Source organism: Methylobacterium pseudosasicola, assembly GCF_900114535.1.
GTDB lineage: Bacteria > Pseudomonadota > Alphaproteobacteria > Rhizobiales > Beijerinckiaceae > Methylobacterium > Methylobacterium pseudosasicola.
This window is the reverse complement of sequence record NZ_FOTK01000004.1, coordinates 169,548-276,201: the sequence shown is the minus strand read 5'-3', so window position 1 is coordinate 276,201 and position 106,654 is coordinate 169,548. Positions and strand designations below refer to the sequence as shown.

Below are 106,654 nucleotides of genomic sequence, written 5' to 3'. Positions count from 1 at the left end.
CGCTGCCGCAAGGCCCGCGACCAGGTCGCCAGCGAGATCGAGGCTGGCGCCGCCGCGATCGAGGCCGCCGCCGTCGAGCTGTCCCGCGCCGCCGCCGCCTTCGATGTTGCCCGTGAGGCAGTGGAACGGGCCTGCGGCGAGCACGGTCCCAAGGGCGTCAACGGGTTCGATCAGCGGCACGTCATCATCGATGCCGCCAAGCGCCAGGCCGGGCTGCTCCCCCGCACCACGCAGGAGTGGTGGACGAAGCTGCACCTCGACGCGGTGGCCGGCGCCGAAGAAGTCGTGGCTCCGATGCGCGCCAACGCCAAGGCGATCCGCGAGGGCGCCGCCCCGATCGTGATCCCACAGAAGCCTTCGGCAGCCCCGGCGCCGGTCGCGTACCCCATGGTGCGGGTCTGCCTCGCGCAGCCCGCCTTCTACCGCGGGTTCCTCGGCCACCGGATCGACCTGTTTCCCGGCAACGTCGAAGTGCCGGAGCCAGCTGCGCAGGCCGCCATCGCGAAAGGAATCGGCTTCACGCCGAGCAGCACCGCCGGCCAGACCATCACGCGGGCTATGCTGCTGGAGCCGAATGCCAGCTTCCAGATCGACGACACCGGGTCGGTCCGTGTCGTCAAGTTCACGGGCGAATTGGGCGAAGGCGGGAAGGGCCTGCCGCCGGCCCCGCCGCCGGTCGACCTGGGCCAGATGCCGGATACGCTCGGGGTGATTGCGGAGGCTGCGCAGTGAGACGCTACAGCCTCGACCGCAACGACGGCCGCATCTGGATCGACGGCCATATCGCCGAGGGCCACGTGAGCGCGGCGGCCGTGCGCCGGTCCCTCCTTGAGGTTGACCAGGTCGGACCGGTCCGGGTGGTGATCGACACGCCCGGCGGATCCTGCGCCGAGGGTCTGGCGATCTACACCGCCTTTCGCGAGTGCGGCCGGCCCATCGAGGTCACGATCCGCAACGCCTACTCGATGGGCGCCGTGATCGCGATGGCGGGCGAGCGCATCTCCATCGAGACGAAGGGCATCATCGGCCTGCACAGCAGCCGCGTCACGCGCGAGGCAGCCGGCGCCGAGGTAGCGGACCGGCACCTCACCGCGGAGGCCCTGCGCCGCTTCGCTCGGGCCCTGTGGTCGGACGAGGCCACCAAGGGCGCCGCAGCCCGGGTGCTGGACCTCGCACACGGCGCCGAGAACGCCGACGCCACGCACCTCGACATCCTGGCCCGCCGCACCGGCCTGGCTCGGCACGATCTGACCGCCCTGCGCGCCGCCGAAACCGAGTTGGCCGCCGAGCGCGCCGTCACACTCGGATTCGCCGACCGCATCATCCCGACCCTGGAGACCTGACATGGCCGACACCTACGATGACCTCGCGGCGCTGGCCGCCAAGGATCCCGCCGGCAAGGGGCGGCTCTGGCACGTCCGCGATGGCAACTGCTGGAGCTATGCGGGCTGCCCGACGCCGCCGGACGCGGACCTGAAGGTTCCCAACGAGAGCGTTCCCGATGGTCGTGTGCGGGCTGCGCTCACGGACGGGACGTGGATGGGCGCTGTAATCGACGTCAACGCCACACCGATCATGATCCTCGCGGTGCAGAAGACGCCCGCGCCGGGCGCGCCAGTGACCGTGCTGCGCGCCAGCGACCTCGGCACCCCGGCAGCGGCCTGACCGCCCCACTATCCGCACGACGAGTAGGAGAGCCGTATGGCCGACGAAGCCCTGCGCATGGAAGCCGAGGTCCGGGACAAGTTCTCCGGACCCCTGAAGGCCCTCCGGTCCCAGCTGCTCGACACTGCCCGGACCGGCGCGAACCACAGCGAGACGCTCGTGAAGGGGTTCAAGGGCGTCGAGGGGGCGATGCAGTCCACCGCCCGGACGGCATCGAGCGTCGTGAACCCGGCGCTCGCCACACTGGGCGTCACCGGCCTGACCGCGGGCGCCGCGATCGCGGGCATCTCCGCCGCGCTCAACAAGCTGACGGGGAACCTCACCGGCCTCGGCCAGCTGAACCGGGACACCGGCATCGCCGCCAAGACCCTGCAGGAGTTCGGAGCCGTGGCTGGGCGCTTCGGCATCGAGCAGGAGGCCGTGGCCCAAGGTGCCAAGAACTTCGCCGCGCAGATGCGGACGTTCTCACGCAGCACCGGTGACACCTTCAATTGGGTGATCCACCAGGGCACGAACGCCGCTGGCCGCAAGGCTTTTCAGGACTTTGCCTCTGACCTTCAGCACACCTCGGATGAAGGCGAGAAGCTGAAGAAGGCCTTGTCTTTCATGGAGACGATCAAGAACCCGGTCGAGCGCGGGATCTTCGCCCGCCAGTTCTTCGGCAACGACGATTTCCAGCGCTTGGCCGACCAGCACCTCGGCACCGTGACCCAGATGTTCAAGCAGGCCCGCGAGCGCCTCGGCGCCTACGATCCGGCCGACATCATCAACGCGGAGAAGTTCGACCGATCCATCAGCAGCCTGCGGAGCTCGATGCAGCGTTTCGGCCTTACCGTCGCTCGGGAGTTGCTGGGGCCCGCCACCGAGTTCACGACCTGGATGGATACCTTGGTGTCGGGCGAGCGCGCCGACGTGACCAGGGCGCTCCGTGAAGGCCTGCAGGGGGTGAAGAAGGAGCTCGGAGAGATCAACTTCAAGCAGTTCGGTGAGGACGCGGTCAGAGGCCTGCAGGCTGGCACCGCGTTGGCGGGCTCGATGGCTCGGACCTTCCACGAGATCGCCAACGCGATCCATGCCATCCGGGAGGGCGACGTAGCGGGCGCTGCCCGAGGCATTGATGGCGCGTCCGGCCCGCTGGCCCGGCGGCTGGCACCGCGGGTCGGCGACGATGAGATCGCAGCGAAGGAGCAGATCGAGTCCTGGAAGAAGGCGCTGGCCGAGGCCGAGTATGACCAGGAAACCGGCGGCCCGGCGATCGACTTCAAGTCGCGAGAGCCGCTCCTGCGCAAGCGCCTGAAGGAATCGGAGGATGTTCTTTCCGGCCTGCAAGGCCGCACGCCCGAGCAGCGGCAGAAGGACTTCGAGTCGTCGGACAAGCTCCGCAGGAGCGTGGACGCGCTCACCGACGAGATGAAGGCCAGCCGCAGCGGCGCGACCGTCCAGAAGCAATCCATGGACACGCAGGGCGGCCTGTTCGGCGAGGCGACTGTGCAGACGGCCGCATATGGCGGTGGCGGCTTCGACCGCCGTGGCAGGCGGCTGCCACCGATAGATCCGGTGCAGCGCGACGCGCGCCGGCGCGCTGCCGAGGGCAACTCGGGAAATCCGGATGCTGGCTGGTTCGGCGGACGGGCGGGTGCGGATGCCAAGACCTATGGCTTCGAACAGGGCGGACGGCCCCGATTAGCGCCAATCGGGCCGCGGCCAGATGTGCCAAGCATCGGACCCAGCGGCACCGGCCGAGGTGCACGTGCGGAACGCGGCGGCGGGTCGGCTCGCACCGGCGACATGATGCGCTACGCCATGGACCAGCTGCGCCAAGAAGGCGTGCCGGAGGATCGCCTCCGCGAAGCGGCGGCCCACCTCGTTGGGCAAGCCACGATGGAGTCAGGCCTTGACCCCAACAAGGTCCACGACGGTGGCACCGGCTACGGCATCTACGGCGCCCGAGATCCAAAGGGATGGGGTAGCTACCGCGGCGCTCGCCGCAGCGACATGGTTCGGTGGCTGGAGGCGAACGGGTTCTCGCGCAACTCTGCCGAGGGGCAGATGCGAGAAATGGCGCACAGGGCCATGTCTGGCGCCTATCCGCGGACGCGAGGCATTCTCCTGGGCCGCGGGACTGGCGATCTGGACCGCGACACGAACACGATCACGGGCGAGTTTGAGGCGCCCAAGGTCATCAACCGTCGGTCAGGTGCCGTGCTGAATGCGCTGCGCACTGGTCCCAGCCAGGCAAAAGCCGAGCGCGCGCCCGGTGTCGACCTGCCGCGGATGCCCTTCACACGCCGCGCCGAGGTGCTTGCCGATCCGAATGATGAGCGCCGCCAAGGCGAGAAGCCGTTCTACTCCGATGAGGATGATCGGCGGGCCGCTCGGGACTTGGGCATCGCCCTACGCGCCACGCGAGCCAAGCAGGAAGCCCAACGGGAGCAGATGCGCCTGGATGGGGCCCGGGTTGGCGCCGCTGCCGCCCAGGCTGGTGTCGTGGGCGCGCAGGTGAACGGCAGCGTCACGACCGTGATCGAGAAGGCCGGCCCCGAGGCGAAAGCCAAGACCAGCGTGAACGGCAACCTCTTTCAAGAAGTGCGGACTCAGAACGGTTCACAGATGCGGAAGGCGGACTGAGCTACCGCCTGAGGCAAGCTGTTCCAGGACGTCGTGCAGCGGAGCGGCGCGCAGATGCGGCGGGCGATCCCGCGGGACCCGCCGACCTGACACCGTCCCACATCGCCATCATCTTGAGCCCCGCCGGCAGCCGCCGCGCGGGGCTTCTCCAGCCCGTCGTTCACCAGCCCATCGCGCGGGCCATGTCCCGGTTTGACGCTTGCCCTACGCAGCGGTATTTAGGTTTCAACACGAAGCACCAATGACTGGAGCGCGCTCCGGTCACAATGCGGCGGAAGCTCAACTGGATGAGCGCCCTTTTCGCAAAGGGGAGGTTGGCGGGTTCGAATCTCCCACGCCCCTGCGAATGGCCTACCTAATTCGAAAGCGGAAATAAGCTGACCAGATTTGCGGCCGTCCCAAGGATGACGGCTCGAATCGTCCACCAAACGGCCGCCCGATTGAAGTCGCCTGACGACTTCGAGGCCATTAAGGCGGCTAATTCCAAATCGACTTGGCGCATCGCCGGATCCACCGGTTCGGATCGCCCGGGAAGACCTAGTGGCGTCCAGTCCGGGTAGCTGGAAACGCCGGCTGCCTGATACGAACGGCGAGCCGCTACGCCAGCGCAAAGCAGCGCCAGAAGGGCCAGCGTTCCTGATGCCAGTTTAAACGCCAGCGTCGCTGTCACTGTCTGACTTCCGTCGCGAGGCTGCTCTTAGTATGCCCACGGCTGTTCGCCTCACACGCTGATGAGCGGCGACCGCTTGACCAATGATTTCATTTTCTTTTTATCAATCCGATTGTTTGTAAAAACACTTCCCATTCCGCACTTATCCCACCTGAACCTCTGATAAGGTCCAATGTCATTCTTGATTTCAAAGAAGCAGAATCAAAACCTTTCCTATAATCAGGCCAAGTCTTCAACAATTCTCTCTTAGCCTGCGCAGGCGTGGAATTTAATCGGCCACTGAGAATTTTACCAAGATGGGTTTCCAAGCAGTCCACTTGCTGAACGAGGTGTATGCCGGCTCTAAGCGCTTTTGCTACTGCTTCCGGGCCTATTCTATCGGAGTCCAGCAGAACAAATCTTCCACCATCATACATACCGCGCTTCAATATTCGATTGTTGCTTTCTTTGATTGATTTTTCAATTATTATAGCCGGATCACCGCCATGGCTGTCGTATGGATCAAGGTGCACTGCGCAGTCGGTCTCTTCGGCATATCGCTGCAGCACGACCGTAAGGGATCGCTCACCCTTACCTTCACAACCAACAAAAATCCGACGTCGAATTCGAGGCATTGTCCTGTGGGCCGCTCCGGCTGCCGCTCACCCGATATAAGGGATAGCACCATAGCGTCCAGCAAGGTAATCGCGCTGGAAATTTGCGTCACGCCTTACGCCAGGTATGTCTTTCAGACCATAAAGCTTTACGCGGCCGCCATCGTCTTTCTTGGAAAAGAATATCTCTTCTTTCCGCAAAAAATCGAGCACCGCCGGATTGTTGCAAGTTGTTATAAGCTGAGCATTATGAGGATTGGTTTCTGGGTCCGTAAACCAGCCAAGAATTTCACGGAGGAGTTCGGGATGAAGATCGCTATCAAGCTCGTCCATGAGCGCAAGGCCGCCAGACACAAGAACTCGATGTATTAATGGGAATACACTCACAAAATTCATTGTCCCCTGGGACTCTAGGGCGGCAGGCAAGTCAGAATTCAAGCCAGAATGACGAAAATATAGGATCATACGCTTTGATTCGCCCGATCCTATACCGGGAAACTCCTGAACTCGAACATCATTGATGCCCAAATCAGCCCTCTTGATTAAATTATTTAACGCCTTTAGCGTACCTGGATCGTCAGCATACATTTTTGCCGTTTCTTCATCAGTCCTTCTTGGCCGGCCCCAGAAATAGAAATTTGACACAACCCCAGACAAGCTATTTTGTATAGTATCAACCAGTGCGTTCCCTGCTACAAATTGCCCAAGCAAAGAGATGACTGAAGCATTATTTCTAGCCAGTGCGGTGCGGGGTATTTTCCCACCAAGCGACCCCATTTCCCGTCTAAATGAGGCGCGATCCTGCTCTCGAACCACGAGAGCAGTCCATTGGCTTGCCGGCTTATATTCGAGCGCTTCAGATTCGACGACTCGTTGGAACGAGCTTTTTCCAGGAGCTGCGACCATGGTGTAGCGCAGAGGCATAGGATTTCCAGGAGAAAACCAGTCAGCTTCAAATTCAACACTAAGTTTTGACTTCGCTTCCTGCGACTCTTTATCAGAAAATGGATAAAAAATTAGGCCAGCGTCCGGCGGATAAAGCGCCGATCTCGATGTAAAGTCTGCTAAAAATCCAAGCGCTCTTATGGCAGTTGTCTTGCCGGACGCATTGGCGCCTAGAATGGCAGCGATCTTCGGAACTCTAGAGTTTTGATAGCCAACAATTTGCCTATCTTCTTCATGCTCGACTTTATTAGAAATCGAAAAGTCCAATACCTGGAGATCTCTGATTGCTCCAAAATTGGTTATGCTCAGCCGGTGAAACATCGACTCGCCTGTGTTACGGCTTAGCCGCACTAGGGATACCAAAGGGACCTTAGTGCCTTTTCAACGAAAAATCGGCAGAAACCCCTTGAGACCCTTATGGCCCTATGAGGTGGGCTTTGGTCAATAGCGTCAAGGCAACTTGGTGCCCTCACGGGCGACTAATCCGCGATCTGCACCGCCGCGGTCTAGCGGGCGGGGGTCATTGAGCGACCGCCTTCCGCAGCCTTACCCCCGGCCCCTCGCCGTTCTCCTCGATGAAGATGACGCCAGCGGCTTCGAGGGCGGCTACCAGAGGCGCAGTAGGTAACCGCCAGCCACCACGACGACGGTGAGGGTTACGATCGAGAGGTAGAACCTCTTTGCTGCTTCGGCCCGAAGATCGGCACGGCGCTGATTGGTTCGAGGCCTGAAGGCGACGATCTTCGGATCCGACAGGTGCTGGGTCAGGCTGTCGGGTAACCGACGCTTCGATCGTCCCATCCGCATGTTCACTTTTCTACGGCCGCCGCATCGCATGGAGAACTTGCGTCAGGTGCCCCACGACGTCGTCACCCTTCGTCGCATCTGGGCCAGCCTGGCGACCTACCTCGGCCGGCTCAGCACGCTTGGCCACTTCCATCAGCACATGCTCCACGGAAGGCGGCCAGGGGACGCCGTTGTCCTGAAGCATCCTGGTGGCGTTGACGAGCATGTGGAATTGGTTCGTTGGGATCGTCGTGCCGGCAGCGTGCTGCTCAAGGATGCGGTCAGCGAGTGCCGTTGCCAGCCCGGCGACCTCGGCCAGCTTCTCGGGCGGCACGGCAGGCCCTGTCATTTCAGGTAGCCCTTCGCCTTCAGGTGCTCGGTGAGGAGCTTCTCGACGTAGGAGGCGACTGGCCGATGATCCTCGGCGGCAGCCTCCTCAAGCGCCTTTTTGACGGATGGCAGGATCCGTAGCCCAAGCGGCGCGGACCGAGTCTCACGTGTCTCTGACATTGTTAGCAGATGCTAGTTGACGCTTGGGATGTGAGCAACTATAAGCAATCTGCTAGCAATAGCAAACGGCCCGACACGGTGCGTCAACACCGTGCCAGGCCTAGCCCTCAACGTCGTGGATCTACGTCAATGGCTACTCACGCCCATAGCACACGCACGCCCTTATTACCCCCGTCCGGCAATCCTCGGACCTTATTATGCCAGGGGTTCGGCCAGCTGCCGGGCCCCGTCACGGAGGCCATTCGAGCCTGCCGCGCCGCCGATCCGGCCGACCAAGCCATCGCCGCCATTCAGGACGGCCTGGAAAGCTTCTTCAGCGATGCCAGTCATCAGATGCAGGCGCCGACCGCCAGCTCGACGGCCGCGCTGAAGGCCCGCGCAGCCGATCTGCGCGGGGCGCTGGTCAAGTGCCCTCGCACCGGCGGCACGGACCCGCACGTACCGTTCGGCCCGGCCCTGATCGGTGCCCACGCCGCCGCCATGAGTGTCCGCTGGGTGTTCGAGGTCGAAGACCCCGAAGCCGAGCCCTACAAGGCCGCCCTGGCTGTCGACAACGTGCTGAGGCGCCTACTCGCCGAGGTCCTAGCTCTTCCGGTTCCATGCACGATGGCCGGACTCGCTGTGGTTGGGCTCGCAGCGGCTTTCGAGGTCGAGGGCGCCCTGTCGCACCGCTGCCTGGAGAACGAGGACAAGCTGGCCACCACTGCTCGGGCGATCCTGTCGCTGACCCGTACCAAGCTGCCTGCCAGCTTCCTCGGCTTCGGTGACGATCCGGACTTCGAGGCGCGTGAGCAAGCGATCCTGACGCCACCGGTTGGGTAGGCGCTCGAAGCATCCACGCCCGCCCTTACGCCTCGGGGGAGATGAGATGGGCGAGCGTGGAGATCAGCGAGGCGCCTCAGATTCCTCGCCGATCCCGGTAGCCTATGCCGACGCGGGCAAATGCGAAACGGTTTCACATATCGGCACAGTCTGCCGTTTTGCGCTCCCCTGAACCGGGGATGCCAAACACGACACTGTGTCGCTTTTCGAAAACGGAAACCATTTCCGTTTTGCCGAGCCGTCAAGGGCTAGGCTGCGAGCCCTCGCAGGATCACCCCCACGGCCATGAACGCACCGGCCGAATAGACGACCGTGAAGGCGAGATCGAACATGGTGTGGTCACGCTTTCTGCGATGAATCTGTCGGCTGGGCACGGCCTCGTGGTGCGAGGCTTAGACTGGCTCGGCAGCTTGACGCCCGATCTTATGATGCAAGTTTGCAGGTAATCTCGCCGCAGCGAGCCCCCAGCCGAACGTCGCTCGCGCATCCCGTGCGCGCGGCTCAACTACCGGAACAGACAGCGACCATCCGCTACCGCTTTTGCTACCAAACTCGGTCGCACAGGCCAGTATGGAACGGGATGAGAACGAGGCGAGGACCCGAAAATGCCTAGGCGAGGCAGGACGTTATCGGATCGGCTGGGAGGTGGCGGGATGGCCGAAATCGCATTTCGAGTGCGGTGCATTCAACCGCTCTGCCACCTCTCCGCAAGGTGCCTCGATGAGACGGGCGGTGCCTAGCATGCGCGCTCGCGCTTCACAAGCGATGTCGCGGCGCCGGGCGCCGGTCAGACCACGATGGTGATCGCCTGCGCGGCCCGGGTGAGGCCGGTATAGAGCCAGCGGGCGCGGTGCTCGCGGAAGGCGTAGGATTCGTCGAACAGGGTCACCCGGTCCCATTGCGAACCCTGCGCCTTGTGCACCGTCAGGGCGTAGCCGTAGGTGAACTCGTCGGTCTCCCGGCGCAGGAACAGCGGGATCTCCTCGTCGGAGCCCGAGATCATCGCGCGCAGCACCTTGATGTCGGTGGCCCGGCGGCGCAGCGCCGGGTCGTCCTCGGGGACGACGTCGAGGCGGATGAGGTCCGGGCGCGGCGGGGCGCGCAGGGCCTGCACCGTCCAGGTCGAGCCGTTGAGCAGGCCCTTCACCCGGTCGTTGCGCAGGCAGACCAGCTTCTCGCCCACCGCCGGCATCGGGTCGGTATGGCCGGCGAGTTCCCGGAGCCGGTTGTTGTACAGGCGGCGGGTCTTGTTGAGGCCGACCAGGACCTGGTCGCATTCGAGCACCTCGGCCGGGTCGAGGGTGCGGCGGGAGACGATCCGGCTCTGGCCGTAGGTGCCGAGCTCCAGCCGGCCGCCCTCGCGCACGGTCATGGCCATGCGGACGATCGGGTCGTCCTTGGCCTGGCGATGGACCTCGGTGAGCATCACGTCGGGCTCGGCCTCGGTGAAGAAGCCGCCGCCGCGCACCGGCGGCAGCTGCGCCGGGTCGCCCAGCACCAGCACCGGCCGGTCGAAGGACAGGAGGTCGTTGCCGAGGTCGGAATCCACCATCGAGCACTCGTCGATGATGATCAGGTCCGCCTTCGCGGCCGGGCCGGAGCGGTTGAGCGTGAAGGTCGGGCCGCCTTCTTCCGCCTCCTTGGTGCGGTAGATCAGCGAGTGGATCGTGGCGGCGTCGTAGCAGCCCTTCTGGCGCATCACCGAGGCGGCCTTGCCGGTGAAGGCGCCGTAGACCACCGTGCCGTCGACATCCTCGGCGATCCGGCGGGCAAGCGTGGTCTTGCCGGTGCCGGCATAGCCGAACAGCCGGAACACCTGGCTCCCGCCCTCCCGCCGCCAGGCCGCGATGGCCTTCAGCGCCGCATCCTGCTGCGGCGCGTAAGCCGAGGGGAGACCGGCGCTCACGGCCAGCGCACGGTGGGCGGCAGGGACGACAGGATCGAGGCGACGTTGCCGCCGGTCTTCAGCCCGAAGATCGTGCCGCGGTCGTAGAGCAGGTTGAACTCGACGTAGCGCCCGCGCCGGACCTGCTGCTCCTCGCGGTCGGCCTCGGTCCAGGCCGTCCCGACGTTGTCGCGGACGATCTTTGGATAGGCTTCCAGGAAGGCGCCCCCGACATCGCGCGTGAAGGCGAGGTCCGCCTGCGGATCCCCGGTCCAGCGATAATCATAGAAAATACCGCCGATGCCGCGGGGCTCATTGCGGTGCTTGAGGTGGAAGTATTCGTCGCACCACGCCTTGTAGCGGGCATGGTCGACCCCGTGGGCCGCGCAGGCGCGCTCCAGGCAGGCGTGGAAGTGGCGGCTGTCCGGGTCCTCCTGGTTGCGCCGCCGCATCAGCACGGGGGTGAGGTCCGCGCCGCCGCCGAACCACGCCTTCGTGGTTACGACGAAGCGGGTGTTCATGTGCACCGTCGGCACATGCGGGTTCCACGGATGGGCGATCAGCGAGATGCCGGTGGCGAAGAAGCGCGGATCCTCGGCGGCCCCGGGCATCTGGGCGCGGAATTCCGGGGCGAACTCGCCGTGGACGGTGGAGATGTGCACCCCGGCCTTCTCGAACACCCGGCCCTTCAGCATCGCCATGACGCCGCCGCCGCCGGGCTGGCCGGTATGGTCGGTGCGGTCCCAGGGCGTCTTCACGAAGGTCCCGGGGCCTGCGGGGGCGTCCGGGTGGAACGGCCCCTTGGCCTCGGACTCCAGGGTCTCGAAGGCCGCGAGGATGCGGTCGCGCAGGGTCGCGAACCAAGCCGCGGCCTCCGATTTCATGGCGGTCACGTCGGCCTCGGACAGGGGGGCAGTCAGGGCCGCGCGGGCGTCGTCCGGCATCGTCATGCGCTAGGCTTTCCCACTGCGCCGATGGGTCGTCAATCGGCGGGCAGCAATTCGGCTTGCCGCGTGCGCCGCCGCCGAACCGGTGTCCCCTTCGGCGGCGCGCGCTCTAGATCAGCCGGTCCCGCGCCGGTGCGGCGCCGCCTCGAACCGTCAGGACAGCCCGAGCCCATGGCCGACACGCTCCGCCTCTTCACCTCGCCCTCCGCCTTCCCGAATCCGCAGCGCCTGCGCCTGTTCGCGCACGAGAAGGGCATCGCCCACCTGTTCGACGAGGTGATCTACAACATGGCGCCGGGGGGCGAGCAGCGGCGATGGCGCCATCTCAAGATGAACCCCTGGGGCGAGACGCCGACCCTCCTGCTCGCCGACGGGACCGTGCTGTCCGAGACGGCCGCGATCGTGCGCTACCTCGACGCGGCCCATCCGGGGCGGCGCCTCACCGGCGACACGCCCCTGGAGCAGGGGCTCGACACGATGTGGGAGAACCGGATCTGGGTGCACATCCTCTACCGCATCACCACGATGTTCCACGTGCTGCACCAGGGGCTTGGGCCGAAGCTGGAACTGACGCACAATCCGCAATGGGGCGAGCATTGCCGCAAGGAGGCGCTGGGGCACGCCGCCCTGGTCGACCGCCACCTCGCGGATGGCCGCGCCTGGATGCTCGGCGGCGATGAACCGACCTTTGCCGACATCACGCTCTGCACGGCGATCGCGTTCTCGAAGTTTCCGGTCTGCGCCACCCCACTCGACGAGCGGTTCGAGCAGCTCGACGCTCTGTGGCGGCGCTGGCAGGAGCGGCCGAGCTTCAAGGCGGCCTATGCCGATGGCGGCAGCGGCCTGACGGAACTCGACCACCTCAAGACCGCGTAAGCGGGCCCTTGGGCCCCGGCCCGGCGCAGGCCTGCGCCGCACCGAGCGCGCGTCAGCGCAGGGGGCTCTCGCTCACGGGCTTGAGCAGGCCGGTGGCGCTCGCCACCAGCTCACCCTCCGCGTCGCGGATCTCGGCCTCGCAGAAGATCACCGAGCGTCCGGCCCGGGTGACGCGGCCCTCGGCGATCAGGATTCCGCGTCCCGGGGCGAGGAACCGGGTCTGCATGTCGAGGGTCACCACCGGCCGCCCGGCCTTCAGGCGGGCGGCGGTGCCGAGGGCGACATCCAGCAGGGTGCAGATCACGCCGCCATGCGCGATCCCCAGATTGTTGGCGTGTTCCGGCCGCAGGGCGAGGCGCAGCCGGGTCCGCCCCTCCTGCACGTCCAGGGCCTCGATCCCGCAATGGTTCACGAACGGGATGTGGGCTCCGAAGACCGTGCCCTGCTCCGATGGTCGATCCACGCCGATATCCCCAAATCTCGTCCCGCCGACAGCGTCATCGTGCCAACAATATACATTCCCGCGCGGCGGATCGCGCAGGAAGCCACGTGTTTCCGGTTCGTTGCGAGACCGCCCAGGGCTTTTCCCAGACGAAGCAGCCGGATTGGCGGCGGCCAAAGGCGTAACAGAGGCGATCGGCAAGGACCCGATCTCGTCCAAGTCCGGCGCACCGCTGTGGGATTGCTCGTGCGACGATTGCAGCTGCACCGACGGCTTGAGTAATATGCGTGTTCATGACCGACGCATTGTGCAAAGAAAATCTCGACGACGACTTGATTTTGTTGCACAGACGATAGAACCGTGCCCCAGCGTCGGATAGAGGGAATCATCGATGGACGACATCGCCACAGATCAGCAGCAGACCTTTATCGAGCAGGCATCGGACATCGTGTCCGCGTATGTCTCGAACAATTCCGTCCCGATCAGCGAATTGCCCGCGCTCCTGGCCGGCGTTCACGCGGCTCTGGCGAAGCTCTCCGCGCCCGCGGCTGCCGTCACCGAGACGGCCGACAAGCCGACGCCGGCCCAGATCCGCAAGTCGGTGACCCCGGATGCGCTGGTCTCGTTCATCGACGGAAAGCCGTACAAGACGCTGAAGCGTCACCTGTCGCGCAACGGCCTGACCATCGAGCAGTATCGCGAGCGTTTCGGCCTGCCGCGGGACTATCCCTCGACCGCCGCCAGCTACTCGGCCCAGCGTTCCGAGCTCGCCCGCAGCCTCGGCCTCGGCCAGCAGCGCCGCAAGTCGGCCGCCGCCCCGGCGCCGGAGCCCGAGGAGGAGCCCGCCGAGAAGCCGAAGAAGGCCAGCCGCCCGCGCAAGGCCAAGGAAACGGCCTGATCTTGAACGCCCCAAGACAGGGGCCTCGATTGGATTGACGATCCGGGCGGCATGCGCGCAGCGTGCCGCCCGGATCGTTTTCGTATACTGCCGATCTTCGCGGGACCGGTCGTCCGTCGCGGCGATCAGGCGAAATCCGCGAGATCGTCGGCTATGTCCCCCGCGGCCTTCTCCGTCTCGGCCTTTTCGGACTCGCTCTTCTCGGTCTTGTCAGCCTCGGGCTGCCGGCCGGGCGCTGGCGGCGGCCCGCCCTCCCCCGGCTCATCGCCGCCCTGCCCGTCCGTGGTCTGGTCTGGCACCCGGCTCGCCATGCTGCGCCCTCCCCGTGATCTCGCGCCTGCCGAGCCAAACCGCCGGGCCGGCGCCCGTTCCACGCGCGATGCCGCGCGCGCCATGACGGCGTAGGATGACCGCCAGGGACCACGACACGGGAGCAGGGATTGGGCAATCGCTACGGGCTGGAGATCCGCGCCGCCGCGGGACCCGACGCGCCGGGTCTCGCGGAGCTCTTGGGTGAGGCCGGCATCGCGGTCGGCGCGGCGGACCTTGCCGCCCGGCTCGACGCCCTCCAGGGGAGCAGCGGCACGGCCCTTGTGGCAGTCGAATGGGGACCGCCGAGCGGGCTGATCGTGCTCGCTCCCATCCGCACCCTCGAGGCATCCAGGGCCCTGGGCCTGATCACGACCCTCGTGGTCGCGGCTGAATCCCGGCGCCGGGGCATCGGTCGGGTCTTGCTGAAGGCAGCGGCGCGGGCGGCCCGGCAGGCCGGCTGTGAGCGGCTCGCCCTGTCTGTCGGCCCCGGTCAGGACGATCTGCTGGCCTTCTGCGCCGCTGCCGGTTTCACCGACGAGGGGCAGATCCTCACGCGGCCTTTGCTCAAACGGGGATCCGCGGAGACTTGAGATCCGCGACACCATGGGCGCAGCCGGCGGCCAGTATCGGGCGTTGACCCGGTAATACTGGAGTTCCACCGATGCTGCGATCCGAGACCCCACCGCCCCCCGGGAACCTGCAGGCCGATCCGCCGCCGGATTCCGACAACCCGACCTCGGCGCAGCTCAAGGGCGACATCGACAGCGGCCGGACCGGCGACAAGGCGCCCCACGTGGATGTCGGGGCCGCCCCGCTCGGCACATGCGACGAGGCCGGCGGCACACCGCCGACGCCGCAACGGATCCGCCTGGCGCGGCTGACCGAACGCGCGCCCTCGGAGAAGGCTGCCGCCGGCATCATGCAGCAGCGCACCCCGTGGATCACCTCGGCCTATGCCGGCGCGATCGTGGCGATCGCGGCGGTGCTGACGTTCTCCCTCTGGCTGGTGCACTGAACCTGGCCACGGTCCCAGGATGATGCAGGACGGCACGGCCCGCTCGGGGGCGGCTTAAAGGTCGATTCACGTCGATGCGGTTAGCGTGAGCTTACTGCAGTCTTGCGTAACCCGATCCTCATGCCCCCATCCGTCGATGCTCCGCCGGACCTGTCCGGGCTCCTCGAATTGTCGCGGATCGAGAATCTCGATCTCAAGCCGGTGATCCTCCGGGTGCAGACCGATCTGTTCGTTCGGGCACCCGGTCGGGATCGGGCCGAGATCGAGATCTTCGAGTCCCTGGCCTGCGGCCTGATCCCTCGGGTGGACGACGAGACCGCCCAGGTCGTCGCCAACAAGCTCGCAGCCTTCCCCGAAACGCCGTCCTCGGTCCTGGAGGCGCTAGCCATCCGGGGCGGCGCCGTCCGCGACACGGTGGTGAAGCTCGCCCCCGTGCTGAGCCACCGGCTGATCGAGGCGGCGCTGGCCGACGGCTCCGACATCGCCGCCCGCATCGCCGCCCGGGTCGGGCTGAGCCGCGAGGCGGTGGACGAACTCTCCCGCGAGGGCCGCCCGGAGATCGACTTGGCCTTGGCCGCCAATGTCGGCATCACCCTGCGCGGGGCGGCACTCGCGCGCCTCGTGAGCCGCGGCCGCGGCGTCGCCGAGCTGGCGCGCCTGCTGCTCGCCCGCCCCGATGTCTCGGCCGCCGACCTTGTGCCCCTCTACCTGCACGCCGACCCGATCCGGCGCGAGGTGATCGGCCGGACCGTCGAGGCGACCGCAGCCCTGCGCCCCTGCCCGCCCCCGCCGCGCGGCCTCGGCGAGACCCTGACCGGGCTCTCGGCCGCGCAGGACGTCCCGACATTCATCGCCGCCCTGGCCGACAGCCTCGGGGTCGCGCACGACTTCCTCACCGTGGTGGACGATCCGGGCGCGCGCTACGACCTACTGACCCTCGGCCTGCGCGCCGCCGGCCTGCACGAGGAGGAGGCGGTCTACATCTTCCTCACGCTGAACCAGGGCGTGGCGCGCTCCGCCGAGCGGGTGGCCGGTCTGGTGCGCCTGTTCCGGACCGTGAGCCGACCGGCCTCCCGCGACCTGATCGCCGCCATCCTCGACACGCCGCTCGCCGAGCGCAGCCGGAGCGAGGCCCACCAGCCGCTGCACGGCCCGGAGGCCAAGCTGCGCCAGGGTCCCGAGCGCGCCGCCACGCAGCGTCCGCCCCTGCCGATGCGCCCCCTCCGGGCAACCGGTGCCGAAGCCGGCTGACGCGTCGAAGTCCCGGTTTCAAAAGGTCTTCGACCTTCTGCGGGTCCAGGGCAGAGCCCTGGTCTCTCGGGGGCTCTGCCCCCGAACCCCTGCCAAAGGGCGAGCCCTTTGGAAACCCATGGTTTGACGTGGGATCAGCGGGGCTCCGCGGGGCCGCGCCAGGCGGGCTGCCGGTCGGAGGCTTCCAGCGTGTCGTTCGAGGCGGGCTCCGGCTCGTCCACGCCGGCGCGGCGGCTCAACTCGGCCATCAGGCCCCGGGCCAGCACGGCGCGCACGGCCCGGTCGCGGGTCTCGGCCGGGACGGCCTCGAGGGCGGCCGGCAGCGTCGCCTTGGCGCCCGCGGCCACCGATCCCGTGAGCTTGCGAGCTTCCGCGGCCGGATCGGCGCCGTTGCGCTGCAGCGCGAGGTACGAGAGCGCGCCGATCACCAGCGCGGCGCGCAGCAGGAAGGTCATCGGACGGGCTCCTTCGCGGGTCTCGACCGGGAAAATCCGCCGGATTTCGTGAACTCCACCTCAACCGTGCCGGGGTTTCGCGTGCCATGGTGAACGAAGCACGTTCAGAAGCGGCTGGTTACCTTACGGAAAGCATCCCGCGCATTCGGCCAAGTCCCGCAACACTCGTTTAAGCCGCCCCTGCGACTGTCCGGTAGTCGTTTTGAAGTCGAGCCGGAGGCGCGGGGAATGTCGATTGGCATTCACCGCGGCGCGTGTGAGCCTTGCCTGTTAAAAAAGCCCTGACTTCTCTGCTCGACGACCGTCTCGCGGGTCTGGTCCACGAATCCGTGGCCGACGATGCGAGCGTTCGGTTCCGGCACGAGCGCTTCCTGGTGTCCCGCCTCGCCACCGGCATGGTGATGATGGCGGCGCTGCCGCCTTATCTCGTCTGGCGCGGGGTCCCGTCCGGCATCGAGGTGCTGGCGATCGCGAGCCTGCTGCTGCCGGTCCTGGCCGCGGTGCTGCTCGCCCGCACCGGCTCCCTCTGGGTGGCGCATGCAGTGTCGTCGGCGGGCCTGACCGGGCTCGTGGTCTGCCTCGCGGGTCTCACCGGCGGCGCCGCCTCCCCGGCGGCGGTCTGGCTGGTGGCGATCCCCCTGGAGGCGATGGTCTCCGGCTCGATGCGGGCCACGGCCGCCGCATCCTGCCTGGCTGTGCTCGGCGTACTCGGTGTCGTCTCCCTCGGCTCCTGGGCCGGGACCGTGCCGATGATGGAGATCTCCGCCAGCGTCGCCCTGCCGGTCTTCGCGCTCACCGCGATCGGCCATGTCGCCGCCCAGGCCCTGGAGCACATGCGCAACGAGGGCGCCTGGCGCGAGCGGCTGCGCGACAACGAGGCCCGCGACCGCCTGCTGCTCTCGGCGATCGACGACCTCGTGACCTGGCACGACCGCAACGGCCGGGTGCTGGAGGCGTCCGTCTCGGCGAGCCGGCTCGTCGGCAGCGACGCGGCGCGGCTGCGCGGCCACGGCCTCCTGGAGCGGGTCCACGTCGCCGACCGGCCGGCCTTCCTCAAGGCGGTGAGCGACGTCGCAGCGACCGGGCGTCCCGCCACCCTGCCCCTGCGCCTCCATGTCGAGCCCGCGGCCGGCCGGCCCGACGGCGCCCGCCTGATCCATGCGGAGATGCGCGCTCACCGGATCGCGCACGGCCCGCACGACGCGGCCATGACCGTCGTCGCCGTGACCCGCGACATGACCGAGCATCACCGCCACGCCGAGGAGCTGGAGCGCGCCCGCGCCGAGGCCGAGCGCGCCGACGCGATCAAGGGTCGGTTCCTGGCGAACGTCACCCACGAACTGCGCACGCCGCTCAATGCGATCATCGGCTTCTCCGAGGTTCTGGCCGGCGAAGGCGCGATCAGCCTCAGCCCGGACCAGGCGCGGGACTATGCCGGGATCATCGGCGCCTCCGGCCACCACCTGCTCGGAGTCGTCAACACGCTGCTCGACATGAGCCGGATCCAGAGCGGCAATTTCGACTACGCGCCGGAGACCTTCGACGCCGCTGCCCTGGTCCGCTCCTGCTGCGACCTGATGCGCCTCAAGGCCGAGGCGGCCGGGGTCACCCTGTCGGCCGCCGTGCCGGGCCCGATCGAGATCACGGCCGATCCGAGCGCGTGCCGCCAGGTGCTGATCAACCTGATCTCGAACGCGGTGAAGTTCACCCCGCGGGGCGGCCGGGTCGACCTGTCCCTGCGGCCGGGCCCGGACGGGCTGGACATCGTCGTCGCCGATACCGGGGTCGGCGTCGGCGAGGGCGACCTGCCCAAGCTCGGCACGCCGTTCTTCCAGGCCGGGAGCGGCGGCTACAAGCGCCAGCACGAGGGCACCGGCCTCGGCCTCTCGGTGGTGCAGGGCCTCGTTGGCCTGCATGGCGGCGCCATGCTGATCGAGAGCGCCCCCCAGGCCGGCACCGTCGTGACCGTGACGCTGCCCCTCGTCTGCCGGGATCCGGCGGCCGCCGCCGGCCCCGCCCCGATCCGCACCGCCGTGCGGGGTGCAGCCGCCCCGCGCCGGTCGGTGGTGCGCCTACCGCTCGGCCTGTTCGACGCCGAGCCCGCCGCCTCGGAGCCGACCCTGCGCCGGGCCGGCTGAGCCGGCGATCCGCGAGAAGGAGACACGATGTCAGGCTACCGCGAGATCACCGTTCCGGGCGAGGCCCGCGCCGTCCGCCGTCCGGCGACACGCCGCGCCGCCGCCCCGAGCGATTGGCGCGGCGTGCTGGTCGGTGCGGTGAAGGCGACGGGCGCCTCGTGCCGGAACAGCCCGGGCACGGTGCTGAGCAGCGTCGTGGCCGTGGGCGCGGCGGGCTTCATCTGCTTCAACGCGCTCGGCCATCAATCCGGCCGCCATCCGGCGCCGATCCTGCCCAAGGTCGCGACCCAGAAGGCCCCCGCCCCCCGCGAGCCGACACCGACCGCGAAGGAGGCGATCCGGGATGTCGTCAAGGAGCCGACGCAGCCCGACCGGGCCGCCCCCGCCAAGCAGGCCGCTAGGGACCCGATCGCCGACCTGATCCGCTCCGACGAGACCACCGCCTCGGTGACGCCCCGGGCCGTGGCGGCCCGGACGGCCGCCAAGCCTGTGCCGAAGGACGCGCCCAAGGAGGCGGCGAAGACGGCTAAGCCCGAGACGCCGGCCGATCCGGTGCTGCGGGCGCAGAAGGCGCTGTCGAAGCTCGGCTATCCGGTCAAGCCAGACGGGGCCATGGGGCCCGGCACCCGGGCGGCGATCGAGAAGTTCGAGCGGAGCGCCAAGCTGCCGGTGACCGGCGAGGCCGCGGGCCGGACCCTGCGCGCGCTGATGTCCCGCGCCGGCCAGGGATAGAGCGCACGCCGCCGAAGTGGAGGCCGGTTCGGCGCCGCGCGCGTCTCGTCAAGAACCTGTGGCGAGCCCGATTGCAACGCGATCGGAAACGACTCTAGTTGGTCGCGACCGGCAGCGTCCCGCTTCCGGAAGGCCCGACACGCATGCGCCTGCGCTCCGATTTCTGGGTCTCGGCCCACCTGCGCCGCCTCGGGGTCGAGGGCATCCCGGCGGTGCTGCGCCGACGCGGCTCGCCGGAGGCCGGCGCGATCTTCGTGAAGGTCGACCGCCTCGACGGCACCGCCGATCTCTACGGCCCCGCCCCCCAGGCCCTGTTCGAGGCCGAGGACAGCGGCGACCGCCGTTTCGCCGCCCTGGTCACGGGCGCCACCCCGCTCGACGTCGAGGAGCGGCTGACCAAGGAAATCCGGTTCGACTCCGATCTCTGGATCATCGAGATCGATGATCGGGAGGGACGGCATTCTTTGGAGCTGGCGGAATAAGCTGTCGTTCTCCCAATAGAAAAGACTCCTATCAGCACAACCCCGGCGCAACTGATATTGGAGCCAAGTTCAAACATAAATATCTACATTGAATGCTGCACTAAAGTATTTGCGTCGATCATTGCATCGACAACTGACGGCGGCAGCCCAGGTCTCAGCAGCTCAGGAAGACAGCATCTGCCTACCTCATCCTGAAACTTATTCTCGAAATTTAACTATCAATTTAGCGGGCGTTTGTACGCCCCTCTAACGGGGATCTGGTGATGCGCATGAGAATATCGTTTGTTCTGAGAGGCCTGATCGGGCTGCTCGCGATCGGCTTCCTCGTTCAAGGTGCCATGAGCGCGCTGCAGTTGCGCGCCGTCAACGCCAATGCCCGCGATCTATCCGATAACTGGATGCCCAGCGTACAAGCCCTTGGCGAGCTGAAATACAAAGTGACACGACTCCGACTTGTCGACGCCCGATACGTGACGGCAATCGAGCCCGTTCCGGAACTCGATTTGGTGTCGGCTCGCCGCCTCAAGGACGTCGAAGCCGTCGCAACCCGCTATGAACCGCTGATCGCGAGCCCGGAAGAACGAGCCGCCTGGATTGCCTATCAGCAGAACTGGAGCGCTTACCTAGAATTCCGATCGCGGATCATGTCTGCTGCGCAAGCAAAGGATCAGGGGGTCCTGAACGAAATTTTTCAGGCGTCCCGCAAGCCGTTCGATGCTTCGATCGAGTCGCTCGATCGAAGCACGGCCTTGAATGTTTCGGGGGGCGACGAAGCCAAGATCAAATCCGAAGCAACCTATGTGCATGCCCTCTGGATCATCGGCCTGCTCTGCAGCGTATCCTTCGCGTTTGGGCTGGCCGGCATCGTCTATGTGCTCGTCGGCGTTACGCGACCGATCGACCGCCTGATCCTGCGCATGCGGAATTAGGCTTCCGGCGATGTCGACGCCTCGGTTCCTTACACGGACCGCACCAACGAGGTTGGTTCCATTGCCGCTGCCGTCGAGGCGTCTCGGGAAAATCTGGTGCGGACGCGTCAACTGGAAGAGGAAACGGTGCTGGCCCGGGCTTCTGCCGAGGAACAGCGCAAGGCCGGCATGCGCCAGATGGCCGATGCTTTCGAAGACGCGGTCGGCGGTATCGTCGGCATGGTCTCCTCCGCCGCCACGGAACTTCAGACGACCGCACAGTCCATGACGATCACGGCGGGCGAAACCGCAAACCAGTCCGGGTCGGTTGCGGCCGCCGCCGAACAAGCCGCGGCCAACGTCAACACCGTCGCTGCGGCGGCCGAGGAACTCGGATCGTCCGTGCAGGAGATCGGGCGTCAAGTGTCGGGCTCATCCGATCTGGCACGGACGGCGGTCGGCGAGGCGGACCAGACCCTGCAGCTCGTCCAGGCCCTCGGCCAAGCCTCGTCCCGAATCGGCGACATGGTCGGGCTGATCTCCAACATCGCGAGCCAGACCAATCTTCTGGCGCTCAACGCCACCATCGAGGCGGCGCGCGCCGGCGAGGCCGGTCGGGGCTTCGCGGTGGTCGCCACCGAGGTCAAGGAACTGGCCACGCAGACGGCACGGGCGACGGAGGAGATCAGCGGCCAGATCAGCCAGATCCAGGGCGTGGCGAGCCAAGCGGTGGCGGCGATCGGCTCGATCACTACGCGCATCCGCGAGATCAACGGCGTTGCAACCTCGATCGCCGCCGCCGTCGAACAACAGGGTGCGGCGACGCAGGAAATCGTTCGCAACGTCGCTCAGGCGTCCACCGGCACCAGCGAGGTGACGAGCAACATCACGGGCGTCGCGCGCGCTTCGGAAGCGACGGGGGCGGCGGCCAATCAGGTGCTGTCGGCGGCCTCCGAGTTGTCACACCAATCCGAGCATCTGAACGGCGAAGTCCTCCGCTTCCTCGCGACAGTCCGGGCGGCCTGAACCGGGACGGTTACGGCTTCGCGGCGGAGGAGAGCCGGTTAAACGCGGCCGCGATCCACCACCATCGATGGCTGCCGCCAGCCTCCCCTACCCCCACAAATCCGGCTCCGGCGGGTGCACGATGCTCCCGTCGTAACGCAGCGGCGGGTCGCGGTCGCGGGCGAGGAGCAGCGGGCCGTCGAGATCGACGAAATCGGCCTGGGACGCCAGCAGCGTGGCGGGGGCCATGCCGAGCGAGGTGCCGAGCATGCAGCCGACCATCACGGAGAGGCCGCGGGCCTTGGCCTCGCGGGCCAGCAGCACCGCCTCGGTGAGGCCGCCGGTCTTGTCGAGCTTGATGTTGATCGCGTCGTAGAGGCCAGCCAAGGCGTCGAGGCCGGCGCGGTCGTGCAGGCTCTCGTCGGCGCAGACCGGGACCGGGTGTGGGATCTCGGCGAGCAGGGCGTCGGCATCGGCCGGGAGCGGCTGCTCGATCAGGGCGACGCCGGCTTCCAGGCAGGCCGCGAGGTTGGCTTCGACCGTTTCCGGCCGCCACGCCTCGTTGGCGTCGACGATCAGCCGCGCTTGCGGCGCGCCCGCCCGCACGGCGGCGATGCGCTCGGGGTCGCCTTCCCCGCCAAGTTTGACCTTGAGCAGCGGCCGGTGGGAGGCGGCCCGGGCGGCCTCGCCCATGCTCTCGGGTGTGCCGAGGCTCAGCGTGTAGGCGGTCACCGCCGGGGCGGGGACGGCCAGCCCGGCGATCTCCCAGGCCCGGCGGCCCTGGAGCTTGGCCTCCAGGTCGAACAGGGCGCAGTCGAGGGCGTTGCGCGCAGCGCCCGCCTTCATCCGCGCTGTGAGTTCGTCCCGCCCGATCCCGGCGGCGATGGCATCGGCCTGCGCCTCGATCAGGGCGACGACGCTCTCGACGCTCTCGCCGTAGCGCGGATAGGGCACGCATTCGCCGCGCCCGACCCCGTTCGCGTCCGTGATCGTCGCCACCACCACGGCGATCTCGGTGCGGCTGCCGCGGGAGATCGTGAAGGCCCCGGCGATCGGGAAGCGCTCGACGGACAGGGTCAGGCGGCGAGTCATGTCAGACCTCCGGGAAATCGGCGACGATCCGGTCGACCAGCCCGGCGACGCCGAAGCGCACCGGATCGGTGGCGGGCAGGCCGTGCTCCGCGGCGAGCTTTTCCAGCAGCGCCTTCGCCTCGCTCTCGCCGAGCGCCTGTGTGTTCACGGAGATCCCCACCGGGCGGATCGCCGGGTTGGTCAGGCTGCCGAGCTGCACATTGAGGTCGATCACCTGCTGGAGGGTCGGCAGGGGGTGCTTCACGCCGCGCATGGTGGTGCGGGTGGGCTCGTGGCAGACCACGAAGGCATCCGCCTGGGCGCCGTGCAGCAGCCCGAGGCTGACGCCCGCGAAAGACGGGTGGAACAGCGAGCCCTGGCCCTCGATCAGGTCCCAGTGATTCGGTGCGGCCTCGGGGGAGATCGTCTCGACGGCGCCGGAGATGAAGTCGGCCACCACGGCGTCGATGGCGACGCCCCGGCCGGAGATGAACACGCCGGTCTGGCCGGTGGCGCAGAAATCCGCGTCGAGGCCGCGCTCGCGCATGCCGCGCTCCAGGGCCAGCACGGTGTACTTCTTGCCGACCGAGCAATCGGTGCCGACGGTGAGCAGGCGCCGGCCCGCGCGCTTGGTACCCTTGCCGGTGGGGAAGCGCTCGTCGGTGTGGCGCACGTCGTGGAGCTGCCGGCCGCGCCGTGCGGCGGCCTCGGCGATGGCCGGGACCGCGCCGAGCTTGACGTGCAGGCCGCTCGCCACGTCGAGCCCGGCCTCGATCGCCGCCACGATCTCCTTCACCCAATGGTCCGGCAGCACGCCGCCGGCATTGACGACGCCGATCACCAGGGTCCGGCAGCCCTTGGCCAAGGCCTCCGGCAGGGTCATGTCGGGGATGCCGAGATCGGCGGCGCAGCCGGGGAGCCGCATCTGGCCGACGCACCAGTCCGGGCGCCAATCCTTGATGCCGTAGGCGGTCTTGGCCGCCAGCGTGTCGGGCACGTCGCCCAGGAACATCAGATAAGGCGTGGCGATCTGCATCGGTCAAAAGGCCTTCTGGGGAAACCGGCGCCCCGTCTATGCGGGATCGCGGTCGCCGGGCGCAATGCACGATGGCGGCCAGGGCGGTGGACGCCGCCGCAACCGGGCGCATCGCCGGTATGCTCGGGCTGCGGCGCCGACGGAGGAATCCGCGGCATTCCGACTTTCCTGTCAGCTTATCCGGAACGGGCCGCGGCCCTGCGCGATTGCCGATGCACCCCGTGCTCCCGATTTGCGAATGTGCCGATCGAGCCGCCATCCGCGACCGGAGGCCAAACGATGATCTTCATGACCGACGCTGCCGGGGCGCTGACCTATGTCAGCCCCGAATGGCACGGCCTCACCGGGCAGGATCGGCAGGACGCGGTCGGGCAGGGCTGGTTCGAGCGGCTCCACACCGAGGACGGCGCGGTCTTGCGGGCCGTCATCAAGGAGGCGGCGCAGGCCCAGGCGGAGTTCGTCGTCCGGTTCCGCCTGGCCCGGGACGGGGGTGGCTCGATCTGGGCGGCGGCCGGGGCGGTGCCCTCCTACGGGCCACCGAATCAGACCTTCCTGGGCTTCCTCGGCTCGATCACCGAGCTCGCGCCCGGCGGCACCGAGACCGAGGCGCAAGGCGGTCTCGGCCGATTCGTGCCGCCGCCGCCGCGTCCCTCCACGGCTCCCGCCTCGACCCTCGACCTCGTGGCCGACCACCTGCTGATCGCGCATGGCCTGATCGAGGTGGATGGCGGCAAGTCGGCGCTGGCGCCCCTGCGGGAGGCCCTGTTCCGGGTCGGCCAGGAGATCGCGCAGAAGATGGCGGTCGCGCCCACCCCGTCGGCCATCGAGAAGGGTGAGACGATCCACTGAGACCGGTCCCACGCTCACCGGGACCGGTCCTGGCGTGACAGATCAGGCGGCGCGTCGTCGCGCGACCGCGGCCTCGTCCGACACCGTCTCGACCGGAGCGAGGACGCCCGTGGCCCGGACCATCCCCTCGGCGCCCGTGAGTGCCCCCGGGCGCAGTTCCAGGCCGAGGAACCGCGCACGCTCGAACGGGCCCGGCAGGGTGAGCCCATCCGCCAGCGCCCGGTCGAAGCCGAACCGGACGTAGTACGGCGCGTCGCCCACCAGCAGCACGGCGCCGTGGCCGAGGGATTCCGCCCGGCCGAGGGCAGCCTGCATCATCACCGAGCCGAGCCCCTGGCCCTGGATCTCCGGATCGACCGCGAGCGGCCCGAGCAGCAGCGCAGGGCGGGCGAGCCCGGCCTCGACGTGCCACAGGCGCAGGGTGCCGACGAGGCGGCCATGCCGGGTGGCCGCGAAGGCGAGGCCGCGGGCGGGCAGACGGCCCTCGCGCAGGCGCTCCGAGGTCCTGGCGCGTCGATTGCCGGCAAAGCACGCGTCCAAGAGGCGCTCGCGCGCTGGGACGTCATGGATGCGCTCCGCACGGATCTCGATCATGACTGTGCCCTCCCCGGGCCGACAAGCGGGAGAAGCTGTTTTCGGATGGCGGGCCGAGCACCCCCATCCGTGCGATTTTTGGAGATCGATGTCCAGCGGCCCTAGGCCGCCGGAACAGTCCGAAAAAATCAGATGACGATCTGCTGGAGGGGCGGGAAGCCGTTGAAGGCCACCGCCGCGTAGGTCGTGGTGTAGGCGCCCGTGCCCTCGATCAGGACCTTGTCGCCGATCGAGAGCGAGACCGGCAGCGGGTAGAGCTGCCGCTCGTAGAGCACGTCCACCGAGTCGCAGGTCGGCCCGGCGATGACGCAGGGCTCGGTCCGGTCTCCGTCCCGGGTGGTGCGGATCGGGTAGCGGATCGACTCGTCCATGGTCTCGGCCAGGCCGCCGAACTTGCCGATGTCGAGATAGACCCAGCGCACCTCGTCGGCATCCGCGGACTTCTTCGACACCAGCACAACCTCGGCCTCGATCAGGCCGGCATTGCCGACCATGCCGCGGCCCGGCTCGATGATCGTCTCCGGGATCTGGTTGCCGAAATGCTTGGTCAGGCCGCGGAAGATCGCCTCGCCGTAGCTCTCCACGCCCGGCACCGCCTTGAGGTACTTGGTCGGGAAGCCGCCGCCGAGATTGACCATCGACAGGAAGATGCCGCGCTCGGCACATTCGCGGAAGATCGCCGCCGCGGAGCCCAAGGCCCCGTCCCAGGCCTCGGTGTTGCCCTGCTGCGAGCCGACATGGAACGAGATGCCGTAGGCCTCCAGCCCGTGCCGGTGGGCGTGCTCGAGCACGTCGGTCGCCATCTCGGGCACGCAGCCGAACTTGCGCGAGAGCGGCCAATCGGCGCCGGCGCCGTCGCACAGGATGCGGCAGAACACGCACACGTCGGAGGCCGCGACCTCCATGGCCTCGGCGGCCCGGACGATCTTCTCGACCTCGGCCTGGCAATCCACCGCGAACAGGCGGATGCCGAGCTTGAGCGCGCGGCCGATGCAGCGCTCCTTCTTGATGGTGTTGCCGAAGGAGATCCGGTCCGGGGTGGCGCCGGCGGCGAGCGCCATCTCCATCTCGGCCACCGAGGCGGTGTCGAAGCAGGAGCCCATCTCGGCGAGCAGGCGCAGCACCTCGGGGGCCGGGTTGGCCTTCACCGCGTAGAACACGCGGGTGTCCGGCAGGGAGCGCGCGAAGGCGGTGTAGTTGTCGCGCACGACATCGAGGTCGAGGACCATCACGGGCCCCTCGTCCTGACCGAGGTCACGGCGCACGCGCAGGAAATCACGGATGCGATCGGTCATGGTCGTCTCCCGGCACGGGTTCGCGAGCGCCCGTCCTGCGGGCGCGCTGTCGATGTGACGACCCAACGGGTCGCCGGCGTCAGGGGGCGATGCGTCGCGCGGACCCACGCGCTTTGGAGACGCGTCGATCCAGGCGGGCGCAGAGCACCCGGAAGCTGCCGTGGATTGGAAGGGAGGACCCCCACCGCACGCCGGGCAAAGAGAAACAAGCCTCTTCGGTGCCGGCCTTTGGAGGGCCGACGAGACCAAAAAAGCCCGTTCGTCGTTGCTTTAAGCTGCGTCCCCCGTGGAGAGCGGGGTTCGCCGGTTTCGCCTCCGGCTGCCGGTTGTTGTCGGGGTCCGGTGTTGCCACCTGGATGCCGGCCGTAGGGATCCACCCTTGCGACCATCGATCCTTTAAGACCCCTGGCGGCTGTCCGGCAGTTGACCGGATGCCCACCAACCGGCACGCGGCCACAGGCACGTGCGAAATTGGGCAGGGCGCATATACGGAGATCGGCCCTCGACAACAAGGGGTTTCGGGCCCGATCGAGCCGCATTTCCCCACGCAATTCCCAGTCGGTCTCCGCCGTTGCAAAAACGGCGCATTTCGGCGGCGGCGGCCGGGTCCGCGGGCTTCCCAAGCGGACCGGAAGCGGGCATCTCACCGCCGGAGCGATGTCCCTCAGACGAGCGTGCGATGGCCGGGCCGAACAGATCGAGAGCCGCGCTTGATCGCCTTGCCCGCGCGCATGATCCCGAAGCCGTGTTCAAACCCGCAGGCGCGCGATCCGACGCGGCCGACGCGTGAGCGCCCCCATGAACACCCTCATGCGCGCGTCACACGGAGAAGAGCTCCCGCAGCCTTTGATCCGGGCGGCCGGCCTCGCCGATCTCGACGCCCTGGTCGCCCTGGAACACGCGGCCTTCGCCACCGACCGGGCCGAGCGACGGGCGATCCGCCACGCGATCTTGTCGCCCAGCATGGATGTGCTGGCGGCTTTGATCCCGGGACCGGACGGGGACCGGGAGCCGGTCCTGGTCGGCGCGGCGGTGCTGGAGCGGCGGCGGGGCAGCCGGATCGCCCGCCTCGCCTCGATCGCCGTGGCGCCCAACCGCGGCGGCCTCGGGCTCGGCGGAAAGCTCCTCGACGCCGCGGAGGCCCAGGCCCGCGCCCATGGCTGCGACCGCCTGCGCCTCGAAGTCCGCTCCGACAACGGTGCCGGCATCCGCCTGTACGAGCGCCGGGGCTACACCCGCTTCGCCGTGCAGCCCGCCTATTATGAGGACGGGATGGAGGCTTGGCGCTACGAGCGCGGGTTGTAGAGGCCCGTCAGACCTCGCCCTGTTCCCGCCCCGTTAGGAGAGTCTTACGGGTCCCTGCCTACATCCCTGGGGCAGCTCGAAAGAACCTCGCCGCGCATGAGGCGCCGTCCATGGCCGTGATCGCCGCCTTCGTGATCAATGCGGGGCTGAACTTCGTCCTCGGGCTCCTGATCGCCCAGCTGCTCGGGCCGGCTGATTTCGGCCGGTTCGCTCTGGCGACCACCGGGGCGATCGTGCTGAACACGGTGCTGTTCGAGTGGCTGCGGCTGTCGGCGACGCGGTTCTATTCGGGGCGCGTGCGCGTGGACGAGCCCTGGATCCGCCACGGACTCGACCGGGCCTATCTGCGCATCGGCCTGCTGCTGCTCGCCGCGGCTTCTCTCTGCGGGGCGTTCGGCTTCGGCGGCGGCGCGGCCGGGCGCGAGGCGGTCCTGTGCGGCACCGGGCTCGCCGCCCTCGGCATCGGGGTGTTCGACTACCACGCGGCCCTGGCCCGGGCCCGGTTCGACGGAAAGCTCTATCTCGGCCTCGTGGCGGTGAAGAACGTCCTCGCCTTCCTGATGATGGCCGGGGCCGCCTGGTGGCTGCCGCAGCCGGCCTGGGTGCTGGCGGCGGCCGGGCTCAGCCAGCTCGCCGCGGTATTCCTGCTGCGTCATCCTTTGCGCGATCCCGAACATCCTTTCGAGCGGCCGCGCCTGACCGCCACCTGGGGCGTCTTCGCCCGCTACGGCCTGCCGCTGATCGCCGCCAACACCGCCTATCAGTGCCTGGCCTTCGTGAACCGGGGCGCGATCGCCGGCCATGCGGGCTTCGCGGAGGCCGGCTATTTCGCGCTGGCCGCCGACGTCACCTCGCGCTCGCTGATGACGCTCGGCACCGCCCTCGACCTGCTGCTGTTCCAGTTCGCCGTCCAGGCCGAGGAGCAGCACGGCCGCGCGGCCGCCGAGGCGCAGGTCGCCGAGAATGCCGGCACGGTGTTCGCCCTGCTGGCGCCCTGCGCGGTCGGGTTCTGGGCGGTGCTGCCGGCGCTCCAGGGGCTGGTGGTGCCCGACGCCTATCGCGGCCCGTTCGAGAGCTACAGCGTCGCGCTGATGCCCGGCCTGTTCTGCCTGTCGATGATGTTCTACGCCCTCAACCCGGTCTTCCAGATCCGCCGCCGGACTTTTCCGGTGATCGCCGCCGCGCTGGTCGGGCTCGCGGTCAACGGCGCCGGCCTCCTGTTGCTGCCCGGGCTGATGGGCGGGATGGGCGTCGCCCTGGCCCAGACCCTCGGGCTCGCCGCCGCCGCGCTCTGGCTTGGCTGGCGGGCGCTCACCGGCCCGGAGCGGATCGTGCTGCCCTGGGGCCAGATCGGCGCCGCGACGCTGGCCTGCGGGGCGATGGGGCTGGCGCTGGCGCCGTTCCGGCACCTGCCGCCAGCCGCTGCCCTGGCGGTGCTGGTCCCGGCCGGAGCAGCGCTCTACGGGGGGCTGGTCTGGATCTTCGACATCGCCGGCCTGCGTCGGCAGGTCGCCGGGCGCCTGCGCCCGAACCGGACCATCGCGGCCGAGTAGTCTTCGGATTTTCAACTTTCGCGCTTCGCCAAGCCCGCGACGCCGCCTCCGCTTGAATCCGGCGCCGGTTCCGGCGAAACCAGGCCTGGAACAAGTCCAAAAAGAACCGGGGCGGAGACGATGGGCGGCTACGAGCCCGGCACCGAGGCGGAGGCTGAGGAGATCGTGCGGGCGGCGTCCGGGCGCGGCGAGCGCCTGCGGCTGGCTGGCGGCGGCACCGCCGCGGGGCTCGGCCGGCCCGCGCAGGACACTGCGACGCTCTCGGCCCAAAAGCTCACCGGCGTGACACTCTACGAGCCCGCCGAGATGGTGGTGGCGGCCCGGGCCGGCACGCCGCTGGCCGAGGTCGAGGCGCTGCTCGCCTCCCGGGGCCAGATGCTACCGTTCGAGCCGATGGACTTTCGCACAATCTACGGCAGCACCGGCGAGCCGACGCTCGGTGCCGTGGCGGCGACCAACAATGCCGGACCCCGCCGGATCAATGCCGGGGCGGCCCGGGACAGCCTGATCGGCGTGCGCTTCGTCAACGGGCGCGGCGAGGCAATCAAGTCGGGCGGCCGGGTGATGAAGAACGTCACCGGGCTCGACCTGGTGAAGCTGATGGCCGGCGCCCACGGCACCCTCGGGCTGCTCACCGAGGTCACCTTCAAGGTGCTGCCGGCCTGCGAGCGGGTCGCCACCCTGGTGTTCTCTGGTCTCGACGATGCCCGCGCGGTGGCGGCCCTGGCGGCAGCCCTGGGCTCGCCCTTCGAGCTCACCGGCGCGGCGCACCTGCCCGCCGGCATCGGCGCCCCCGAGGCCCGGACGCTGATGCGCCTCGAAGGGTTCTCGGAGTCGATCGATTACCGCACCGGCGAGCTGCGCCGCCTGCTCAAGCGCTTCGGCGCGCCTGAGCTTCTGGAGGGCGAGGCCGGCACCGCCCTGTGGCAGGCGGTGCGCGATGCCGCCCTCCTGGCCGAGCCCCGCGACGCGGCCCTGTGGCGGATCTCGACGGCTCCGACGCACGGGCCCGCCCTAGTGGCGGCGATCGCGGCCCAGCGCGAGGCCCGCTGGTTCTACGATTGGGGCGGCGGCCTGATCTGGCTCGCCACCGGCTCGGCCGGGGATGCCGGCGCCGCCACCGTGCGCGCCGCTCTGCGCGACCAGGGCGGCCACGCGACGCTGGTGCGCGCCCCCGATTCCGTGCGGGCGGCCGTGCCGGTGTTCCAGCCCCTGGCGGACCCGCTGATGCGGATCACCGCCGGGATCAAGACGGCGCACGATCCCGCCGGGGTGCTGAACCCGGGCCGGATGTACGCGGGCGTTTGAGACGGGTCCCCTCCCCTCCAGACCGGGGAGCGCAGGCAGGAAGGCATCGTGCAGACCAATTTCAACCTCGTCCAACTCGCCGATCCCGCCATGGCGGCGTCGGAGAAGATCCTGCGGACCTGCGTGCATTGCGGTTTCTGCACCGCGACCTGCCCGACCTACCTCCTACTTGGCGACGAGCTCGATTCCCCGCGCGGGCGGATCTACCTGATCAAGGACATGCTGGAGGGCGGCAAGCCGGCCTCGCAGGAGGTGGTGAAGCACATCGACCGCTGCCTCTCCTGCCTGTCCTGCATGACCACCTGCCCGTCGGGGGTGCACTACATGCACCTCGTCGACCACGCCCGGGCGCATATCGAGACGACTTTTACGCGCCCCGCGGGTGACCGACTCCTGCGCGCCTTGCTCGCGCAGGTGCTGCCCTATCCGAACCGGTTCCGGCTGGCCCTGATCGCCGCCAAGCTCGGCGCGCCGTTCCGCGGGCTCGTGGCGCGGCTGCCCCGGGTGGGGAACCGGCTGGCCGCGATGCTCGACCTCGCCCCGGCCCGGCTGCCCGGCCGCGAGCCGACGAACCGCGCCGGCAGCTTCGCGCCGCAAGGCGGAGCCGCGAACAAGCGCGTCGCCCTGCTGCGCGGCTGCGCCCAGAGCGTGCTGCGGCCGGATTTCAACGCGGCGGCGATCCGGCTGCTCAACCGGCACGGGGTCGAGGTGGTCCATGCCGAGGAGGGCTGCTGCGGAGCGCTGACCCACCACATGGGCAAGGAGGCCTCGTCCCACGCGCTGGCCAAGCAGGCGATCGACGCCTGGGACGCGGAGATCGCCAAGGGCCTCGACGCGATCCTGGTCACGGCCTCGGGCTGCGGCACGACCATCAAGGATTACGGCTTCATGTTCCGCGACGACCCGGCCTATGCCGAGAAGGCGCAGCGGGTCTCGAGCCTCGCCAAGGACGTGACCGAGTACATGGCCCAACTCGATCTGGCGGAGACCGTGGAGAGCGACCTCGTGGTCGCCTACCATTCGGCCTGCTCGATGCAGCACGGCCAGGGCATCCGCACCGAGCCGAAGACTCTGCTCAAGCGCGCCGGCTTTACCGTCAAGGACGTGCCGGAGGGCCATATCTGCTGCGGCTCGGCCGGGACCTACAACATCCTGCAGCCCGAGCTCGCCGCGAAGCTGCGCGCCCGCAAGGTCGCCAATATCGAGCGCATCCGCCCCGACGTGATCGCCACCGGCAATATCGGCTGCGCCACGCAGATCGGGAAGGGCACCGGCATCCCGATCGTGCACACCGTGGAGCTGCTGGACTGGGCCACCGGCGGCCCGAAGCCGGCCGCGCTCAATGGCGTCGCGCCGCGGCTGGAGGCGGCGGAATGAGGATGGCTCGGCGTGTCACCGAGCCTGCGACGGGGGATCCGACCGGATCTGCGCGACGAGAAATTCCGTCGCCCGCCGCCAAGCCTCGTCGTTGTCGCCCCGGAAGTTCAGTTCACGCGTGAACAGGACCCGCCCGGACCCGGTATCGACGATCCGCGCCCACATCTGCATGATCAGCGTGCTGCTCTTGTGCACGACGCCGACGAAGGCGAGGCTCGCCCCGGCAGCACGCACGAAGCCGAGAAGGCAATCCGGCGTCTCACTCGGGCAGGCCGCACACAGATCGTCCGGCTTGACGCGAAGCGTCCGGTACAAGTCAGGCGTCCCGAGCGCCGAGGCGAGATCGGCCCCTAGAGAGGCGAGGCGCTCCGTATGTGCAGCGCGTTGGTCGGTGGGCTCGGCGGAGGTGTCGAGGAGCTTGATGGGCAACACAGCCAACACCGGCTCGGCTGCCTGGGCGAGCCTCGCAGAGGTGAGAACGCTCCCAAGCAGGATCACCACGGATATCCGCCGCCCGATATATCTCCCGCCCGGCACGCGAAGGTCCATGACACTTACCTCGGATGGGTCGCCTCAGGCGTTCCCAGGATGATAAGCGCGGCGAACCGCACGTTCTTGCCATTTCGCGCCAGCGACGCGGGCGTCGCAACGCGATGAGCGGAGTCGGTTTCACCCGGGCGCGATCGATAGGGCCGGTGATCCAGGCTGTGGAGGCGAGTGGTGGTTCCGTTGCGCGGGTATTCCGCCGGGCGGCATTGCCCGCGAGTCTGGTCGACGAGCCAGATCGGCCCGTGCTGTTGCGCGATCAGTTTCGGCTTCTCACCTGCGCCGCTCGGGAGATCGGCGACGATGCGCTTCCGGCGCGGCTCTCGGTCGATAGCGGCCTCCAGGGGCTCGGGCCGCTCGGCCTCCGCGTCGCAGCAGCCCCGACACTCCGCCATGCGATCGAACGCGCCCACGCGCTGACGCCGAAACTCCTTCAGACTGCGACTTGGACGGGGCTCACCGTGCGGGGCCCGTTGGCTCAATACGGCTACGCCGTAACCGAACTGATCGGGATCGGGCGGCAGGAGAATGAGATTCTTGCCCTCGGTTATCTTCTCGGTGTGGTGCGCCATTTCATGGGGCCAAGCTGGCAGCCAACCCGGGCGATCGTGACCGGCGGGGCATTACCAGGGCGGCTTACGATCGAGGCTGTGCTCGGCTGCCCCATCACGCTGGGACCTCATGCCGGCCTGATCTTCCCAGTCGACATTCTGAATGCGATCAATCCGGGTCCGCTCTCGGACCTCGAGCCGGACGAGGCCGCCCCGATTCCGGATCCCATCGATTGGGCCGCCTGCCTGACCGAGTTGCTCCGCGCCGGTGAACCCTCCGGCCCGCCGAAGCTAGACCGGCTCTGCGACAGGCTCGGGCTGACGCGCCGAACGCTACAACGGCGCCTTGAGGCCCAGGGGACGTCCTTCGCGAAGATCCGAGGACAGGTCCTGATCACCCGCGCCGAGGCGCTGCTCAGAACGCCCGGTCTGCCGATCGGCGAGATTGCATACCAACTGGGTTATTCGGACCCGGCGCATTTCAGCCGCGCATTTCGGCAGGCTACAGGCCAGTCGCCCCGGGCAGCGGCGCGGACCTTGCCATGACGATACCGTGACATCGTCCCGCGCTTGACCCTTGCCAAATCCCCGCGGCGGTCTGTAATGATACTGACCCTTCTCCGGTCCCGCCGGCCGTCATAACGGCTTGCGGACGCGGCCGAATTCCTTCGAGAAAACGGACGCGGCGTCGCGGCGGGCTTTTTGGGCCTGCCTTGCGGCGACGGGTGTCTTTCCCGATCGGGCAGGTGTCGCACGACGCGGTGGAGATCCTCCGCCGCATCCAGGAATTCACGGCCGGTCTCACCCGGTCGAGATTGTTTCGCGAGGTCGGAACCAGGATGAACGGACGCACGGCTCAGCATGGCGCTGCGCGTGCCCCGGAGGCGCAGGCGCTGCGTCGCACCGGCCCGTTCAGCCTACCGGCCAAACTCAACCCCAGGCGCCCAGGGCGCCGAACGGCGGTTGACGGCAATTTCCCCTCGAACCCAGCCGCCTCGGTAACGAGGCCGGCACCCTGTCAGACCATATTGAGGTCGGGCGAGGCGCCGCCGGGACCACGGGCACGGAGAACGACGTCGGCCGCCATGCCGAGAGTCCGACATGGCCAACAAAATGCTGATCGACGCGATGCACCCGGAGGAGACCCGGGTCGTCACGGTCCACGGGTCTAGGGTCGAAGAGTTCGACTTCGAAGCCGCCAACCGGCGCCAGCTGCGCGGCAACATCTACCTCGCCAAGGTCACCCGGGTGGAGCCGTCGCTCCAGGCGGCCTTCGTCGAGTACGGCGGCAACCGCCACGGCTTCCTCGCCTTCAACGAGATCCACCCCGACTATTACCAGATCCCGCTGGCCGACCGGCAGGCGCTGCTCGAGGACGAGGCCCGCGACGCCGAGGAGCACCGCGAGCGCGAGGAGCGCCGGCGCCGGTCTCCCCGCCGCTCCCGCGGCCGCCGCGCCGAGGCCCGCTCCCGCACCGACGAGACGGCGAGCGCGGAGGACGTGTCCGAGGCGCCGCAGGGTTTCGACGCCGGGCAGGATTCCGAGGCTCCGCAGGTTCTGGAGTCCCGGCAGGATTCGGACCTGCCGCAGGCCGCCGAGTCCTCGGAGGCCCAGGCCTCTGAGGCCGATACCGCGCAGGCCCAGCATCGCGCCGAGGGGCACGCCTCCGAGGCTGCCGCCGACCTGCCCGATACCCTCGCCGAGAACCCGGAAGCCGTGCAGGAGGCGATCGCCTCCGAGAAAGCCGCCGGGGACATTCCCGCGCAGGCTGAGACGGCCCAGACTGACGCGCCGAAGGCCGAGCCGGTCGCCGAGCCGCAGGCGACCGACCATGACGGCCCGGTCGAGCCCGAGGCCGTGGTCGCCGTGGCCGAAGCCCTGACCGTCGCCGACGCGCCGGCCGAGACAATCGCCGAGGACGCCGCCGAGGCCGCCTCCGCCCGGAGCGCGTCCGTGATCGGCGAGGCCGACGACGAGGCCGACCTGGAAGACGAGGAGTCCGAAGAGGACGACGAGGACGAAGACGAGTCCGACGAGGATGACGAGGACGAGTCCGACGAGGAGTCGGATGAGGATTCCGACGATCCCGACGCCGAGCCCCGGATCGCCCAGGTCGGCGGCAACGGCGACGCGCTGGCCGAGATCCCCGAGCGGCCGCGCCACTATCGCCGCCACTACAAGATCCAGGAGGTGATCAAGCGCCGCCAGATCATCCTGGTGCAGGTGGTCAAGGAAGAGCGCGGCACCAAGGGCGCGGCGCTCACCACCTACCTGTCGCTCGCCGGCCGCTACTCGGTGCTGATGCCCAATACCGGCCGCGGCGGCGGCATCTCCCGGAAGATCACTTCGGCGGCCGACCGCAAGCGCCTCAAGGAGGTCGTGGCCGACCTGGAGGTGCCGGATGGCATGGGCGTGATCCTGCGCACCGCCGGCGCCTCGCGCTCCAAGCCCGAGATTGCCCGGGACTTCGAATACCTGATGCGGCTGTGGGAATCGGTCCGCGAGCTGACCCTGACCTCGATGGCGCCGGCCCTGGTCTACGAAGAGGGCTCGCTGATCAAGCGGGCGATCCGCGACCTGTACAACAAGGACCTGGACGAGGTGCTGGTCTCCGGTGAGGAGGCCTATGCCGAGGCCAAGGACTTCATGCGGATGCTGATGCCCGGCCAGTCCAAGGTCGTGAAGCCTTATCGCGATCCGACGCCGATCTTCGCCCGCTACGGTGTCGAGCAGCAGCTCGACGCGATGTTCTCGACCCACGTCTCGCTGAAATCCGGCGGCTACCTCGTCATCAACCCGACCGAGGCCCTGGTCTCGATCGACGTGAACTCGGGCCGCTCGACCCGTGAGCACGATATCGAGGACACCGCCCTGCGAACGAACCTGGAGGCGGCCGAGGAGGTCGCCCGCCAGCTGCGCCTGCGCGACCTCGCGGGCCTGATCGTCATCGACTTCATCGACATGGAGGAGAAGCGCAACAACCGCGCTGTCGAGAAGAAGCTCAACGACTGCCTGAAGAACGACCGCGCCCGCATCCAGGTCGGCCGGATCTCGCCCTTCGGCCTGATGGAGATGAGCCGCCAGCGCATCCGCACCGGCGTGCTGGAATCCTCCTCGATCCCGTGCGTGCATTGCGGCGGTTCGGGCTACGTGCGGGCCACCGCCTCGGTGGCGCTGCACATCCTGCGCTCCATCGAGGAGGCGCTGCTCAAATCCGCCTCCCACAACCTGATCCTGCGCACCCGGACCGAGGTGGCTTTGTACATCCTCAACCAGAAGCGCGGGCACCTGCGCGAACTGGAAGTCCGCTTCGGCGTCACGATCACGATCGCGGCCGATGAGCGGCTGGCGGTGACCACGGCGTTCCAGCTCGACCGCGGCGAGCCGGCCCAGCGCGCGGAAGGCCCGATCACGGGCGTGCGTGCGCAGGCGATCTCGCCCGCCATGGAATTCGACGACGAGGACGAGGCCGAAGAGGGCGACGACGCCGAGGCGGAGGCCGAGGGCGAGGCCGAGGAGGGCCGGTCCGAGGCGCGCGAGGACGGCGCGCGCGAGGACGGCGCCCGCGAAGATGGGACGCGCGATGAGGGCGACGGCCGCCGCCGGCGTCGTCGGCGCCGCCGGCGTGGCGGTCGCCAGGAAGGCCGTTCGGAAGACGGCCGGTCCGAAGAGGGCCAGGCCGACGGCGAGGACGAGGACGACCAGGACGAGGCGCGCGGCACCGAGGAGACGCCCGACTTCGCCGAGGCCGCAATCGCGCCCGTGGCGTCCGAGGGTGGTGAATCCGACGAGACCGTCGCCGGCTTGGACGAGGGTGCCCGGACCGAGGAGGATGGCACGCGCCGCCGCCGTCGCGGCCGCCGGGGCGGTCGGGGCCGAGCCGAGGGCCGCACCCGTGAGGGCGGCGAGTCGGACGGGTCCGGCGAGACGGAGTCCGATGCGGTCGCCCTGTCGGCCGAGGAGCCGGTGAGCGCGGAGGCGGTGGCCGAGGCGGTCGAGGCCGCGCCGTCCCCGGTCCACGCCGAAGTCGCCATCGACCTGCCGGTCGCTTCCGCGCCGGAAGCCGCGGAGCGGACCGAGGCACCCACCGTTGAGGCCCCGCTCGAGGCGGCGCCGAAGGAGGCCGCCCCGCCGCCCGAGCCCGTGGCGGTGGTCCTGACCCAGCCCACCGATCCGGACCGGCCCAAGCGCGCCGGCTGGTGGTCCCGCACCAAGGCCGCGCTGACCGGCGAGTGAGACATGCCGACGCCCCCGGACGAAACCGTCCGGGGGCGTCGGCCGGGAAACGGACGCCCTCGTCCAATTCCAATAAGGGATGGTTATCCTTCATCTTCGGTTGAAGGTTCCGTGCGAATATGGCTCCCGAATCGACCTTCGCAGGAGCCTCCGCATGTTGAGTTTGCGCCGCAAGCGCCCGGCCCTGGATACGGTCGGGACCGCGGCGACGGCCGATGCCCAGATCGCCTCGCCCGTCCCGACCCCCGTGGCCCCGGTTCCGCAGGCCGCGCCCGATCGCGAATTGATGACGCTCCTGGCGCGCCTGTCGGCCGCGGCCTCGGATGCCGGCACCTCGATCGGCTGGATGACGCACGACGCCTCCGGCACCGCCGAGCAGGCCCGGTTGATCGCCGCCGCCAGTGAGGAACTCGCTGCCAGCACCAGCGAGATCGCGGCCCGCTCCTCCTCGGCGGCCGAGACCGCCGAGGCCGCCCGCACCGGCATCGTCACCTGCGTCGACGACCTCCAGCGCGCCAGCGACGGCATGCGCGGGATCGAGCAGGGCACCGAGGAGATCGGCAGCCGGCTCGACAGTTTCTCCGCCGCCGCCCTGAGGATCGAGGAGATGGCTGGGACCATCGCGGCGATCTCGGCCCAGACCAACCTGCTGGCGCTCAACGCGACGATCGAGGCCGCCCGGGCCGGCGAGGCCGGCCGCGGCTTCGCCGTCGTTGCGGCGGAAGTGAAGATGCTCTCCGCACAAACTGCGAAGGCAACCGACGAGATCCGCGCCCGGCTCGGCGGATTACGCGAAGAGATGGCGGCGATGCAGGCGGCCGTCACGCGCAGCCGCAGCGCCGTCGAGACCGGCGCCGCCGCCATGGTGCGCGCCAATGTTCGGGTCGAGGCGGAGAGCGGCGCCGTCGCCACCGTGGCGGCGCAGATGCGCGAAGCCTCCGAGATCATGAGCCAGCAGATCCAGGCCACCGGCGAGATCGCCCGGAGCGTCGGCCGGATCGCCGAGGGCACCGACAAGGGCCGCCGGGAGATCGGCGACGCCCTGGGTCAGCTCGACCGGATCGAGGATCTCGGCCGTACCCTGCTCGACCGGCAGGCCGGGGACGACGCGGCGATGCGGCTCGCCCGCATCCCGGCCGATTGCGCCGCTTGGCGCCGGGCCATGGCGGCGACCCTGGTGGGGATGCGCTCGGTGGACACGCCGCCGGTGGGCATCCCGGCCGATCCGAGCCGGCCGGCCGCCGTGGAATCGGCCCTGACCCGGGCTCGGGAGTTCGCCGCGGCCCTGGCCAAGCACATCCGCGCCCAGGCCTGGGACGAGGCGACCACGGCGTTCACCAGCTTCGAGGCGGCCCTGGTCGAGGCCAAGGCGGCGGCCGCAGCCTGAGGCTCAGTCCGCGACCAGCCCGTCCAGGCGCATGCGGGTGATCTGGGCGATCTCCTCCAGGGCGGTCGCCTCCTCGACGGCCGGGTCGCGGATCAGACGTGCCTCGAAGGCGGCCAAGATCTCGGCCCGGCTCCGCCCGCGTACCGCGATGATGAACGGGAAGCCGAACCGCGCCCGATAGTCTGCGTTCAGCCGGTCGAAGGCCGCGGCTTCCGCTGCCGGGATGCGGTCGAGGCCGGCGCTGCCCTGCTCGTTCGCCGAATCCGCCGTCAGGCTGCGGGCCCGGGCCTCCGGGCCGGCGAGTTCCGGGTGGTTGTTGAGAAAGACCCGGCGCCGCTCCGCCGGGGCGTGCCGCACCGCCCGCATCATCGCGTCGTGGAGAGCGCCGACGCTGGCGAAGGGCCGGTGCGGCCAAGCGGCCTCCGCTACCCAGGGGGCGTGCTCGAACACGCCGCCCAGCAGCGCTACGAAAGCCTGCGCCTCCATCCGGTTGAGTGCGGCGAGATCGGGCACGGCCTCAGCTGCCGCGATAGGTGGTGAAGCTCGCGGGCGCGCACAGCATTGGCACGTGAAAGTGCTGCTTGGCGTCGAAGATCGCGAAGCGCACCACCGGGTCGTCGATGAAGATGTCGGCCTCGTCGGTCCCCGGGCGCTGCCGGAAATAGTCGCCGACGTGGAAGACCAGCTCGTACTGGCCGGTCCTCGCCTCGCTCGCCGGCAGGATCGGCGCGTCGGTGCGCCCGTCCGCGTTGGTGACCACGCTCTTCACCAGCCGCCACGTCTCGCCGTCCAGGACCGAGAAGTCGATGCGCACCCCGGCGGCGGGGCGGCCGCGATCGGTGTCGAGGACATGGGTCGAGATGCCGGCCATGGATCGAGAAATCCCAGTCAGGCTGGGCTCAGCTGCCGCGATAGTAGGAATAGCCCCAGGGCGTGAACAGCACCGGCAGGTGGTAGCGCTGGCGCGCATCGCGGATCTGGAAGCGGATCGGCACGAGGCCCAGAAAGTTCGGGCTCGGGAGCGTCACGCCGAGCGCCGCGAAATACGCCTCGACATGCAGCAGCAGCTCGTAGCGGCCGGGCTTCAGCGCGTCGTCGACCAGGAGCGGTTCGGCCGGGCGGCCATTGGCCTGGGTGGTGACCGTCTTGATCGGCCGATAGACATCGCCGTCGCGGATCGACAGGTCGCAGACCAGACCGGCGCCGGGCGTGCCATGGGCATTGTCGATGGCGTGCAGGGTCAGCCGCGGGCCGAGACCGGCCTGGGAGGTCGGGGCGACGGCGAGCGCTCCGGGCTGAGCGCCGGTGCCGCTCGGCCCCGCCTGGGCCAGTGCGCCGCGTGCGCTCGCCGCGGCAGCCGCGCTTCCGAGGCCGAGCCCGGCGAAGCTCCGGCGGGTCAGAGCGAGAGGATCCACGCCGGGCTCCCGTTCGTTCCGGAGCCTGGAGCGCGCTTCGGCCCTGCAGGGCGGCGAAGCCGGTGTGAAACGGATCTCGGTCTCATCCCGCCCGGCCCTCGCCTGTCGACATGCTCGTGCCGCAGGGTCTCGCAAAGGCCGAGCCAGCCGTCGAGGGTCCTAATGCGTTTCGGGATCGGCGGCCGGGGCAGGCGGCGCCGCGTCGGCCTTCCTGCGGTTGCGCTCCTTGCGCAGTTCCCGCTCGGCCAGCAGCCAGAACTCGATCTCGAACCCTTCGGGCCGGTGGTTGCGCTCCCACAATTCGTAGGCGCGCTCCCGGATCTCCTCGAACGGAATCGCATCCGGCGCGGTCCTGTCCTCGGACCGGTTCGGAGGCGGACGAGGGCCGCTCCCCGGAGCGACGGGCTCCGGGGAGGATCCTAGGTCGGGTTCGGGGTCCGACGCCGTCGTCTTCATCAGGAGACCGGCTTGTCGAGATAGGCGGCGACGCTGGTGATCCGGCTCCCCACCATGGTCACGGCCTTGCGAAGCCGCTCCTCGCTGACGCCGAAGCGCTGGGCCCATTCCTCGCGCATGGCCCGGTCGAAGATGTCGATATGCGTCTTGCCTCTGAACTCGGTGGACATGGTTCGCACACTCTGGATTGGCGCTCAGCCACGGTCGGGCCGGGCTGTCTGGAGGGACAACCGGAATGGGCGTGATCGGTTGCCAGGGCGCGTCCGATCGGGGGGCCCTGCGCAGCCCCGAATGACACGGTGACTTATGGGGCCGTTGCCTGCATCGCGGAGGTTATGAAAAAGACTTTGGGAAGGCGGGGTATTTTTCAGAAAATCTTTCTTCAATCTTGTAACCCGGCCCTGTCCTGAACCGGGCTGAGCTCGGCCGGCGCCTCTCCCACCGCCTCGCAGGCGAAAGGCGACGGCGGGGCCTCGACGCCGCGCCAGCGGGCATAGGTCCAGGGGCGGTACCAGGCGGCGCCCGCCGGCAGACGGTCCGGCACGAGATCGATGCCGTGGGTGCCGAACGGACCGCAGCGGCAGATCCGCGCGAATCCCATCCAGCTCCCCGGCCAGAGCCCGTGCCGGGCGATGGCCTGGTCGGTGTACTCGGAGCAGCTCGGCCAGTGGCGGCACTGGCGGCCGATCAGGCCCGACAGGGTGAGCTGGTAGGCGCGAATCGCCCAATGCGCCGCGCGCCGGACCATCGGGCTCTACGCGGCAGCCTGACGTTTGGCGGCGATCTGGTCGAGGGCGTCGACCACCGCGTCGAAGGTCAGCAGGGTCGAGGCGTGGCGCGCCTTGAAGTCCCGCACCGGTTCCAGGACCGCGAGGTCCGCCCAATCCCCGCCGGGGGCCGGGCCGTTGGCCTTCAGCATCGCCCGCATGGTCTCGCGGACGCCGCGCAGCTCGTCCTCGGTTGCGCCGACCACGTGGCGGCCCATCAGCGACGAGGAGGCCTGCCCGAGGGCGCAGGCCCGGACCTCCTGGGCGAAATCGGCCACCCGGCCGTCCTCGCCGAGCACGAGGTCGACGGTCACGGTGGAGCCGCACAGGCGGGAATGCGCGGTGGCGCTGGCATCGGGCCGTTCCAGGCGCCCCAGAAGCGGGATGTCGGCGGCCAGTTCGAGGATACGGCGGTTATAGATGTCGTCGAGCATCGGGGCCTCAGCCGGGTGCGTCATCCGATCGGCTTTTGCCCATCGGGAGTCTGCCGCGCGACGCGTGCATTGCGTGTTGCCGCGCGAACAATGATATAGGCCGCATACGGTCGCTTCGCGAGGAGGCGGCTCGTCGACCAGGGTCGCGCCCACGGCCAAGGTAGTTCCCAAGGCTCACGTAACCGGGGCGCCGGCTCGAAACCGTTTCGAGCCCGGGATCTCCCTCACAGCCCGACGCGATCCGACGATGTATGCCAAGCCTGATAGCACCACGATGAAGTCCCGTGTGGCGCGGGCCGGAGATGCCATGGATGCCGCGCTTAAATCGCTGTCCTACCGGGGCGAGGGAAACGGTCTGGACCGTGGCGGCCTCGATGGGCGAGATCTGGGACAGAGTCTGACGGGTATGCGCAACGACAACCGACCGGTCGATGACGGCCGCCCCGCTGCGGTCGAGGTCGCGCCGGAGCCCGCCTCCGCCACCCGCGTGCCCGAGGGCATCGAGACCGGCCGCCCGAGCCGCGCCGAGGCCGAGGCCGCGGTGCGCACGCTCCTGCGCTGGGCTGGCGACGATCCGGCCCGCGAGGGCCTGCGCGATACCCCGGCCCGGGTCACAAAGGCCTACGAGCAGCTGTTCGGCGGCTACGACATGGATGCCGAAGCCCTGCTGGCCCGGGTGTTCGAAGAGGTCGAGGGCTACTCGGACATCGTGCTGGTGCGCGACATCCCGTTCTACTCCCATTGCGAGCACCACATGGTGCCGTTCATGGGGCTCGCCCACATCGCCTATTATCCGACCCGCGGCGTCGTCGGGCTCTCGAAGCTCGCCCGCGTGGTCGATACCTTCGCGCGCCGCCTGCAGACGCAGGAGACGATGACCGCCCAGATCACCGACGTGATCGAGAGCATCCTCAAGCCCCGCGGCGTCGCCGTGATGGTGGAGGCCGAGCATCTCTGCATGGCGATGCGCGGCGTTCAGAAGGCCGGCGTCTCGACCATCACCAGCCAGTTCCGCGGCGTGTTCAAGGACGACGCCAACGAGCAGGTTCGCTTCCTCACCCTGGTGCGGGGCGGCACGAAGTAACCGAGGGCTCGACCAGGCCGCCACCGTCACGCGGCTTTCATCGATCAGCCTACACCCACTAGCCTCGACTCAAGCTCCACCGGATCAGCTTCCGCCGCCATGACCGCAAGCGATAGCGCTTTCGCTCCCCCCGGCACCCGGGCCGAGGTCGAGGAAGGTACGGCCTTCACCCCGCGCTTCGACCGGGACGGGCTGGTCGCCTGCATCGCGGTCGACGCCCATGACGGGCGGGTGCTGATGCTCGCCCACATGAACGCCGAATCGCTGGCCCGGACCATCGCCACCGGGGAGGCCTGGTACTGGTCGCGGTCCCGGCAGGAACTCTGGCACAAGGGCGCGACCAGCGGGCAGATCCAACGCGTCGTCGAGATGCGGGTGGATTGCGACCAGGACGCGCTGCTGATCCGCGTGGAGGTCGGCGGCGATGGCGGCTGCTGCCACACCGGCCGCCGGGCCTGCTTCTACCGCCGCGTCGTCCGCGGGGCGGATGGCGCTGTCACCCTGGAGCCGGCCGGGACATGAGCGCGTCCCTTGCCCTGCAATGGCAAGCGTGTCCGGCCGTCCCCCATTTCCTCCCCGGCACCGTCGAGCCGATCCGGCCGCTGCCGAGCGCAGGCCCGCGCATCGGCTTGGCCCTCGGCGGCGGCTCGGCCCGGGGCTGGGCCCATATCGGGGTGATCCGCGCCCTCGAGGAAGGGGGCATCCATCCCACCGTGGTCGCGGGCTGCTCGATCGGCGCCGTGGTCGGCGCCTGCTACGCCGCGGGGCGCCTCGACCGGCTGGAGACCTTCGCCCGTGAGCTGACCCGGCGCCGGGTGGTCCGGCTGATCGATCCGCGCTTTCCCGGTTCCGGGCTGATCGCCGGCAACCGCCTGCGCCAGCGGCTGTTCGCCGATCTCGGCACGCGCCGGATCGAGAGCCTGCCGATCCGCTTCGGCTGCGTCGCCACCGAATTCGGCAGCGGCCTGGAGGTGAGCCTCACCGCGGGCCCGACGGTCGAGGCGGTGCGCGCCTCCTACGCGATTCCCGGCCTGTTCCCACCCGTGACCCACGAGGGCCGCGTGCTGATGGACGGGACCCTGGTCAACCCGGTCCCGGTGGCGCTCGCCCGTTCCCTGGGGGCCGACCTCGTGATCTGTGTGAACCTCAACGGCGATACCGGCGGCCCGGTGGTGCACGAGGTGCCGACGCCGGCCCCGCGCCGCAGCTTCCTCCAGGTGATCCGCGAGCGGCTGCCGGGCTTCGAGCGGCAGGAGCCCGAGATTCCGGTCCCGGGCATCGCCCGGGTGGTGCTCGGCGCCTTCAACATCACCCAGGACCGGATCTCCCGGGCGCGGCTGGAGCGCGACCCGCCGGACGTCGCCATCGGGCCCGATGTCGCCAGCTTCGGCCTGTTCGACTTCCACAAGGCTGCCGAGGGGATTGAGATCGGCTACCGGGCGGCCCGGGCGGCCCTGCCCCGCATCCGTGCCGTCGTGAACGGCGCCGCCGCACGAGCCTAAACCTCCTCGCGATCGGCCTCGCGCCAGGATCGTCACGCGGTTGTCGCGACCGGTTGCGATGGGCCCGCATCGACCTAGAGGGCTTCCAATGTACGCGAGCCGCCGCCAGATCCTTCTCTCCGGAGGCGCCAGCCTCGTCGGCATGGCCACCGGTCTGGCCCGTCCCGGCCTGAGCCGGGCCGCCGACCGGCCGCTCCTCAGCCACGGCCTCCAATCCGGCGATGTCGGCACCGATTCGGCGGTGGTCTGGGCGCGGTCCGACCGGCCGGCGCGGGCGATCATCGAGTGGGCCACCACCGAGAGTTTTTCCGAGATCCGCGGCGGGGTCTTCGCGGACGCGCTGCCCGAGAGCGACGGCACCGTGAAGGTGGCGCTGACCGGCCTGCCCCCGGGCCAGGACGTGTTCTACCGGGTCCGGCTCCAGGATGTCGCGGCCCCCACCATCGTCGGCCCCGCGCAGGTCGGCCGGTTCCGCACCGCGCCGGCGGACAGGCGCTCGGTCTCGTTCTGCTGGTCGGGCGACACGGTCGGCCAGGGCTGGGGCATCGACGAGGCCCGCGGCGGCATGACGATCTACTCCGCGATCCTCAAGAACCGGCCGGACTTCTTCATCCATTCCGGCGACACGATCTATGCCGACGGGCCGATCCAGGCCGAGGTGAAGCTCCCGGACGGCAGCCTCTGGCGCAACCGCGTCACCGAGGAGGTGTCGAAGCCCGCCGAAACGCTCGCCGAGTTCCGCGGCCGCCACAAGTACAACCTCACCGACCGGAACGTGCTGGCGATGAACGCCTCGGTGCCGATCCTGGCGCAGTGGGACGACCACGAGGTCACCAATAACTGGTGGCCGGGCGAGCCGCTCACCCGGGCCGAGCACCTGAAGAAGAAATACGCCGACCCGAACGTGCTCTCGATGCAGTTGCGCGCGGCCCGCGCCTTCCATGAATACATGCCGATGCGCTTCGAGCCGGCCGAGCCCGGCCGGGTCTACCGCAAGATCGCCTACGGCCCGCTGGTCGACGTGTTCATGCTCGACATGCGCTCCTACCGGGGCCCGAACGGCGAGAACCGGCAGACCGCATACGGCCCCGACGCGTATTTCCTCGGGCCGCAGCAGATCGCGTGGCTGAAGCGGGCGCTCACCGAATCGCGCGCGACCTGGAAGGTGATCGCCGCCGACATGCCGCTGGGCCTCGTGGTGACCTACGACGTCGACCGGGATTTCGGCTCGGAGGCAGTGGCGCAGGGCGACGGGCCGCCACTGGGGCGCGAGCTGGAGATCGCCGACCTGCTGCGGTTCATCAAGCAGGCCAAGATCCGCAACACGGTCTGGCTGACGGCGGACGTGCACTACACGGCCGCCCACTACTACGATCCCAACAAGGCGCAGTTCCAGGATTTCGACCCGTTCTGGGAGTTCGTCTCCGGGCCGCTCCACGCCGGCACCTACGGCCCCAACGCCCTGGACAACACGTTCGGGCCGCAGCTGCGCTACGTGAAGGCCCCCGACAAGGGCCAGGTGAACCTCTCCCCGGCCGCCGGATACCAGTTCTTCGGCCACGTGGCGGTGGACGGGGCCACCGAGCAGATGACCGTCACCCTCAAGGACGCGGCCGATACCGACCTCTGGCACGTCACCCTCGACCCCGCGAAGGCGTGAGGGCGACGCCCGGCCGGCGCAGGGCCTACGCCATGGTGATGTAGTCGCGCAGGGCCTGGTGCTCGGCCACCACGGTGGCGATGCGGCGCGCCACCACGTCGCCGATCGAGACCAGGCCGATGAGGCGGCCGTCCTCGCAGACCGGGACGTGGCGGAAGCGCCCTTCGGTCATCAGGCCCATCACCTCCTCGATGGTGCTGCTGCGGCCGCAGGTCGTGACCTGGGTGGTCATGTGGTCCGAGACCGGGGCGTCGAAGGTCGCGCCCCCGTGGCGGGCCAGCGCCCGCATGATGTCGCGCTCGGAGATGATGCCGGCCACCGAGCCGTCGGGATGGGCGACCACGAGCGCACCGATCCGCTTCTCGGCCAGGATCTGGATCACCTCTTCGAGGGTCTTGTCGGGGCTCACGGTGACGACGGAGCTACCCTTCTCGGCGAGGATGCGTGCGACGGTCATGGCTCTCTCCCTGTGACGCGGTGCATGCGCCGTCAGCCGCGGCGCCTTTTACGCTGTCGTCCGGGTAGGCCCCGGCTCGTTCACATTATGGCGAGTGTGTGACCGAACCGCCGCGTTGGCAAGGTGCTAGCCTCGCGCCGCCTCGCGCCGATCCAGGAGCGGGAACAACAGGAAGCCCGCGATGAAACCGCCGAGATGCGCGTCCCACGCGATGGCGGCGTTCTCGCCCACCAGCGGCACGCTCACGAGGCCGAACAGCAGGTTGGTGGCGAGCCAGATCGCCAGGAAGGCCACCGCCGTCCGGTTGCGCAGAAGCTCGGGGATCGTCTCGACCGGACGGTGCGGCGGCAATTGCCAGGGCGGCCCGGCATAGCCGGAGACGGGCGGCTGGAACACGAAGCGGGCGGCGGCCGCCATCAGGGCCGAGATCCCCGCCGAGGCGCCGACCAGGGGCCCCGCGCTCAGGGGGTCGATCAGCACGTGCAGCACGCCGCCGGCCACCGTCCCGGCCAGCCCAAGCAGAACGTAGCGCCAGGCGCCGCAGCGCCGGGCCACCGGCGACCCGAAGGCGGCCAGCCAGACGCTGTTGAAGATCACGTGCGTCCAGGAGCCGTGCAGCAGGGCGTAGGTGCCCAGCGTCCAGGGCTGCAGCGCGTGCTCGGAGGTGATGTAGCGGGCAAACGCCTCGCGGGCGGCCTCCATGTCCGGGTCGCCGCTGCCAGCGGCGGCCTGGATCACCTCGGCGGCCTTGCCGGGATCGAACCATACCGTCCAGCGGGCGGGCACCAGCGCGAGGTCGAGGACGACCCGGATGTCGAGGGTGTCCGGCAGCAGGAACTCGCGCACCGCCTGGATCGCCATCAGCAATCCGATCGAGAGCGTCACCACCCCCGGCATGTTGAACACGGGCACGCGGCTCTGGCGCGGGAATTCGGGGGAGGCGTCCATCCCGGCACCATGTCGGGGCCAAGGGGGATCGGGCAAGTCCCGGCGACGTAGTGTAGCTTTTTCGTGTGATGTTCGGGTGCCGTCGTGCTGTCGAGAGCGTCCGAACACCGCTCCGGTCCCGGCGCCGCCAGGACTGCGCCACGCATCCAAATTCGCGCCCGTCTCAATCCCAAAAAAATCCCGCGCTGGGCGGCACGCCGCATGCGCCCGGAAGCCTGAAATCGCCCCGGATCGCCGGCCCCTCCCCCGCGGATGTGCCAGATTGATCCGGGGACGGACAACAGGCGTATCGATCCGGGACTCCGATGAAACATCCCACGAGCCGCATGCTCCATGCCTATTGGGAGCGCCTGCGCGGTGAGCGCGCCGCGCCCGAGCGCGCCGAGATCGAGCCGGGCGAGATCCGGCATCTGCTGGCCGACAGCCTGATCCTGGAACTCGACATGGCCACGCGCTCGGCCACCGTCCGGCTCGCCGGCACGCGGGTCTGCGCCCTCTACGGCCGGGAGTTGAAGGGCGCGACCTTCGCCAGCCTCTGGGGCTCGGAGGCGCCCGACCCGTGGCGCATCGTCGACATCGTGGCGAGCGATACCCTGGGCGTGGTGGCGGGCCTGCGCGGCCTGAACACGGCCGGCGAGGCGGTGGATCTGGAACTGCTGCTCCTGCCCCTGCGCCATCGCGGGCGCATGCAGGTCCGGGCGCTCGGGACCCTAAGCCTCGAGACCACGCCGCATTGGATCGGCCTGCGCCCGCTCGTGGAGGCGGAAACCACCTCCCTGCGCATCCTGCCCGGCCGCCGGGTGGAGGCAGCCCCGCCGGCACGGGCAGCGATCCGGGGACCGGCCGGTTTTCCCGGCCCGGTGCGCCGGGGGCACCTGCTCGTCCATGCCGGCGGCCGGGTCTAAAACCGTGCGACAAAATTTGAATTCGAAATATTCAACATCGATTTTGTCATCATATATCGTATGCACTGAGCACAAATAAGAGGCTGTACAGGCCACTCCGACTCCCAAGACCGCGCAGGACAGAAAAATCCGTCCCGCGGCGGATATTGCTGAGTCGGAGAGAAGGCTTTCGTAACAGTCCGCGTCTAGCCTGCGATGACGATTGTCGCGGCGCGGAGCCCATCTCAATATGATCGCGGTCGACGCCACCGCCGGAACGGATGCGGGCCGCGCGGTCAGCCGCGGGCGCGACGCGGCCGACCAACGCCGCCACCAGCGCGTGCGGGTCGCGGTCCTCGGCCGCTACATGCTGGCCGACCGCCGGGAATATCCCTGCCAGACCGTGGACATGTCGCCGGGCGGCGTCCGGCTGACCTGCGCGGTTGTGGGCGAGGTCGGCGAGCGGGTGGTGCTCTACCTGGAGCATATCGGCCGGATCGAGGGCGTCATCGTCCGGCACAGCGCGGGCGGCTTCGCGGTCCAGCTCAACGCCACGCCGCGCAAGCGGGACAAGATCGCCTCCCAGCTGACCTGGCTCGCCAACCGGGAGATTCTGGGCCTGCCCGAGGGACGCTCCCACGAGCGCCTGGTGCCGACCCAGACCGCGGTGACCCTGCGGGTCGAGAGCGGGCGGGAGATCCAGGCCCGGCTCATCGACATCTCGATGTCGGGCGTGGCGGTCGCCTGTTCGGCAAAGCTGTCCCTCGGAGCGGCCGTGACGGTGGGCAGCACGCCTGGGCGGCTCGTCCGCTACTTCGAGGGTGGCTTCGGCGTGCAGTTCCTGCTGCCGCTCTCCCCCGACCGCTTCCATGCCGGGATGACGCTGTAGAGCATCGTCCCGAACGGTGGCCGCCGGCTTTCGGAACAAGACGATGCGCTAGGGCCGCTCAGATCTTCTTCGCCAACTGGGCCGCGGTCTCCTCGGCCGGGCGCGAGACGTCCAGGGCGCCGAGGAAGCGGTTCTGCGCGTCCATCACGTAGACGATCGCGGTGTGCTCCATCGTGTAGTCGCCATCCTTGCCGGGCACCTTGCGGGCATAGGCTCGGTACGCCTTCTCGGTGGCGACGATCTGCTCCGGGCTGCCGGTGAGCCCGGTGATGCGCGGATCGAAGCTCGACAGGTAGGTCTTCAGGCTCGCCGGGTCGTCGCGCTCCGGATCCACGGTGACGAAGGCGACCCGCATGCGCGCAGCCTTCGGCCCCAGGGCGGCGAGCACGTCCGAGACCTGCTGGAGCGTCGTCGGGCACACGTCCGGGCAATGGGTGAAGCCGAAGAACACGAGGTGCGGCGCCCCCGTGAAATCGCGCTCGGTGACGGTGCGCCCGTCCTGGTCGATCAGCGTGAACGGGCCGCCGACGCCCGGCACGCCCACCGGCGCCCGGTCCGGCATGAACGCGAACACCGCCGCCCCGGTCAGGCCGACGAGACCGAGGCAGAAGGCGAGGAGCGGGATCAGGGCGCGGCGCATCTTTTTTCGACTCCGACCTCCGTGCAGCGGCTGGCACAGCACGGAACGGCGCGCGAAGGCAAGCCGGCTCGGCTCGGACCCGAAGTCAGGGCTTGGAAGTCAGGGCTTGGATGTCAGGGCTTGGCAGCGGGCTCCCCGACGGGCGGGGCGGCCGCGGCGCCCTTCGGCGGCTCCTTGCCGAGGTAGATGTATTCCGGCGCGGCCTTCAGCTGGTCCTTGGTGGTGTCGATGCGGGCCTGGAGCGTCTTGTCGTCGGTCCGGTCGAGCTTCATCACCGACGGGTCGACGGCGACGTACTTCGAGCCGATGCCGAGGAAGCCGCCGACGCCGATGATCCAGGCCTTCACGCTGCCCTTCTGGTCGAGGACGAAGTCGGCGATCTGCCCGATCGTGTCGTTGGCCGCGTTGGTGACGTTAGCGCCGATCAGCTTGCTGGCGACCATGTCGTCGGGGGTCTGGGCCACGAAGGTCGGGCGCAGGTTGTCGGCCATGGTGGCCGGCTGGCCGGGGACCGGCGCCGCGGGCGCGCCGGCGTTCGGGGTTGGGCTGGCGGTCTGCGCCCCGGCGGTTGCGAGGCTGGCCAGCAGGAGGGCCGAGGCGAGGAGCGGAGTGCGCATCGGGTAGGACTTTCGGACGGAGAACCGCGAACAGGGTGGCGCGGCCTTAAGGCTCTGGCGCAGCGTAAGTTCCGCCGATTCTTACCGCGTACCGTGGATTGCCCGCCCCTTTGCCGGCTGAGCGACCGCGGCCTGGGACTCGCCGAGTGACGGCATCGCGGCCGCGAGGGTCGCGTTCATGCGGGCGGAGAGCCAGTCCACGAAGCGGGTCGCCCGCGCGTCATCCGCGATCGGATGTGCCGAGAGGGCGACGTATTGGGTCCCGTCCGGCCAGAAGCCGTGCGGACTGCACAGGCGCCGGGCCGCCACGTCCCGTTCGACCATGTGGATCGACGCAAGGGCGACCCCCTGCCCGGCCAGGGCCGCCTCGATGGCGAGGTAGAAATGCTCGTAGGTCCGGTCCGCGGTGCAGGCGATCGCCGGGCGGTTCAGGCGCGTCCAGGCCGTCCAGGCATCGGGCCGGCTGCGTGTGTGGAGCGCCGGAAGCGGGAACTGGCCCGTCTCCGCCTCGAACCCGGCGAGTGCCTCCGGCGCGCAGACCGGCCCCATCGCCTCGTCGCAGATCACCCGGGCATGGAGCGCGCCGTCGATCGGAAAATCGTTCCGGCGAATGGCGAGGTCGACATGGTCGCGCCGGACATCGATGCGCCCGCCGGCCGCCAGCACCCGCACCTCGATACCGGTGTCCTGCTGGAACGCGCCGAGGCTCGGGATCAGGAATTTCAGGCACAGGGTCGGCTCACAGGAGACGACCAGGGGCTGCGCGGAGCCCTTGGTGCGGAAGTCGGCGAGGGCGTCTTCGAGGGCGCCGAAGATGCTCTGGAGCCGGGCGGCCAGCGCGCGGCCCCGCTCCGTCAGGAACACACCCCGATTGCGGCGCACGAACAGCGCCTCGCCGAGATCCGCCTCGAGGTTCTTGATCTGCTTGCTGACGGCGCCGTGGGTGACGTGCAGCTCCTCCGCGGCCCGGGTCAGGCTCCCATGCCGGGCGGCCGATTCGAACACCCGGAGCGCGCCGAGTTGCGGCAGGCGTTCGCGTAGGGGGTGCGGGGCTTTCATTCGGTGAGTTTTCCTCACGGATCTCGGTGAGAGCAACGCGATTTTTTCGATCCGAGGCCTGTGCTTCCATGCACTGGACCGCGGCGTCCCGAAGCAGCCGCCTCATCTCGACACCAGCGACATCGCGCACCGGCGCGTCGGCGACGACGCGCGGCCGGGTTCGCCAGCCTTGAGGAATTCACCATGGAGCAGGCCGCCCTGATCGTTCCCGTCGTCTGGCTGGCCGTGCTGAGCCCCGGCGCCGATTTCGCCATGGTGTCGCGCAACAGCTGTCTCTACGGCCGGCAGGCGGGCTTGGCCGTCAGCACCGGGATCGCATTCGCGTGCTGGTTCCACGTCGCCTACGCCATCGTCGGGCTCGCGCTGATCGAGCGCACGGTCCCCCACGCCTTCGGCCTCATCCGGATCCTGGGCGCCGCCTACCTCATCGTCATGGGCGTCTCGATGGTCCTGCGCCGCCGGGTGGCCGAGCCGGAGGCGGCCGGACCGCCCGCCGCCTTCAGCGCGCGGGGCGTCGTCACCGGCCTGCTCACCAACGGGCTCAATCCCAAAACCTCGCTCTTCGTGATCAGCATCTACAGCCAGGCTTTGGGCCCGGACGCCTCACTGCACCGGCAGGTCGCCTGGGGCCTGTTCATATCCCTGTCCCATCTGGCGTGGTTCGCCCTGGTCTCGTCGTATCTCTCGAAGTCGGGCGTCCGCGATTACGTCCTGCGCCGCCAGATCCTGTTCAACCGCGCGATCGGCGTCATCCTCACGCTGTTCGGGACGATGCTCCTGTCCATCGACCAGCCGGGGCCGTAGTCCGGATCATGAGCGGGGGGCTTTGACGGCGCGGCGCCGGCCCATCACAAGCCTCACCCCATGCTTCGCCTCGTCCTCTACCAACCCGACATCCCCCAGAACACCGGCACGATGCTGCGGATGGCCGCCTGCCTCGGGCTCGCGGTCGAGATCGTAGAGCCGGCGGGCTTCGACGTCTCGGATCGGCACCTGCGCCGCTCGGGCCTCGATTATCTCGACCATGTGGCGATCACCCGGCACCGCTCGTTCGCGGCCTTCGAGGCGTGGCGGGCCGAGGCCGGCCTGCGGCTCGTGCTCGCCACCACGGCGGGCGCCCTGCCCCACACGGAGTTCGCGTTCCGCCCCGACGATTGCGTGATGGTCGGGCGCGAATCGGCCGGCGTGCCCGATTCCGTCCACGCGGCGGCCGATGCCAGGGTGGTGGTGCCGATCCGGCCTGGCCTGCGCTCGCTCAACGTCGCGGTCGCGGCAGCCATGATTACCGGCGAAGCCCTGCGGCAGACCGGCGGGTTCGAACCGGATCGCGGCTAGCCGGCTGGATGGGGACAGGTTTGCACCGGCGCCCCCCTACTCCGCGGGCGCGCCTTGCAACGATGGGTCGCCTTTCGCCGCCAAGCTCGCCGGGGTGGCGCGACGGGCGGACGCCTGCGGCACGGCGTCCGCGGTGGCCTCAGCCTCCTCTTCCGCCAGCCGCCGGCGCTCCTCGGCGTAGCCCCCGGCAATCGCCATATCGACGAGGCGCCGGGTCAGCCGGAAGGCCAGCCAGAACAGGACGAGGCAGACGGCAGTCGCGGCGGCAGCCTTCAACGGGTCCACGGGACTCCTCGAACAATCTCCCCTATGTCGGGGGCGCCCCTCTTAGAGCCGCCCGCGCGCGCGTTGCAATTGGACTTGGCTCCGAGGTCGCCATCCAACCCGGGCTCAGCCCCCATCCGCGCCGAACCGGCGCTCCTGATCAGGCAGGTGCCGTTGCGCGAGACCTTCCATATCGAAGTCCTCGGCCCCGAGGCGGACGAGGTCCAGACGCGGATCTCGGTGCGCGTCGGCAGCCTGGAGACCGCCCAGGAGCGGGCCCTGCGCCTGTTCGCCCGCGCCCGGGTCCCCCAGCGCTCCGGCGAGCCGGCCCACGCCGTGCGGGTGATCGACGGCGCCGGCCGCGAGGTGTTCTTTCGCAGCCGCTTCGATGCGGGGGATTGAGCCCCAATGCGCGCCGCCCTAATCCTGCCCGGGCTCGTCCTGCTGACCTGCGGCCTGTTCCTGCGCAGCTATACCCTGGCGCCGGCCCCGGACCGGCGCGGCGGCACGACCCTCCAGCTGACTTGGCCGAACCGCCCGCTGTTCGGCAGCCCGCGGGCCGACTGCCTCGACACGCCCGCGGACGAGCCGGTCGTCCCCTGCCTGATCGCCTCGGTCGGCCGGGCGCGGAGCGAAGGCATTCCGGTGATCCAGATGCCGTTCTGCGCGACCTGCTATGCCCTGTCCGAACGGATCGCGCGCATCGGCCGTGACGAGGCGGCGACGCAGGCAAGGCTCACGCAGATCGCGCGCTTCGGCTGGTGAGGCGGGCCCTGTTCACCCTTGAAGTAGACACGACAGCGGGTGCGGTTTTAGCCTGGTCCGACCGCAGCGTGATCGCATTGCGGGCCCTGCGCCCAGGGCGTACATTTCGACATGGACTTCGACTGGTCGGACGCGAAGGAAGCGGAGGTCCGCGCCGAGCGCGGCCATGGCTTCCGCGTTCCGAGCCGAATCTTCGCAGGCCGAACTGTCGAGTGGGAGGATGACCGCGACGATTATGGCGAGATCCGCATGATTGCGGTCGGCCGCGTCGAACGCCGTTATTGGACCGTCGTCTACACGGACCGCGAGGACGCGACGGGACCTTATCGCTGGATCATCACCGCTTGGCCGTCCGAGAAATGGGAACAGCAACGATGGCGCGCAGGAGCCTAGAGGACATCATGGCCGGCGAGGCGGATCTCGATGTCGAGAAGCTCGCGGCCACCACCGACGAGGATATCCGCGGCTACAAGGCCCAGGACGGATTCGCCGATATGCCGTCCGGGCCGGCGCGTCCCGTCCTCGCGCCGGTCGAGGTGCGCGCGCGGCTGGGTCTGACGCAGGAGGCGTTCGCCCGCGCCCTGCAGATCCCGGTAGCAACTCTGCGGAACTGGGAGCAGAACAGGAAGTTGCCCGACCCCGCGGCCCGCTCGTTGCTGAACGCAGTGGCCCGGGAACCGGAGGCTGTTTTGCGCGCCCTCGGCTCGCCGGTCGCGGCATCTGCCAAAAGGCTGTCCCGGTAGCATCGCGGCAGCGAGGCGGAGCAGGCCGCCGGGATCGCACATTTACGCGGGCAAGATTTTCGTCATCCAGATATAGGAATGGCCCGGCGGCAAATCGTCCATCCGACCGATCTCGACATATCCAAATCTCTTATAGAATTCCGGCGCCTGAAACGTCATCGTACCGAGTCGGAACTTAATGCATCCGCGTTTGCGAGCTTCCTGTTCGGCCTCGGTCAATAGCCGGGTTCCGATGCCTTGGCCGCGATGTTCTTCCCTCACCCACAGCATCGCGATCGCGAACCAATCCCACTGGATAAAGCCTTGGAGCCCGCCCAGCACGGTTCCTTGATCGTCGCGACAGATGAACCACACCGGTTTCGTCGGATCGGGACCGTTGTGCAACGCATTGAACGCATTCAGCCCATCCTCGACGATCTTGGCCGCCGCGTCGGCTTCTGTGCTGATCGTGATGGTGCTTGCAGTCATTTAAGCGTCCAGGGCGAAAGACTCGAACAACGGCGCGTGAAGCGTTGCACTCATCGATAGGATCAGAAGGGTTTCGGGTCGAGATTTGCCGCTTCAGGCGAGCGAGAAGACAGCCCTACTTCCTCACACGATGCCCCGCGGCTGCGGACCGGCTCACGCAGATCGCGCGCTTCGGCTGGTGAGGCGGGCCCGCGCCACGCGCTCGCGGGCGCGCTCCAGGGTTCGGGCCAGCGGGAAGAGCGGGTCGCGCGTAGCCTCGACCAAGAGGTGAGCGATCGGGCGCCGCTCCGTCCAGAAGGTCGAGCCGAGGGCGAAATCCGGCGGGGCACAAGAGTCGATCCGGTCGATCCCTTCGCCGGCCAGCACCGCCTCGGTCAGGCGGTGGATGAGTTGCACCCCGGGGGCGGCCTCCGGGTCGGCCTCGTCGTGGGCGATCTTGAGCACCCAGGCCTCGGGGCCGGTGAGCGGCAGGATCGCGGAGGCCAGGATCCGGCCGTCCCGGCGCAACCGGGCGACGCGCACGCGGCCCTCGGCTCCGAGATCGGCCAGGACGGCGCGCAGGAATGCGACCTCGTCGGGCCGCTGCCCCAGGCCGGTGCCGGCCCGGCCCTTCCAGCCCGCCGTTTCCAGGGCGACGTGGTCGTCCAGGGCGCCGTCGAGGGCCGCGGGGGCGTCCAGGATCTCGAGCGCGACCGGACCTGCCGCCTCCAGGCGCTGGAGGGCGAGGCGCAGCTTGCGCCGCCGCTTGCCGGAAAGATGGTCGAGATAGGTCTTCCGCGCCGGCATCGACCGGCCGGTCACGTCGAGCAACCCGCGTTCATGCCGCCAGTAGGCCGCCTGTCGCACTCCGTGCGCGGCCAGCAGATCCGCGAATGTACCGTCCGCGGGCGCGTTCGGCAGGTACAATCGCGGCGGCAAGCCGAGCGCCCGCGGCGCGGCGAGCAGGGCGGCGAGTGCCGCCTCCGGGTCGGCGCCGTCGAGGAGCGGGGCGCCGAACGGGCCGTAGCCGTGGGTCCAGCCCATCAGCACCGGCAGCGGCAGGCCCCAGCGGCGCCAGGAGACCTGGAACGGCCAAACGGCGAGGAGCCGCGCGCCCGGCGCCTCGGGGGGACGGTCGGCGACGATCAAGAGGCGCACGCCCGCGCCGAAAGCCTTTTGGGCCGCGAGCGCGTAGCCCGCTTCGTAGAACGGATTGCGGATCTGGGCCTCCGCGCCGAGCGCCCGCCAGGCCGGAATCCAGGCGGCCTCCGGATCGAGGGGCCGAACCGCTGCCGTCAGGCCGTCGGGAAGGGTCGCGGTGTCCGGCATGGCGCGCCCGTTAGGCCGCCAGCCGGTGGCGGATCGCGCCGGCGAAGCCGAGCACGTCGTAGTGCCACGCGGTCGCCCCCGCCCCGGCGACCAGCAGGACCAGCCGCAGGACCTGACCGGGGGGCATCAGCCCTCCCGGCACCAGGCCGATCCCGGCGGTCACCGCGCCGCAGACCAGGGCGGCGCCGGCGATCCCGACCATGTCGGCGAGCGGCACCGGCATCGTGGTGCCGGCCCGGTAGGCGCCGAGCACCAGCACCAGGCAGGCCGCGGCCTGCCCGCCCGCGAAGGCGAGGGCCGCCCCGGAGGCACCGAGCCTGGGGATCAGCAGCAGAGAGAGCGCTGCCACCGCCGCGAGGGTGGCGAAGGCCGCCGCCGCCTCCAGCCGGCTGGAGCGGGTGAAGTAGATCACCTGCCCGAAATAATAGGCCCGGAACATCATCAGGATGCTGGCCAGGATCAGCACCGGGGCGAGCGCCCGCGCCTCCGCCCGGTAGTCCGGCCCCAGCAGCACCGCGACCACGAGGTCGTCGAAGCACAGGAAGAACACCGCCCCGAAGGCGGCGATCAGGGTCATGGCCCGGGCGGCGTCGCTCAGCACCCCGGAGGCGGCCGCGATGCCGCCCACCCGCGCCTCGCGCTTGGCGATGGAGATCAGCGACAGGGCGATCGCCTCGCCGAACACGATGAAGCTCTGCTTCAGGAAGTCGGCGAGCGCCCCGTAGGCGCCGAGCCCCGCGGGCCCTACCGTCTTGGCGATGATCAGCCGGTCGAGGCTCTGGGCGAGCGCCGCCGTTCCGAAGGACAGCACCAGCGGCCAGCCATAGGCGAACAGCCGCAGCGCCTCGGCCCGGCTGCCGCGACCGGGCATCATCGGGGCGATGGTGATCGCGGCCGGCAGCGCCGCCAGGGCGTTGGCGGTGGCCACCGCAAAAGCGAGGTGCAGGGGATCGGCCGACAGGTGCAGCGCCAGGCTGCCCAGACCGAGGATCAGCACGGCCCGGCTCATCACCGAGGCCGCCACGGCCCCGGCCTTGAGGCGGGTGCGGGCGATCTCGGTGGAGCCCTCGAACAGGGTCGTGCCGAAGGCGAGCGCCAGGATCGCCGCCGCCATAGGGCCCGAGACCAGCCCGAGCCCGGCGGCGAGTGCGCTGCCGAGGCCGGCGAGCAGCAGCGTGCCCCCCAGGATCCGCACCACGGTGCCGACCTGGGCCGGCTCGCGGGCCTCGTCGTAGAGGGCGAAGAACGCGAATTTCGGCCACTGGCAGGTGGCCCCGTAGAGCACCAGCGCCCAGGACAGGACGTAGAGGTACGTGCCGTAGCTCTCCACCGGCGCGAGCCGGGTGAACACCGCCACGGAGGCCATGTTCAGGGCGGCGGCGAAGCCGCGCGAGCCGACATAGATCAGGCTGTGCCGGGCAATCATGTCCTACGCATCATGCGCCATAACGGTCGCCGCTTCGGCGATAACCCTTATGCGGGCGCAAGCGTTAGGGCATCGTCTCTTTCCGAAAGCCGGGATCCACCTTTCGGGACGCTGTTTTGAGACGCCGTTGCTTCGATCCCGCACCCGGACGGGCGCTGGATCGTCGGTCCCCTCAGCGCCGGATCAATGACTGGCCGGTCATCTCGGCCGGTTGGTCGAGGCCCATCAGGTCGAGGAGGGTCGGCGCGACATCGGCCAGCCGGCCATCGGCGAGCGTCACGCCGTCGACGCCCACCAGCGTCACCGGCACCGGGTTGAGGGTGTGGGCGGTATGCGGCTCGCCGGTCTCCGGGTCGCGCATCATCTCGCAATTGCCGTGGTCGGCGGTGACGAGAAGCGCGCCACCGCTCGCCGTGATCGCGTCGACCACCCGGCCGAGGCAGGTATCCACCGTCTCCACCGCCTTCACGGCGGCGGCGAGGCTGCCGGTATGGCCGACCATGTCGGGGTTGGCGAAGTTGAGGAGGATCATGTCGTAGCGGCCGGAGCCGATCGCCTCCACGGCCCGGTCGGTGAGTTCCGCGGCCGACATCTCCGGCTGCAGGTCGTAGGTCGCCACCTTCGGGGACGGCACCAGGATCGCGTCCTGGCCCTCGAACGGCGCCTCGCGGCCGCCGTTCATGAAATAGGTGACGTGGGGGTATTTCTCGGTCTCGGCCATGCGCAGCTGGGTGCGGCCGGCCCGGGAGACGGTCTCGCCGAGGCCGTTCGGCAGGTCGAGGGGGCCGAACAGGGTGTCGGCGAAGGCGTCGATCTCGACGCTGTACTGGACGATCCCGAGGGCGGCGGCGAACCGGACCGTCCGGGCACGCGCGAAACCCGTGAAGGCCGGGTCGAGCAGCGCTTCGAGGATCTGCCGGGTCCGGTCGGCGCGGAAGTTGAAGCTCAGCACGCCGTCGCCGTCGTTCATGCCGGCATAGTCGCCGATGATGGCCGGCCGCAGGAACTCGTCCGACAGGTCGACCACATAGGAGGCGGCGATCGCCTCCATGGCGCTTGGGAACGCGGCGCCGCGCGCGGCCGTCATCGCGTCGTAGGCGATCGAGACCCGCTCCCAGCGCCGGTCGCGGTCCATCGCGTAGTAGCGGCCGCACAGAGTGGCGATGCGGGCGCCCTCGGGGAGCGCGGCCTCGACAGTCTCCAAGCAGCCGGCGGCGGAGCGCGGCGGCATGTCCCGCCCGTCCGTGAAGGCATGGAGGCGGACCGGCACGCCGGCCTCGACCAGCACCCGCGCCAGCGCCACCGCGTGGTCCTGGTGGGCGTGGACGCCCCCGGGCGACAGCAGGCCGACGAGGTGGCAGGTGCCGCCGCTCGCCCGCAGCCGGTCGATGAACCGGACCAACTCCGGGTTGGTGGCGAGCGAGCCGTCCGCGACCGCGGCGTCGATCCGCGGCAGGTCCTGCATGACCACCCGGCCGGCACCGATATTCAGATGCCCGACCTCGGAATTACCCATCTGCCCCTCGGGCAGGCCGACATCGGCGCCGTAGGTCATCAGGCGCGCCCGGGGACGCTCGCGCATCAGGGCGTCGAAGACGGGGGTGCGCGCCTGGAGCACGGCGTTGTCGGCGACCGTATCCCGGAGTCCCCAGCCATCGAGGATCACGAGCATCACGGGGCGCGGGGTCCTGTCGGGCACGGTCACAACACTCCAAAGCCGTCACGGCACGATGCGGGGTCCGGGACTCACGGGGCCCGGAAACGTTGCGCGTGTCGATAATCGGCTTGACCGTGCGAGACTACAGCCCTGGATAGGAATCCGCGACGGATGCGGAACGGCGTCCGACTTCTGACACCGGATTCGCGGGGTCCGCGTACGAAAAACCCCGTCAATTGACACTCGCCGGGTCCGATCCGGGCGGGACGCCGAGCAGGGGCGGCTTCCGGCGCAGGGCGGTCCGCAGCAGGGTCCGGCGATAACCCCGGTGCGACAGGAAGCCGACCGCCCAGGACAGGTGCATCGCGATCGCCGCCGGACCGCTCATGACCAGCATCGGCTCCCGCGCCTTCAGCGCCAGGGCGAGGCCGCTCAGGCCGCAGCCGCCCGCGTAGACCGCCAGCAGGACCAGCATCATCGGCGCGACCGCGGCGAGCGCCAGGGCGACGACGCCGTAGAGCAGGACCAGGGGCGGCAGCATCTGGCGCAGCCGCGGCAGGCTGGCATGCTTCTCCAGGGTCCGAGCGCAGCCGCGGCCGTACTGGAAGTATTGCCGCGTCAGGCTGAACAGGGTCGCTCGGGGGAAGTAGGTCACGGCGAGATCGGCCGCGAGATAGATCCGGCCGCCGGCCGCGCAGAACCGGCGGTCGAGCTCGGCATCCTCGTTGTGGGAAAAGCTCTCGTCGTAGCCGCCGACCCGCAGGAACTCGCGCCGGTCGAAGATGGCGTGGTGGCCGTGGGTGACGTAGCCCGAGATCCCGCCCAGGCGGTGCGCCGACCCGCCATTGCCGAGCCGGCTGTTCTGGGCGGCCGCGATGGCCCGCTGCAGCGGCGTCACCCCGACGGTCCGCAGGGGCACCACCACCGAGACCGCCTCCCGCAGGCGGATCGTCTGCATCAGGTCCCGCACCCAGTTCTCGGGATAGGCGGCGTGGCAATCGGCGCGCACCAGATAGGTGGAGCCCGGATGCGCGAGCCGCGCCGCGAGGTTGAGACCCGAGGCCTGGATGCGGCGGGCGTTGTGGATCAGCTGGATCCGCGGATCCTCGGCGCTCAGCGCCCGGACGATGGCGCAGGTCGCATCGCTGCTGCCGCCGTCCATCACCAGCAATTCACAGGCGAGCGTGTCCGGGGCGGGCATCACCGAGCGGATCGCCTCGGCGATGTGGTGGGCCTCGTTCAAGGCCGGCATGGCGATCGTCACGAGCGGGATGCCCGCGCCGTCCGAGTCATCGACCGAAGCGTCCTTCATGGCGGCTCTCCTGAGACCCGGACCCGGTCTTTCGCCGGACCCGTGGCGGCCCCGTTCCGGAGGAAGCGCAGCGCCTCGGTGAGACCGGCTCGTCCGCCCGACATGCCTGTCCGGGCCGACGGAGCCGGTCTCGACAAAGACGACGTCCCGCGACCGGGGTCTCTTCTATCCTCATAGGCAATCAATACCGTGGTTAACGACAACCACCTCTTCAGTCGGGAGGCTCGGTACGACGAAAGATGTAATTCGTGCCGGCTGACCGCAGTGATAGCCCAGCTCAGTGGGATCGCCGATCCGGCCACCAAGCGCCGCGAGCGGATCCCGCAAGCACCGATCGTCGTGCGGGATCGCCTCGAATGATGGACTCTTTGGACGCGCTTGCGCTCGATGCGCCGAAACACGGCCTTGCCGGGCCGAGATCAGAACCGACCGCGATGCCGGTCACCGAGATTGTTCCGGATCACAAGCTCGTCGCCTTCGATGCCGCGAGCGTCTGGCAGTATCGCGGGTTGCTGTGGGTCCTGATCCTGCGCGACCTGAAGGTGCTCTATCGCCAGACCGCGCTGGGCGCCTGCTGGGCCATCGCCCAGCCGCTGTTCACGGTGGCGATCTTCACCGTCATCTTCGGCCATTTCGCCAAGATCCCTACCGACGGAGCGCCCTACGCGCTGTTTGCCGGCAGCGCCATCATCCTGTGGACCTACTTCGCCGAGTCGGTGCGCCGGAGCGCCACCGGCCTCGTCACCGAGGCGGAACTCATCCGCAAGATCTACTTCCCGCGCCTGGTGATCCCGCTCGCCACCGTGGTGTCGCCGATGGTCGATTTCGCCATCGCCCTGGTGGTGATGCTGGTACTGATGCTCGGGTACGGGGTGGTGCCGAGCTGGCACATCGTCTTCGCGATCCCGACGCTCGCCGTCACCGCGATGCTGGCGCTCGGGGTCAGCCTCTGGCTCGGGCCGGTCAACGTCCGCTTCCGGGACGTCAAGCACACCCTGCCGTTCCTCATCCAGATCTGGATGTACGCCTCGCCGATCGTCTACGCGGCGAGCATCGTCCCCGACTCGGTGCGCTGGGTCTACGCGCTCAACCCCATGGTCGGGCTGATCGAGGCGTTCCGGTTCTCGATCCTCGGCGGAACCGCCCCCGACCTGTTCGCGCTCGCCGTCTCGGTCACGGTCGCATCCGTGCTGCTGGTCACCGGACTGATCTTCTTTCAGCGCATGGAGCGCTCTTTCGCGGATGTAATCTGATGTCGATGGCGATCAGCGTACAAGATATCGGCAAGCAATACTGGCGCGCCTCGCGGGCCACGCACGAGAACTCCCTGCGCGAGGCGCTCATCGAGGGCGCCCGGGGCCTGCTGACGCGGAAGTCCGAGGCGCGCCCGTCCAAGGAGGGTTTCTGGGCGCTCAAGGATGTCAGCTTCGGCATCAAGCACGGCGAGAATGTCGGCATCATCGGGATGAACGGGGCGGGCAAGAGCACCCTGCTCAAGCTGATCTCGCGGATCGCCGCCCCGACCACCGGCAGCATCCGGCTGGTCGGCCGGGTCGGCGCCCTGCTCGAAGTCGGCACCGGTTTCCACCGGGAGCTCACCGGGCGCGAGAACATCTTCCTCTACGGCTCGATCCTGGGCATGCACCGCCACGAGATCGCGGAGAAGTTCGAGGCGATCGTCGAGTTCTCGGAGATCGGCGACTTCATCGACATGCCGGTGAAGCGCTATTCCAGCGGCATGTATGTCCGGCTGGCCTTCTCGGTCGCCGCCCATCTCGAGCCCGACATCCTGCTCCTCGACGAGGTTTTGGCGGTCGGCGACTACACCTTCCAGAAAAAGTGCATCGACTTCGCCCGGCGCCTCCAGACCAAGGGCTCGACCATCCTGCTCGTCTCGCACAACATGTTCAGCGTGAAGACCATGTGCGAGCGGGTCATCTACATCAAGAACGGCCGCGTCGCCTTCGACGGCCCCACCGACGAGGGGCTGCGCCACTACGAGCAGGACAGTTACCTGGCGCCCCCGAATTGGTTCCGGCCAGAGACGGGCTCGCCCTTGGAGATCCAGGGCATCGAGATCCTCGACGAATCCGGAGCGCCGCGCACCCTGTTCAGATCGGGCGAGCGGATGCGCGTGCGTCTCGCCTACACGACCTCGGGGGCGGTGCCGCGGACGCATCTGCGCGTCTCCGTCACCCGCGCCGATGATCTGCTGTGCTGCAACTACAGCAGCCTCATCGACGGCGTCAGCCTGTCCGCCTTCGGGCCAGACGGCACCGTGGAGGTGATGACCGGGCCGCTGGCCCTGACCGCGGCCTCCTACACCGTCTCGGTGAACGTCGTGGGCAAGGATGCCGGGCGTCCCCTGGCGGCCCGCCTAGGCCCGCGCTTCCATGTGGCGGATCCCGACCTCGACCCCGATGTGTTCGGGGTTTTCCACGAGGCTGGGACCTGGCACCACGCACCCGGCGGAGCCTGAGGCTGTCATGCCGGCCGACCCCGCCCGCATCGATGTGGCTCTCGGGTTCGACGGGACCTACGCGCCGCACGCCGCCGCCGTCGTGGCCTCGGCGGTTCGCGGCGCCCCGGGAGCGCGCTTTCGGTTCATAGTCTTGAACGCCGGCTTGGAAGCGAGCCTTCAAGCCCGCTTCCAGGCCTTAGCGCCGTCGGCCGAGTTCGTCTGGGTGCCTGTTGGAACGGACGATGTCCCAAGCTTTCAGGACCGCGGACACTTCAGTCGAGCGACCCTGTTCAGACTGGCGCTTGAGTCGCTCGCACCAAAGGATTGCAGTCGCGTAATCTATCTCGACACTGACATCGTGGTTCTCGGCGACCTTCGAGATCTGTGGAATCTTGATCTCAAAGATGATGTTCTCGGCGCGGTTCACGACGAAAATGAGGATCCGACTGATTTCACAAGCCGCTGGCAGCTACCGACAGGCGGCTACTTCAATGCTGGCGTGCTGCTGATCGACCTCGAAAGGGTGCGGGCGGAATCTCTGTTCAATATCGCGATCACCTTCTACGCCCAGAATGCTGAGGTACTCCCCTGGAACGATCAGGATGCCCTCAACTGGATCTGCGCCGGTCGCTGGCATGCCCTGGACACGGCTTGGAATGTCCAGCGCTGCACGGCCATTTCGGTTGGGGCCGGACAGCCCGCTCTGAACGGGCAGCGACCACGGATCGTGCACTTCACAGGAAGTCAAAAGCCCTGGCTGGCCGGGACTTATCACCCTTGGTCCTGGCTATACTGGCGAGCGCTGAGCGGCACATCATTCTTCGAGCAGGCACGGCACGCCGGCAATGTCGGGCGCGGGGAACACCTGCGCCTGCGTTTTCGCCTGTTGCGGCGGACACCGGGCACGCTCCGGCAATCGAATCTACTCGCGGCGGACGGCCGGCTCGATGTCTCGCTCGTGATCGCGACCCGGAACCGGGCTCGGCAGTTGGCGGCATGCCTGGATGCAATCGGCCGGCTCACATTCGATGGGACGTTCGAGGTGATCGTCGTCGACAACGGCTCGACCGACGACACCGCGGCAGTCGTAGCGTCCGCGGCCGCGCGTGGGAAAACGATCGAGAGCAATGCCAATCCGGCCTTCGAGCGTGGGGCGAATCTCGAGCTTGAGGACGTAGCGCACCCCCGCTCGGTCGAGCCTGGCTGCCAGGGTCCTGTGTCGGTGCGACGGATCTATCACGCCCGACCTGGCCTAGGGGGGGCGCGGAATGCCGGCCTCGCGACCGCACAGGGGCGGATCATCGCGTTCACAGATGACGATTGCTACGTCGCGTCTGACTTTCTCACTGAGGCATCGCGGGGCTTCGCGGATCCGCGCATTGGCTGCATCAGCGGTCGGGTCGAGCTGTTTGATCCGACTGATGCGCCCGTTACCATCAACCGCTCGCGCACACCGCGACGTTATTTGGCGACGGCCGGAGCTTATCTTCATTGCGACGGGATCATCGGCGGCAATCTTGCGTTTCGTCGGGCCACGTTGCGTGCCATCGGAGGCTTCGATGCGACGATGGGGGCCGGCACGCCGTTTGCTGCTGAAGATGTCGACGCAGCTGCTAGGGCAGTGGGTGCGGGCTGGGATGGAGCATACCATCCATCGATGGTCGTGTTTCATCATCACGGGCGCAAAGTCTCTGACATCCCGAAGCTCTACAAGAGCTACGACATCGGCCGCGGCGCCTACACGGTGAAGTACCTGCTGCGCGGCGAACTCCTCGCCTTCGCCAAGGGCGTGGCGGCGGTACGCTGGCGGATCGGCCCCCCGTGGCGCTGGCGCCGATCGAGCTTCACGACGCCCGCCTGGGAACTCTACGGCGCCGTCCACTACGTCCTCGCACATCTCGCATCTTTCGCGCGCCGGAGATTTGGAGCAGGCCATGCCTTCGATTGATGTCGTGGTGCCGTGCTACAAGTATGCGCACTATCTTGAAGGCTGTGTCCAGAGCATCCTGTCGCAGCGCGACGTCACCGTCCGCGTGCTGATCGTCGACGATGCCTCGCCGGACGACACGCCCGCGGTGGCGCGGCGCCTCGCCGCCGCGGATCCGCGCGTGACGTACCTGCGCAACGCCGAGAATCTCGGCCTCATCGCCACCGCCAATCGCGGCGTGATGGACTGGGCCCGGGCCGACTACGTGGTGCTGATCTCGGCCGACGACCTCTTGGCGCCGGGATCCCTGGCCCGCGCCACGCAGCTCATGGACAACGATCCGAGCATCGCCATGGCGTACGGGATGGCGCTGATGCTAGCCGATGGCCGCACGGCGCCGACCTCGACCGACCCGCGCGAGGCCGATTGCCAGGTCATCTCCGGTCGGGCCTTCCTGCACCGGATCTGCACCGCGGGAAACGGGGTGCCGACACCGTGCGCCGTGATGCGCACCAGCGTCCAGCATCGGATCGGCGGCTACGATCCGGCCTTCCGGCATACGTCCGACTTGGACACCTGGATGCGCGCGGCATCGGTCGGCTCGATCGGCATCATCAATGCCGTTCAGGGTCTCTACCGGTGGCACGCCTCCAACATGAGCGCCGCCTACCAGTTGCGTCCGATCGGCGACCGGCGCGAGATCCTTGAAACCTGCGAGGCATTCGAGCACCGGTTCGGCGACCGCGCCCCGGAATTCTCGACGTGGCTGGCGGAGATGCGCGGCCGCTTCGCTCGGGAAGCCTTGTGGATTGCCAGCGCCGCGCTCGACGTTCCCGGCGACGGGACGTGGCGCGACTGTCTGGCCTTCGCGCAAGCCCACGACGCCGGATACTGGCGGTCGCCGACATGGTGGCGGATCACCCTGAAGCGCCTCCTCGGGGCTCGCAGGACGGCGTCCCTGAAAGCCCTGCGGAATCCGGCGGGCGGGGAGGCGCGGCCCTGGTACGCGCATGGCGCGCGGATCGGCTGGTGGCCTGAGGCGGGCGAGATCGGGACTTGATCGAAGGCTGGTCGCCCCGATCCGGCGCGGTCGGTCGGACGACGCGCGGGAACGCATGATCGGCCGACGGAACGTCCCGAGGGAAGCCGAGGGCCCCGCATTCGGGGTCCGTCGAATCTCGAATTCTCGAACGGCTGCCCAGCGGCGCCTCAGCCGCGCAGGGCGCTCGCTAGAACGGCGCGGCGCAGGCCGGTCCGGCGGACGAGGTGGTAGAGGGCGCGCATCGGGAAGACCAGGAAGGCGCCCCGAACGGCCTGGAGCACGTCGTCGCGCTTGCCGTCGGCGGCGGCCTCCTCGGCGGTCACCACGAAGTACCAGTAGAAGTGCTGAAGCGTGCCCGCGTAGGCCTTCAGAAACGCCCGGGGGGAGCTCCAGACCCGCCATTCCGGGAGGCTGTGGCGCAGGAAGATCTTTCGGTCATACCGCTGGCGCTTGATCTGCAGGGCCGTGAAGGTCCCGAAGGCGCGGCCTCGCAGCATGACGCCCAGCACCGGTGTGAACGCGAAGGTCCGCCGCCGGGCGAACCGCATTTGCCAATCGTGATCGGAGCCGAAGAGCAGCGACTCGTCGAGATCGCCGATCGCCGCGTAGGCGTGTCGGCGGACGACCAGGGTTCCGACCTGCGGGAAGTAGCCGCTCAGCATGGATCGGATCAGGTCGTCGCCGTCCCCGGGATGGGGGTCGGGCCAGGGCGCACCCGGGTTGTCCAGGTTGTGATCCGCCAACACGGCCTGCCCGGTCACGGCCTCGAGATCGGGTCGCTCCGCCAGGAGAGCGAGTTGCGGCCGGATGTTGCCAGGGAGCCAGACGTCGTCGTCGTCGAGAAACGCGATCAGGTCGGCAGTCGCCGCGTGGAGCGCCGCGTTGCGCGCGCCGGGGCAGCCCCGTCGCGTCGTCGCCACGTAGACCGCGCCGTAAGCCGCCACGACCTCCCGGGCTTCGCCGCATGTTCCGTTGTCGCCGACCACGATCTCGAAGGTGAGGTCGTCGGCCTCCAGCCTGCGGATGCTGGCCAACGCCTCGGCGAGCAGCCCGGGCCTGTTGCAGGTCGGGACGATGACGGAGACGCGGGTCGGGCCCGGAGCGGTCATAGCGGGGCTCCTGTGTGCGCCGCCCCGGGCGTAGCGGCAACTCGGTACGAGGACTTGGCGCGGGTCATACCCACTCCTCCCAGGCGTCGAAATGCCCGCGCAGGAGCGCCTGGAAGATCAGGTCATGGTCGAACGCGGTGACGAAAGTGCGCGGGACGGTTCCGGCGGGCCGGGTCTCCTCGGCCTGCGCGTAGAGGGTCCGGTAGCCCGCCGCCCGGGCGGCCTTCTGGGCGAAGGACGTCCAGTTCATCGATTGTCCGAGCGGTATGGCGAAGCTCGTCGGGGTGAAGCCCAGACGGCGCTCGATCATGGCTCGCGACGCCACCAGCTCCTCGATCGTCTCGGCCTCGCCCAGGCGCCCGAAATCCGGGTGCGTGACGGAGTGGCTGCCGATTTCGACCCCGTCCGCGGCAAGCTCCGCGATCTCGCGCCATGTCAGGAGCGAGGCGCTGCGATCGGACCCGATGGTCTCGCACCAGCCCGAAACCACGAACAGCGACCACGGCACGCCGTGCGCCTTCAGGATGGGGGCGGCGGCCGTAAGCACGGACCGGTGGCCGTCGTCGAAAGTGATCGCGAGCTCGTTCGCCGTGCCCCCCGTCTCGGCGATCCGGGACGCCGGAACGAAGCGGTAGCCGAGGTCGAGCGCCAGCGCGATCTGACGCGCGAAGCGGGCCGGCTTCACGTCGTTCACCCCGAGCGCCCGCTGGCCGACGGAGTGGTAGCAGAGCACCCGACCGCCGGCGCGCAGGCGCGGCCGTCCGCCGACCGCCAGCGCGTGCCGCTCACAGGCCATCCGGGCGGCCGCGACGCGCCCGCGCGTCAGCCCGACCGCCCGCGCCATCTGCTTGGCGCGGTACAGGACCGTCGGCGCCTGCGCCTCAGGTGCGGCGACGGCTTCGATCATCGCAGCGCTGCCCGCAGGGCCGCCACCACGACGTCCTGCATCGCGTCGTCCATGCCGGCATAGAGCGGCAGGAGGATCGCGTGGTCGCGCGCGCGCTCCGATTCCGGCAGGGCGAAGCGCCGGGGCGCCTCGGCGTAGGGCGGCTCCAGGTGGGCGCACATGATGCCCCGTCGGGTGGCGATGCCCTGGTCCAGCATCGCCTGCATCACGGCACCCTGGTCGGCCGCCTCCGGCAGGCGCACGCAGAAGCTCTGCCAGTTGCTGCGCGAGCCGATCGGCTCGGGGGGCGGCGTCACCTCCGGAAGATCGGCGAGCCGCGCCCGATAACCGTCCGCGAGGGCGCGCCGCCGGGCGATGAGGCCGGGCAGCCGGGTCAGCTGCGCGCGGCCGATGGCGGCCTGCACGTCGGTCATCCGGTAATTGTAGCCGGCGACCGTGTATTCCTCGGCGACCACCTTGGCGCTGCCGTGGCGCGCCACATCGGACACGCTCATCCCGTGCTGGCGCCACAGCCTGAACTTGCGGTCCCAGTCGGGATTGGCCGTGGTGATCATGCCGCCGTCGCCGGTGGTCAGGACTTTTCGCGGGTGGAACGAGAAGCACGCCACGTCCCCGGCCGGGCCGCCGATCGGCCGCCAGACATCGTCCTGGAGGCGCTCGGAGCCGATCGCGCAGGCCGCGTCCTCGATCACCGGGATGCCGGAGCGGCGCCCGATCGCCACGATGGCTTCGAGATCGCAAGGCATGCCCATCTGGTGGACGCAGACGATCGCCTTCGTCCGCTCGGTGAGTGCCGCGGCGGCGGCCTCCGGGGCCATGTTGAAGGTCGCCGGGTCGATGTCGACGAAGATCGGCGTCGCCCCGCACTGGGCGATGGCGTTGGCGGTGGCGATGAAGCTGTGGCTCACCGTCACCACCTCGTCGCCGGGTCCGACCCCGGCGGCGAGCAGCGCAAGATGCAGCGCCGTGGTGCAGTTCGAGACCGCGCAGGCATGGGGGGCGCCGACGATCGCGGCGAACTCCGCCTCGAAGGCCGCGACCTGCGGCCCCTGGGTCAGCCAGCCGGAGCGGACCACGGCGGCGGCGGCCTCCGCCTCCGGCTCGCCGACATCGGGTTTCGCGATCGGGATCATGCCAGCGCCCGCCTCAGGTGATCCGAACCGGCCTCGTCGCTCCACCAGGCCACCAGGTCGGCGAGGCCCTCGGCCGCCCCGATCTCGGCCTCGAAGCCGATCAGCTCCCGGGCGAGGCTGGTGTCGCACAGGCGCCGGGGCACCGGGTTCACGGCGCGCTCGGCCTCGTGGATGAGCGGCGTGCCGTCCCGGCCCATGATCCGGGTGAGATGGCCGGCGAGATCGACGAGCGAGGTCTCCACGCCGGTGCCGACATTGAGCACCACGTCGGTGGCCGGCGCGGTCGCCGACAGGATGTTGGCCCGGGCGATGTCGCGGACATGGACGAGGTCCATGGTCTGCAGGCCGTCGCCGAACACGATCGGGGACTGGCCCTCGGCCAGGCGCTGCATCCAGCGCACCATCACCTCGGTGTAGCGGCCGGTCAGGTCCATGCGCGGCCCGTAGGCGTTGAAGTAGCGCAGGGCGACGTAGTCCAGCCCGTACATGTCGTTGAACGAGCGCAGCAGGCCCTCGCCGAAGGATTTCGCGGCCCCGTAGAGGGTGCGGTTGTCGTAGGGGTGATTCTTCTCCGTGGTCGGGAAGCTCTCGGCCATGCCGTAGACCGAGGCTGAAGAGGCCATCACCACCTTGGCGACGCCGGCCTCGACGCAGCGCTCGAGCAGGTCGAAGGTCGCGGTCGCCATCACCTCGAAGGCCTGGCGCGGCTCGGCGGCGCATTGCGTGATCCGCAGGGCCGCCTGGTGGAACACCACGTCGGTGCCCTTGACCAGGCTGTCCATCAGGGCCCGGTCGCGGATATCGCCCTGCACCAGCCGGACACGGCCCGAGCCAAGGGCGTCCTTCAGGTTCTCGGGGCGCCCGCGCACCATGTTGTCGATGGCCACGATCTCGTCGCAGCCGGCCTCGACCAGCAGGTCGATGATGTGGGAGCCGATGAAGCCGGATCCGCCGGTGACGAGGATCCGGGTTCCGCGCAGGTCGCCGCCGAAGCGGCTTCCCTTGGTAACCTCACGCAGCTTGGGCATCGGCGACCTCGCAATAGCTCGAGACGGCCCGGCAGACGCTGTCGATCTGGCTGGTCGTCAGTTCCGGGAACATCGGCAGGGACAGGGTCCGGGCGGCCAGCCGCTCGGTGACCGGCAGGCCGCCGGTCCCGTCGTCGAGATGGCGGTAGGCGGGCTGCCTATGGACCGGGACGGGGTAGTGGATGCCGGTGGCGACACCGGCCTCGGTCAGGTGCTGGCGCAGGCCCTCGCGGTCGGGGGTGCTGACCGCGTAGACGTGGAAAGCATGGTCGCGTCCGGCCGGGCCCGGCAGGTCGAGGCCGAGGCCCGCGAGCCGTTGGCCGTACTCGGCGGCCACCGCCTGCCGGGCCCGGGTCCAGCCCTCCAGGTAGGGGAGCTTGGTGCCCAGCACCGCCCCCTGGACCCCGTCCATGCGCAGGTTGAAACCGTGCCGGACGTGGTTGTACTTGCCGGCCTGGCCCCAGTCGCGCAGGCAGCGCGCCGCCTCGGCGAGGTCGTCCCGGTCGGTGACGATGGCACCGCCCTCGCCGTAGGCGCCGAGATTCTTGCCGGGATAGAAGCTGAAGCAGCCGATATCCCCGATCGTGCCGGCCTTCCTGCCGCCGCGCTCGGCGAGATGCGCCTGGGCGGCGTCCTCGATCAGGGCGAGCCCGTGGCGCCGGGCGATGGCGCCGAGCGCGTCGAGATCCGCCATCCGCCCGTGCAGGTGCACCGGCAGGATCGCCTTGGTGCGGGGCGTGATCGCCGCCTCGACCAGGGCGGGATCCATGGTCCAGTTCACCGGGTCGATGTCGACCAGGACCGGCGTCGCACCGGCGTAGATCACGGCCGCCACCGTCGCCACGAAGGTCGCCGAGACCGTGATCACCTCATCGCCCGGCCCGATATCCAGAGCCAGTAGCGCGAGATGGAGCGCGGCGGTTCCGCTGCTGACGGCCACGGCGTGCTTGGCGCCGCAGGCCTTGGCGAAGGCCGCCTCGAAGGCGGTGACCGCCGGTCCGAGGACGAAGTCGCCGCTGCGCAGGACGTTGATGACGGCGGTTTCGACGTCGCCGCCGATGGCGGCGTATTGCGCCTTGAGGTCGAGAAACGGGATCACGAGGCCCTCGCAAGCGGTAGGAGATCGATGGGGGTGCCGTTCTGGCGCAGGGAGCGCATCGCGGCTTCGAGCATCTCGACCACGCGCAAGCCGCTGTGGCCGTCGGTCATGGGCGCCTTGCCGGTGGCGATGCAGTCGACGAAGTGCTCGATCTCGACGACGAGCGCCTCGCGGAAGGAGAGGTGCGGCGACCACATGTCCCCGGTCCGGTACGAGACCATCAGCTCGGTGATGTCCCCGGAGCCGTCGCCGACGGTGACACCGCGATCGTAGACCTTGACCTTCTCGATCGGGTCCAAGTCGTTGTAGACGATCATCTTCTTGCTGCCGCCGATCAGCGTCTGCCGGACCTTCACGGGCGCCAGCCAGTTGACGTTGATCTGTGCGACGACGCCGCGCGGGTAGAACACGGTCATGTGGGCCATGTTCTCGGGGCGGCCGCTGAAATGGCCGGTGCCGCTCGCCGAGATCGCCACGGGCGCGACGTCCAGGATGTGGTCGAGGATGGCGAGGTCGTGGACCGCGAGATCCCAGATCACGTTCACGTCGCGCTGGAACAGGCCGAGATTCACCCGAGTCGAGTCGTAGTAGAACACGTCGCCGAGCGAGCCGTCCGTGACCAGCTCATGGATCTTCTCGACCGCCCCCGTGTAGACGAAGGTGTGATCGACCATGAGGGTCAGGTTGCGCTTGGCCGCCTCCGCGATCAGCAGCCGGGCCTCGGTGGCCGAGGACGTGATCGGCTTCTCGATGAAGACGTGCTTGCCGGCTCGGAGCGCGTTGATGGCGATCTCGAAATGCGAGCTCACCGGGGTCGCCACCATGACGGCGTCGATCTGCGGATCCGCGATGAGGTCGCGCCAATCCTGGTGAAGCTCGGCGGCTGGGTAGCGCTTGCCCGCCCGGGCCAGGGCCGCTGGCGACTGGTCCGCGATGGCGGCGAGCCGGCAATGCTCGGTCTCCGACGTGCAGCGGGCGAGATTGGGCCCCCAATAGCCGTAGCCGACGATTCCGATGGCGATCATGTGCGTGGTTTCCCTCAAGCGATCTGCAGAGGCTTGGCCGCCGACGGCCGGCGGGATCGCGCGCGCTTCTGGCGCGTGTCGCCGATGACCCGAGCGGGGCATCCGGCCACGATGGCGTAGGGGGGGACGTCGCGGGTCACGACCGCGCCGGCGCCGACCAGGGCGCCCTCCCCGATGGTGATGCCCGCCACGATGGTGGCGTTGGAGCCGATCGAGGCGCGGTCGCCGACCACCGTCTCGACGAGCTCCCAGTCGCCGTCGCGCTTGAGGCTGCCGTCCGGGTTGGTCGCCTCGGGGTAGCGCTCGTTGGTGAAGACCACGCCGTGGCCGACGAACACTTCCGCGCCGATGAAGACGCCTTCGCAGATGAAGGTGTGGGAAGAGATCTTGCAGCGGGGGCCGATGGTGCTGCCCCGCTGGATCTCGACGAACGGGCCGATGCGCGATCCGGTCTTTATTTCACATCCGTAAATATTAACGAGATCCGGGTAGAAGATACCCACATCCCGCTCAATATCCGCATCGGTAATCGGCATCCCCGCAGCTCCTTCTGCCGAACTTCTGTGCGGCAAAACTGCGCGGTGGCGTGGACGATCGGGAACCCAGGCTTTCGATATTGTTGATCCCCCGAAAGGCGAACCGCCCTCGCCCGGGGTGGCCCGGGGCCGGAAGCGCTACCTCGAAAGGCGCAGAGCGGGGTGCCGAACGGTGCCGCCGGCCTCCTTTTGGACGAGTCCCGGCGAACTGTGCCGCTGCGCATCATGCCGGCTGAGCTGCGCCCGAGCATGAAGGGACGACGCGTGAAGACTTGGTCCCGTTCGGTAAACCCCGAACTCTTCGCCGGAATGGCCCCCCGGGGCGGTGCTTCGCTGCGAAGAGTCTTCGCAGTGAGTATCGCGGCGCTGCTCGGGCTCGCCGCCCAGCCGGCTTTCGCCGAATACCGGATCGCGGCCGGCGACACCGTCGAGGTGACGGCGCTCAGCATTCCCGGATTCAAGCAGGAGGCGACAGTCGGGGTCGACGGCACCGTCATGGTGCCGCTGCTCGGCGACGTGCCGGCGGCCGGGCTGACCGTCGCGGAGCTGCGCAAGAATCTCCAGACGGCGCTGCCGGCCAAGGCGGTGCGGCAGCGCAACTCGGAAGGGCGCGAATCGATCGCCGTGATCGAGCCCGACGAGATCGGCGTCCGGATCTCCAAGTACCAGCCGGTCTACCTGAGCGGCGACGTGACCAAGCAGGGCGAGCACCCGTTCCACCCGGGCATGACCGTCCGGCAGGCGGTGGCTCTGGCCGGCGGCTACAACCTCCTGCGGTTCCGGATGGAGAATCCGGTGATCGAGAGCGCCAACCTGCGCGCCGAATACGATGCGGTCTGGGCGAGCATCGCCCGGGAGAGCGCCAATGTCTGGCGGCTGAAGGCGATCATCGCGGGGGCGCGTCCCGACAAGGCGGCCCAGGCATCGCCGGCCGGCACGGAGGCGCCCCTGAACGTGCCGCCGTCCCGGGCCACCGTCGCGCAGAAGCTCGCCGAGCAGCAGCTGCGCGTGCAGATGTCCGACATCGGCAAGGAGAAGGACCATCTGCAGCGCGCCCTCGTCCGCGCCCAGGGCCAGCTGGTCAGCCTGACCGAGCAGCAGGCCAAGGAGAAGGAGGGCGTCACCGCCGATGCCGACGAGTACGACGCGGTGCGGGCCCTGTTCCAGCGCGGCGCCGTGGTGACGACCCGCCTGACCGACGCACGCCGGGCGGTGCTGCTGTCCTCGACCCGGGCGCTCCAGACCACCGTCCAGGTGTCCCAGCTGGAGCGCGACAAGGGCGAATTGACCCGCAGGCTCGAACGGGTCGACGACCAGCAGGCCCTGGAGGCCATGGAGAAGCTGCAGGTCTCGGAAGACAACCTGACCGCGCTGCGCTCCCGCCTGAACAGCGTCAACGACAAGCTGGTCTACACCGGCGCCCTGCGGACCCAGCTCCTGTCCGGCAACCGCGTGAAGGCGTCGATCGCCGTCTTCCGGCCCAACAAGACCAAACCGAGCATGATCGACGTCGCCGAGGACACCGAGCTTCAGCCGGGCGACGTCGTGGAAGTCGTGCTCAAGCCCGATCCCGCCCTGCGGGGGATCGGCGACGGCACCGGCCAGAACTGACGCCGCCAGACGCGTGCCGCCATCGCGTGAGGGAAGAGCCATGAACAGACACTCGACCGGCGCGTCCTTCCTGCGCGCGGATCCCGTCGCCGGCCCGGCGCGCGCGTGGCGGGACGGGGCACGGGCGCCCGATCCCGAGGATCAGGTCGCGATCCTGACGATCGTGCGGCGGAACTGGCGCTCGATCCTGGCGCTCGGCGGCGTCGGGTTCGTCCTGGCGATCATCTACGTCGCCACTGCCCCGTCGATCTACACCGCCAAGGCCCGGGTCTATATCGAGAGCCGGTCGAGCCCGGTCACCGCCCGCGACACGCCGGGCGCGGCGACGCCTCTGGAGATCCCCGAGGTCGAGAGCCAGGTCGAGTATATCCGCTCGGAGAAGATCGCCCTGGCGGCCGTGCGCCGGCTCGGCCTGTCGCCGACCCAGGATCTGGCGGTGCCGTCGCATCCGCTGGTGGCCAAGGTCCGCGAGGCCGTGGGCGCGGTGAAGCTGTTCGTCGGCCACCTCATCGGCCTCTCGCCCTCCCACAAGACGAATGGCGCGGAGAGCCTGGAGGAGCGGCAGGCCGGGACCGTCCGCGAGAACCTGGAAGCCGCTCGCATCGGCGCGGCCTACGTCATCGAGGTCGGCTACAGCCTCGACAATCCCACGACCGCCGCCGCCGTGGCGAACGCGGTGGCGGACGCCTACGTCGCCACGCAGCTGGAGAACCGGTCGCAGATCTGGAAGGTCGCGGGCGAATGGATCCTGCCGCGGCTGAGGGAGATGCAGCAGCGCGCCAGCCAGGCCTCCCGGGAGGCCCAGACCTACAAGGCCGAGCACGCGATCATCGATCTCGGCAAGCGCGGCCTGGTGGGCGAGCAGCAGCTCGAGGAGCTCAACACCGCGGTGGCGACCGCCCGGTCCAAGACCGTGGATGCCCGCGCCACCCGCGACCAGATCCACATGCTGCTCGCCTCCGACATCGCCGACCCGGGCATCACCGAAGCCTTCAAGGACACGGTGATCATCCAGCTGCGCAAGCAGTATGTCGACCTGGTGCAGCGCGCCGACGACCTGAAGCGCCGGCTCGGCCCCGACCACGCCGCGGTCACGACGATCCAGAAGGATGTGCTCGCCGCCAAGCAATCCCTGCGCGCCGAGCTGGAGCGCCTCGCCGCCTCCCTGGACCGCGACTATGAGGTCGCCAAGTCCCGCGAGGACAGCATGACCTCGGCCTTCGACGCCCTGATCTCCAAGACGCTGGTGACCAGCGAAGCGCGGGTGAAGGCCAAGGAGCTCGACCGCGCGGCCGAGACCTACGACCAGATCTACACGAACCTGCTCAGCCGCTACATCGACGCGGTCAACCAGCAATCCTACCCGCAGCCCTCCGCCCACGTGATCACCTCGGCGAGTGTCCCGGAGCGCCCGAGCGCGCCCCGCGGCAGCCTGATCGTGCTGCTCGGTGTGCTGGTCGGGGCCGGGCTCGGGGTCAGCGGCGCCTTCGCGCGGCACTGGTTCGACCGGACCATCCGGGCGCCCGGGCAGCTCACCGGCCAGGGCCTGCCGTGCCTGGCCGCCCTGCCCGAGCTACGGCGTGAGCCGGGCTACCGGGCCGCCCTGGCGCTGGCCCAGAACCATGCCAGCGAGGCCCTGCGGCCGGCGAGCGTCGAGGCGTTCAAGGCGAGCGTCGTGCGGTTCATGCCGCAATCGGTCTTCGTCGAGCGCCTGCACAGTCTGAAGACGCATCTGCTCGGCAACGACCGCCGCGGCCCGGTCTTCGCCATCGGGGTGACCTCGGTGGGGGGCAGCACCGGCAAGACCACCTTCGCGAGCAACTTCGCCCAGCTCCTGGCGCGGTCCCGCTCGGCTTCGAGCCGGATCCTGCTGATCGACGCCGACGTGCGGCAGGCGACCCTGTCGCAGCTCAACCAGGCCGCCGACCAGCACGGGCTGCTCGACGTGCTCGCCGGCCGCTGCGGCACCGAGGAGGCGGTCCGCCACCAGCTCGGGGATGTCCGCCTGCTCACCTGCGGCAGCCTCCTCCCGGGAGACCCGCATTTCAGCGACCTGATGACCCCGGAGGCCATCGCCGGCCTCGTGCAGGACGAGCGCACCCATCTCGACCGCATCGTCGTCGATCTGCCCGCGGTGGACGAGCTCCCGACCCTGCGGCCGCTCCTCGACATGCTGGACGGGATGATCCTCGTGGCCGAGGCCGGCAAGACGAACATCGACGACGTGGTGGCCGCCGTCCACGACCTCGAATCCGCCGGCTGCACCGTCCTGGGCGTCGTGCTCAACAAGACCAACGCCACCCCGGCGGTCCGGCGCGGCACGATCGTAGACGCCCTGGTCCAGCGGACCGCGTCCCTCAAGCCCGCGGCAACCCCGACCCGGCTTGCCCGCTCCTGGCGCCGCCGGCCGGCCGCCGACGTGACGGATTCGGGAGCCTCCGCGTGACGGGGTTTTGCCGGTCGGATCGCCCAGGCGGACGGAAGAACCCGGCCGCCCCCACTCACGCCCCTCATCCTGAGGTGCTGCGCAGCAGCCTCGAAGGAGGGCTCCAGAACTCGCCGCGGTCCCTGGAGGGCTCCTTCGAGGGCTCCGCTGCGCTCCGCCACCTCAGGATGAGGGAGTTTGGTGGGAGACGCGTCGGCGGCTGCGGAGCGCGACAGGCCCCCTCTCCCGTGCGGGAGAGGGGATCCGAGCCGCGTGCTGGAGCGCAAGCCCGTCCCTCGCCGCGCCAGCGCTCGTCTCATCGCCGTTCGAAGGGCAGCCGACCGACAGTCTCACACCCTCTCACGGTCAGGGGTTTTGGTGGGATGGCCGTCGCTTGGTGCGGCACGCCATGATGCAGACCCAGCCTCAAGCGGCGGTGCTCGGCCGGGTCGCCTTCTTCGGCCATGACCGGATCGAGCCGACCATCCGCAAGCGGGTCGGGGCCATCCGGGATACCGGCTGGTCGGTGGTCGAATACATGTTCGTGCGGGCGCGGACCGGCCTCGCCGATCCCGTCATCGCCGGTGACATCGTCTCCCTCGGGCAGACGGTGGACCGGCATTACGGCAAGCGGCTGCCGCTCCTCGCCCTCGGGATCGCCCGGGCGCTCACGCGGTGGCGCGACCTGCGCGCCGCCGACGTGGTCTATGTCCGAAACCTCGACATGGCCCTGGTGGCCTGGGCCTCGGCCCGGCTCGCGGGCAGCCGCGCGCCGCTGGTCTACGAGGTGCTCGACATCCAGCGGCTGATGGTGCGGCCGGGCCGGGTCGGGCGGATCGCCCGGGCGGTCGAGCGCTGGATCCTGCGCCGCAGCGCCCTCCTGGTCGTCAGCGCGCCGGACTTCGTGACCCGCTATTTCGAGCCGGTCCAGGGGTTTTCCGGCCCGTGGCATCTGCTCGAGAACAAGGTGATGGCCCACCGCCTCGCCGAGGTGGCGCACCGGCTCGATCGCCGCCGCGTCGCGGGTCCGCCCTGGGTGATCGGCTGGTTCGGGACGCTGCGCTGCCGCCGCAGCCTGACCATCCTGGCGGCGATCGCGCGGGCGCTCGGCAATTCGGTGCGGATCGTCATCGCGGGCCGGCTCTCGGAGGAGGATATCGACCCGCAGGTTTTCGCCGCGACCCTGAGCCGGCATCCGAACATGACGTTCCGCGGCCCCTACGCCAATCCGGGCGAGTTGCCCGACATCTATGGCGGCGTGCACTTCAGTTGGGCGGTCGATTACTTGGATGACGGCCTGAATTCGGACTGGTTGCTGCCGAACCGGCTCTACGAGGGCGGGTTGTGCGGGGCGCTGACGCTGGCGCGCGCCGAGACCGCCACCGGCCGCTACGCCGAGGCCGAGGGATTCGGCTGGGCGTTCCCGGAACCGCTGGAAGAGTCGGTGATCGCGTTCCTGCGCAACCTCGACTGCGCGACCTACGCGCAGAGGCAGGGCGGCCTCCTCGCCTGCGAGACCTCGAAATTCGTGGACGTCCACGGCATGCGGGACCTGCTGGCGCGGGTCGCGTGACCGGCCCCGCCCGCGCGAGGGCGGTGCGGCGTGGGCGGCGGCGTGATCCGCGCCCAAATGCCAGGCCTCTGCAGGTCGGCGAATCCCCCCAATCCGAAACCGGCGGCGCGGGCGCTATCGGCACTGATTCGCCGGCGAATCACCGCGTCCGGGCCGTCGCGGGGGCCCGTGGCCTCGACCGTCCTGCAAAATCTGTCCCTATACGCCGGCCAAACGGCGAAAACTGTTCTTTGAGGCGGCAAATCGACAGAGACCGGCCAGCATTCCAGACTCGAAGCTGAGCAGGCAAAATAGAACGGCGAAGACTGATTCCGACAACTGAATTCGGCTCTCGGAACGGTCGGTCACGCCGCCGAAAACACAGCAGCCACCGGATCGATATTTTTTCCGGTCAAACCTTCCGGTCGATCATCGCGATACGGGCGCAATGCCCCGATGAGCGGCGACACACAGGGAAAGACTTCACGAAAGCGCGGCAAGATCTAACGAGGACGCCGCCGCCGATTGGAGGTTCTGCTACGTACGTAGTTCGAGACTGAATTAACCTGCGTAGAAATTTAATCAAATAGGCGCGTATGGGGTATTTACAGCGCATTTTACGAAAGTTAGCATTATATCCACGGTCATCGAGAGCCACCCAATAAGGCGCCAGATCGACCGTAATCCGCCAGTGTCACGCCGATGGCGAGTTCATTGGGTTCCCACGCCCTCGTCTGACAATGGGCTTCCTGCGAAAGGAGGTAACTTCTTATGGCCAGTCTTGGTACTCGAGACGAGCGCGTCATCGTTGAGCGGGACACTCTCCAGAGCCGTAATGGCTTCCCGGGGGTGCAGGGCGGTGACGGTCCGGCCGTCATCGAGCAGCGGGACCCGATCCTGATCCGCACGAACCGCATCGTCATCATCGATCGGCGGCAACTCGTCGGCCGATGCCTTGCCGCCTCCCTCCGGGAAGCCGACAAGGATACGGTGTTCGAAGTCTTCCCGGACATCGAGTCCTGGAAGCGTCAGACCCCGTTCGCGGCCGCCAACGTGGTCGTGCTGTGCCGGCCGGACGGCAACCTGTCGGAGACCGAGTGGGCCGAGATCACCCGGGAGCTGGCGCTGCTTCAGGGCGAGGTCGACGCCCCGCCGGTGGCGGTCATCTCGGATGGGGAGAACCTCGACCAGATCGTGCGCACCATCAAGCTCGGGGTGAAGGGCTACATCCCGACCACGACCTCCGTCGACATCGCGCTGCAGGCGCTCCAGCTCGTCCAGGCGGGCGGCGTCTACATCCCGGCGGAATGCCTGTTCCCGCTGCTGGCCAGCATCAAGGTCGAGGAGCCGGTCGAGGCCGGCGAGGACGAGATCTTCTCCCCCCGCCAGCTCTGCGTCGCCCGGGCCTTGCGCAAGGGCACGCCCAACAAGATCATCGCCTACGAGCTGAACATGTGCGAGAGCACGGTGAAGGTTCACGTCCGCAACATCATGAAGAAGTTGAAGGCGAAGAACCGGACCGAAGTCGCGTACCTGACCAACAAGTATTTCTTGCGCGAGGATTCGAGCCTGGCCAGCGTGAAGGCCCCGGCGGCCTGATCGCCGCCCGAAGACGACCGGACCACAAAGAGCCGTGCCCGATCCGCCGTGATCGGGCACGGCTCTTTGTTTTGGGCCGCCCCAATCGCCTGATCCGGCGACCGGGGCGGGTGCTTCAGCCGGCGACGAGGCGCGGCCGGGCGGGCTCCTGCGCCGCGGCCGCCGGCGCCTCGGCGCGGCCGATGCTGGTGTACGCGAAGCCGTGCAGCCGGGCTTCCTCGGGCCGGTAGACGTTGCGCAGGTCCACCAGGATCGGCGCCCGCATCGTGGCGTGCAGCCGCGCCAGATCCAGCGCCCGGAAGGCGTTCCACTCCGTGACGATCACCAGGGCGTCCGCGCCCTCCGCGCAAGCGTAGGGATCCTGCGCGAAATCGACCCCGGGCAGTAGCGGCCGGGCCTGCTCCATCCCCTCCGGATCGTAGGCGCGGACCTGGGCGCCGGCATCCTGCAGGCCGGCGACGATCGCGAGAGAGGGCGCGTCGCGCATGTCGTCGGTGTTCGGCTTGAAGGTCAGGCCCAGCACCGCGATCGTCTTGCCCCGCACCCCGCCGCAGGCCCGGATCACCTTGCGGGCCATGCCGCGCTTCCTCTGGTCGTTGACCGCCACCACGGTCTCGACCAGCCGCAGGGGCGTGCCGGCATCCTGGGCGGTCTTCACCAGCGCCAGGGTGTCTTTCGGGAAGCATGAGCCGCCATAGCCCGGCCCCGCGTGCAGGAACTTGCCGCCGATCCGGTTGTCGAGACCCATGCCGCGGGCGACCTGCTGCACGTCGGCGCCGACCTGCTCGCAGAGGTCCGCGATCTCGTTGATGAAGGTGATCTTGGCCGCCAGGAACGCGTTGGCGGCATATTTGGTCAGCTCGGCCGTGCGCCGCGAGGTGACCAGGATCGGCGCCTGGTTGAGGTAGAGCGGCCGATAGACCTCGCGCATCACCGCCTCGGCCCGGGGATCCTCGGTGCCGACCACGATGCGGTCGGGGCGCTTGAAGTCCGAGATCGCCGCGCCCTCGCGCAGGAATTCGGGGTTCGACACCACGGCGAAATCGGCATCCGGCCGGATCTCGCGGATGATCCGCTCGACCTCGTCGCCGGTGCCCACAGGAACCGTCGACTTGGTCACCACCACGGTGAAGCCGGTCATCGCCCGGGCGATGCTGCGGGCCGCCTGATAGACGTAGGACAGGTCGGCGAAGCCGTCGCCCCGGCGGGACGGCGTGCCCACCGCGATGAACACGGCGTCTGCCTCCGCGACCGCCGCCTCCAGTTCGGCCACGAAGGACAGCCGGTCCTGGCGGACGTTCTCGGCGACCAGCGCGCCGAGTTCGGGCTCGAAGATCGGGATCTGCCCGGCCTTCAGCGCGTCGATCCGATCGCGATTGCTGTCGACGCACACGACCCTGTGGCCGAAATCGGCCAGGCACGCCCCGGAGACCAGCCCGACATAGCCCGACCCGACCATCGTGATGTTCATGCTTGCCGTGTCCTTGCCTTGTCCTTGCCTCGCCGCACCGCGAACGCTTGGACATCTTCTGTCTACGGCGAGGCCGTCGCGGCGGCACCTCAGGAGTTAGGCGTAGGGGCGGTCGGCGGGACGGGGTAGGGCGCGGCCCCGGTCCGGCAGAGCGACCCGGACGCCCCGAATACCGGCCGGATACCTCCCAGGGCTTAGGCCCCGGGAATCCCGCGTTGTTCCTGACGCCGGCGTGAGATCAACCAGCCTAAAAGCTAAGTCTTTTTCTCTCCTTTTAGGGCTGGATGTCGGAGGGTTTAGGCGGGCAAGATCATCAGGCCGAACTCGCTCGGGGACTTTGGCCAAGGAGAGTCCATTTGGCCGCACGCTTCTACTTCGAGCTGGCGAACGCCGAGATCACGTTCCACGACACGACGGGCGTCGAGGCCGCCGACCTGGCGGAGGCCCTGTTCGAGGCGCGCAGTGTCATCGCCGAGATGGCCGACGAGATCGCCGACGAAAATCCGGGACCGCCCTGGACGCTGCTCGTGCGCGACGAGGCCGGATGGCTCGTCGGACGCCTCCCCGTCCGGAAATGAGCACCGCGCGGTTTACCAGTTGTTAACTCTTCGTTCGGAGGATCGGGCCAGCCTTCGATCGCGAGCAGCCATGGCCAGACCGACCTCGTCGTCCCCGCAGGATCAGCACGCCGCGGCGCTGGCGGATGCCACCGCCACCGACATGGCCGCCGCCGCCCAGGCCCTGGCCCGCGCCGGCGATCCCGCGACCGCCGAGGCGCTCCGCACGATGGCCCGGCACAACCGGATCCTGGCCCTCAAGCTCCGGGCGATGCAGGGCCTCGCGCAGGACCGGATGGGCCTGGCGCGGATTTTCTGATTGCGGCAACCTGGGGTCTTCCAGGCCCGGACGACCGTCGCGCTCTCACCCCAGCCCGGTCACGCGGCCCGCAAGGTGGCCAGGAAGCGATCGACCTCGGCCGAGAGCCGCTCCGACTGGCGCGACAGGCCGGTGGCCGCCGAGAGGACGTTGCCGGCCGCTGCGCCGGTCTGCTCGGAGGCGTCCGCGACCCCGACGATGTTGCCGGTCACTTCCTTGGTCCCGGCAGTCGCCTGAGCGATGTTGCGCACGATCTCCTGCGTCGCCGCCCCCTGCTGCTCCACCGCCGCGGCGATCGAACTGGCGACCCCGTTGATCTCGCGGATCCGGTTCGTGATCGTGCCGATCGCGCCCACCGCCTCGCCGGTCACCCCCTGGATCCGGCCGATCTGACCGGCGATTTCTTCGGTGGCCTTGGCGGTTTGGCCGGCCAGTTCCTTGACCTCGCTTGCCACCACGGCGAAGCCGCGCCCGGCCTCGCCGGCACGCGCCGCCTCGATCGTAGCGTTGAGCGCCAGCAGGTTGGTCTGCGCCGCGATCGCCGAGATCATCTGCACCACGTCGCCGATCCGGTTGGCGGCCGCGCTCAGCTCGGCCACCAGGGCCGCGGTCTGGTCGGCCTCGCCCACCGCCCGCTGGGCCAGGTCGGTCGAGCCCTGCACCTGCCGGCCGATTTCCTGGATGGAACTGCCGAGTTCCTCGGTGGCGGCCGCGACCGTATTGACGTTGACCGCAGCCTCCTCGGCCGCGACCGCCACCGCACCGGATTGGGTACCGGCCTCCTGGGCGATATCCGTCATCACGCGGGCGGTGGCCTGCAGCTCGGTCGCCGAAGACGCGACCTGCTCGACAATGCCGGCGACCGCCTGCTCGAAGCTCTGGGCCAATTCCAGCCGGGCGCGCCTGCGCTCGGCGGAGGCGGCGGCCTCGACGGCCCGCTTGCGCTCGGCCTCCTCGGCGGCGCTGCGGGCGACGCTCGCCTTGATGCGCTCGACCGCGCGCCCGACCGAGCCGATCTCGTCGCCCCGCCGCGCCTCCGCGATGGTGGCGTCGATCTCACCCCTCGCCATGCGCTGCAGGACGGCGACGAGGCTGCCGAGCGGTCGCGTCACGCCGAATACGATGATGACGGCCGAGAGCGCGAGAGCGATGAGCAGGCCCGCCGCCGCCGAACCGATCAGGACCAGCCGGGCCTGCGCGGCCGCAGCCTCCGTCGCTTTCTTCCCGTCGGCGAGCCGTGCATCGACCCGGTCCTCGTAGATCCGCGACGTCTGTTCGAATCGCTTGGCGACCTCACGGCTCGTCACCATGGCCAGTTGGGTCGCGGTGGCACGATCCTTCCCAAGGGCGAGAACATTGGATTTATCGAGAACGTCGTAATACTCACGCGTGATCTTGCCGATATCGATCAGAAGATCACGAACCTCCTGCTTCAATGAGCCCGCAGCGAGGCTCTCGATATTGTCGGCCGTGCGCTTCACCGAGTCACGAAAGGTTTTCTCGAACTCGGGAAGCTCGCGCTCCGGCTGACCAATGAGGATGTTACGGTTCATCAGGCCGGCCGTCTGGAAATCCTGGCGGACCTGCGCGAACGCTTCCAGGCGCGCGACGTAATAGTCGACCAGAATGTGATTCCGCTCCGTAATGTCACCCAACATACTGAGTGTATAATAGATTGTCCCCGCGCTCACGAGCGCCATGATAAGGATCGGAAAGGACATCTTGTATACAATTTTGCATTTTTCCAGGATCAACATAAGAGATTTCTTTTCCAGAGACTGATGCCCATAGACTACAATCCTAAAGTTGCGTCAATCAAGTGGCTTGACACGAGCATTTGTCTTGAGTAATTCTTTGCCGTCTCTGCACAGAGATATGATTTTAACATTCGATGTCGCTATTTATTACAGGACAGGCGTACTACTTATAGGTGGATATTCGATTAGAGCCCAATTTATCTAAGAATCATGATGGCAGTCCATGCATGGCAGGGCTGAAAAATTCATGGTCCAAGGCTCGGCCGATTGACGCCTCGGGAGATGCAGCCTCCAAATCTCGATCAGGCGCATTGCCGCGACGGAATCAATATCCGCCTCGCTCATGCGGACGCTAAACGGCTGAAAATTCAATAAAAATACGGACAAAAGTTTTTTTCTTGATTGTCCGCGACCAAACAGACTGCTAGATTTGCAACAGAGCGCTTGACAGGGAATTCACCCGCCGTGCCCCCCACACAGAGTGAGACCAGCGAACTAAGCGCAAGTCTGGCGCTCGATATGGTCGGCCGCGCCTATCTCGCTCTGGCCCTCCTCTACGAGACCGCGCATCCGGGCGAGTTCGAGGGCATCCAGCAGAAGATTCGCGCGTTCGTCGAGGACAATTTCCGCATCATTCAGGAGACCGGCGGCCGCGAAACTCTTGCCGCCGGGACGGTCGAGGGCGCGGCCCATCTTGTGAACAGCGTCCTGGTCGAGGTCGAAAACAAGATCGCCACCATGATCCGGCCGAGCCGATACATGCAGGGCTGAAGTCGCCGCGCGGATTAACGCCGCCGAAGACCCGACTGTTGCAGTTGAGCCATGAGCCCGCGCTAAATCTCGCGCCGCGCTTCGACGACGATAATTGCCATGACTGAAAGCGTCGACAGTGTTGATAGAGCATGTTACGCCCCGATAAGAGCGGAAATTAGTTTATTGGCGCGATGAAGAGCAGCGATGATTGCGACCGGGGCTCACACAGTGCGGATGTTGCACTCGAGGTTTTGGTGCGCGCCTATCATGCCTTGGCAGTCGTCTATGAACTCTCGAATCCCGGGGCCTATTTGGCCCTTCATGGGAAGATGATGCCGTATCTGCTGGACAGCTTTCGCGATGCGCAAGCCGTGCAGTCCAGCGACCCTGAGAGCACCGAATTATTCAGTGCCGCGCTGGAGCGGGTGCGCTGCGCGCTCGATGACGTGCAATGCGACGTGTCAGCCGTCCGGACGCAGAACGGCGCGCGCGATCACTGACGAGCCCGTCCGGCAGCGCGACTATCGCGCCGGCCGCAAGACCTGCCCCGGCCCGAGCAGGAGGCGCGGCGCCGCATCTCCCTCCGGACCACGGGCCGGAACGAACCGCGCCAGCTTGGCGTCCAGGGTCTCCGAGAGGATGTGCCGCCACGCCCTCGGCGCTTGGAGCAGTTCGCGGAACGCCGCCGTGTAGCCGTGCGAGTGCCGACGGTCGAGGACGCGCCGGTGCTGCCATTTCCGCATCGTGGCGTCGCGATGGGCCCGAAGCGCCTTGCGGGCCGCCGCACTGAGCCCCGACCGGGCGAGCATCGCGTCGTCGAAGGTGATGATCGCCCCCAGATCGTCGGTCCGGTGCTGCGCGCTCAGCGAGTCCGCGCGCTCGATCGCCACGTAGCCGCAGGGCGCCGTCACGGCGAACACGGCGCCCGCCGCCAGAGCCTCGACGTAGAGGGCGTAATCCTCGCCGAGCCGCAGCCGCTCGTCGTAGCGCAGGCCGTGGCGCTGCAGGAACGAGCGCCGCATGATCGGCTTGAGGAACCCGAGTTCCCGCCGGTGCTCCCGCGCCCGCCCGATATTGCCGGCGACGAAGGCCTCGAGCGAGAGACGCTGCGGCTGGCCGGGCCCGGTCACGAGGCCGGCGACGGCGGCCGCCGCGTTGCCCCGGACCAGGACGATGTCGTCGGCGATGAAGTCCCAGGTGCGGGGGGCGGCCAGGAGCCGGCCCAGGCGCCCGTCGAGAAAGTAATCGTCGGCGTCGAGGACACAGAGCAGCCGCGCGGTCGCCACCGCCAGGGCGGCGTTGCGGGCCGCCGCCGGCCCGGCATTGCGCGTCAGCCGCAGCAGCTTCAGCCGGCCCGAGCCGTCGCCGGCAGCCTCGGCGGCGGCGCTGGTCCGGTCCGTGGAGGCGTCGTCGACGACGATGACCTCCGCGACCTCCGGCTGGCGCAGCGCCGAGGCGACCGCGGTCGCGATGGTGGCCTCGGCGTTGCGCGCCGCGATGATGACGCAGACATCCGCTCCGTCGGTCTGGGCCTGGACGCTTCGCACCGGACGACTCCAAAACGCCTTCGGCCGGCGGGGCCGGACGACCATCCCGCAGGCTAAGCGGACCGCGCGCGGGGCGCGAGATCGTCCAAAAGGAGGGCTCGGGCGCCGGATCCGCTCGTCCGAAAGATCACGGCTCCGTCGACCGATCGCGCCGATACTCCCGCCGGACGCCCCGAATTCTCTACCGGCGAGGCTATGAGCATGACGAGACCGCGCCACCCGATCCGCCGCGCCTGCCTGGCGACGGCCCTGCTGCTGCCGGTCCTGCCGGCCGCAGGCGGGGACAAGGCCGCTCAACCCACCGGCGACGCGCCGGCCTTCCGGGGCGGCGGCTCCTTCGTGGAGACGTTTTCCACCCTCGGTGACCGGCGCTGGTACATCTCCGACGGTTGGGTCAACGGCGACTTCCAGAACTGCACGTGGTCGCGTCAGCGCGTCCAGATCCCGACCTCCGGGGAACTGACCCTCACCCTGTCCGACAGCCCCTACAAGGAGCGCGCCTTCACCTGCGCCGAGATCCAGACCAAGGAGCGCTACGGCTACGGCACCTACGAGGTCCGGATGCGGGCGGGCGCGGCCTCCGGGCTCGTCTCGGCGTTCTTTACCTATAACGGTGCGGAGGACGGCGACCGCCGGACCAACGACGAGATCGACTTCGAATTCCTGGGCAAGGACACCAAGGGCGTCCAGCTCAACTACTTCACCGGCGGCACCGGCCAGCACGAGACCATCGAGAGCCTCGGCTTCGACGCGGCGACGACCATGGCCGATTATGCGCTGGAATGGCTGCCCGACCGTCTCCGCTGGTCGGTCAACGGACGGCTGCTGCGCGAGGTGCGGGCCACCCCCGACCGGCCGATCCCGTCGCATCCCGGCAAGATCATGCTCAGCCTCTGGATGGGCCAGGGCGCCGACTTCGTCTCCTGGCTCGGGCCGGCGAGCTACCCGGGCCGGCCGATCACCGCCACCTTCGAGCGCGTCGCCTTCACGAAGCTGGGCGATCCCTGCGGTTTCAAGGGCTCGATCGTCTGCCGGTAGGGCCGTTTGCCCGGGATGATGGAAACGGTAACGATCCGTTAACCATTTCCCGGCAGGCTCAGGTCTCGCGGTCACTGCGGGGCCAAACGATGTCCGGGTTCAGCCTTCTCGTCGCGCTGTATGCGGTCGGCTTCGTCGAGTTCTGGCGCCTGTGCCTCGTGGCGCCCCTGGAGACCGACGACCCGGCCTGACGGCCGCGCGTCTCAGCGGCTGCCGCGCTGGCGGAGAACCGCCGGGACGGTGCGCAGCATGATCGCGAGATCCCGGCGCAGGCTCCAGCGGCTGGCATAGTCCAGGTCGAGCGCCACGCGCTCGGCATAGGTCGTGTCCGAGCGGCCGGAGACCTGCCACAGCCCGGTTAGCCCCGGCGGGACCGAGAAGCAGGCCGCGAACGCCGTGCCGTAGCGCGCGACCTCGCTCTGCACGATCGGGCGGGGCCCGACCAGGCTCATCTCGCCGCGCAGCACGTTCCAGAGCTGGGGCAGTTCGTCCAGCGAGGTCTTGCGCAGGACTTGGCCCAGGGGCGTCACCCGGGGATCCCGGGTCAGCTTGTGCGTCGCCTCCCATTCGACCCGGGCTTCCGGATGCGCCGCGAGATGCGCGGCCAGGACCGCGTCGCCGTCCGGCACCATGGACCGGAACTTCAGGCAGCCGAAGGAACGCCCGTGCCGGCCGAGCCGCGCGTGCCGGAAGATCGGCGCGCGGCCGTCGCTGCCCCAGATCAGCAGGGCGATGAACAGCAGCAGCGGCAGCAGGAGACACAGGGCTGTCAACGCGACCGCGGTATCGAGCCCCCGCTTCGTCGTCCAGCTGAGCCGGAACCCGAGTCGCGCCGGGGACGCCGCCGGCAATGTCTTGACCAACGCTTCGTTGATCGTCTCGACCATATGGTGCGGCGACGAAGGGGTGATGGAGGGGGGTGTCCCAACCGGGCGCAGCATGGCGGCGGCTCCTCACTCGGTGCGAAAGGTGCAACAGGCAGTGCGAGATGCGATCGAAACCCGGGATTTCACGCGGCCGCACAAGGCGTCGCCAGGACTGAGCAAATATTGGGCACGTGAATGTCTGAAGATGTTGGCACACCTGCAGACATGCGAGATACAACTGCCTCGAGACGGCCGAATCACCAGTGGAGATAAGTAATTGCTGGTCCTACTGGTCTTCGCCGCCCTGATCGGGGGCGCGATCGGCTTCGCAGCGGGCCTGCTCCAGGGCTGGCTGGCCGCGCTGCTGGCGGCCCAGGCCGGAGCTGCCATCGCCGTGGGCTTGGTCGTCCTGCTCGGGATGCGCCGGTGAGCAGCCGTCCCATCCCGGTTCGGGCGGATCGAGCATCCGGTCCTAGGGCGCTCAAGGCAGCGACGCCTCGAGGCGGCCTGCGGACCGCATGGCCGCAAGATCTCGAATTGTCCGTGGACCGGCGTATGTGAGCGATGGCCGTTCACATCAGTGTTCCACCCGGATTCGGACGGGCCATCGCGATCATACCCCACTTCGATATTGTTAAACAACCCTAAACAGGAACGCGCTAACGCCGAATACAGCAATGTGGCAGATGATCGGGTGGGTTCGCCTACGCCGATCGAGGTAGGCCGACCTCGCACCGGGTCGGCCTACACAGCGGGACCGAATCGGACGAGGCGTGCATGGTCCCGTTAGAGCTTCGTCCCGAAAGGTGGTCGCCGGCTTTCGGAAAGCGACGCTGCGATGCCGGCGAGCACCGCATCATCGGGTTCGACGGCCTGCGGGCCGCGGCCTTCCTGATGGTCTTCGTCAGCCACAAGGTGCCGAGCCCGCGAACCGAGCCGGTCGGCAGCGCCGGGGTCTGGCTGTTCTTCGTGCTTAGCGGCTTCCTGATCGTCCGCATCCTGGCGGCGTCCCGGGCGCGCATCGAGGCCGGCGCCGCGACGCCGATGGACAGCCTGCGGGCGTTCTACCGGAACCGATTCGCCCGCATCGTGCCGGTCTATTACGTGTTCCTGCTCGCGCTCTACACGACCCCGCTGGGCCGCTCGCTGAACCTCGGCGACGAAGCGTTCAAGCTTTCGACCTGGCTCTACGGGACGAACTTCTATGTCGAGCGCCACGGCTGGGGGACGGAGCTCGGGCATCTCTGGAGCCTGGCGGTCGAGCAGCAATTCTACCTGCTGTTCGCACCGGCGGCTCTATTCCTGCCGCGGCGTTATCTGGGGGCTTTGTGCGGCGCGCTCATCGGCGCCAGCGTGCTGATGCATGTCGCCCTGTGGTCGGCCGGCGCTTGGCCGGTGAGCTTCGACGTCGACACCGTCGTCAATCTCGGGCTGATCGCCCTCGGGGGACTGGCCGGGCTGCGCGCGGCGCCCCTGCCGGGATGGCTCCGAAGCGATGCCGCGATGGTCGGCACGCTCGCCCTGTTCATGACCCTGCCGCCCCTGGTCGGGGAGATGGATCGGTGGCTGGTGGTCGGACGCCTGAGCGGGCTGCTCGCGGCGCTGCTGCTGCTGCAGATCGTGCAATCCCCGGAAAGCCGCACGGTCGCGCTCCTGGACAGCCCCTGGCTGCGCCGGATCGGCGTGATCAGCTACGGCGCCTACCTGTTCCACGTGCCCCTGCACGCGGAGATGGTGCTGGCGGCCCTCGGGCTGCCGCTCGCCGCACCCCGGCCCGTCACCCTGGCGCTGGACCTGGCTCTGACCCTGCTCCTGGCGGAAGCCTCGTGGCGGCTCCTCGAATCCCCCGCCCGCCGGATCCTGCGGGCACCGACGCGGGCGGCCCGGCGCCCCGCACTGATCAATCCCCTCTAGACGTCAGGGTTTCACAAGGTCCGGGACCTTTTGCGGGTGCAGGGCGGCGCCCTGCTCCATCGGGGCTCCGCCCCGATACCCCGCCAAAGGGCTCGCCCTTTGGAAACCGAGTCTCGTCCCTGCGAGGGCCGCCACGGTGCGGCTCGCGATCCGGCCGAGCCCCTTGCGGGCGCGCAGGCTCGGCCGCTCGATGCCGTGCCACGATACGGCAGCGACAAGGATCGTCGGGCCGATGGCGAGCAGGACCAGCGACGTCACCGAATCGATCTGCGGGACCAGGAGAACCACGACGTTGAGGACCAGGCAGTGGTAGAGATACAGGCCGTATGAGTAATCGACCTTGTACGGCCCGATCCTGCCGCCGAAATCCGTGACGCCGATCCAGACGGCGATGTAGGCCAGGCACAGCCCCGACAGGGCCGGATCGACGAGATGCCACCGGTCCGGGCCGAGCCAGTGGGCGAGGCCGCTTCCTGCCAGCGCCGCCGCGAGCAACCGGCCGTCACGGGGCACGGCATCGCGCCAGACATAGAGCAGGCAGCCGCAGAGGAAGGCGGCGAACAGGATCGCGCCGCGACCGAGGAAGACCAGGCGGAACAGCCCGTTCCGCGCGAACAGGGGCAGCAGGCCGAGGGCCTCCAGCAGGGCGGGCGTGACCGCGAGCGTCACCGCCACCGCCAGGAGCAGCCGAGGCCGCCGCAGGAGCCCGACACTGATGAGGCCCGCCATCAGGCCGTAGCAGGCGAGCTCGTAGGCGAGGGTCCAGAGGGCGGCGTTGACGATACCGGGCTGCCCGTTCTGGGTGAAGACCCCGGGAAGCTGCCCACGGAACAGGCCGATGCTGTTCGCGCCGTACTGCCACACCGCCGGCTGCGCGAAATAGGCGGCTGGGCCGTAGGTGGAAACCATCGGGCCGACGACGAGGGCCGTGACCAGGCTCACGGCGGTGAGGGCGGGCAGGATCCGCAGGGCCCGGTTGACCAGGAACGGCCCGACCGGGAGCCGCGACGCGCTTCCGGCGACCAGAAAACCGCTGACGCCGAAGAACAGCGGCACGAGGCTGTGGGTCAGGGGCGTGAGCGTGTCGGTCCAGAGCGTGCTCCTCACCGTGGCGCCGGCATGAAACATCATGACCAGCAGCGCGAGCACGAGCCGCAAGCTGTCGAAGCCGCCGCCATACCCGCCGCCGGCCGCGAGCGCGCCGCCGATCGTCCGTTCGCGACGGGCCACCTGATGAAGCATGATCGGGCCTCGCACGGACGCGGCAGGATTCGGCGCCTGCGAGACATGCCACCGGTTCGCCCGCGGCGAAGGGCGGTCGCGCCCGCGCAAAAGGAGGGATCCCGCGCTCCATAGGCTGGCCATGGGCCATCCTTGGCGGGAGCCGGCCTCCTCCGAAGGACGTAGCGGGCCGGGGGTTTGCGCAAGCCCGCTGCACAGAGACTCAGACTCACCTCAGCCCGCAGGCGCCTGGGCTCCCACCGGAGCAACCACCGATAGCCGAGCGATCCAGACCACGCGCCGGAATGGAAAATACGCACCCAACGGGACGCATGAGGCGCCGCATTGCTCAGAAATGCCGAAGATCCTGCGGAGGATGCCGCAGATAAACCCAAGTCTCATCGCCAAGCACATCTTTGGCTTGACACGACAGAGCTTCTCGGTCTCCATAGCAGCCAGCGAGGCATGGAGCCGCGAGCCGGCTCGGCCTGGATCATGACGATCCTGAACGCGACTTTGACGCGGGATCCCCTCCCCGATTGCATTTCGTCATGCTGCATCCGGTTGCGGCTGCGATGCCGGTGGCTTCGTCTTCGGCCGGCGCCGGGGGCGCATCGGAATGCGGGCGGGATCGCACCAGCGCGTGGACGCCGAGACTTGGGCGTCCTCGCTCGGGCGTCTTCGACTGTGCTGCGCACGTCGATGGCTCGGAAAGTCGTTCGATGACCGCCGGCATGTCTTTCACGACGTCAAGGGCGCGGTTTCCGTGCCGGAACGTAGCTGTTCGGAGGCGGAGCGATGAACCCCGTAGGGTCTGTGACGTCCCATCAAGCCACCACGCTGATGCTGATGCAGGTCGACGCGTCCCTGAAGCTCCGTTCGGCGCAGGAGGACGGGGAGACCGATCCGGTATCGTCGCCGGCCGCGACGGCGATTCAGGTGTTGGATCCGCGGTCGTCCCTGTCCCTATCGGTGCAGGCCAGCGATGCGATCCTGTCGCTGGCTCACAAGATCCCCCAGCACAAAAGCAATATCTTCATGCTCGGGGGCATCGACGAGAGCGCGATGCTCACGGACGAGGCCTTCGCCAAGACGGTGGCGGACACCCCTGCGCACTACAGGGAGGTCATGAAGGGGATGGGGGCGACCCGCTGGGTCTGGCGCCCGGAGGTCCACCTCACGGGGCTGGCCTTCTTCGAGGGCCTGTCCAGGGCCATTCCGCGCGACTACGAGAATCCTAATTCGATGGCGAATGCCCTGTTCGTGAACAAGTCCGCCAGGATCGTGCGTGCGACGGATGTTCCGGAGGCCAAGATCGTGTCCGGATATTACGACATGTACAATGATAAGAACGATTATATCGGAACAGTCCGGCGGACCGAGTGCGACCCCGATTATCTCGAAGCGTTCAAAGCCGGCAACCCCGGCCTGCGCATCGCACCCGTCTATTTCGGCAACGATGCCGTTCTCATCATCTGGGCGGACGCGCTCGCCGGGCAGACCGGGCTCGAATCGCTCAAGCGCCTGAAATCGACGACGGCTTGATCGGCAACCGCGCCACCACGGCACCGGTCGCGTCCCGCACCACCAGCGTCCACGCGGTGTCGGGATCGTCGGCGCAGACCTCCTCCGCCATCTCCCGGATGACGCTGCGCGCCTCGGTCAGGGCCTCGGCCAGATCCGTCGCGTCCACGCCCTCGTGGTCGCGGATCGTCTCCCTGCCGTTCTCGACATCGAAATAGAACCGGATGGGCACCGAGATCCCCCGTGATTGATGCCCTCGGAGGGCCGTCCGTTCCTGGCTGCGCCCGACAGCAACATCTGGAGACATAAAGTTTAACAAATATCAAAGCTGATTTCTCTGGCCGCGTTGCAATAATGTCTGATTTTTTCATGAATAGTACAATATAGGTATCGATCATTGCCCATTTGATCATGGCGGCGGGGCGAAATGCGGTATAGCGCCCGATCCGGGGGCCACTCCGTGACCTGCCGGCTTTTCGACCCGCCGGAAAAATCAGCCCCGCCCCGGGCGTCTTCCATCCCCCGCAATGAGACGGTGCCGCCGCCGCCCTACGCCCTTTATGCGTCGTGTGCCGGGTCCACTTCGCGGCATGCTCGGCCTCGGCCGCCCCGCATGGGCTTTCCGGGGGCAGCGGGCAGGACGGGTGATGGCGAATCAGATCGTGGCCGATGCGCGGACTGCCCCCGTGGACGTCTCGTTCCTCATGGCCGCCCACAATGCCGCCCCCTGGATCGAGACGGCGATCCACTCGGCCCTCGACCAGGTCGGCGTCGCGGTCGAGATCCTGGTGGTCGATGACGGCTCGGTGGACGCCACCGCTTCCGTGCTGGCGCGGCTGGCGGCGGACGAGCCGCGCATCCGCCGGATCCCCCTCGACGGGGTGCAGCCCGGCGCGCCGCGTGGCCCCTCGGCCGCCCGGAACGCCGCCATCGGGGCCGCCCGGGGCCGCTGGCTGGCGATCCTCGACGCGGACGACCTGATCGTTCCGGACCGGACCCGGACCCTGCTGGACCTCGCCGCCGCCACCGATGCCGAGATCATCGCCGACAACCCGATCCCGTTCGCCGGCAGCTTCGACCCGCAGGGTGCCGGCATGCTGGAGCGCGGCCGGGAGCCCTACCTGTTCACGGTGGAACTCGCGCAGTACCTGACCTGCAATCGGATGCTCACCCCGGGGGTGAAGCTCGGCTATCTCAAGCCGATGCTGCGGGCCGATCTCGTGCGCCGGCACGGCCTGCGCTACGACGCCGATGTCCGGATCGGTGAGGACTTCTTGTTTTGCGTGGCTGCGCTGGCGGTGGGCGCGCGCTTCATCGTCAGTTCTTATGCCGGCTACGGCTACCGGCGGGGGGCGTCCTCCCTGTCCCACCGGCTGCGTCTGGCCGACATCCGGCGCCTCGACGCAGCCTTCGCGGCCTGGGCCGTGCAGGGCGCGCAATCCGCCGAGATCCGGCAAGCCGCCCACGCCTATCGCGACAGCCTCGCCACCGCGCAGATCATCGCCCGGGTGATCGACGCCGCCCAAGGCGGCCGGTGGCTCCGGGGCGCCGTCCTGGCGCTCGCCCGGCCCCGGGCCTGGCGATTTCTGACCCGGTCGCTGGTGGAGGCGGCGGGCAAGCGCTTCGGGAAACGCCTGCGCCCCGCGATGCCGGACACGCTGCCCGTCGGACAGAGGTGAATTGCATGCGCCTGTGCATCTGCATCTGCACCTGCGAGCGCCCGGCCGGCCTGGCGCAGCTCCTCAAGGCCATCGACCGGCAGCGGCTCGGCAGCCTCGCCGATTCCGCCCTGCGGATCCTCGTGGTCGACAACGGCCGCAGCGACGCTGCCATCCCGGTGGTCGAGGCCTACCGAACTGAGGGCCGCTTCCCGATCACCTATGCAAGGGAGCCGGTCCGGGGCCTGGCGGCGGTGCGCAACCGCAGCCTCGCGGCGGCCAACGCGCTCGGCGCCGACTGGATCGCGCTGATCGACGACGACGAGGTGCCGGACCCGGCCTGGCTGCGCAGCCTGCTCGACACGGCCTTCCGGGTCGGCGTCCCGGCCTGCGTCGGCCCGGTGGTGCCGCTCTTCGACCAGATCCCCCCGGCCTGGGCCGTGGCCGGCGGCTTCTTCGCCAAGACCCTGCCGGTTCGCAACGGGCTGGTGACGGATGCCTATACGGCCAACGCTCTGTTGGACCTCCGGCTGGTGACGGCGCTGGGCCTGTCCTTCGACATGCGCTTCAACACGATGGGCGGCGAGGACACGTTCTTCTTCCACGCCCTGCTGCGCGCCGGGCACAGAATCGCCTGGGCGCCCGATGCGATCGTGTACGACAGCATCCCGGCGCACCGCATGCGGGTCCGCTGGTTGCTGGCCCGCTGGTATCGCAGCGGCAGCGTCGAGGCCTATCTCGGCCGCCTCCGGCCGGAGACGGTGAGCGGGCGGCTCTCGAACGCCGCCCGGGGCCTGGCCCGCCTCGGCGGCGGCCTGGCGCGCCTCGGGATCGCCGGGCTGTCGCTGCGGCCCGCCACGCTGATCGGCGGCTTCTACACCCTGTGCCGGGGCGCGGGCCTGCTCGCCGCGGTGCTCGGCCTGAGCTACCGGGAATACCACCCGTCCCGGCACCGGTAAGCCTGGGTTTCCAAAGGGCTCAGCCCTTTGGCGGGGTGTCGGGGCGGAGCTCCGATGAGACCGGGACTGGTCCGAACCGGAGATCAGGTCCGGTGCGGCAGGATGAAGGGCTGATCCGGGCCAGGGATTTTTCCGACCGGCCAGCGCACCCCGAACACCCGGGCGATCAGGTTGTCCCGCAGCACGTCCGCGGGACGCCCGCTGGCGACCAGCCGGCCGTCTTCGAGGACCAACAGCGTGTCGGCATAGGCGGCCGCAAGGTTGAGGTCGTGCAGGATCGCAACCACGGCGACTCCGGAGGCCGCGAGTGCTGCGGCGGCGTCGAGGAGCGCGCCCTGGTGGCGCAGGTCGAGGCTCGCGGTCGGCTCGTCGAGGAACAGCACTTGGCCGTCCGCGACCGTGCGGCCGGCCTCCATCTGGCAGAGCACGCGGGCGAACTGCACCCGGGCCTGCTCGCCGCCCGACAGGGTCGGGTAGGCCCGGGTCGCGAGATGGGTGACATCGGCCCGGTCGAGGGCGCGGGCCAGGATCGCGTCGCGGTCGCGGGGCTTGAGGCCCCGGCCGATACCGTCGAGGCCGATCCGGGCCACCTCGGAAGCGGCGAACGGGAAGGCGAGGCGCGCGGCCTGCGGCAGCACTGCTCGCATCGCGGCAAGCCGCCAGGCCGGGATCGCGCCCACCGCCTCGCCTCCGTAGGCGACCTGCCCGCGGCTCGGGCGCAGCTCGCCGCAGAGCAGGCGCAGCAGGGTCGACTTGCCGGCGCCGTTCGGGCCGACGATCACCTGCAGGGAGCCGGCCGCCACGTCGAGGGACACGTCGCGCACGAGGTCGCGCCCGGCCACCGTGACGGTGAGGTCGCGGGCGGAGAGCAGGGCCGGCTCAGGCATCGGCGACGACCCGCGCCCGGCCGAGCAGCAGCCACAGGAAGACCGGCGCGCCGACGAGGGCGGTGACGATCCCGATCGGGAGTTCGGCCGGCGCCGCGACCAGCCGGGCGACGACGTCGGCCAGCACCAGGAACGCGCCACCCAGCAGCGCCGAGGCCGGCAGCAGCAGGCGGTGCTCGGGGCCGATCGCCAACCGCAGGGCGTGCGGCACAACGAGGCCGACGAAGCCGATCACACCCGCACCCGCCACGCTCGCCCCCACCGCGACGGCGACCAGAAAAATGCAGGCGCGCTTCAGGCGCTCCACCGGGATCCCGAGATGGAACGCCTCCGCCTCCCCCAGCACCAGCGCGTTGAGGCCGCGCCCGAGAAACGGCACCGCGACCAGAACCGGCAGGATCAGCGGCGCCGAGGCCGCGACCTTGCCCCAGGTGGCGCCGCCGAGACTGCCCAGCGACCAGAAGGTGAGGTCGCGCAATTGCCGGTCGTCGCTGGCATAGGTCAGCAGGCCGGTGAGCGCGCCGCTCAAAGCCCCCAGGGCGATGCCGGCGAGCAGCATCGTCGCCACCGCGGTCCGGCCGGACCGGGTCGCCAGCCCGTAGAGGATCAGCGTCGCGCTCAAGCCCCCCAGGAAGGCGCCGGCCGGCAACGCCAGATAGGGCAGCGGCCCCGGCACGCCGGCATAGGCGAGCAGCCGGTCGCCCAGCACGATGATGCAGGCGGCGGCAAAACCCGCCCCCGACGAGACCCCGACGAGCGCCGGATCGGCAAGCGGATTGCGGAACAGCCCCTGCATCAGCGCGCCCGAGACCGCGAGCTCGGCGCCGACCATCAGCCCCAGCAGGGTGCGGGGCAGACGGATGTTGAGCACCACCAGGGCGTCGCGCGCCAGGGCCGGATCGCCCGCGCTTCCGGTGAGCACCGCCAGGACCCGCTCCGGCGGGATCCGGATCGCCCCCAGGCTCACCGAGAGCAGCGCCACGGCGAGCATCAGCAGGGTAAGCGCCGCCAGCACCCACGGCTGGGCGGCGCGGCGGTTCAGCAGACCCCGGGGATCTCCCAATCGCCCCCTCATCCTAAGGTGCTTTCGCGCAGCGGAAGCCTCGAAGGAGCCCTCCAGATATCACCGCGATCGCTGGAGGGCTCCTTCGAGGGCTCCGCTTCGCTCCGCCACCTCAGGATGAGGTCGAGAAAGGGACATTCCGAGTCGACGAAAAACTCACTCACCCGGCAGGCCCGGATAGACCGCGCGCATCAGCTCGGTGGCGGCCTCGGGCGTGCGCGGCCCGAAGCCCAGGAGGTAGAGGCCGTCCATGGCGATGAGCCGGCCCTGCGCGCCGGCGGGGGTCCGGCCCAGGGCCGAGTCGGGGGCGAAAACGGTCTCGGGCTTGGGCGGCTCCGGGCCGTTCTGCATCATCACCACCGCGTCGGGGGCGGCGGCCACGATGGCCTCGTCGGTCATCGGCTTGAACCCGGCGACGCCGGCAGCCGCGTTGGTGATGCCGGCGAGCGTGAGGATGCCGTCCGCCGTCGACCCGCTGCCGCCCACGACCGTCCGGCCGCCCTGGAGGGACAGGACCACGATCGCCCGGGCCGGCGTGTCGATCCGGGCGCGGCGGGCCGCCACCGCGGCGAAATGGGCGCGGACCTCGGCAGCCAGAGTTTCGGCCTCCGTCTCGAGGCCGGCGAGGCGGCCGATCACCGCGATCTTGTCGAGGACGCCCTCCGGGCTCGGCGGATCGATGACGGTCTCGACGCGCAGGCCGGCCTCGCGCAGCTGGGCCAGGACTGGGGGCGGGCCTGCGCCTTCGGCGGCGATCACCAGATCGGGCCCGCAGGCGAGCAGGCCCTCGGCGGAGAGCGCCCGCAGGTAGCCGACATTCGGCTTCTCGCGCAGGGCCTCGGGCGGGTAGAGGCTGGTGGTGTCCACCGCGACGATCCGCGGGCCGGCGCCGATCCGGTACAGGATCTCAGTGACGGCGCCGCCGAGGGAGGCGATCCGGGCGGCCGAGGCCGCTGCAGCGGCGCCCCGCGGGGCGAGGGCCGCCGTCGCGGCTGCGGCCAGGAGGGAGCGGCGCGACCAGGCGTGTGGCATCGTCATGGGGTCAGGATCGGCGTGTCGTTGGCGATGATGCGGAGCCGGCAGGGCTGGCCGGCATGCCGGATGACGATCTCGCCCTGCCGCTCGGAGGCGAAGGCCCGGCGCGCCAGGTGCGGATCGTGGCGCCAATCCTGGCGGCTCCCCGGCGTCTCATCCCCGTCCAGACCGGACATGCTCGGAACACCTCACATTCGTTCTTTGTAACACTTCAAAATACAAAGACACATGGCAGAGAACGAACCATAGGGGCGATCTGCCGCAAATACCAGAGGCGGACTGGCCGGGATAACCTTGCGCAGATCCGGTCTAGTCTGATTGATCTTCGCAGCGATACATCACCCCTCGCGCCCAGGAAGACTGAAACGCCGCGTGCGAAGCGCGGCCCAGGTCGGTCGATCCGCTGCTTGCGGTCGCGAAGACCGTCTCGGCGAGTCGGATCCGCGCTGGTCTCAGCCGAACAGGGGCAGGCCCGCGCCGATGATGACGAGCCCGAGCACGATCAGGCTGCCGCCCGCGCTCTCCAGGGCCGCCTGCTGCACCGATCGCCGCGGAGCGATGCCCGCCAGGGTGGCGCCGGTGACGAGGCAGAGGACGCTCAGAATGGTCATGGCAGGCGCCCCAGCATCCGGACTTTGGCTACGCGCAACGGTTTCGGTGCCGATAAGGATGCAGCGCGCGCGTTAACGAACGGTCCTCGCCGAACCACGCCCCCGCGGCGGCGAACCGGTCGGCGCCGATCGCGGAGAACCCGATTCCAGTGCTCGCGAAGGTCCGCCGCGCCGCCTGCCGGCTCTCTCCGAACGCCTCCAGCATCCCGCAGATCCAATCGGACCCGGAACGGGGAACCACCCTCACCCTGCTGCTGCCGGTCGCCGCCGGCTGACGCGACCCCGGGCACGGTAAGATCCCGTCCTCATTGCGCTTTCCAGACGCCATCAACAGGCGTCCACCGGAATCCGGCGGCACGGCACCGCAAGGGTTGAACCGGGACGGCTCCTGCGTTTTGTTCGCTATATGTTCTCATCAGGACGGACTGGCCATGCTCGCACACCCGCACGAACCGCCCGTGGAGATTCGGCTCACCGAGGCCGAGGCGATCGCGCTGGCCTATCACCGCGCCGCCCGGGGCGATGCCTGGAATGCCCTGGTGGCGGCGATCACCGACGCGCTGACCGACCTCGACGAGGCGGACCAGCGCGCGGCGCGGCAGGGCCGGCTGATCTCCCGGGGCTATGCCCGCTGCCGGACGGGGGTGAATTGAGGGCGGCCGGTTCGAACCCCAGCCTTGCTGCAGGCCGCAACTTCTGGTAATAATTCCTTCTGTATGAAAATAAGCTTGACCTCGCCCACGACGGGAGCCGGCCATGGGCGACATCAACGATGAACGGCGGCGGCTCTCGGCGACCTGGCTCAACACCATCGCGTCGGGCGTCGTCTCGGCCGGCTCCTGCGGCTCGCTGCTGGCCTACAGCTTCGGCCCTCGGCCGGGGATCAGCGGCCTGCAGGTCCTGGTGGTCTCGACCTGCGCGCTCGGCCTCGGCGCGACCCTGCACCTCCTGGCCCGGGCGCTCCTGAACAACCGCTGACGGGACAAGGCGGGCCGTCGCGAGCCGTTCGCGCGGAAACCGTATATGACCCCACCGAACCTGCCGATCCGGGACCCGCCATGACGCCGGCCGAGCGCGACCGCTTCGAGAAGTGCCTCGCCTTGGCGGCGCGCGGTGCGACCCCGGGCGAACGGGACGCGGCCCGGGCGGCGGCCGAGCGCATCGCGGCCGGCCTCGGGCTGACGCTGGACGCGGCCATCGCGGGCCTGCGCGGTCCCGGGCCCTCGGCCAGCTCGGAGCCGCCGCGCCGGCCGCCGCCACCGCCCCGGCGGCCCTTCGCCTGGGCGCAGCCGAAGGAGCCGGTGAAGCCGATCACCGTCGAAGAATTGCGGCGCCAGAAGGCCGAGACCGAGGCGTGGAAGAAGCGGATGGCTGCCTCCGCCGAGCTCAAGCGGAAGCGGGACCAGGCCGATCAGGAGGCCTACGCCGCCGAGCAGCGCGCCGCCCAGGCCGAGCGCGACCGGGAATGGGCCGCCGCGCGGGCCCGCCGGAACGCGCCCTGACCGTCGGGTCAGGCGGCCTCGGGTCCAGAGGCCACGGTCTGGCCGGCCAGAGCCGGGGCGTCGTCGCCGTGGCGCCCGGCCGCGATGGCGCGCTTGATCGTGGAGCGGGCCGCGTCGATGGCGATGGCCGCCGCCGACAGGGTCCGGGCCTCGGTCGGGCGCTCCAGGGCGTGCCGGGCGATGTCGCCGGCCAGATCGTCGATCTCGCGGGCGAGGGTGATGAGGCGTTCGGGATCGGGCGAATCCTGCGCCTCCTGCCGGATCGCCAGGAGCCGGTCGGTGGCCTCCTCGACCCGCTCGCGCCGCAGCCGCGACAGGCGCTGCCCGACCCAGGCGAAGGCCGAGCCGATGCCGCCGCCCAGGAAGGCGACCAGGTAGATCCAGGTCTCGTAGCGCTCGATGAAGCTCTGCTGCTCGCGCTCGAAATAATCGACCGCTCCCGGATGGATCGGCAGCCGCGCGCTCGTGGCGCCGACCGTGCTCTCGTAGGCCGGGGCCTGCACGTAATCGGCGGCGGCCGTGACGTTCGCCAAGCCGCTGCGCAGCTCGAACAGATGCTGGGTCACGTCCGCCGCCACCGAGCGGGGCAGGCTCGCGCGCGCCATCAGCCGGTAAGAGGCACCGACCGTGTGCACATCCTCCTCCGGGACCTTGGGGCTGCCCCCGAAGGTCTCGGCCGGCATGGTCACCATCTGGAGGCGCGGCATCCGGGCGACGATGGCGTCGGCATTCTCCACATCGACGAACGCGACCTTCCGGCTGCGGCTCGCCGCCTGGACGCTCTCGACGATGCGCTGCGCGGTCGGGGCGGTGGGGGCGATCACCGAGACCACGGCGTCGATCCGCTTGCGGGTGAAGGCCGAGGTGAGATCGGCCTCTGAGACCTCGACGAGGGCTACCTGCCGGGGCGGCAGCGGCCCCTCATCCGCCTGGCTCGCGAGTGTCAGGCCGTAATGGGCCAGCATCGCCTTGATCAGCGCTTCGTCCGCGTCCCGGTGGGCCAGGATGGCGAGGCGCTTGCGGTCAAGATCGGGAAACCGGGTGATGCCCGACGCCTCGGGCGAGGCGATGATCATGGCCTGATCGCGCAGGATGGCCAGCGTCAGGCCGTTATCCGGCAGCGCCACGTCGGGCCGGACCACGGCGAGGTCGGCCCGGCCGTCGCGCAGGGCCTCGGCGCTGTCGCGCACGTCGTCGAAGGGCAGGATCCTGAGGCGGATCTCCTTGTGCCGCTTCGCCAGGGCGTCGGCATAGGCCTGGATCACGGCCGGTTCGGTGCCGTCGCTCGGGGCGACCGCCACCGTCAGCACCGTCGCGCGCGAGGCCCAGTAGGCGCCGGCGGCGGCGAGCCCGAGCCCGATGGCGAGGATCAGGAACACGATCTCCGGGCGCAGCAGAAGCTTGCCGAACCGCCTCATCGGCCGCCTCCTCCGCCCACCCCGGAACCCGCCCGGCCTTCATTAACGAGGCCGGGCGTCGGTCGGATCTTGGCTTTAGCCTAGCGCCTGATGGTTTCGGAAACGCGGCTTCCACGTTTCCGCATCAGGCTCGATCTTAGCGCCCGCGGCGGGTGAGCCAGCCGGCCGCGAAGGCCAGGGCGGCGACGCCGAGTAGGGTGCTGGTGCGGTTGGTGTCGGCGTAGCGGACCGCTTGGCGGCCGTAGGTCTCACCCCGGCGACGGGCCTCGCGGGCGTAGCGGCGACCGTCGTCGATCAGGTGGTCTGCCCGCTCGGAGGCGGCGTGGGCGAGGTGGCGGCCATCCTCGGCGAGGTCCTCGGCCCGGTCGCGGGCGCGGCCGTAGACGTATTGCGCGCCGCCGGCCACCTGGTTCACGGCGCCGCGCACCTGCCGGCCCGGATCGCCGGTGATGCCGCCGAGGGTGGTCTGAGCCCGGCCCTTCACGTGACGGGACGCGCCCTCGATCTGGTCGCGGTTCATGCTGCTCTCCTGGTTTCGCGGTGGCTCGGGACGGGACCGGTGGAGCCGGCCCCGCCGACCGGACTCAGTTCCGGCCGGTGATCTTGTCGGCCAGGTTCTTGGCGCCGTCCTTGACGTCGCCCACGGTCTTCTGCGCCTCGCCCTTGAGCTCCTGCGCCTTGCCCTCGGCCACGAGCTTGTCGTTGCCCGTCACGTTGCCGGCGGCCTGCTTGACGTTGCCCACGGCCTCGTTGGCCAGGCCCTTGATCTTGTCGGTGGTGCTGCTCATCGAAAATCTCCTTCAGCGTTGCGCGATGGCCGGCTTGTGCCGGTCGAGAGGGGTCCCCGCCGATGGGCGGGGACCGATGGGGGTCAGGCGCGGCGGGTCTCGTAGGCGCCGAGCAGGGTGACGGGCTTGGGGGCGCCGAGGCGACCGCCCAGGAAGGCGGCGAGCGCGCCGAGGATCAGCGCCAGGGCGGCGTAGAAGGCGCCCTGCGTGGCGGCCGACTTGGTGGCGACGGCGGCGGCCTCGGCCTTCTGCTTGGCGGTGGCGATCGCCTGGTCGTACTGCTTCTCGTAATCCTGGACCTGCTGGCGCGCCTGCTCGACCGGGATGTTCTGCGCCTTGGCCAGCGCATCCGCGGCGCGGGTCTCGGCCTGAGCCTTCTGAGCCGGGTCGCCGGTGAACAGGGCCTTCACGGCCGCCACGGCAGCGTCGCGGGCGGCCTGCGGATCCTGGCCGGCGGCCTGCTGGCGCACGGTGCTCTCGATCCCGTCGAGCGGGTTCGTGATCTTCGACAGCGAGGGCGCCGCGGCCTGCGCGGCCGTCTGGACCGTGCCGCCGACGAGGTTGCCGGCGCCGCCCAGGGTGCTGGTCACGCCGTTGAAGGCGCCGCCGACGATGCCGCCGACCGCCGAGGTCAGCAGGTAGAGGACGACCAGGGTCGTCACCGCCCAGGAGACCAGGCCGTGCAGGCCGGCCGAGCCGCCCACCGGCTTGCCGGACAGGCGCCCGGCGATGGCGCCGCCGACCAGGGAGGCGACGATGCCCGAGGCCACGAACCAGATCCCGGCGCCCATGGAGGCGGTCGAGGCGGCCGGGTTGTCGGCGGCATTGGGGCCGAAGGACGCGAGGCCCACGCCGGCCCCGATCAGGTTCAGGATCACCTGGGTCACCAGGGCCGTGGTGGCGCCGGCGAAGATCGCGCCCCAGGAGACCTGGTTGAGCAGGACGGCGCGCGTATCGGCGGATGCGCCTGTCGCCAGGGGGGACGCGGTGGTCTGGATGGTGGTCACGCTGTTACTCCGGGTCGTCGGTCGTCTGTGGAAGAGGGATCTGGGCTCAGTCGCGGCTGGCGCTGACCAGGAGGCCGAGGCCGAAGCCGGCAAGGCCGGCGACGAGCAGGGAGGCGAGCGGGTACTCGGCGACCTGGTGGCTCACCTCGCGGGTGCCCCGGCGCAGGTAATGGCCGCCGCGCTCATAGGCGTCCTCGGCATAGTCGGCGGCCTCATCGGCGGCATGGCGGACGGTGTCCTTGGCCTGGCCGTAGAGGTTCTCGGCCTGCCCGCTCGCCTCGCGGAAGCGGCCCTCGACCGTGTCGCTCCGCGAGCCGGTGAGGTCGCCGACGGCGCCCTGGACCTTGCCGCCGAGCTCCTTCGCGGCGCCCGTGATCCTGTCGATATCGACCATGTCGTTCTCCGGTTGTGGTAGGTGCGGGGGTATGGCGCCCGATGGGAGGGGCGCCGGTTGAAACGGGGTCAGTCGTCGCGGGTCTCGGTCGCCTTGGCCGCCCGGGCCGCCCGCTTCTGACGCTGGCCCTCGGCCTCGACCCGGGCATCCCCGGTGAGCTTGCCGATGGCCTCCTTCACCGAAGCCTTGAGGTGCTCGGCGGAGGGTGATTTCGTGCGTTCGGTCATGGGTACCTCGCTGCGTTTGAGAAGACCCCGGACCGGACATCAGATGTGCGCAGCTTTCGCGCGTTCAATGGTACAAAAGTACTATTCTTTTAGGCAGCTATACCGAACTTCCTTAGGAAATTCGGCCGAGATCGAGGCCGGATCCACACGGAGATTTGCACAGACGGGATTTGCGAGCCGGCATAGACCGATCGAAGCGTCTCAGTTCAATGTCCGCCGTCACGATCGGTCGGGCTCCCGGTGCGGATCCCTGCCCTGTCGGCAGCGGGGCACAAACGGGTTGCGCACAAGCAGGTTCCCTGACCTACGTTATTTTCACTGGTATGCCTGCACCACTGACGCAGTTGTTATCGACCAGAAGTAGTCTTGATCCGCCGGCTTGGGTGTATCGGCCGCCCGGATCGGGCCGGCAGACGGCGCGACGGGCCGGGGCCTGCGTCACCGGCGGCACGGATGGTTTCGCGACGGGCAGATACCTGGGCCCGCTGGTCCGTTGCCTGTATCCGCGGAGGGTCGGTCAGTCCCGCCACTGGCGGACAAGGATCACACCCCATGACGATTTTGATGTCGGTCGCGCTGGCCCTCGCGGTGCTCGGCGCGCTGGTGACGCATTCCGCCTATCGGTTCGCGCCGATCACCAACAAGTTCGCCGGCTGGGACGTCGCCTTCGTGAGCGGGATCAGCGTCACTGCGCTCGGTAGCCTCGGGGCGCTGCTGCTGGTCTTCACCGCCTGAAGCCCGACGTTTCGCCCTGCGTGGCCGGTGCATAAGGCCACAGGGGCGGACCTATTGGCCCGGCGGCCCGTTCCTGTCTTACATCCCACGCGCGCTGACGCCGAAGCGGAATCCCTTTCGGCGGTGCGCGCTCCAGGACCCGCAGCTTCGGGTCGACGAGGTTCCACCATGGCAGAACAACTCTCCGGTCAGGACGGCCGGCAGGGCAAGCGCGGCCGGCCCGCGCTCATCGTGCTGATCGCCAGCGTCGGCCTCATGGTCGCGGCCCTGGCCGGGCTGATGACGTGGCAGGGCGCGAGCTCGCCGCCGGATTACGCCAGCCAGAGCCAGAGCGCTTCGCGCAAGCAGGTCACCGGCAGCGAGGGCGGCACGGGCGGCGCGACGGCGCCGTCGAACAGCAGCGCGGTTCCGGGCGGCAACCCGTCCTATCCGCAGCCGGCTGCCCGCAGCGCCAATCCGTGACGCGGCACGATCACCGCTGCGCCGCGGAGATCTGCCGCGAGCAGGGGTGGGGCGTCGGGACTTGCCTGGTCGGCGATGCCGGCCACGGCCCGACCGTGATCCAGATCACCGCCCTGGGCGACAGGGTCATGCTCGCCAAGATCCTCAGCCACGGCCGCATGGCCGTGGCCTATCACGAGGCGCAGGCCTGGTCCCTGTCGCTGCGGGACTGGCGAACGGTCGGCTGATCAGCCCCGGCGTGGTACGAAACCCGCTGAGCGCACGCGCCGGGCGATTCGGCTGAAGCCGCGCAGCGTCGAAGCCTCCGGGGGCGCATCTTATATC

Annotated in this window: 116 protein-coding genes and 1 pseudogene; 59 read left to right on the top strand and 58 right to left on the bottom strand. The window is 69.2% G+C overall.

The window, feature by feature from the left end; all coding sequences use genetic code 11:
* From BM228_RS34550 to BM228_RS06535, 4 genes are all read left to right on the top strand, one after another.
* Nucleotides 1-732: hypothetical protein (locus BM228_RS34550; RefSeq protein WP_167367676.1), on the top strand; the 732-nt coding region annotated here is incomplete at its 5' end.
* On the top strand, nt 729-1,343 hold the full coding sequence (locus tag BM228_RS33630; protein ID WP_139234052.1) for an ATP-dependent Clp protease proteolytic subunit: 615 nt from the start codon (nt 729-731) through the stop codon (nt 1,341-1,343). The genes BM228_RS34550 and BM228_RS33630, both read left to right, overlap by 4 nt.
* Before the next feature lies 1 nt (nt 1,344).
* A complete protein-coding gene (locus tag BM228_RS06540; protein WP_092038298.1) occupies nt 1,345-1,665 on the top strand; it encodes a hypothetical protein in 321 nt (106 codons plus the stop codon).
* A 36-nt stretch (nt 1,666-1,701) separates the two neighbouring features.
* Nucleotides 1,702-4,293, top strand: coding sequence for a phage tail tip lysozyme (locus BM228_RS06535; protein WP_092038296.1), 2,592 nt, complete (start codon nt 1,702-1,704; stop codon nt 4,291-4,293).
* Between the two features lie 355 nt (nt 4,294-4,648).
* Here BM228_RS06535 and BM228_RS33625 read toward each other — a convergent pair whose 3' ends face one another.
* From BM228_RS33625 to BM228_RS34545, 6 genes are all read right to left on the bottom strand, one after another.
* Complete coding sequence (locus BM228_RS33625) at nt 4,649-4,963, bottom strand: hypothetical protein (RefSeq protein WP_139234051.1); 315 nt, start codon at nt 4,961-4,963, stop codon at nt 4,649-4,651.
* 89 nt (nt 4,964-5,052) lie between these two features.
* Complete coding sequence (locus BM228_RS33620; RefSeq protein WP_139234050.1) at nt 5,053-5,511, bottom strand: hypothetical protein; 459 nt, start codon at nt 5,509-5,511, stop codon at nt 5,053-5,055.
* Nucleotides 5,512-5,604: 93 nt separating this feature from the next.
* Complete coding sequence (locus BM228_RS06530) at nt 5,605-6,822, bottom strand: AAA family ATPase (RefSeq protein ID WP_092038294.1); 1,218 nt, start codon at nt 6,820-6,822, stop codon at nt 5,605-5,607.
* 199 nt (nt 6,823-7,021) lie between these two features.
* On the bottom strand, nt 7,022-7,294 hold the full coding sequence (locus BM228_RS36075) for a transcriptional regulator (RefSeq protein ID WP_425284915.1): 273 nt from the start codon (nt 7,292-7,294) through the stop codon (nt 7,022-7,024).
* A gap of 24 nt (nt 7,295-7,318) precedes the next feature.
* Nucleotides 7,319-7,621 (bottom strand): hypothetical protein, encoded by a 303-nt coding sequence (locus BM228_RS06520; protein ID WP_244537041.1) that lies wholly within the window; start codon nt 7,619-7,621, stop codon nt 7,319-7,321.
* An 11-nt stretch (nt 7,622-7,632) separates the two neighbouring features.
* Nucleotides 7,633-7,797, bottom strand: coding sequence for a hypothetical protein (locus BM228_RS34545; protein WP_167367675.1), 165 nt, complete (start codon nt 7,795-7,797; stop codon nt 7,633-7,635).
* 129 nt (nt 7,798-7,926) lie between these two features.
* On the opposite strand from BM228_RS34545, the gene BM228_RS06515 reads away from it, so the two are divergent.
* Nucleotides 7,927-8,619 (top strand): hypothetical protein, encoded by a 693-nt coding sequence (locus tag BM228_RS06515; RefSeq protein WP_139234049.1) that lies wholly within the window; start codon nt 7,927-7,929, stop codon nt 8,617-8,619.
* 787 nt (nt 8,620-9,406) lie between these two features.
* Here BM228_RS06515 and BM228_RS06510 read toward each other — a convergent pair.
* Nucleotides 9,407-10,525, bottom strand: coding sequence for an ATP-dependent DNA helicase (locus BM228_RS06510; protein ID WP_092038288.1), 1,119 nt, complete (start codon nt 10,523-10,525; stop codon nt 9,407-9,409).
* On the bottom strand, nt 10,522-11,454 hold the full coding sequence (hemF, locus tag BM228_RS06505) for an oxygen-dependent coproporphyrinogen oxidase (protein WP_092038286.1): 933 nt from the start codon (nt 11,452-11,454) through the stop codon (nt 10,522-10,524). Before hemF ends, BM228_RS06510 begins: the two co-directional genes overlap by 4 nt.
* 168 nt (nt 11,455-11,622) lie before the next feature.
* Between hemF and BM228_RS06500 the strand changes: the two genes are divergently transcribed.
* The gene (locus tag BM228_RS06500) at nt 11,623-12,327 is read left to right on the top strand and encodes a glutathione S-transferase family protein (protein ID WP_092038284.1); all 705 of its coding nucleotides are present in this window, start codon (nt 11,623-11,625) and stop codon (nt 12,325-12,327) included.
* Between the two features lie 52 nt (nt 12,328-12,379).
* Here the strand turns inward: BM228_RS06500 and BM228_RS06495 are convergent, their stop codons facing one another.
* Complete coding sequence (locus tag BM228_RS06495) at nt 12,380-12,790, bottom strand: PaaI family thioesterase (RefSeq protein WP_092038282.1); 411 nt, start codon at nt 12,788-12,790, stop codon at nt 12,380-12,382.
* A gap of 370 nt (nt 12,791-13,160) precedes the next feature.
* Between BM228_RS06495 and BM228_RS06490 the strand changes: the two genes are divergently transcribed.
* Nucleotides 13,161-13,667, top strand: a complete 507-nt coding sequence (locus BM228_RS06490; protein ID WP_092038281.1) for a Ros/MucR family transcriptional regulator — start codon at nt 13,161-13,163, stop codon at nt 13,665-13,667.
* A gap of 125 nt (nt 13,668-13,792) precedes the next feature.
* On the opposite strand, the gene BM228_RS06485 is transcribed toward BM228_RS06490, so the two are convergent.
* The gene (locus BM228_RS06485; RefSeq protein WP_092038279.1) at nt 13,793-13,978 is read right to left on the bottom strand and encodes a hypothetical protein; all 186 of its coding nucleotides are present in this window, start codon (nt 13,976-13,978) and stop codon (nt 13,793-13,795) included.
* 129 nt (nt 13,979-14,107) lie between these two features.
* On the opposite strand from BM228_RS06485, the gene BM228_RS06480 reads away from it, so the two are divergent.
* The 3 genes from BM228_RS06480 to BM228_RS06470 all read left to right on the top strand — a co-directional run bounded on the left by BM228_RS06480 (nt 14,108) and on the right by BM228_RS06470 (nt 16,245).
* A complete protein-coding gene (locus tag BM228_RS06480) occupies nt 14,108-14,569 on the top strand; it encodes a GNAT family N-acetyltransferase (RefSeq protein WP_092038278.1) in 462 nt (153 codons plus the stop codon).
* 71 nt (nt 14,570-14,640) lie between these two features.
* Nucleotides 14,641-14,994, top strand: coding sequence for a hypothetical protein (locus tag BM228_RS06475; protein ID WP_092038276.1), 354 nt, complete (start codon nt 14,641-14,643; stop codon nt 14,992-14,994).
* A gap of 120 nt (nt 14,995-15,114) precedes the next feature.
* Complete coding sequence (locus tag BM228_RS06470; protein ID WP_092038275.1) at nt 15,115-16,245, top strand: DUF2336 domain-containing protein; 1,131 nt, start codon at nt 15,115-15,117, stop codon at nt 16,243-16,245.
* A gap of 134 nt (nt 16,246-16,379) precedes the next feature.
* Here BM228_RS06470 and BM228_RS06465 read toward each other — a convergent pair whose 3' ends face one another.
* A complete protein-coding gene (locus BM228_RS06465; protein WP_092038273.1) occupies nt 16,380-16,700 on the bottom strand; it encodes a hypothetical protein in 321 nt (106 codons plus the stop codon).
* Between the two features lie 263 nt (nt 16,701-16,963).
* Here BM228_RS06465 and BM228_RS06460 point away from each other — a divergent pair, with 263 nt between their 5' ends.
* The 4 genes and pseudogenes from BM228_RS06460 to BM228_RS06445 all read left to right on the top strand — a co-directional run bounded on the left by BM228_RS06460 (nt 16,964) and on the right by BM228_RS06445 (nt 21,986).
* Nucleotides 16,964-18,838: a PAS domain-containing sensor histidine kinase gene (locus BM228_RS06460; RefSeq protein WP_092038271.1), complete on the top strand. Its 1,875-nt coding sequence runs from the start codon at nt 16,964-16,966 to the stop codon at nt 18,836-18,838.
* 27 nt (nt 18,839-18,865) lie between these two features.
* Nucleotides 18,866-19,570, top strand: coding sequence for a peptidoglycan-binding domain-containing protein (locus tag BM228_RS06455; RefSeq protein ID WP_092038269.1), 705 nt, complete (start codon nt 18,866-18,868; stop codon nt 19,568-19,570).
* Nucleotides 19,571-19,713: 143 nt separating this feature from the next.
* Entirely contained in the window at nt 19,714-20,052 is a 339-nt protein-coding gene (locus tag BM228_RS06450; protein ID WP_092038347.1) for a DUF1491 family protein, read from the top strand.
* 263 nt (nt 20,053-20,315) lie between these two features.
* Nucleotides 20,316-21,986, top strand: a pseudogene (locus BM228_RS06445) (methyl-accepting chemotaxis protein).
* Nucleotides 21,987-22,073: 87 nt separating this feature from the next.
* Here BM228_RS06445 and dgcA read toward each other — a convergent pair.
* The gene (gene dgcA, locus BM228_RS06440; RefSeq protein ID WP_092038267.1) at nt 22,074-23,057 is read right to left on the bottom strand and encodes an N-acetyl-D-Glu racemase DgcA; all 984 of its coding nucleotides are present in this window, start codon (nt 23,055-23,057) and stop codon (nt 22,074-22,076) included.
* A gap of 1 nt (nt 23,058) precedes the next feature.
* Nucleotides 23,059-24,072: an N-acetyltransferase DgcN gene (dgcN, locus tag BM228_RS06435; protein WP_092038265.1), complete on the bottom strand. Its 1,014-nt coding sequence runs from the start codon at nt 24,070-24,072 to the stop codon at nt 23,059-23,061.
* Between the two features lie 288 nt (nt 24,073-24,360).
* Here dgcN and BM228_RS06430 point away from each other — a divergent pair, with 288 nt between their 5' ends.
* The gene (locus tag BM228_RS06430; RefSeq protein WP_244537040.1) at nt 24,361-24,921 is read left to right on the top strand and encodes a PAS domain-containing protein; all 561 of its coding nucleotides are present in this window, start codon (nt 24,361-24,363) and stop codon (nt 24,919-24,921) included.
* A 42-nt stretch (nt 24,922-24,963) separates the two neighbouring features.
* Here BM228_RS06430 and BM228_RS06425 read toward each other — a convergent pair whose 3' ends face one another.
* Nucleotides 24,964-25,515 carry a GNAT family N-acetyltransferase gene (locus BM228_RS06425; protein ID WP_092038261.1) on the bottom strand — a complete coding sequence of 184 codons (552 nt, stop codon included), beginning with the start codon at nt 25,513-25,515 and terminating at the stop codon, nt 24,964-24,966.
* A gap of 128 nt (nt 25,516-25,643) precedes the next feature.
* Nucleotides 25,644-26,810, bottom strand: a complete 1,167-nt coding sequence (locus BM228_RS06420; protein ID WP_092038259.1) for a type III PLP-dependent enzyme — start codon at nt 26,808-26,810, stop codon at nt 25,644-25,646.
* Between the two features lie 798 nt (nt 26,811-27,608).
* On the opposite strand from BM228_RS06420, the gene BM228_RS06415 reads away from it, so the two are divergent.
* The 4 genes from BM228_RS06415 to glcF all read left to right on the top strand — a co-directional run bounded on the left by BM228_RS06415 (nt 27,609) and on the right by glcF (nt 32,353).
* Nucleotides 27,609-28,115 carry a GNAT family N-acetyltransferase gene (locus BM228_RS06415; protein ID WP_092038257.1) on the top strand — a complete coding sequence of 169 codons (507 nt, stop codon included), beginning with the start codon at nt 27,609-27,611 and terminating at the stop codon, nt 28,113-28,115.
* A 110-nt stretch (nt 28,116-28,225) separates the two neighbouring features.
* Nucleotides 28,226-29,668 (top strand): lipopolysaccharide biosynthesis protein, encoded by a 1,443-nt coding sequence (locus tag BM228_RS06410; protein WP_092038255.1) that lies wholly within the window; start codon nt 28,226-28,228, stop codon nt 29,666-29,668.
* A gap of 120 nt (nt 29,669-29,788) precedes the next feature.
* On the top strand, nt 29,789-30,976 hold the full coding sequence (gene glcE, locus BM228_RS06405; RefSeq protein ID WP_092038253.1) for a glycolate oxidase subunit GlcE: 1,188 nt from the start codon (nt 29,789-29,791) through the stop codon (nt 30,974-30,976).
* A 48-nt stretch (nt 30,977-31,024) separates the two neighbouring features.
* Nucleotides 31,025-32,353, top strand: a complete 1,329-nt coding sequence (glcF, locus tag BM228_RS06400; protein ID WP_092038251.1) for a glycolate oxidase subunit GlcF — start codon at nt 31,025-31,027, stop codon at nt 32,351-32,353.
* Nucleotides 32,354-32,368: 15 nt separating this feature from the next.
* Here the strand turns inward: glcF and BM228_RS06395 are convergent, their stop codons facing one another.
* Nucleotides 32,369-32,785, bottom strand: a complete 417-nt coding sequence (locus BM228_RS06395; protein ID WP_244537047.1) for a DUF2380 domain-containing protein — start codon at nt 32,783-32,785, stop codon at nt 32,369-32,371.
* Nucleotides 32,786-33,048: 263 nt separating this feature from the next.
* Between BM228_RS06395 and BM228_RS06390 the strand changes: the two genes are divergently transcribed.
* The 3 genes from BM228_RS06390 (at nt 33,049) to BM228_RS06380 (ending at nt 39,073) form a co-directional block, all read left to right on the top strand.
* The gene (locus BM228_RS06390; RefSeq protein ID WP_244537039.1) at nt 33,049-33,996 is read left to right on the top strand and encodes a helix-turn-helix transcriptional regulator; all 948 of its coding nucleotides are present in this window, start codon (nt 33,049-33,051) and stop codon (nt 33,994-33,996) included.
* A gap of 555 nt (nt 33,997-34,551) precedes the next feature.
* Nucleotides 34,552-37,686: an Rne/Rng family ribonuclease gene (locus tag BM228_RS06385; protein ID WP_092038245.1), complete on the top strand. Its 3,135-nt coding sequence runs from the start codon at nt 34,552-34,554 to the stop codon at nt 37,684-37,686.
* Between the two features lie 154 nt (nt 37,687-37,840).
* Nucleotides 37,841-39,073 carry a methyl-accepting chemotaxis protein gene (locus BM228_RS06380; protein ID WP_092038243.1) on the top strand — a complete coding sequence of 411 codons (1,233 nt, stop codon included), beginning with the start codon at nt 37,841-37,843 and terminating at the stop codon, nt 39,071-39,073.
* Nucleotides 39,074-39,076: 3 nt separating this feature from the next.
* Here BM228_RS06380 and uraD read toward each other — a convergent pair whose 3' ends face one another.
* The 7 genes from uraD to BM228_RS06345 all read right to left on the bottom strand — a co-directional run bounded on the left by uraD (nt 39,077) and on the right by BM228_RS06345 (nt 42,145).
* The gene (gene uraD, locus BM228_RS06375) at nt 39,077-39,586 is read right to left on the bottom strand and encodes a 2-oxo-4-hydroxy-4-carboxy-5-ureidoimidazoline decarboxylase (RefSeq protein WP_092038241.1); all 510 of its coding nucleotides are present in this window, start codon (nt 39,584-39,586) and stop codon (nt 39,077-39,079) included.
* Nucleotides 39,587-39,590: 4 nt separating this feature from the next.
* Nucleotides 39,591-39,944 carry a hydroxyisourate hydrolase gene (gene uraH, locus BM228_RS06370; RefSeq protein WP_092038239.1) on the bottom strand — a complete coding sequence of 118 codons (354 nt, stop codon included), beginning with the start codon at nt 39,942-39,944 and terminating at the stop codon, nt 39,591-39,593.
* A gap of 28 nt (nt 39,945-39,972) precedes the next feature.
* A complete protein-coding gene (gene uraH, locus BM228_RS06365) occupies nt 39,973-40,488 on the bottom strand; it encodes a hydroxyisourate hydrolase (protein ID WP_092038237.1) in 516 nt (171 codons plus the stop codon).
* A gap of 159 nt (nt 40,489-40,647) precedes the next feature.
* Nucleotides 40,648-40,944 carry a DUF2934 domain-containing protein gene (locus BM228_RS35995; protein WP_342030167.1) on the bottom strand — a complete coding sequence of 99 codons (297 nt, stop codon included), beginning with the start codon at nt 40,942-40,944 and terminating at the stop codon, nt 40,648-40,650.
* A complete protein-coding gene (locus BM228_RS06355) occupies nt 40,944-41,114 on the bottom strand; it encodes a DUF3606 domain-containing protein (RefSeq protein WP_092038236.1) in 171 nt (56 codons plus the stop codon). The genes BM228_RS35995 and BM228_RS06355 overlap by 1 nt, the downstream gene beginning before the upstream one ends.
* Before the next feature lie 212 nt (nt 41,115-41,326).
* Nucleotides 41,327-41,692: a membrane protein insertion efficiency factor YidD gene (yidD, locus tag BM228_RS06350; RefSeq protein WP_092038234.1), complete on the bottom strand. Its 366-nt coding sequence runs from the start codon at nt 41,690-41,692 to the stop codon at nt 41,327-41,329.
* Nucleotides 41,693-41,698: 6 nt separating this feature from the next.
* Complete coding sequence (locus BM228_RS06345) at nt 41,699-42,145, bottom strand: iron-sulfur cluster assembly scaffold protein (RefSeq protein ID WP_092038343.1); 447 nt, start codon at nt 42,143-42,145, stop codon at nt 41,699-41,701.
* Nucleotides 42,146-42,452: 307 nt separating this feature from the next.
* Between BM228_RS06345 and folE the strand changes: the two genes are divergently transcribed.
* From folE to BM228_RS06325, 4 genes are all read left to right on the top strand, one after another.
* Complete coding sequence (folE, locus tag BM228_RS06340) at nt 42,453-43,229, top strand: GTP cyclohydrolase I FolE (RefSeq protein WP_483128193.1); 777 nt, start codon at nt 42,453-42,455, stop codon at nt 43,227-43,229.
* A gap of 99 nt (nt 43,230-43,328) precedes the next feature.
* Complete coding sequence (gene hisI, locus BM228_RS06335; protein WP_092038230.1) at nt 43,329-43,751, top strand: phosphoribosyl-AMP cyclohydrolase; 423 nt, start codon at nt 43,329-43,331, stop codon at nt 43,749-43,751.
* Nucleotides 43,748-44,731 carry a patatin-like phospholipase family protein gene (locus BM228_RS06330; protein WP_092038228.1) on the top strand — a complete coding sequence of 328 codons (984 nt, stop codon included), beginning with the start codon at nt 43,748-43,750 and terminating at the stop codon, nt 44,729-44,731. Before hisI ends, BM228_RS06330 begins: the two co-directional genes overlap by 4 nt.
* 88 nt (nt 44,732-44,819) lie before the next feature.
* On the top strand, nt 44,820-46,391 hold the full coding sequence (locus tag BM228_RS06325; RefSeq protein ID WP_092038226.1) for an alkaline phosphatase D family protein: 1,572 nt from the start codon (nt 44,820-44,822) through the stop codon (nt 46,389-46,391).
* Nucleotides 46,392-46,416: 25 nt separating this feature from the next.
* Here BM228_RS06325 and BM228_RS06320 read toward each other — a convergent pair whose 3' ends face one another.
* Together BM228_RS06320 and BM228_RS06315 are read right to left on the bottom strand one after the other, a co-directional pair.
* Nucleotides 46,417-46,848 (bottom strand): CBS domain-containing protein, encoded by a 432-nt coding sequence (locus BM228_RS06320; RefSeq protein ID WP_092038224.1) that lies wholly within the window; start codon nt 46,846-46,848, stop codon nt 46,417-46,419.
* Between the two features lie 126 nt (nt 46,849-46,974).
* Complete coding sequence (locus BM228_RS06315) at nt 46,975-47,796, bottom strand: rhomboid family intramembrane serine protease (RefSeq protein WP_092038222.1); 822 nt, start codon at nt 47,794-47,796, stop codon at nt 46,975-46,977.
* A 305-nt stretch (nt 47,797-48,101) separates the two neighbouring features.
* Here BM228_RS06315 and BM228_RS06310 point away from each other — a divergent pair, with 305 nt between their 5' ends.
* Together BM228_RS06310 and BM228_RS06305 are read left to right on the top strand one after the other, a co-directional pair.
* On the top strand, nt 48,102-48,701 hold the full coding sequence (locus tag BM228_RS06310; protein WP_092038220.1) for a PAS domain-containing protein: 600 nt from the start codon (nt 48,102-48,104) through the stop codon (nt 48,699-48,701).
* A 229-nt stretch (nt 48,702-48,930) separates the two neighbouring features.
* The gene (locus BM228_RS06305; protein WP_092038218.1) at nt 48,931-49,569 is read left to right on the top strand and encodes a PilZ domain-containing protein; all 639 of its coding nucleotides are present in this window, start codon (nt 48,931-48,933) and stop codon (nt 49,567-49,569) included.
* 58 nt (nt 49,570-49,627) lie between these two features.
* Here the strand turns inward: BM228_RS06305 and BM228_RS06300 are convergent, their stop codons facing one another.
* From BM228_RS06300 to BM228_RS06290, 3 genes are all read right to left on the bottom strand, one after another.
* On the bottom strand, nt 49,628-50,209 hold the full coding sequence (locus BM228_RS06300; protein ID WP_092038216.1) for an SCO family protein: 582 nt from the start codon (nt 50,207-50,209) through the stop codon (nt 49,628-49,630).
* A 113-nt stretch (nt 50,210-50,322) separates the two neighbouring features.
* Nucleotides 50,323-50,826, bottom strand: a complete 504-nt coding sequence (locus BM228_RS06295; RefSeq protein WP_092038214.1) for a PRC-barrel domain-containing protein — start codon at nt 50,824-50,826, stop codon at nt 50,323-50,325.
* 81 nt (nt 50,827-50,907) lie between these two features.
* Nucleotides 50,908-51,885 (bottom strand): LysR family transcriptional regulator, encoded by a 978-nt coding sequence (locus BM228_RS06290; protein WP_092038212.1) that lies wholly within the window; start codon nt 51,883-51,885, stop codon nt 50,908-50,910.
* 183 nt (nt 51,886-52,068) lie between these two features.
* Here BM228_RS06290 and BM228_RS06285 point away from each other — a divergent pair, with 183 nt between their 5' ends.
* Entirely contained in the window at nt 52,069-52,689 is a 621-nt protein-coding gene (locus BM228_RS06285) for a LysE family translocator (protein ID WP_092038210.1), read from the top strand.
* 60 nt (nt 52,690-52,749) lie between these two features.
* Nucleotides 52,750-53,220 carry a tRNA (cytidine(34)-2'-O)-methyltransferase gene (locus BM228_RS06280; RefSeq protein ID WP_092038208.1) on the top strand — a complete coding sequence of 157 codons (471 nt, stop codon included), beginning with the start codon at nt 52,750-52,752 and terminating at the stop codon, nt 53,218-53,220.
* Between the two features lie 36 nt (nt 53,221-53,256).
* On the opposite strand, the gene BM228_RS06275 is transcribed toward BM228_RS06280, so the two are convergent.
* Entirely contained in the window at nt 53,257-53,505 is a 249-nt protein-coding gene (locus BM228_RS06275) for a hypothetical protein (protein WP_092038206.1), read from the bottom strand.
* Nucleotides 53,506-53,658: 153 nt separating this feature from the next.
* On the opposite strand from BM228_RS06275, the gene BM228_RS06270 reads away from it, so the two are divergent.
* The 4 genes from BM228_RS06270 (at nt 53,659) to BM228_RS06255 (ending at nt 54,992) form a co-directional block, all read left to right on the top strand.
* A complete protein-coding gene (locus tag BM228_RS06270; RefSeq protein ID WP_092038341.1) occupies nt 53,659-53,886 on the top strand; it encodes a hypothetical protein in 228 nt (75 codons plus the stop codon).
* A gap of 6 nt (nt 53,887-53,892) precedes the next feature.
* Nucleotides 53,893-54,249 (top strand): hypothetical protein, encoded by a 357-nt coding sequence (locus tag BM228_RS06265; RefSeq protein ID WP_092038204.1) that lies wholly within the window; start codon nt 53,893-53,895, stop codon nt 54,247-54,249.
* A gap of 111 nt (nt 54,250-54,360) precedes the next feature.
* Nucleotides 54,361-54,642: a BrnT family toxin gene (locus BM228_RS06260; RefSeq protein ID WP_092038202.1), complete on the top strand. Its 282-nt coding sequence runs from the start codon at nt 54,361-54,363 to the stop codon at nt 54,640-54,642.
* Nucleotides 54,624-54,992, top strand: coding sequence for a helix-turn-helix domain-containing protein (locus BM228_RS06255; protein ID WP_244537038.1), 369 nt, complete (start codon nt 54,624-54,626; stop codon nt 54,990-54,992). The genes BM228_RS06260 and BM228_RS06255 overlap by 19 nt, the downstream gene beginning before the upstream one ends.
* A 42-nt stretch (nt 54,993-55,034) precedes the next feature.
* Here the strand turns inward: BM228_RS06255 and BM228_RS06250 are convergent, their stop codons facing one another.
* The 5 genes from BM228_RS06250 to BM228_RS06230 all read right to left on the bottom strand — a co-directional run bounded on the left by BM228_RS06250 (nt 55,035) and on the right by BM228_RS06230 (nt 61,163).
* Nucleotides 55,035-55,460: a GNAT family N-acetyltransferase gene (locus tag BM228_RS06250; protein ID WP_092038198.1), complete on the bottom strand. Its 426-nt coding sequence runs from the start codon at nt 55,458-55,460 to the stop codon at nt 55,035-55,037.
* A 153-nt stretch (nt 55,461-55,613) separates the two neighbouring features.
* Nucleotides 55,614-56,768 carry a GNAT family N-acetyltransferase gene (locus BM228_RS06245; RefSeq protein ID WP_092038196.1) on the bottom strand — a complete coding sequence of 385 codons (1,155 nt, stop codon included), beginning with the start codon at nt 56,766-56,768 and terminating at the stop codon, nt 55,614-55,616.
* A 10-nt stretch (nt 56,769-56,778) separates the two neighbouring features.
* Nucleotides 56,779-58,194, bottom strand: a complete 1,416-nt coding sequence (locus BM228_RS06240) for a lipopolysaccharide biosynthesis protein (protein ID WP_092038194.1) — start codon at nt 58,192-58,194, stop codon at nt 56,779-56,781.
* A gap of 172 nt (nt 58,195-58,366) precedes the next feature.
* Complete coding sequence (gpmI, locus tag BM228_RS06235) at nt 58,367-59,866, bottom strand: 2,3-bisphosphoglycerate-independent phosphoglycerate mutase (protein ID WP_092038192.1); 1,500 nt, start codon at nt 59,864-59,866, stop codon at nt 58,367-58,369.
* 217 nt (nt 59,867-60,083) lie between these two features.
* The gene (locus BM228_RS06230) at nt 60,084-61,163 is read right to left on the bottom strand and encodes a glycosyltransferase family 2 protein (RefSeq protein ID WP_092038190.1); all 1,080 of its coding nucleotides are present in this window, start codon (nt 61,161-61,163) and stop codon (nt 60,084-60,086) included.
* 434 nt (nt 61,164-61,597) lie between these two features.
* Here BM228_RS06230 and BM228_RS06225 point away from each other — a divergent pair, with 434 nt between their 5' ends.
* Genes BM228_RS06225 through BM228_RS06210 form a run of 4 tightly spaced genes read left to right on the top strand, consistent with a single transcriptional unit; the run spans nt 61,598 to nt 66,611 of the window.
* Nucleotides 61,598-62,416: an ABC transporter permease gene (locus BM228_RS06225; RefSeq protein ID WP_244537037.1), complete on the top strand. Its 819-nt coding sequence runs from the start codon at nt 61,598-61,600 to the stop codon at nt 62,414-62,416.
* Nucleotides 62,416-63,642, top strand: coding sequence for an ABC transporter ATP-binding protein (locus tag BM228_RS06220; RefSeq protein ID WP_092038187.1), 1,227 nt, complete (start codon nt 62,416-62,418; stop codon nt 63,640-63,642). The genes BM228_RS06225 and BM228_RS06220 overlap by 1 nt, the downstream gene beginning before the upstream one ends.
* Nucleotides 63,643-63,649: 7 nt before the next feature.
* A complete protein-coding gene (locus tag BM228_RS06215) occupies nt 63,650-65,572 on the top strand; it encodes a glycosyltransferase (protein ID WP_167367674.1) in 1,923 nt (640 codons plus the stop codon).
* The gene (locus BM228_RS06210) at nt 65,559-66,611 is read left to right on the top strand and encodes a glycosyltransferase family 2 protein (protein ID WP_092038183.1); all 1,053 of its coding nucleotides are present in this window, start codon (nt 65,559-65,561) and stop codon (nt 66,609-66,611) included. Before BM228_RS06215 ends, BM228_RS06210 begins: the two co-directional genes overlap by 14 nt.
* A 149-nt stretch (nt 66,612-66,760) precedes the next feature.
* Here the strand turns inward: BM228_RS06210 and BM228_RS06205 are convergent, their stop codons facing one another.
* The 7 genes from BM228_RS06205 to BM228_RS06175 all read right to left on the bottom strand — a co-directional run bounded on the left by BM228_RS06205 (nt 66,761) and on the right by BM228_RS06175 (nt 73,430).
* Nucleotides 66,761-67,702 (bottom strand): glycosyltransferase family 2 protein, encoded by a 942-nt coding sequence (locus BM228_RS06205; RefSeq protein ID WP_092038181.1) that lies wholly within the window; start codon nt 67,700-67,702, stop codon nt 66,761-66,763.
* A 64-nt stretch (nt 67,703-67,766) separates the two neighbouring features.
* Entirely contained in the window at nt 67,767-68,609 is an 843-nt protein-coding gene (locus BM228_RS06200) for a polysaccharide deacetylase family protein (protein ID WP_092038180.1), read from the bottom strand.
* Nucleotides 68,606-69,742 (bottom strand): DegT/DnrJ/EryC1/StrS family aminotransferase, encoded by a 1,137-nt coding sequence (locus BM228_RS06195; RefSeq protein WP_092038178.1) that lies wholly within the window; start codon nt 69,740-69,742, stop codon nt 68,606-68,608. The genes BM228_RS06200 and BM228_RS06195 overlap by 4 nt, the downstream gene beginning before the upstream one ends.
* The gene (locus BM228_RS06190; RefSeq protein ID WP_092038177.1) at nt 69,739-70,770 is read right to left on the bottom strand and encodes an SDR family NAD(P)-dependent oxidoreductase; all 1,032 of its coding nucleotides are present in this window, start codon (nt 70,768-70,770) and stop codon (nt 69,739-69,741) included. Before BM228_RS06190 ends, BM228_RS06195 begins: the two co-directional genes overlap by 4 nt.
* Nucleotides 70,754-71,869: a DegT/DnrJ/EryC1/StrS family aminotransferase gene (locus BM228_RS06185; protein WP_092038175.1), complete on the bottom strand. Its 1,116-nt coding sequence runs from the start codon at nt 71,867-71,869 to the stop codon at nt 70,754-70,756. Before BM228_RS06185 ends, BM228_RS06190 begins: the two co-directional genes overlap by 17 nt.
* Nucleotides 71,866-72,894: a Gfo/Idh/MocA family protein gene (locus tag BM228_RS06180; protein WP_092038174.1), complete on the bottom strand. Its 1,029-nt coding sequence runs from the start codon at nt 72,892-72,894 to the stop codon at nt 71,866-71,868. The genes BM228_RS06185 and BM228_RS06180 overlap by 4 nt, the downstream gene beginning before the upstream one ends.
* Before the next feature lie 14 nt (nt 72,895-72,908).
* The gene (locus BM228_RS06175; RefSeq protein WP_092038172.1) at nt 72,909-73,430 is read right to left on the bottom strand and encodes an acyltransferase; all 522 of its coding nucleotides are present in this window, start codon (nt 73,428-73,430) and stop codon (nt 72,909-72,911) included.
* Between the two features lie 351 nt (nt 73,431-73,781).
* Here BM228_RS06175 and BM228_RS06170 point away from each other — a divergent pair, with 351 nt between their 5' ends.
* The 4 genes from BM228_RS06170 to BM228_RS06155 all read left to right on the top strand — a co-directional run bounded on the left by BM228_RS06170 (nt 73,782) and on the right by BM228_RS06155 (nt 80,617).
* On the top strand, nt 73,782-75,041 hold the full coding sequence (locus BM228_RS06170; protein ID WP_244537036.1) for a polysaccharide biosynthesis/export family protein: 1,260 nt from the start codon (nt 73,782-73,784) through the stop codon (nt 75,039-75,041).
* Nucleotides 75,042-75,081: 40 nt separating this feature from the next.
* On the top strand, nt 75,082-77,487 hold the full coding sequence (locus tag BM228_RS06165; protein ID WP_092038171.1) for a GumC family protein: 2,406 nt from the start codon (nt 75,082-75,084) through the stop codon (nt 77,485-77,487).
* Nucleotides 77,488-77,875: 388 nt separating this feature from the next.
* Entirely contained in the window at nt 77,876-79,039 is a 1,164-nt protein-coding gene (locus BM228_RS06160; protein ID WP_092038337.1) for a glycosyltransferase family protein, read from the top strand.
* A gap of 750 nt (nt 79,040-79,789) precedes the next feature.
* A complete protein-coding gene (locus BM228_RS06155; protein WP_092038169.1) occupies nt 79,790-80,617 on the top strand; it encodes a LuxR C-terminal-related transcriptional regulator in 828 nt (275 codons plus the stop codon).
* A 115-nt stretch (nt 80,618-80,732) separates the two neighbouring features.
* On the opposite strand, the gene BM228_RS06150 is transcribed toward BM228_RS06155, so the two are convergent.
* Entirely contained in the window at nt 80,733-82,088 is a 1,356-nt protein-coding gene (locus tag BM228_RS06150) for a UDP-glucose dehydrogenase family protein (protein WP_092038167.1), read from the bottom strand.
* A gap of 356 nt (nt 82,089-82,444) precedes the next feature.
* Between BM228_RS06150 and BM228_RS06145 the strand changes: the two genes are divergently transcribed.
* Nucleotides 82,445-82,666 carry a DUF6894 family protein gene (locus BM228_RS06145; protein WP_092038166.1) on the top strand — a complete coding sequence of 74 codons (222 nt, stop codon included), beginning with the start codon at nt 82,445-82,447 and terminating at the stop codon, nt 82,664-82,666.
* A gap of 70 nt (nt 82,667-82,736) precedes the next feature.
* Nucleotides 82,737-82,964 carry a hypothetical protein gene (locus BM228_RS06140; RefSeq protein ID WP_092038163.1) on the top strand — a complete coding sequence of 76 codons (228 nt, stop codon included), beginning with the start codon at nt 82,737-82,739 and terminating at the stop codon, nt 82,962-82,964.
* 59 nt (nt 82,965-83,023) lie between these two features.
* On the opposite strand, the gene BM228_RS06135 is transcribed toward BM228_RS06140, so the two are convergent.
* Nucleotides 83,024-84,721, bottom strand: a complete 1,698-nt coding sequence (locus BM228_RS06135; protein WP_092038161.1) for a methyl-accepting chemotaxis protein — start codon at nt 84,719-84,721, stop codon at nt 83,024-83,026.
* Between the two features lie 465 nt (nt 84,722-85,186).
* Between BM228_RS06135 and BM228_RS06130 the strand changes: the two genes are divergently transcribed.
* Together BM228_RS06130 and BM228_RS06125 are read left to right on the top strand one after the other, a co-directional pair.
* Entirely contained in the window at nt 85,187-85,492 is a 306-nt protein-coding gene (locus BM228_RS06130) for a hypothetical protein (protein WP_244537035.1), read from the top strand.
* Between the two features lie 173 nt (nt 85,493-85,665).
* Nucleotides 85,666-85,974, top strand: coding sequence for a hypothetical protein (locus BM228_RS06125; protein WP_092038158.1), 309 nt, complete (start codon nt 85,666-85,668; stop codon nt 85,972-85,974).
* A 21-nt stretch (nt 85,975-85,995) separates the two neighbouring features.
* On the opposite strand, the gene BM228_RS06120 is transcribed toward BM228_RS06125, so the two are convergent.
* Complete coding sequence (locus tag BM228_RS06120) at nt 85,996-87,021, bottom strand: glycosyltransferase family 2 protein (protein WP_092038335.1); 1,026 nt, start codon at nt 87,019-87,021, stop codon at nt 85,996-85,998.
* Between the two features lie 201 nt (nt 87,022-87,222).
* On the opposite strand from BM228_RS06120, the gene BM228_RS06115 reads away from it, so the two are divergent.
* Nucleotides 87,223-88,059, top strand: a complete 837-nt coding sequence (locus tag BM228_RS06115) for a glycoside hydrolase family 16 protein (RefSeq protein ID WP_092038333.1) — start codon at nt 87,223-87,225, stop codon at nt 88,057-88,059.
* Between the two features lie 203 nt (nt 88,060-88,262).
* Here the strand turns inward: BM228_RS06115 and BM228_RS06110 are convergent, their stop codons facing one another.
* A complete protein-coding gene (locus tag BM228_RS06110) occupies nt 88,263-89,000 on the bottom strand; it encodes a sugar transferase (RefSeq protein ID WP_092038157.1) in 738 nt (245 codons plus the stop codon).
* Nucleotides 89,001-89,202: 202 nt separating this feature from the next.
* Between BM228_RS06110 and BM228_RS34540 the strand changes: the two genes are divergently transcribed.
* The gene (locus BM228_RS34540) at nt 89,203-89,355 is read left to right on the top strand and encodes a hypothetical protein (RefSeq protein WP_167367673.1); all 153 of its coding nucleotides are present in this window, start codon (nt 89,203-89,205) and stop codon (nt 89,353-89,355) included.
* A 347-nt stretch (nt 89,356-89,702) separates the two neighbouring features.
* The gene (locus BM228_RS06105; protein WP_092038155.1) at nt 89,703-90,839 is read left to right on the top strand and encodes an acyltransferase family protein; all 1,137 of its coding nucleotides are present in this window, start codon (nt 89,703-89,705) and stop codon (nt 90,837-90,839) included.
* A 3-nt stretch (nt 90,840-90,842) separates the two neighbouring features.
* Here the strand turns inward: BM228_RS06105 and BM228_RS06100 are convergent, their stop codons facing one another.
* A complete protein-coding gene (locus tag BM228_RS06100; RefSeq protein ID WP_167367672.1) occupies nt 90,843-92,081 on the bottom strand; it encodes an acyltransferase family protein in 1,239 nt (412 codons plus the stop codon).
* Nucleotides 92,082-92,903: 822 nt separating this feature from the next.
* Between BM228_RS06100 and BM228_RS06095 the strand changes: the two genes are divergently transcribed.
* Nucleotides 92,904-93,605: a hypothetical protein gene (locus BM228_RS06095; protein WP_139234048.1), complete on the top strand. Its 702-nt coding sequence runs from the start codon at nt 92,904-92,906 to the stop codon at nt 93,603-93,605.
* Here BM228_RS06095 and BM228_RS06090 read toward each other — a convergent pair.
* Nucleotides 93,577-93,816, bottom strand: coding sequence for a DUF6894 family protein (locus BM228_RS06090; RefSeq protein ID WP_092038150.1), 240 nt, complete (start codon nt 93,814-93,816; stop codon nt 93,577-93,579). The two genes, BM228_RS06095 and BM228_RS06090, sit on opposite strands and share 29 nt — an antisense overlap.
* A 415-nt stretch (nt 93,817-94,231) precedes the next feature.
* Here BM228_RS06090 and BM228_RS06085 point away from each other — a divergent pair, with 415 nt between their 5' ends.
* Together BM228_RS06085 and BM228_RS06080 are read left to right on the top strand one after the other, a co-directional pair.
* On the top strand, nt 94,232-95,263 hold the full coding sequence (locus BM228_RS06085; RefSeq protein WP_092038149.1) for a glycosyltransferase family 2 protein: 1,032 nt from the start codon (nt 94,232-94,234) through the stop codon (nt 95,261-95,263).
* Nucleotides 95,264-95,268: 5 nt separating this feature from the next.
* The gene (locus tag BM228_RS06080) at nt 95,269-96,201 is read left to right on the top strand and encodes a glycosyltransferase family 2 protein (protein WP_092038148.1); all 933 of its coding nucleotides are present in this window, start codon (nt 95,269-95,271) and stop codon (nt 96,199-96,201) included.
* 83 nt (nt 96,202-96,284) lie between these two features.
* On the opposite strand, the gene BM228_RS06075 is transcribed toward BM228_RS06080, so the two are convergent.
* From BM228_RS06075 to BM228_RS34530, 5 genes are all read right to left on the bottom strand, one after another.
* Nucleotides 96,285-97,088 (bottom strand): heme ABC transporter ATP-binding protein, encoded by an 804-nt coding sequence (locus BM228_RS06075; protein ID WP_092038146.1) that lies wholly within the window; start codon nt 97,086-97,088, stop codon nt 96,285-96,287.
* Nucleotides 97,081-98,163, bottom strand: coding sequence for a FecCD family ABC transporter permease (locus BM228_RS06070; protein WP_092038144.1), 1,083 nt, complete (start codon nt 98,161-98,163; stop codon nt 97,081-97,083). The genes BM228_RS06075 and BM228_RS06070 overlap by 8 nt, the downstream gene beginning before the upstream one ends.
* Before the next feature lie 144 nt (nt 98,164-98,307).
* Nucleotides 98,308-99,189 carry a heme/hemin ABC transporter substrate-binding protein gene (locus BM228_RS06065; RefSeq protein ID WP_092038142.1) on the bottom strand — a complete coding sequence of 294 codons (882 nt, stop codon included), beginning with the start codon at nt 99,187-99,189 and terminating at the stop codon, nt 98,308-98,310.
* Complete coding sequence (locus BM228_RS34535) at nt 99,186-99,362, bottom strand: hemin uptake protein HemP (protein ID WP_167367671.1); 177 nt, start codon at nt 99,360-99,362, stop codon at nt 99,186-99,188. Before BM228_RS34535 ends, BM228_RS06065 begins: the two co-directional genes overlap by 4 nt.
* Nucleotides 99,363-99,638: 276 nt before the next feature.
* A complete protein-coding gene (locus BM228_RS34530) occupies nt 99,639-99,797 on the bottom strand; it encodes a hypothetical protein (protein ID WP_167367670.1) in 159 nt (52 codons plus the stop codon).
* Nucleotides 99,798-99,946: 149 nt separating this feature from the next.
* Between BM228_RS34530 and BM228_RS35800 the strand changes: the two genes are divergently transcribed.
* From BM228_RS35800 to BM228_RS06050, 4 genes are all read left to right on the top strand, one after another.
* Nucleotides 99,947-100,072: a hypothetical protein gene (locus BM228_RS35800; RefSeq protein ID WP_280142316.1), complete on the top strand. Its 126-nt coding sequence runs from the start codon at nt 99,947-99,949 to the stop codon at nt 100,070-100,072.
* Between the two features lie 156 nt (nt 100,073-100,228).
* The gene (locus tag BM228_RS06060) at nt 100,229-100,450 is read left to right on the top strand and encodes a hypothetical protein (RefSeq protein ID WP_092038140.1); all 222 of its coding nucleotides are present in this window, start codon (nt 100,229-100,231) and stop codon (nt 100,448-100,450) included.
* Nucleotides 100,451-100,553: 103 nt separating this feature from the next.
* Nucleotides 100,554-100,775: a hypothetical protein gene (locus BM228_RS06055; RefSeq protein WP_092038138.1), complete on the top strand. Its 222-nt coding sequence runs from the start codon at nt 100,554-100,556 to the stop codon at nt 100,773-100,775.
* Between the two features lie 80 nt (nt 100,776-100,855).
* Entirely contained in the window at nt 100,856-101,299 is a 444-nt protein-coding gene (locus tag BM228_RS06050; protein WP_092038137.1) for a hypothetical protein, read from the top strand.
* A gap of 8 nt (nt 101,300-101,307) precedes the next feature.
* Here the strand turns inward: BM228_RS06050 and BM228_RS06045 are convergent, their stop codons facing one another.
* The 6 genes from BM228_RS06045 to BM228_RS06020 all read right to left on the bottom strand — a co-directional run bounded on the left by BM228_RS06045 (nt 101,308) and on the right by BM228_RS06020 (nt 105,133).
* Nucleotides 101,308-102,717, bottom strand: a complete 1,410-nt coding sequence (locus tag BM228_RS06045; protein WP_092038135.1) for a TAXI family TRAP transporter solute-binding subunit — start codon at nt 102,715-102,717, stop codon at nt 101,308-101,310.
* 136 nt (nt 102,718-102,853) lie between these two features.
* A complete protein-coding gene (locus BM228_RS06040) occupies nt 102,854-103,237 on the bottom strand; it encodes a CsbD family protein (protein WP_092038133.1) in 384 nt (127 codons plus the stop codon).
* Between the two features lie 64 nt (nt 103,238-103,301).
* Nucleotides 103,302-103,505: a CsbD family protein gene (locus BM228_RS06035; RefSeq protein ID WP_092038131.1), complete on the bottom strand. Its 204-nt coding sequence runs from the start codon at nt 103,503-103,505 to the stop codon at nt 103,302-103,304.
* An 83-nt stretch (nt 103,506-103,588) separates the two neighbouring features.
* On the bottom strand, nt 103,589-104,512 hold the full coding sequence (locus tag BM228_RS06030; RefSeq protein ID WP_092038128.1) for a PhnA-like protein: 924 nt from the start codon (nt 104,510-104,512) through the stop codon (nt 103,589-103,591).
* Between the two features lie 46 nt (nt 104,513-104,558).
* Complete coding sequence (locus tag BM228_RS06025; RefSeq protein WP_092038124.1) at nt 104,559-104,906, bottom strand: CsbD family protein; 348 nt, start codon at nt 104,904-104,906, stop codon at nt 104,559-104,561.
* Between the two features lie 68 nt (nt 104,907-104,974).
* Nucleotides 104,975-105,133: a CsbD family protein gene (locus BM228_RS06020; RefSeq protein WP_092038122.1), complete on the bottom strand. Its 159-nt coding sequence runs from the start codon at nt 105,131-105,133 to the stop codon at nt 104,975-104,977.
* 552 nt (nt 105,134-105,685) lie between these two features.
* Between BM228_RS06020 and BM228_RS06015 the strand changes: the two genes are divergently transcribed.
* The 3 genes from BM228_RS06015 to BM228_RS06005 all read left to right on the top strand — a co-directional run bounded on the left by BM228_RS06015 (nt 105,686) and on the right by BM228_RS06005 (nt 106,557).
* Nucleotides 105,686-105,868 (top strand): hypothetical protein, encoded by a 183-nt coding sequence (locus tag BM228_RS06015; RefSeq protein ID WP_092038120.1) that lies wholly within the window; start codon nt 105,686-105,688, stop codon nt 105,866-105,868.
* A 168-nt stretch (nt 105,869-106,036) separates the two neighbouring features.
* Nucleotides 106,037-106,330 (top strand): hypothetical protein, encoded by a 294-nt coding sequence (locus tag BM228_RS06010; protein ID WP_092038118.1) that lies wholly within the window; start codon nt 106,037-106,039, stop codon nt 106,328-106,330.
* Nucleotides 106,327-106,557, top strand: coding sequence for a DUF7241 domain-containing protein (locus BM228_RS06005; RefSeq protein WP_092038116.1), 231 nt, complete (start codon nt 106,327-106,329; stop codon nt 106,555-106,557). The genes BM228_RS06010 and BM228_RS06005 overlap by 4 nt, the downstream gene beginning before the upstream one ends.
* Nucleotides 106,558-106,654 lie beyond the last annotated feature (97 nt).

What these genes read in the sequence shown, in the direction of transcription:
- BM228_RS06540 (WP_092038298.1), top strand. Translation starts at nt 1,345, where the DNA reads ATGGCCGACACCTACGATGACCTCGCGGCGCTGGCCGCCAAGGATCCC.
- BM228_RS06535 (WP_092038296.1), top strand. Translation starts at nt 1,702, where the DNA reads ATGGCCGACGAAGCCCTGCGCATGGAAGCCGAGGTCCGGGACAAGTTC.
- BM228_RS06530 (WP_092038294.1), bottom strand. Translation starts at nt 6,822, where the DNA reads ATGTTTCACCGGCTGAGCATAACCAATTTTGGAGCAATCAGAGATCTC.
- BM228_RS34545 (WP_167367675.1), bottom strand. Translation starts at nt 7,797, where the DNA reads ATGTCAGAGACACGTGAGACTCGGTCCGCGCCGCTTGGGCTACGGATC.
- BM228_RS06515 (WP_139234049.1), top strand. Translation starts at nt 7,927, where the DNA reads ATGGCTACTCACGCCCATAGCACACGCACGCCCTTATTACCCCCGTCC.
- hemF (WP_092038286.1), bottom strand. Translation starts at nt 11,454, where the DNA reads ATGACGATGCCGGACGACGCCCGCGCGGCCCTGACTGCCCCCCTGTCC.
- BM228_RS06500 (WP_092038284.1), top strand. Translation starts at nt 11,623, where the DNA reads ATGGCCGACACGCTCCGCCTCTTCACCTCGCCCTCCGCCTTCCCGAAT.
- BM228_RS06490 (WP_092038281.1), top strand. Translation starts at nt 13,161, where the DNA reads ATGGACGACATCGCCACAGATCAGCAGCAGACCTTTATCGAGCAGGCA.
- BM228_RS06485 (WP_092038279.1), bottom strand. Translation starts at nt 13,978, where the DNA reads ATGGCGAGCCGGGTGCCAGACCAGACCACGGACGGGCAGGGCGGCGAT.
- BM228_RS06475 (WP_092038276.1), top strand. Translation starts at nt 14,641, where the DNA reads ATGCTGCGATCCGAGACCCCACCGCCCCCCGGGAACCTGCAGGCCGAT.
- BM228_RS06470 (WP_092038275.1), top strand. Translation starts at nt 15,115, where the DNA reads ATGCCCCCATCCGTCGATGCTCCGCCGGACCTGTCCGGGCTCCTCGAA.
- BM228_RS06465 (WP_092038273.1), bottom strand. Translation starts at nt 16,700, where the DNA reads ATGACCTTCCTGCTGCGCGCCGCGCTGGTGATCGGCGCGCTCTCGTAC.
- BM228_RS06455 (WP_092038269.1), top strand. Translation starts at nt 18,866, where the DNA reads ATGTCAGGCTACCGCGAGATCACCGTTCCGGGCGAGGCCCGCGCCGTC.
- BM228_RS06450 (WP_092038347.1), top strand. Translation starts at nt 19,714, where the DNA reads ATGCGCCTGCGCTCCGATTTCTGGGTCTCGGCCCACCTGCGCCGCCTC.
- dgcA (WP_092038267.1), bottom strand. Translation starts at nt 23,057, where the DNA reads ATGACTCGCCGCCTGACCCTGTCCGTCGAGCGCTTCCCGATCGCCGGG.
- dgcN (WP_092038265.1), bottom strand. Translation starts at nt 24,072, where the DNA reads ATGCAGATCGCCACGCCTTATCTGATGTTCCTGGGCGACGTGCCCGAC.
- BM228_RS06430 (WP_244537040.1), top strand. Translation starts at nt 24,361, where the DNA reads ATGACCGACGCTGCCGGGGCGCTGACCTATGTCAGCCCCGAATGGCAC.
- BM228_RS06425 (WP_092038261.1), bottom strand. Translation starts at nt 25,515, where the DNA reads ATGATCGAGATCCGTGCGGAGCGCATCCATGACGTCCCAGCGCGCGAG.
- BM228_RS06420 (WP_092038259.1), bottom strand. Translation starts at nt 26,810, where the DNA reads ATGACCGATCGCATCCGTGATTTCCTGCGCGTGCGCCGTGACCTCGGT.
- BM228_RS06415 (WP_092038257.1), top strand. Translation starts at nt 27,609, where the DNA reads ATGAACACCCTCATGCGCGCGTCACACGGAGAAGAGCTCCCGCAGCCT.
- BM228_RS06410 (WP_092038255.1), top strand. Translation starts at nt 28,226, where the DNA reads ATGGCCGTGATCGCCGCCTTCGTGATCAATGCGGGGCTGAACTTCGTC.
- glcE (WP_092038253.1), top strand. Translation starts at nt 29,789, where the DNA reads ATGGGCGGCTACGAGCCCGGCACCGAGGCGGAGGCTGAGGAGATCGTG.
- BM228_RS06385 (WP_092038245.1), top strand. Translation starts at nt 34,552, where the DNA reads ATGGCCAACAAAATGCTGATCGACGCGATGCACCCGGAGGAGACCCGG.
- BM228_RS06380 (WP_092038243.1), top strand. Translation starts at nt 37,841, where the DNA reads ATGTTGAGTTTGCGCCGCAAGCGCCCGGCCCTGGATACGGTCGGGACC.
- uraH (WP_092038239.1), bottom strand. Translation starts at nt 39,944, where the DNA reads ATGGCCGGCATCTCGACCCATGTCCTCGACACCGATCGCGGCCGCCCC.
- BM228_RS35995 (WP_342030167.1), bottom strand. Translation starts at nt 40,944, where the DNA reads ATGAAGACGACGGCGTCGGACCCCGAACCCGACCTAGGATCCTCCCCG.
- BM228_RS06355 (WP_092038236.1), bottom strand. Translation starts at nt 41,114, where the DNA reads ATGTCCACCGAGTTCAGAGGCAAGACGCATATCGACATCTTCGACCGG.
- yidD (WP_092038234.1), bottom strand. Translation starts at nt 41,692, where the DNA reads ATGGTCCGGCGCGCGGCGCATTGGGCGATTCGCGCCTACCAGCTCACC.
- BM228_RS06345 (WP_092038343.1), bottom strand. Translation starts at nt 42,145, where the DNA reads ATGCTCGACGACATCTATAACCGCCGTATCCTCGAACTGGCCGCCGAC.
- folE (WP_483128193.1), top strand. Translation starts at nt 42,453, where the DNA reads ATGGATGCCGCGCTTAAATCGCTGTCCTACCGGGGCGAGGGAAACGGT.
- hisI (WP_092038230.1), top strand. Translation starts at nt 43,329, where the DNA reads ATGACCGCAAGCGATAGCGCTTTCGCTCCCCCCGGCACCCGGGCCGAG.
- BM228_RS06330 (WP_092038228.1), top strand. Translation starts at nt 43,748, where the DNA reads ATGAGCGCGTCCCTTGCCCTGCAATGGCAAGCGTGTCCGGCCGTCCCC.
- BM228_RS06325 (WP_092038226.1), top strand. Translation starts at nt 44,820, where the DNA reads ATGTACGCGAGCCGCCGCCAGATCCTTCTCTCCGGAGGCGCCAGCCTC.
- BM228_RS06320 (WP_092038224.1), bottom strand. Translation starts at nt 46,848, where the DNA reads ATGACCGTCGCACGCATCCTCGCCGAGAAGGGTAGCTCCGTCGTCACC.
- BM228_RS06315 (WP_092038222.1), bottom strand. Translation starts at nt 47,796, where the DNA reads ATGGACGCCTCCCCCGAATTCCCGCGCCAGAGCCGCGTGCCCGTGTTC.
- BM228_RS06310 (WP_092038220.1), top strand. Translation starts at nt 48,102, where the DNA reads ATGAAACATCCCACGAGCCGCATGCTCCATGCCTATTGGGAGCGCCTG.
- BM228_RS06305 (WP_092038218.1), top strand. Translation starts at nt 48,931, where the DNA reads ATGATCGCGGTCGACGCCACCGCCGGAACGGATGCGGGCCGCGCGGTC.
- BM228_RS06300 (WP_092038216.1), bottom strand. Translation starts at nt 50,209, where the DNA reads ATGCGCCGCGCCCTGATCCCGCTCCTCGCCTTCTGCCTCGGTCTCGTC.
- BM228_RS06295 (WP_092038214.1), bottom strand. Translation starts at nt 50,826, where the DNA reads ATGCGCACTCCGCTCCTCGCCTCGGCCCTCCTGCTGGCCAGCCTCGCA.
- BM228_RS06290 (WP_092038212.1), bottom strand. Translation starts at nt 51,885, where the DNA reads ATGAAAGCCCCGCACCCCCTACGCGAACGCCTGCCGCAACTCGGCGCG.
- BM228_RS06285 (WP_092038210.1), top strand. Translation starts at nt 52,069, where the DNA reads ATGGAGCAGGCCGCCCTGATCGTTCCCGTCGTCTGGCTGGCCGTGCTG.
- BM228_RS06280 (WP_092038208.1), top strand. Translation starts at nt 52,750, where the DNA reads ATGCTTCGCCTCGTCCTCTACCAACCCGACATCCCCCAGAACACCGGC.
- BM228_RS06265 (WP_092038204.1), top strand. Translation starts at nt 53,893, where the DNA reads ATGCGCGCCGCCCTAATCCTGCCCGGGCTCGTCCTGCTGACCTGCGGC.
- BM228_RS06260 (WP_092038202.1), top strand. Translation starts at nt 54,361, where the DNA reads ATGGACTTCGACTGGTCGGACGCGAAGGAAGCGGAGGTCCGCGCCGAG.
- BM228_RS06255 (WP_244537038.1), top strand. Translation starts at nt 54,624, where the DNA reads ATGGCGCGCAGGAGCCTAGAGGACATCATGGCCGGCGAGGCGGATCTC.
- BM228_RS06250 (WP_092038198.1), bottom strand. Translation starts at nt 55,460, where the DNA reads ATGACTGCAAGCACCATCACGATCAGCACAGAAGCCGACGCGGCGGCC.
- BM228_RS06245 (WP_092038196.1), bottom strand. Translation starts at nt 56,768, where the DNA reads ATGCCGGACACCGCGACCCTTCCCGACGGCCTGACGGCAGCGGTTCGG.
- BM228_RS06240 (WP_092038194.1), bottom strand. Translation starts at nt 58,194, where the DNA reads ATGATTGCCCGGCACAGCCTGATCTATGTCGGCTCGCGCGGCTTCGCC.
- gpmI (WP_092038192.1), bottom strand. Translation starts at nt 59,866, where the DNA reads ATGCTCGTGATCCTCGATGGCTGGGGACTCCGGGATACGGTCGCCGAC.
- BM228_RS06230 (WP_092038190.1), bottom strand. Translation starts at nt 61,163, where the DNA reads ATGAAGGACGCTTCGGTCGATGACTCGGACGGCGCGGGCATCCCGCTC.
- BM228_RS06225 (WP_244537037.1), top strand. Translation starts at nt 61,598, where the DNA reads ATGCCGGTCACCGAGATTGTTCCGGATCACAAGCTCGTCGCCTTCGAT.
- BM228_RS06220 (WP_092038187.1), top strand. Translation starts at nt 62,416, where the DNA reads ATGTCGATGGCGATCAGCGTACAAGATATCGGCAAGCAATACTGGCGC.
- BM228_RS06215 (WP_167367674.1), top strand. Translation starts at nt 63,650, where the DNA reads ATGCCGGCCGACCCCGCCCGCATCGATGTGGCTCTCGGGTTCGACGGG.
- BM228_RS06210 (WP_092038183.1), top strand. Translation starts at nt 65,559, where the DNA reads ATGCCTTCGATTGATGTCGTGGTGCCGTGCTACAAGTATGCGCACTAT.
- BM228_RS06205 (WP_092038181.1), bottom strand. Translation starts at nt 67,702, where the DNA reads ATGACCGCTCCGGGCCCGACCCGCGTCTCCGTCATCGTCCCGACCTGC.
- BM228_RS06200 (WP_092038180.1), bottom strand. Translation starts at nt 68,609, where the DNA reads ATGATCGAAGCCGTCGCCGCACCTGAGGCGCAGGCGCCGACGGTCCTG.
- BM228_RS06195 (WP_092038178.1), bottom strand. Translation starts at nt 69,742, where the DNA reads ATGATCCCGATCGCGAAACCCGATGTCGGCGAGCCGGAGGCGGAGGCC.
- BM228_RS06190 (WP_092038177.1), bottom strand. Translation starts at nt 70,770, where the DNA reads ATGCCCAAGCTGCGTGAGGTTACCAAGGGAAGCCGCTTCGGCGGCGAC.
- BM228_RS06180 (WP_092038174.1), bottom strand. Translation starts at nt 72,894, where the DNA reads ATGATCGCCATCGGAATCGTCGGCTACGGCTATTGGGGGCCCAATCTC.
- BM228_RS06175 (WP_092038172.1), bottom strand. Translation starts at nt 73,430, where the DNA reads ATGCCGATTACCGATGCGGATATTGAGCGGGATGTGGGTATCTTCTAC.
- BM228_RS06165 (WP_092038171.1), top strand. Translation starts at nt 75,082, where the DNA reads ATGAACAGACACTCGACCGGCGCGTCCTTCCTGCGCGCGGATCCCGTC.
- BM228_RS06160 (WP_092038337.1), top strand. Translation starts at nt 77,876, where the DNA reads ATGATGCAGACCCAGCCTCAAGCGGCGGTGCTCGGCCGGGTCGCCTTC.
- BM228_RS06155 (WP_092038169.1), top strand. Translation starts at nt 79,790, where the DNA reads ATGGCCAGTCTTGGTACTCGAGACGAGCGCGTCATCGTTGAGCGGGAC.
- BM228_RS06150 (WP_092038167.1), bottom strand. Translation starts at nt 82,088, where the DNA reads ATGAACATCACGATGGTCGGGTCGGGCTATGTCGGGCTGGTCTCCGGG.
- BM228_RS06140 (WP_092038163.1), top strand. Translation starts at nt 82,737, where the DNA reads ATGGCCAGACCGACCTCGTCGTCCCCGCAGGATCAGCACGCCGCGGCG.
- BM228_RS06135 (WP_092038161.1), bottom strand. Translation starts at nt 84,721, where the DNA reads ATGTTGATCCTGGAAAAATGCAAAATTGTATACAAGATGTCCTTTCCG.
- BM228_RS06125 (WP_092038158.1), top strand. Translation starts at nt 85,666, where the DNA reads ATGAAGAGCAGCGATGATTGCGACCGGGGCTCACACAGTGCGGATGTT.
- BM228_RS06115 (WP_092038333.1), top strand. Translation starts at nt 87,223, where the DNA reads ATGACGAGACCGCGCCACCCGATCCGCCGCGCCTGCCTGGCGACGGCC.
- BM228_RS06110 (WP_092038157.1), bottom strand. Translation starts at nt 89,000, where the DNA reads ATGCTGCGCCCGGTTGGGACACCCCCCTCCATCACCCCTTCGTCGCCG.
- BM228_RS06105 (WP_092038155.1), top strand. Translation starts at nt 89,703, where the DNA reads ATGGTCCCGTTAGAGCTTCGTCCCGAAAGGTGGTCGCCGGCTTTCGGA.
- BM228_RS06100 (WP_167367672.1), bottom strand. Translation starts at nt 92,081, where the DNA reads ATGCTTCATCAGGTGGCCCGTCGCGAACGGACGATCGGCGGCGCGCTC.
- BM228_RS06095 (WP_139234048.1), top strand. Translation starts at nt 92,904, where the DNA reads ATGCTGATGCAGGTCGACGCGTCCCTGAAGCTCCGTTCGGCGCAGGAG.
- BM228_RS06085 (WP_092038149.1), top strand. Translation starts at nt 94,232, where the DNA reads ATGGCGAATCAGATCGTGGCCGATGCGCGGACTGCCCCCGTGGACGTC.
- BM228_RS06080 (WP_092038148.1), top strand. Translation starts at nt 95,269, where the DNA reads ATGCGCCTGTGCATCTGCATCTGCACCTGCGAGCGCCCGGCCGGCCTG.
- BM228_RS06075 (WP_092038146.1), bottom strand. Translation starts at nt 97,088, where the DNA reads ATGCCTGAGCCGGCCCTGCTCTCCGCCCGCGACCTCACCGTCACGGTG.
- BM228_RS06070 (WP_092038144.1), bottom strand. Translation starts at nt 98,163, where the DNA reads ATGAGGGGGCGATTGGGAGATCCCCGGGGTCTGCTGAACCGCCGCGCC.
- BM228_RS06065 (WP_092038142.1), bottom strand. Translation starts at nt 99,189, where the DNA reads ATGACGATGCCACACGCCTGGTCGCGCCGCTCCCTCCTGGCCGCAGCC.
- BM228_RS34535 (WP_167367671.1), bottom strand. Translation starts at nt 99,362, where the DNA reads ATGTCCGGTCTGGACGGGGATGAGACGCCGGGGAGCCGCCAGGATTGG.
- BM228_RS34530 (WP_167367670.1), bottom strand. Translation starts at nt 99,797, where the DNA reads ATGACCATTCTGAGCGTCCTCTGCCTCGTCACCGGCGCCACCCTGGCG.
- BM228_RS06060 (WP_092038140.1), top strand. Translation starts at nt 100,229, where the DNA reads ATGCTCGCACACCCGCACGAACCGCCCGTGGAGATTCGGCTCACCGAG.
- BM228_RS06055 (WP_092038138.1), top strand. Translation starts at nt 100,554, where the DNA reads ATGGGCGACATCAACGATGAACGGCGGCGGCTCTCGGCGACCTGGCTC.
- BM228_RS06050 (WP_092038137.1), top strand. Translation starts at nt 100,856, where the DNA reads ATGACGCCGGCCGAGCGCGACCGCTTCGAGAAGTGCCTCGCCTTGGCG.
- BM228_RS06045 (WP_092038135.1), bottom strand. Translation starts at nt 102,717, where the DNA reads ATGAGGCGGTTCGGCAAGCTTCTGCTGCGCCCGGAGATCGTGTTCCTG.
- BM228_RS06040 (WP_092038133.1), bottom strand. Translation starts at nt 103,237, where the DNA reads ATGAACCGCGACCAGATCGAGGGCGCGTCCCGTCACGTGAAGGGCCGG.
- BM228_RS06035 (WP_092038131.1), bottom strand. Translation starts at nt 103,505, where the DNA reads ATGAGCAGCACCACCGACAAGATCAAGGGCCTGGCCAACGAGGCCGTG.
- BM228_RS06025 (WP_092038124.1), bottom strand. Translation starts at nt 104,906, where the DNA reads ATGGTCGATATCGACAGGATCACGGGCGCCGCGAAGGAGCTCGGCGGC.
- BM228_RS06020 (WP_092038122.1), bottom strand. Translation starts at nt 105,133, where the DNA reads ATGACCGAACGCACGAAATCACCCTCCGCCGAGCACCTCAAGGCTTCG.
- BM228_RS06015 (WP_092038120.1), top strand. Translation starts at nt 105,686, where the DNA reads ATGACGATTTTGATGTCGGTCGCGCTGGCCCTCGCGGTGCTCGGCGCG.
- BM228_RS06010 (WP_092038118.1), top strand. Translation starts at nt 106,037, where the DNA reads ATGGCAGAACAACTCTCCGGTCAGGACGGCCGGCAGGGCAAGCGCGGC.